General features: G+C 70.8%; 100 protein-coding genes and 3 tRNA genes (2 of these 103 running past the window's edge). 46 read left to right on the forward strand and 57 right to left on the reverse strand.

The annotated features are described in order from the left end of the window. The 4 genes from BJY14_RS17475 to BJY14_RS17490 all read right to left on the reverse strand — a co-directional run. On the reverse strand, positions 1–334 hold the beginning of the coding sequence (locus BJY14_RS17475) for an enoyl-CoA hydratase/isomerase family protein (protein ID WP_179844588.1). The gene continues 425 nt to the left of window position 1, outside the view; the window shows 334 of its 759 coding nt (coding positions 1–334); the start codon lies at positions 332–334; the stop codon falls past the left edge of the window. Positions 335–359: 25 nt separating this feature from the next. Next, a complete protein-coding gene (locus tag BJY14_RS17480; protein WP_179844589.1) occupies positions 360–1,592 on the reverse strand; it encodes an acyl-CoA dehydrogenase family protein in 1,233 nt (410 codons plus the stop codon). Then, entirely contained in the window at positions 1,589–3,181 is a 1,593-nt protein-coding gene (locus BJY14_RS17485) for an AMP-binding protein (protein WP_179844590.1), read from the reverse strand. Before BJY14_RS17485 ends, BJY14_RS17480 begins: the two co-directional genes overlap by 4 nt. Positions 3,182–3,555: 374 nt before the next feature. Beyond that, the gene (locus BJY14_RS17490) at positions 3,556–4,428 is read right to left on the reverse strand and encodes a S1 family peptidase (protein WP_179844591.1); all 873 of its coding nucleotides are present in this window, start codon (positions 4,426–4,428) and stop codon (positions 3,556–3,558) included. A gap of 243 nt (positions 4,429–4,671) precedes the next feature. Here BJY14_RS17490 and BJY14_RS17495 point away from each other — a divergent pair, with 243 nt between their 5' ends. After that, positions 4,672–6,495: a bifunctional metallophosphatase/5'-nucleotidase gene (locus BJY14_RS17495; RefSeq protein ID WP_179844592.1), complete on the forward strand. Its 1,824-nt coding sequence runs from the start codon at positions 4,672–4,674 to the stop codon at positions 6,493–6,495. Here BJY14_RS17495 and BJY14_RS17500 read toward each other — a convergent pair. Further along, on the reverse strand, positions 6,492–7,448 hold the full coding sequence (locus BJY14_RS17500; RefSeq protein ID WP_179844593.1) for a helix-turn-helix domain-containing protein: 957 nt from the start codon (positions 7,446–7,448) through the stop codon (positions 6,492–6,494). The two genes, BJY14_RS17495 and BJY14_RS17500, sit on opposite strands and share 4 nt — an antisense overlap. A 71-nt stretch (positions 7,449–7,519) precedes the next feature. Between BJY14_RS17500 and BJY14_RS17505 the strand changes: the two genes are divergently transcribed. Then, positions 7,520–8,944 (forward strand): pyridoxal phosphate-dependent decarboxylase family protein, encoded by a 1,425-nt coding sequence (locus BJY14_RS17505; protein ID WP_179844594.1) that lies wholly within the window; start codon positions 7,520–7,522, stop codon positions 8,942–8,944. Between the two features lie 103 nt (positions 8,945–9,047). Beyond that, complete coding sequence (locus BJY14_RS17510; protein WP_179844595.1) at positions 9,048–10,763, forward strand: BCCT family transporter; 1,716 nt, start codon at positions 9,048–9,050, stop codon at positions 10,761–10,763. A 9-nt stretch (positions 10,764–10,772) separates the two neighbouring features. Here the strand turns inward: BJY14_RS17510 and BJY14_RS17515 are convergent, their stop codons facing one another. Then, positions 10,773–11,597, reverse strand: coding sequence for an oxygenase MpaB family protein (locus BJY14_RS17515; protein ID WP_179844596.1), 825 nt, complete (start codon positions 11,595–11,597; stop codon positions 10,773–10,775). A gap of 152 nt (positions 11,598–11,749) precedes the next feature. Continuing rightward, positions 11,750–12,481, reverse strand: coding sequence for an isocitrate lyase/PEP mutase family protein (locus tag BJY14_RS17520; protein ID WP_179844597.1), 732 nt, complete (start codon positions 12,479–12,481; stop codon positions 11,750–11,752). 127 nt (positions 12,482–12,608) lie between these two features. Here BJY14_RS17520 and BJY14_RS17525 point away from each other — a divergent pair, with 127 nt between their 5' ends. The 4 genes from BJY14_RS17525 to BJY14_RS17540 all read left to right on the forward strand — a co-directional run bounded on the left by BJY14_RS17525 (position 12,609) and on the right by BJY14_RS17540 (position 18,687). Further along, positions 12,609–13,637 carry an alpha/beta hydrolase gene (locus BJY14_RS17525; protein ID WP_179844598.1) on the forward strand — a complete coding sequence of 343 codons (1,029 nt, stop codon included), beginning with the start codon at positions 12,609–12,611 and terminating at the stop codon, positions 13,635–13,637. 334 nt (positions 13,638–13,971) lie between these two features. Then, positions 13,972–16,383 carry a M4 family metallopeptidase gene (locus BJY14_RS17530; protein WP_312879278.1) on the forward strand — a complete coding sequence of 804 codons (2,412 nt, stop codon included), beginning with the start codon at positions 13,972–13,974 and terminating at the stop codon, positions 16,381–16,383. A 72-nt stretch (positions 16,384–16,455) separates the two neighbouring features. Then, entirely contained in the window at positions 16,456–17,976 is a 1,521-nt protein-coding gene (locus tag BJY14_RS17535; protein WP_218905443.1) for a M28 family peptidase, read from the forward strand. A gap of 498 nt (positions 17,977–18,474) precedes the next feature. Beyond that, entirely contained in the window at positions 18,475–18,687 is a 213-nt protein-coding gene (locus tag BJY14_RS17540; RefSeq protein ID WP_179844599.1) for a DUF2277 domain-containing protein, read from the forward strand. Here the strand turns inward: BJY14_RS17540 and BJY14_RS17545 are convergent. Continuing rightward, positions 18,684–19,706, reverse strand: a complete 1,023-nt coding sequence (locus tag BJY14_RS17545; RefSeq protein ID WP_179844600.1) for an aspartate-semialdehyde dehydrogenase — start codon at positions 19,704–19,706, stop codon at positions 18,684–18,686. The genes BJY14_RS17540 and BJY14_RS17545 overlap by 4 nt on opposite strands. 97 nt (positions 19,707–19,803) lie before the next feature. Then, a complete protein-coding gene (locus BJY14_RS17550) occupies positions 19,804–20,955 on the reverse strand; it encodes an acyl-CoA dehydrogenase family protein (protein ID WP_179844601.1) in 1,152 nt (383 codons plus the stop codon). 138 nt (positions 20,956–21,093) lie between these two features. On the opposite strand from BJY14_RS17550, the gene BJY14_RS17555 reads away from it, so the two are divergent. After that, positions 21,094–21,408 carry a PspC domain-containing protein gene (locus BJY14_RS17555; protein WP_179844602.1) on the forward strand — a complete coding sequence of 105 codons (315 nt, stop codon included), beginning with the start codon at positions 21,094–21,096 and terminating at the stop codon, positions 21,406–21,408. A 173-nt stretch (positions 21,409–21,581) separates the two neighbouring features. On the opposite strand, the gene BJY14_RS17560 is transcribed toward BJY14_RS17555, so the two are convergent. Then, positions 21,582–22,910, reverse strand: a complete 1,329-nt coding sequence (locus BJY14_RS17560) for an MFS transporter (RefSeq protein WP_179844603.1) — start codon at positions 22,908–22,910, stop codon at positions 21,582–21,584. A 95-nt stretch (positions 22,911–23,005) separates the two neighbouring features. Next, a complete protein-coding gene (locus BJY14_RS17565) occupies positions 23,006–23,356 on the reverse strand; it encodes a metallopeptidase family protein (RefSeq protein WP_218905445.1) in 351 nt (116 codons plus the stop codon). 23 nt (positions 23,357–23,379) lie between these two features. Between BJY14_RS17565 and BJY14_RS47240 the strand changes: the two genes are divergently transcribed. Then, the gene (locus BJY14_RS47240; RefSeq protein ID WP_312879280.1) at positions 23,380–25,023 is read left to right on the forward strand and encodes a metallophosphoesterase family protein; all 1,644 of its coding nucleotides are present in this window, start codon (positions 23,380–23,382) and stop codon (positions 25,021–25,023) included. A 71-nt stretch (positions 25,024–25,094) separates the two neighbouring features. Continuing rightward, a tRNA-Glu gene (locus tag BJY14_RS17575) sits at positions 25,095–25,167 on the forward strand. Positions 25,168–25,211: 44 nt separating this feature from the next. On the opposite strand, the gene BJY14_RS17580 is transcribed toward BJY14_RS17575, so the two are convergent. Beyond that, entirely contained in the window at positions 25,212–27,314 is a 2,103-nt protein-coding gene (locus BJY14_RS17580; RefSeq protein ID WP_179844604.1) for a nuclease-related domain-containing DEAD/DEAH box helicase, read from the reverse strand. A 420-nt stretch (positions 27,315–27,734) separates the two neighbouring features. Between BJY14_RS17580 and BJY14_RS17585 the strand changes: the two genes are divergently transcribed. Together BJY14_RS17585 and BJY14_RS17590 are read left to right on the forward strand one after the other, a co-directional pair. Further along, entirely contained in the window at positions 27,735–28,667 is a 933-nt protein-coding gene (locus BJY14_RS17585) for a DMT family transporter (RefSeq protein WP_179844605.1), read from the forward strand. Between the two features lie 239 nt (positions 28,668–28,906). Beyond that, positions 28,907–30,418 carry an RtcB family protein gene (locus BJY14_RS17590; protein WP_179844606.1) on the forward strand — a complete coding sequence of 504 codons (1,512 nt, stop codon included), beginning with the start codon at positions 28,907–28,909 and terminating at the stop codon, positions 30,416–30,418. Between the two features lie 56 nt (positions 30,419–30,474). Here BJY14_RS17590 and BJY14_RS17595 read toward each other — a convergent pair whose 3' ends face one another. After that, on the reverse strand, positions 30,475–31,146 hold the full coding sequence (locus tag BJY14_RS17595) for a shikimate kinase (RefSeq protein WP_179844607.1): 672 nt from the start codon (positions 31,144–31,146) through the stop codon (positions 30,475–30,477). A 253-nt stretch (positions 31,147–31,399) separates the two neighbouring features. Here BJY14_RS17595 and BJY14_RS17600 point away from each other — a divergent pair, with 253 nt between their 5' ends. From BJY14_RS17600 to BJY14_RS17615, 4 genes are all read left to right on the forward strand, one after another. Beyond that, entirely contained in the window at positions 31,400–33,376 is a 1,977-nt protein-coding gene (locus tag BJY14_RS17600) for a serine/threonine-protein kinase (protein WP_179844608.1), read from the forward strand. A gap of 97 nt (positions 33,377–33,473) precedes the next feature. Further along, a complete protein-coding gene (locus BJY14_RS17605) occupies positions 33,474–34,604 on the forward strand; it encodes an ABC transporter permease (RefSeq protein WP_179844609.1) in 1,131 nt (376 codons plus the stop codon). Beyond that, on the forward strand, positions 34,601–35,329 hold the full coding sequence (locus BJY14_RS17610; protein WP_179844610.1) for an ABC transporter ATP-binding protein: 729 nt from the start codon (positions 34,601–34,603) through the stop codon (positions 35,327–35,329). Before BJY14_RS17605 ends, BJY14_RS17610 begins: the two co-directional genes overlap by 4 nt. Before the next feature lie 53 nt (positions 35,330–35,382). Beyond that, on the forward strand, positions 35,383–35,967 hold the full coding sequence (locus BJY14_RS17615) for a TetR/AcrR family transcriptional regulator (protein WP_179844611.1): 585 nt from the start codon (positions 35,383–35,385) through the stop codon (positions 35,965–35,967). A gap of 33 nt (positions 35,968–36,000) precedes the next feature. On the opposite strand, the gene BJY14_RS17620 is transcribed toward BJY14_RS17615, so the two are convergent. Both BJY14_RS17620 and BJY14_RS17625 read right to left on the reverse strand, forming a co-directional pair. After that, positions 36,001–39,561, reverse strand: coding sequence for a hypothetical protein (locus BJY14_RS17620; protein WP_179844612.1), 3,561 nt, complete (start codon positions 39,559–39,561; stop codon positions 36,001–36,003). Positions 39,562–39,571: 10 nt separating this feature from the next. Next, complete coding sequence (locus BJY14_RS17625; protein WP_179844613.1) at positions 39,572–39,928, reverse strand: hypothetical protein; 357 nt, start codon at positions 39,926–39,928, stop codon at positions 39,572–39,574. Between the two features lie 122 nt (positions 39,929–40,050). Between BJY14_RS17625 and ppk2 the strand changes: the two genes are divergently transcribed. Both ppk2 and BJY14_RS17635 read left to right on the forward strand, forming a co-directional pair. Further along, positions 40,051–40,851: a polyphosphate kinase 2 gene (ppk2, locus tag BJY14_RS17630; protein ID WP_179844614.1), complete on the forward strand. Its 801-nt coding sequence runs from the start codon at positions 40,051–40,053 to the stop codon at positions 40,849–40,851. Between the two features lie 52 nt (positions 40,852–40,903). After that, positions 40,904–41,671 carry a YwaF family protein gene (locus tag BJY14_RS17635; RefSeq protein WP_179844615.1) on the forward strand — a complete coding sequence of 256 codons (768 nt, stop codon included), beginning with the start codon at positions 40,904–40,906 and terminating at the stop codon, positions 41,669–41,671. Here BJY14_RS17635 and BJY14_RS17640 read toward each other — a convergent pair. The 6 genes from BJY14_RS17640 to BJY14_RS46545 all read right to left on the reverse strand — a co-directional run bounded on the left by BJY14_RS17640 (position 41,659) and on the right by BJY14_RS46545 (position 46,869). Further along, entirely contained in the window at positions 41,659–42,189 is a 531-nt protein-coding gene (locus BJY14_RS17640) for a dihydrofolate reductase family protein (protein ID WP_179844616.1), read from the reverse strand. The two genes, BJY14_RS17635 and BJY14_RS17640, sit on opposite strands and share 13 nt — an antisense overlap. A gap of 37 nt (positions 42,190–42,226) precedes the next feature. Further along, positions 42,227–42,430, reverse strand: a complete 204-nt coding sequence (locus tag BJY14_RS17645) for a DUF7489 domain-containing protein (protein ID WP_218905447.1) — start codon at positions 42,428–42,430, stop codon at positions 42,227–42,229. Positions 42,431–42,558: 128 nt separating this feature from the next. Continuing rightward, the gene (locus BJY14_RS17650; protein ID WP_179844618.1) at positions 42,559–43,224 is read right to left on the reverse strand and encodes a response regulator; all 666 of its coding nucleotides are present in this window, start codon (positions 43,222–43,224) and stop codon (positions 42,559–42,561) included. An 81-nt stretch (positions 43,225–43,305) separates the two neighbouring features. Beyond that, on the reverse strand, positions 43,306–44,868 hold the full coding sequence (locus BJY14_RS17655; RefSeq protein WP_312879284.1) for a carboxylesterase/lipase family protein: 1,563 nt from the start codon (positions 44,866–44,868) through the stop codon (positions 43,306–43,308). A gap of 235 nt (positions 44,869–45,103) precedes the next feature. Further along, positions 45,104–45,706: a response regulator transcription factor gene (locus tag BJY14_RS17660; protein ID WP_179844619.1), complete on the reverse strand. Its 603-nt coding sequence runs from the start codon at positions 45,704–45,706 to the stop codon at positions 45,104–45,106. Then, a complete protein-coding gene (locus tag BJY14_RS46545; RefSeq protein WP_312879286.1) occupies positions 45,703–46,869 on the reverse strand; it encodes a sensor histidine kinase in 1,167 nt (388 codons plus the stop codon). Before BJY14_RS46545 ends, BJY14_RS17660 begins: the two co-directional genes overlap by 4 nt. Before the next feature lie 154 nt (positions 46,870–47,023). Here BJY14_RS46545 and BJY14_RS17670 point away from each other — a divergent pair, with 154 nt between their 5' ends. Next, positions 47,024–47,599 carry a hypothetical protein gene (locus tag BJY14_RS17670; RefSeq protein ID WP_179844620.1) on the forward strand — a complete coding sequence of 192 codons (576 nt, stop codon included), beginning with the start codon at positions 47,024–47,026 and terminating at the stop codon, positions 47,597–47,599. 29 nt (positions 47,600–47,628) lie between these two features. Here BJY14_RS17670 and BJY14_RS17675 read toward each other — a convergent pair whose 3' ends face one another. Genes BJY14_RS17675 through BJY14_RS17685 form a run of 3 tightly spaced genes read right to left on the reverse strand, consistent with a single transcriptional unit; the run spans position 47,629 to position 49,838 of the window. Beyond that, positions 47,629–47,952: a hypothetical protein gene (locus BJY14_RS17675; RefSeq protein WP_179844621.1), complete on the reverse strand. Its 324-nt coding sequence runs from the start codon at positions 47,950–47,952 to the stop codon at positions 47,629–47,631. Positions 47,953–47,962: 10 nt separating this feature from the next. Further along, positions 47,963–48,955, reverse strand: a complete 993-nt coding sequence (locus BJY14_RS17680) for a bile acid:sodium symporter family protein (RefSeq protein ID WP_179844622.1) — start codon at positions 48,953–48,955, stop codon at positions 47,963–47,965. A 49-nt stretch (positions 48,956–49,004) separates the two neighbouring features. Beyond that, the gene (locus BJY14_RS17685) at positions 49,005–49,838 is read right to left on the reverse strand and encodes an isocitrate lyase/PEP mutase family protein (RefSeq protein ID WP_218905449.1); all 834 of its coding nucleotides are present in this window, start codon (positions 49,836–49,838) and stop codon (positions 49,005–49,007) included. An 816-nt stretch (positions 49,839–50,654) separates the two neighbouring features. On the opposite strand from BJY14_RS17685, the gene BJY14_RS17690 reads away from it, so the two are divergent. The 3 genes from BJY14_RS17690 to BJY14_RS17700 all read left to right on the forward strand — a co-directional run bounded on the left by BJY14_RS17690 (position 50,655) and on the right by BJY14_RS17700 (position 53,043). Continuing rightward, the gene (locus BJY14_RS17690; RefSeq protein ID WP_179844624.1) at positions 50,655–51,377 is read left to right on the forward strand and encodes a S1 family peptidase; all 723 of its coding nucleotides are present in this window, start codon (positions 50,655–50,657) and stop codon (positions 51,375–51,377) included. Positions 51,378–51,409: 32 nt separating this feature from the next. Then, positions 51,410–51,967, forward strand: a complete 558-nt coding sequence (locus tag BJY14_RS17695) for a snapalysin family zinc-dependent metalloprotease (protein WP_179844625.1) — start codon at positions 51,410–51,412, stop codon at positions 51,965–51,967. Positions 51,968–52,194: 227 nt separating this feature from the next. After that, a complete protein-coding gene (locus tag BJY14_RS17700; RefSeq protein WP_218905451.1) occupies positions 52,195–53,043 on the forward strand; it encodes a class II glutamine amidotransferase in 849 nt (282 codons plus the stop codon). Between the two features lie 33 nt (positions 53,044–53,076). On the opposite strand, the gene BJY14_RS17705 is transcribed toward BJY14_RS17700, so the two are convergent. The 4 genes from BJY14_RS17705 to BJY14_RS17720 form a co-directional block, all read right to left on the reverse strand. Next, complete coding sequence (locus BJY14_RS17705) at positions 53,077–53,958, reverse strand: diacylglycerol/lipid kinase family protein (protein WP_179844626.1); 882 nt, start codon at positions 53,956–53,958, stop codon at positions 53,077–53,079. Between the two features lie 135 nt (positions 53,959–54,093). Continuing rightward, a complete protein-coding gene (locus BJY14_RS17710) occupies positions 54,094–54,645 on the reverse strand; it encodes a copper chaperone PCu(A)C domain-containing protein (RefSeq protein ID WP_179844627.1) in 552 nt (183 codons plus the stop codon). 130 nt (positions 54,646–54,775) lie between these two features. Beyond that, positions 54,776–55,552 (reverse strand): class I SAM-dependent methyltransferase, encoded by a 777-nt coding sequence (locus BJY14_RS17715; protein WP_179844628.1) that lies wholly within the window; start codon positions 55,550–55,552, stop codon positions 54,776–54,778. Between the two features lie 99 nt (positions 55,553–55,651). After that, complete coding sequence (locus tag BJY14_RS17720) at positions 55,652–56,635, reverse strand: sigma-70 family RNA polymerase sigma factor (protein WP_312879288.1); 984 nt, start codon at positions 56,633–56,635, stop codon at positions 55,652–55,654. A 132-nt stretch (positions 56,636–56,767) separates the two neighbouring features. Here BJY14_RS17720 and BJY14_RS17725 point away from each other — a divergent pair, with 132 nt between their 5' ends. Further along, positions 56,768–58,189, forward strand: coding sequence for an MFS transporter (locus BJY14_RS17725; protein WP_179844630.1), 1,422 nt, complete (start codon positions 56,768–56,770; stop codon positions 58,187–58,189). A gap of 36 nt (positions 58,190–58,225) precedes the next feature. Here the strand turns inward: BJY14_RS17725 and BJY14_RS17730 are convergent, their stop codons facing one another. The 4 genes from BJY14_RS17730 to BJY14_RS17745 all read right to left on the reverse strand — a co-directional run bounded on the left by BJY14_RS17730 (position 58,226) and on the right by BJY14_RS17745 (position 61,954). Further along, the gene (locus BJY14_RS17730; protein ID WP_179844631.1) at positions 58,226–59,383 is read right to left on the reverse strand and encodes a sulfotransferase family protein; all 1,158 of its coding nucleotides are present in this window, start codon (positions 59,381–59,383) and stop codon (positions 58,226–58,228) included. A 13-nt stretch (positions 59,384–59,396) separates the two neighbouring features. Continuing rightward, positions 59,397–60,182 (reverse strand): SDR family oxidoreductase, encoded by a 786-nt coding sequence (locus BJY14_RS17735; RefSeq protein WP_179844632.1) that lies wholly within the window; start codon positions 60,180–60,182, stop codon positions 59,397–59,399. Beyond that, positions 60,182–61,402, reverse strand: coding sequence for a hypothetical protein (locus BJY14_RS17740; RefSeq protein ID WP_218905453.1), 1,221 nt, complete (start codon positions 61,400–61,402; stop codon positions 60,182–60,184). The genes BJY14_RS17735 and BJY14_RS17740 overlap by 1 nt, the downstream gene beginning before the upstream one ends. A 63-nt stretch (positions 61,403–61,465) precedes the next feature. Beyond that, positions 61,466–61,954 carry a nuclear transport factor 2 family protein gene (locus BJY14_RS17745; RefSeq protein WP_218905456.1) on the reverse strand — a complete coding sequence of 163 codons (489 nt, stop codon included), beginning with the start codon at positions 61,952–61,954 and terminating at the stop codon, positions 61,466–61,468. 322 nt (positions 61,955–62,276) lie between these two features. Here BJY14_RS17745 and BJY14_RS17750 point away from each other — a divergent pair, with 322 nt between their 5' ends. The 10 genes from BJY14_RS17750 (at position 62,277) to BJY14_RS46550 (ending at position 74,285) form a co-directional block, all read left to right on the forward strand. Continuing rightward, positions 62,277–63,911 carry an NAD(P)/FAD-dependent oxidoreductase gene (locus BJY14_RS17750; protein WP_179844633.1) on the forward strand — a complete coding sequence of 545 codons (1,635 nt, stop codon included), beginning with the start codon at positions 62,277–62,279 and terminating at the stop codon, positions 63,909–63,911. Positions 63,912–64,043: 132 nt separating this feature from the next. After that, positions 64,044–64,718, forward strand: a complete 675-nt coding sequence (locus BJY14_RS17755; protein ID WP_179844634.1) for a hypothetical protein — start codon at positions 64,044–64,046, stop codon at positions 64,716–64,718. Between the two features lie 215 nt (positions 64,719–64,933). Next, positions 64,934–65,680, forward strand: coding sequence for a glutamate ABC transporter substrate-binding protein (locus BJY14_RS17760; protein WP_312879289.1), 747 nt, complete (start codon positions 64,934–64,936; stop codon positions 65,678–65,680). 28 nt (positions 65,681–65,708) lie between these two features. Continuing rightward, the gene (locus BJY14_RS17765) at positions 65,709–66,350 is read left to right on the forward strand and encodes a hypothetical protein (RefSeq protein WP_179844636.1); all 642 of its coding nucleotides are present in this window, start codon (positions 65,709–65,711) and stop codon (positions 66,348–66,350) included. 16 nt (positions 66,351–66,366) lie between these two features. Continuing rightward, positions 66,367–67,404, forward strand: coding sequence for an XRE family transcriptional regulator (locus BJY14_RS17770; protein WP_179844637.1), 1,038 nt, complete (start codon positions 66,367–66,369; stop codon positions 67,402–67,404). Between the two features lie 165 nt (positions 67,405–67,569). After that, positions 67,570–68,433 carry a Sco1979 family transcriptional regulator gene (locus BJY14_RS17775; RefSeq protein ID WP_312879290.1) on the forward strand — a complete coding sequence of 288 codons (864 nt, stop codon included), beginning with the start codon at positions 67,570–67,572 and terminating at the stop codon, positions 68,431–68,433. Positions 68,434–68,538: 105 nt separating this feature from the next. Further along, entirely contained in the window at positions 68,539–70,473 is a 1,935-nt protein-coding gene (locus BJY14_RS17780) for an ABC1 kinase family protein (protein WP_218905458.1), read from the forward strand. Between the two features lie 62 nt (positions 70,474–70,535). Beyond that, entirely contained in the window at positions 70,536–71,153 is a 618-nt protein-coding gene (locus BJY14_RS17785) for an alpha-ketoglutarate-dependent dioxygenase AlkB (protein ID WP_179844638.1), read from the forward strand. A 73-nt stretch (positions 71,154–71,226) separates the two neighbouring features. Beyond that, entirely contained in the window at positions 71,227–74,166 is a 2,940-nt protein-coding gene (locus BJY14_RS17790; protein WP_312879291.1) for a right-handed parallel beta-helix repeat-containing protein, read from the forward strand. Further along, on the forward strand, positions 74,163–74,285 hold the full coding sequence (locus BJY14_RS46550; RefSeq protein ID WP_281382101.1) for a hypothetical protein: 123 nt from the start codon (positions 74,163–74,165) through the stop codon (positions 74,283–74,285). The genes BJY14_RS17790 and BJY14_RS46550 overlap by 4 nt, the downstream gene beginning before the upstream one ends. Positions 74,286–74,311: 26 nt before the next feature. Here BJY14_RS46550 and BJY14_RS17795 read toward each other — a convergent pair whose 3' ends face one another. The 5 genes from BJY14_RS17795 to BJY14_RS17815 all read right to left on the reverse strand — a co-directional run bounded on the left by BJY14_RS17795 (position 74,312) and on the right by BJY14_RS17815 (position 79,595). Beyond that, the gene (locus BJY14_RS17795) at positions 74,312–75,835 is read right to left on the reverse strand and encodes a caspase, EACC1-associated type (protein ID WP_179844640.1); all 1,524 of its coding nucleotides are present in this window, start codon (positions 75,833–75,835) and stop codon (positions 74,312–74,314) included. 8 nt (positions 75,836–75,843) lie between these two features. Continuing rightward, positions 75,844–76,236, reverse strand: a complete 393-nt coding sequence (locus tag BJY14_RS17800; protein WP_179844641.1) for an effector-associated constant component EACC1 — start codon at positions 76,234–76,236, stop codon at positions 75,844–75,846. A 256-nt stretch (positions 76,237–76,492) separates the two neighbouring features. Continuing rightward, positions 76,493–77,974 carry an alpha/beta hydrolase gene (locus BJY14_RS17805; RefSeq protein ID WP_179844642.1) on the reverse strand — a complete coding sequence of 494 codons (1,482 nt, stop codon included), beginning with the start codon at positions 77,972–77,974 and terminating at the stop codon, positions 76,493–76,495. A gap of 283 nt (positions 77,975–78,257) precedes the next feature. Further along, positions 78,258–78,470, reverse strand: coding sequence for a DUF397 domain-containing protein (locus BJY14_RS17810; protein ID WP_179844643.1), 213 nt, complete (start codon positions 78,468–78,470; stop codon positions 78,258–78,260). 252 nt (positions 78,471–78,722) lie between these two features. Then, complete coding sequence (locus BJY14_RS17815; RefSeq protein ID WP_179844644.1) at positions 78,723–79,595, reverse strand: helix-turn-helix domain-containing protein; 873 nt, start codon at positions 79,593–79,595, stop codon at positions 78,723–78,725. A gap of 871 nt (positions 79,596–80,466) precedes the next feature. On the opposite strand from BJY14_RS17815, the gene BJY14_RS17820 reads away from it, so the two are divergent. Beyond that, the gene (locus BJY14_RS17820; RefSeq protein WP_179844645.1) at positions 80,467–81,939 is read left to right on the forward strand and encodes a Crp/Fnr family transcriptional regulator; all 1,473 of its coding nucleotides are present in this window, start codon (positions 80,467–80,469) and stop codon (positions 81,937–81,939) included. Between the two features lie 189 nt (positions 81,940–82,128). Here BJY14_RS17820 and BJY14_RS17825 read toward each other — a convergent pair whose 3' ends face one another. Further along, the gene (locus BJY14_RS17825) at positions 82,129–83,454 is read right to left on the reverse strand and encodes a sensor histidine kinase (protein ID WP_179844646.1); all 1,326 of its coding nucleotides are present in this window, start codon (positions 83,452–83,454) and stop codon (positions 82,129–82,131) included. Positions 83,455–83,646: 192 nt separating this feature from the next. Here BJY14_RS17825 and BJY14_RS17830 point away from each other — a divergent pair, with 192 nt between their 5' ends. Then, a complete protein-coding gene (locus BJY14_RS17830; protein ID WP_179844647.1) occupies positions 83,647–84,528 on the forward strand; it encodes a LysR family transcriptional regulator in 882 nt (293 codons plus the stop codon). On the opposite strand, the gene BJY14_RS17835 is transcribed toward BJY14_RS17830, so the two are convergent. From BJY14_RS17835 to BJY14_RS17845, 3 genes are all read right to left on the reverse strand, one after another. Continuing rightward, positions 84,529–85,479, reverse strand: a complete 951-nt coding sequence (locus BJY14_RS17835) for a glycerophosphodiester phosphodiesterase (RefSeq protein WP_179844648.1) — start codon at positions 85,477–85,479, stop codon at positions 84,529–84,531. Positions 85,480–85,596: 117 nt separating this feature from the next. Then, complete coding sequence (locus tag BJY14_RS17840) at positions 85,597–87,279, reverse strand: adenylate/guanylate cyclase domain-containing protein (protein ID WP_312879292.1); 1,683 nt, start codon at positions 87,277–87,279, stop codon at positions 85,597–85,599. A gap of 77 nt (positions 87,280–87,356) precedes the next feature. Then, complete coding sequence (locus BJY14_RS17845; RefSeq protein ID WP_218905460.1) at positions 87,357–88,778, reverse strand: amino acid permease; 1,422 nt, start codon at positions 88,776–88,778, stop codon at positions 87,357–87,359. A gap of 272 nt (positions 88,779–89,050) precedes the next feature. On the opposite strand from BJY14_RS17845, the gene BJY14_RS17850 reads away from it, so the two are divergent. Together BJY14_RS17850 and BJY14_RS17855 are read left to right on the forward strand one after the other, a co-directional pair. Further along, positions 89,051–89,128: transfer RNA gene (locus BJY14_RS17850), tRNA-Asp, on the forward strand. A 20-nt stretch (positions 89,129–89,148) separates the two neighbouring features. Then, positions 89,149–89,225, forward strand: a tRNA-Phe gene (locus tag BJY14_RS17855). 72 nt (positions 89,226–89,297) lie between these two features. Here the strand turns inward: BJY14_RS17855 and BJY14_RS17860 are convergent. The 5 genes from BJY14_RS17860 to BJY14_RS17875 all read right to left on the reverse strand — a co-directional run bounded on the left by BJY14_RS17860 (position 89,298) and on the right by BJY14_RS17875 (position 93,938). Beyond that, positions 89,298–89,720 carry a hypothetical protein gene (locus BJY14_RS17860; protein WP_179844650.1) on the reverse strand — a complete coding sequence of 141 codons (423 nt, stop codon included), beginning with the start codon at positions 89,718–89,720 and terminating at the stop codon, positions 89,298–89,300. A 131-nt stretch (positions 89,721–89,851) separates the two neighbouring features. After that, on the reverse strand, positions 89,852–91,027 hold the full coding sequence (locus BJY14_RS17865; protein WP_179844651.1) for a tyrosine-type recombinase/integrase: 1,176 nt from the start codon (positions 91,025–91,027) through the stop codon (positions 89,852–89,854). A gap of 9 nt (positions 91,028–91,036) precedes the next feature. Then, positions 91,037–92,785, reverse strand: coding sequence for an ABC-three component system protein (locus BJY14_RS17870; protein ID WP_179844652.1), 1,749 nt, complete (start codon positions 92,783–92,785; stop codon positions 91,037–91,039). Continuing rightward, positions 92,782–93,144, reverse strand: coding sequence for an ABC-three component system middle component 6 (locus BJY14_RS47715; protein ID WP_376770007.1), 363 nt, complete (start codon positions 93,142–93,144; stop codon positions 92,782–92,784). Before BJY14_RS47715 ends, BJY14_RS17870 begins: the two co-directional genes overlap by 4 nt. Beyond that, complete coding sequence (locus tag BJY14_RS17875; RefSeq protein WP_179844653.1) at positions 93,030–93,938, reverse strand: ABC-three component system protein; 909 nt, start codon at positions 93,936–93,938, stop codon at positions 93,030–93,032. Before BJY14_RS17875 ends, BJY14_RS47715 begins: the two co-directional genes overlap by 115 nt. Positions 93,939–94,662: 724 nt before the next feature. On the opposite strand from BJY14_RS17875, the gene BJY14_RS17880 reads away from it, so the two are divergent. Further along, positions 94,663–95,838: a NaeI family type II restriction endonuclease gene (locus BJY14_RS17880; RefSeq protein WP_218905462.1), complete on the forward strand. Its 1,176-nt coding sequence runs from the start codon at positions 94,663–94,665 to the stop codon at positions 95,836–95,838. A gap of 285 nt (positions 95,839–96,123) precedes the next feature. On the opposite strand, the gene BJY14_RS17885 is transcribed toward BJY14_RS17880, so the two are convergent. Next, positions 96,124–96,894, reverse strand: coding sequence for a transposase family protein (locus tag BJY14_RS17885; protein ID WP_179842248.1), 771 nt, complete (start codon positions 96,892–96,894; stop codon positions 96,124–96,126). A 659-nt stretch (positions 96,895–97,553) separates the two neighbouring features. Between BJY14_RS17885 and BJY14_RS17890 the strand changes: the two genes are divergently transcribed. From BJY14_RS17890 to BJY14_RS17910, 5 genes are all read left to right on the forward strand, one after another. After that, positions 97,554–99,506: a hypothetical protein gene (locus tag BJY14_RS17890; protein ID WP_179844654.1), complete on the forward strand. Its 1,953-nt coding sequence runs from the start codon at positions 97,554–97,556 to the stop codon at positions 99,504–99,506. After that, complete coding sequence (locus BJY14_RS17895; RefSeq protein ID WP_179844655.1) at positions 99,506–99,871, forward strand: hypothetical protein; 366 nt, start codon at positions 99,506–99,508, stop codon at positions 99,869–99,871. The genes BJY14_RS17890 and BJY14_RS17895 overlap by 1 nt, the downstream gene beginning before the upstream one ends. 613 nt (positions 99,872–100,484) lie before the next feature. After that, positions 100,485–100,733, forward strand: coding sequence for a hypothetical protein (locus tag BJY14_RS17900; protein WP_179844656.1), 249 nt, complete (start codon positions 100,485–100,487; stop codon positions 100,731–100,733). 991 nt (positions 100,734–101,724) lie between these two features. Next, on the forward strand, positions 101,725–102,753 hold the full coding sequence (locus BJY14_RS17905) for a TIGR03118 family protein (protein WP_246396829.1): 1,029 nt from the start codon (positions 101,725–101,727) through the stop codon (positions 102,751–102,753). Between the two features lie 502 nt (positions 102,754–103,255). After that, positions 103,256–103,504 (forward strand): hypothetical protein, encoded by a 249-nt coding sequence (locus BJY14_RS17910; protein WP_179844658.1) that lies wholly within the window; start codon positions 103,256–103,258, stop codon positions 103,502–103,504. 91 nt (positions 103,505–103,595) lie between these two features. Here BJY14_RS17910 and BJY14_RS17915 read toward each other — a convergent pair whose 3' ends face one another. Next, positions 103,596–104,009, reverse strand: a complete 414-nt coding sequence (locus tag BJY14_RS17915) for a hypothetical protein (protein ID WP_179844659.1) — start codon at positions 104,007–104,009, stop codon at positions 103,596–103,598. Between the two features lie 1,187 nt (positions 104,010–105,196). On the opposite strand from BJY14_RS17915, the gene BJY14_RS17920 reads away from it, so the two are divergent. Continuing rightward, positions 105,197–106,159, forward strand: a complete 963-nt coding sequence (locus BJY14_RS17920) for an esterase/lipase family protein (protein WP_179844660.1) — start codon at positions 105,197–105,199, stop codon at positions 106,157–106,159. Positions 106,160–106,271: 112 nt separating this feature from the next. Here BJY14_RS17920 and BJY14_RS17925 read toward each other — a convergent pair whose 3' ends face one another. The 5 genes from BJY14_RS17925 to BJY14_RS17945 all read right to left on the reverse strand — a co-directional run bounded on the left by BJY14_RS17925 (position 106,272) and on the right by BJY14_RS17945 (position 109,319). After that, positions 106,272–106,841 (reverse strand): hypothetical protein, encoded by a 570-nt coding sequence (locus BJY14_RS17925; protein ID WP_179844661.1) that lies wholly within the window; start codon positions 106,839–106,841, stop codon positions 106,272–106,274. Between the two features lie 207 nt (positions 106,842–107,048). Beyond that, positions 107,049–107,249 carry a hypothetical protein gene (locus BJY14_RS17930; RefSeq protein ID WP_179844662.1) on the reverse strand — a complete coding sequence of 67 codons (201 nt, stop codon included), beginning with the start codon at positions 107,247–107,249 and terminating at the stop codon, positions 107,049–107,051. Between the two features lie 188 nt (positions 107,250–107,437). Next, complete coding sequence (locus BJY14_RS17935) at positions 107,438–108,022, reverse strand: SUKH-4 family immunity protein (RefSeq protein ID WP_179844663.1); 585 nt, start codon at positions 108,020–108,022, stop codon at positions 107,438–107,440. Positions 108,023–108,295: 273 nt separating this feature from the next. Further along, complete coding sequence (locus BJY14_RS17940) at positions 108,296–108,652, reverse strand: DUF4190 domain-containing protein (RefSeq protein WP_179844664.1); 357 nt, start codon at positions 108,650–108,652, stop codon at positions 108,296–108,298. Between the two features lie 97 nt (positions 108,653–108,749). After that, positions 108,750–109,319, reverse strand: coding sequence for a TetR/AcrR family transcriptional regulator (locus BJY14_RS17945; RefSeq protein ID WP_179844665.1), 570 nt, complete (start codon positions 109,317–109,319; stop codon positions 108,750–108,752). Between the two features lie 61 nt (positions 109,320–109,380). Between BJY14_RS17945 and BJY14_RS17950 the strand changes: the two genes are divergently transcribed. After that, entirely contained in the window at positions 109,381–110,121 is a 741-nt protein-coding gene (locus BJY14_RS17950; RefSeq protein WP_179844666.1) for an SDR family oxidoreductase, read from the forward strand. Positions 110,122–110,160: 39 nt separating this feature from the next. On the opposite strand, the gene BJY14_RS17955 is transcribed toward BJY14_RS17950, so the two are convergent. After that, positions 110,161–110,520, reverse strand: coding sequence for a hypothetical protein (locus BJY14_RS17955; RefSeq protein WP_179844667.1), 360 nt, complete (start codon positions 110,518–110,520; stop codon positions 110,161–110,163). A 146-nt stretch (positions 110,521–110,666) separates the two neighbouring features. Next, positions 110,667–111,605 (reverse strand): AraC family transcriptional regulator, encoded by a 939-nt coding sequence (locus BJY14_RS17960; protein ID WP_179844668.1) that lies wholly within the window; start codon positions 111,603–111,605, stop codon positions 110,667–110,669. A gap of 121 nt (positions 111,606–111,726) precedes the next feature. Here BJY14_RS17960 and BJY14_RS17965 point away from each other — a divergent pair, with 121 nt between their 5' ends. Next, positions 111,727–112,506 (forward strand): class I SAM-dependent methyltransferase, encoded by a 780-nt coding sequence (locus BJY14_RS17965; protein ID WP_218905468.1) that lies wholly within the window; start codon positions 111,727–111,729, stop codon positions 112,504–112,506. A 27-nt stretch (positions 112,507–112,533) separates the two neighbouring features. Here BJY14_RS17965 and BJY14_RS17970 read toward each other — a convergent pair whose 3' ends face one another. Continuing rightward, positions 112,534–112,944: an organic hydroperoxide resistance protein gene (locus BJY14_RS17970; RefSeq protein WP_179844670.1), complete on the reverse strand. Its 411-nt coding sequence runs from the start codon at positions 112,942–112,944 to the stop codon at positions 112,534–112,536. Positions 112,945–113,061: 117 nt separating this feature from the next. Continuing rightward, positions 113,062–113,636, reverse strand: the 3' portion of a protein-coding gene (locus BJY14_RS17975) for an IclR family transcriptional regulator (RefSeq protein ID WP_179844671.1). 211 nt of this gene lie beyond the right edge of the window; the window shows 575 of its 786 coding nt (coding positions 212–786); its start codon lies off the right edge, out of view; its stop codon occupies positions 113,062–113,064.

Here is a 113,636-nt window from a genome sequence, read left to right on the forward strand (position 1 = left end):
CGTAGCCGTGCACCGCGGCGATCACCGGGACCGACAGCCGCTCCATCATCGCGAACGTCTTCTCGCCGAGCCGGCCCTGCTCGATCCGCTCGCGCGGGGTGAGCTTCTCCGACCAGGACAGGTCCATGCCGGCGCAGAACGCGCGCTCGCCCGCGCCGCGCAGCACCACGACGCAGACGTCCTCGTCGTCGTCCACGCGGGTGAAGATGTCGCGCAGCTCCGTCATCGTGGTGGGCGTCAGCGCGTTGAGCTTGTCCGGCCGGTTCAGCGTCAGCCAGGCGACCCGCTCCTCGATCCGCAGGTCGACCGTCTCGTAACCGTTCTCGTCGGGCATGTGCGTGCGCTCCTCCCGTGTGTGGTCAGCCGCGGGGCAGGTTCAGGCCCCGGGTGGCGATGACGTTGCGCTGGATCTCGGTGGTGCCGCCGAGGAAGGTGGACGCGACCGAGTCCCGGCGCATGTGGGTGAACACCGCGTCGAGGGGCGCGCCGCCGCGCTCCCACAGCGCGGCGGACCGCCCGAACGCCAGCGCGCCCGTCCGCGCGAGCCGCTGGTGCAGCTCGGCCCCGAACAGCTGGTTGACGGACGCCTCGAAGCCGGGCTCGTCGCCCGCCGCCTGCTTCGACACGGTGTAGCGGGCCAGGTTGTACAGGACGGCGATCTCGGTCCGCCGGCGGGCGATCTCCTGCCGCAGCGCGGGGCTCCGCCGGGCGTGCCGCGCCCCCTCCGGCGACCTCAGGCAGGTCACCAGATCGGCGAGGGCGTGCTCGTACTTGATGGTGGCGCCGATCCCGGCCCGTTCGAAGCCGAGCGCGGACATCGCCACGTACCAGCCGCGGTTCTCCTCGCCGACGCGGTTCGCCACCGGCACCCGGACGCCCTCGAAGAAGATCTCGCAGAACGGCGCCGCGCCGCGGACGTCGGTGATGGGGCGGATCGTCACGCCGGGCGCGTCCGCCTCGACGAGCAGGAACGTGATGCCGCGGTGGGGGCGCTCCGCGGACGGGTCGGTGCGGACGAGCACGAACAGCCAGTCGGCGTACTGGCCGAGGGACGTCCACACCTTCTGGCCGTCGACGACGTACTCGTCCCCGTCCCGGACGGCGCGGGTGCGCAGCGAGGCCAGGTCGGAGCCGGACTCCGGCTCGGAGAAGCCCTGCGCCCACGTCGCCTCGCCCGCCGCGATCGGCGGGAGGTGGACGGCCTTCTGCTCGTCGGTGCCATGGACCAGCAGGGTCGGGCCGAGCAGGAACGCGCCGATGCCGTTCACGGTCGGCACCCGGGCCCGCATCATCTCCTCGTGCAGGACGAACTCCTCCAGCGCCGACAGCCCCGCGCCGCCGTACTCGCGCGGCCAGTGCGGCGCGATCCAGCCGCGCTCGGCCAGCGCCGCCGCCCACGCCCGCGCGCCGTCCCGGCGCTCGGAGTCGCCGGCGACCCGGTCGACCGGCCAGTTGTAGCCGGACACGTCCTCGGGTTCGAGGCTCTGCTCCTCGTCCCCCGCCGGACGGTACGACGCGGGGAACCGCTCCTCGACGAAGGCGCGGACCTCCTCGCGGAAGGCCGCCTGCTCCGGAGTGTCGTCCCAGTTCACGGGTTGCTCGCCTCCCGGTCCCAGGTGGTCGGGGTGATCCCGCCGTCGCCCTGCGCCCGCAGCCTGTACTTGGCGACCTTGTCCGTCGGGGTGCGCGGCAGCGCGTCGATGAACTCGACGTAGCGCGGCACCATCGAGCGCGGCAGCCGCTCCTCGCAGTAGGCCACCAGTTCCTCCGGGTCGAGCCCGGTGTCCGGTTGGACCACGACCGACACCTTGATGTCCTCGTCCTCCAGTTCCGAGGGCACGCCGATCGCGGCGCACTCCAGCACGGCCGGATGCCGGTTGATCTCGGTCTCCAGGTCGAAGGCCGAGATGTTCTCCCCCCGCCTGCGGATGGCGTCCTTCATCCGGTCGAGGAAGTAGAAATACCCGTCGTCGTCGCGCCACACCCGATCTCCGGTGTGGAACCACATGTTGCGGAAGCAGCGGGTCGTGGCCTCCCAGTTGCCGTAGTACCCCGTCGTGAGGACGAACGGCTGCTTCGGCCGCAGCACCAGCTCGCCCGGCTCCCCCGGCCCGACCTCCCGGTCGCACTCGTCCACGACCGCCACCTGGAACCGCTCCTCGTGCGCCTGGCCGCACGAGCCGAGCCGCCACTCCCCGTACGGGCTGCCGGTCGCGATGCCCGCCTCGGTGCTGGTGTAGGTCTCCACCGACCGGACGCCGAACCGCTCCCGCAGCGGCTCGTCCAGGTTGGACTTGCCCATGTAGAACGTCTCCAGCCGGTGGTCGCGGTCGCGGGACGTCGGCGGGCGGTTCAGCAGGATCGGGATCATCGAGAACACGCTCATGCACACCTGCGCGTCGAAGCGGCGCACGTCGTCCCAGAACCTCGACGCGCTGAACCGCTCGACGATCGCGATGGAGCCGCCGCCGAGCAGGGCCGACAGCATGCCGTCCCAGAGCGCGGCGGCATGGAACAGCGGGAGCGGGCAGTAGACCGTCTTGCCCCAGCGGTCCAGGAAGTCCAGCGAGTCGTAGGCGCAGGTCAGCGCGAGCGCGTGCGGGACCATCGCGCCCTTGGACGGCCCGGTCGTGCCGGACGTGTACATGATCGCCTGCATGTCGCCGAAGCCGACCTTCACGGTCACCGGCCCGGTCCCGTCCGCCGGGAGGGCGGACATCTCCCGCGCGGGCTTGCCGAGCCGGTCGAGCAGCACCCCGGCCCCGGCGGCGTCCCGCACGACGACCCGTTCCAGCGTGGGCAGGCGGTCGGCGATCTCGACGAGCCGCTCGGCGTAGGGGCCGTCGACGATCAGCCAGCGGGAGTCGGAGCTGTCCAGGACGTGGCGCAGCAGCTCGCTCCGGTAGGCGATGTTGATCGGCACGGCGACCGCGCCCAGCCGCGCCAGCGCGAAGATGACGTGGACGAAGTCGGCGCAGTTGGGGAGCATCACGCCGACGTGGTCGCCGCGCGCGACGCCGGCGGCGGAGAACGCGCGGGCCAGCCGGTCGGCGGCGGCGTCCACCTCGCCGTAGCTGATCTCCCCGTCGCGGAATCTGAGGAACGTCTGTCTTCGGTGAACCTGCGCCTGTGACCGGAGGACGTCCCCGAGGACGAAGCTCTCCAGCGTCTCCTTGCGCATCCGGACCTCCGCTGTCGCTGCGTGGGGCGGCTCAGTGGCTGGCGGCTCGATGGCTGGCGGCTCGGTGGCTGAACGGTTCGGTGGGCGGGTCGACGGCGGGCGGGCGGACGGCGGCGCGGAAACGGCCGGCGATGGTCCGCAATCAGACATTGCCTTAAATAGAGGAGCACGAAACGCTAAACACGGCAATACTGACTTAAAAGCCACAAAGACGTTCAAGCAGTTAGCTACCGGGACACCCTGGCATCACTGTGACGCAGGCCACACCGGCCGGGCCCCGGGTTTCGGACACGCGTCCCCTTGAGCGAGGTACCCCCGATACGACGAAACGCCCGGTCGGGCAGAGCCTGACCGGGCGTTCGCGCGGGGTGGGATCAGCCGATGACGCCGGCGATCCAGCGGTGGTAGTAGCCGACGCTGGTGTAGAGGTCGGGCGTCTCGCCGCAGACGTCGCCGACGCCGCGGGAGTCGACCCCGGTGATGACCCAGCGCCCCTTCACCTTGATCAGCAGCGGCGAGCCCGAGTCGCCGCCGCAGGGACCGCGGACGCCCTCGGGGTTGTCGGTGCAGATGTCGTGGTCGCGGTAGCCCCACGCGTCGTCGCCGTTCGCGTCCACCTGGCACTTCTCGGTGGCCGGCGAGATCACCTTCGTGTCGAGCTGCTGCAGTTGCACGGGCAGCTGACTCGGGTCGCTGTCAGTCGTGGAGGTGTAGCCCCATCCGATCTGCCGGACGGGCGTCCCCGGCGCGGGGATGGTCGTGGCCTGCCGGACGGGCGCCTGCGGCACCGCGGTGTCGAGGTGCAGGAGCGCGATGTCCTTCCCCTCGGAACGGTCGTCCAGGTACTGGTAGCCGGGGTGGACGACGATCCCCTTGAGCTTGGCGACGCTGCCGCCCTGCGTCCGGTCGCTGGACCCGACCCGGACGTGGAACAGCCCCGGATCCATCACCGAGTAGGGGGCACCGTTCTGGCCCGCCTGGGTCACGCAGTGGGCGGCGGTGACCACCCATTCCTTGTCGATCAGCCCGCCACCGCAGCGGTGCGAGTCGGGGTTGCCGTTCCGCTCGTACTCCAGGGAGGCCATGAACGGGTACGCCTGGTCGGCCGGCGTCCCGCCGATGATCTTCGGCGTGGGCGGCGGCTCGCCGGCGTGCGCCGCGGGCCCGGCGAGCGCGCCGCCCGCCAGCACCGCGCCGGCCGCCAGCGCCGCCGCGCGGGCGAGCCCGCCCCGGGTTCCCGTCGTCATCCTGTCGCGCGTCCGCAAGGACAGCTCCGATCGGTCGAGTTGATCTTGGCCCGAGGGACGCTACCGGCCGCGGCGGGCCGCTGTCCGCACGCCTCCGGCACAAGATCAAATAGCCCCAGGTCAGGCGTCGTGCACAAGGACTGCCAACGAATCCGCCCAAGGATCGGAGGATCTCGCCGAAAGCGATCGTGAGCTGCGCCTCTATCGTTCTGCCGTCCCCTCCGCCGAAGGAACGAGAGCGTCATGCAGAACAGCCCCAAGGCCCCCGAGCCGCGCTGGTGCTCGTGCCGCGTGCCCGACGTCAGCCGCAGGCAGGTCCTCGGCGGCCTCACCGCCGCGAGCGCGCTCGCCCTGGCCGGATGGCCCGGGTCCGCGCGGGCCGCGGCCCCCGGCCGCTCCGTGACGATCACCGTCATGGGCACGTCCGACCTGCACAGCCATGCCGTCGACTGGGACTACTACAAGGACGCCGAGTACACCGACGCCGGCGGCAACGTGGTCGGGCTGGCGCGCGTGTCCAGCCTGGTGAACCGGATCCGCGCCGCCCGCGGGCGCGACCGCACCCTGCTCTTCGACGCGGGCGACACCGTCCAGGGCACCCCGCTCGGCTTCTACTACGCCTCCGTCGAGCCGATCACGACGACGGGCGGGATCCACCCGATGGCGCGGCAGATGAACGCCGTCGGCTACGACGCCGTGGCCCTCGGCAACCACGAGTTCAACTACGGCCTCCCGTTCCTGAACCGGTGGATCGAGCAGATGGACGCGCCGGTGCTCGCCGCCAACGCCGTCCGCGCGGGCACCCGCCGCCCCGCCTACCGGCCGTACATGATCAAGACGATGCGGGTGCACGGCTTCCCGCCGATCCGCGTCGGGCTGCTCGGCCTCACCAACCCGGGCGTGGCGATCTGGGACAAGGCGAATGTCTCCGGCAAGCTCGACTTCCTGGACCTGGTGGAGACGGCGCGGCGCTGGGTGCCGGTCATCCGCGCGAAGGGCGCCGACGTCGTCGTCGTCAGCGCCCACTCCGGCGACAGCGGCACCTCGTCCTACGGCGACGCCCTGCCCGTCGAGAACGCCGCCGCCCTGGTCGCCGAGCAGGTCCCGGGCATCGACGCCATCCTGTTCGGGCACGCGCACCTGGAGATCCCCGAGCGGTTCGTCACCAACAAGGCCACCGGCCGGACGGTCGTGATGAGCGAGCCGAAGTGCTGGGGCCAGCGCCTGTCGGTCTTCGACCTCACCCTCGTCCACGAGCGGGGCCGCTGGAAGGTCACCGGCAAGTCGGCGACGACCGTGAACAGCAACACGGTCGAGGAGGACCCCGCGCTCGTCGCCCTCGTCAAGGAGCAGCACGACGCGGTGGTCGCCTACGTCAACGAGGAGGTCGCCACCTCCACCGAGGAGATGTCGGCGGCGGAGTCGTGCTGGAAGGACACCGCGATCCTGGACTACGTCCACCAGGTGCAGACCGCGAAGGTCAGGGAGGCGGTCGCGGGCACCGAGAACGCGTCCCTGCCGGTCGTCTCGATCGCCGCGCCCTTCAGCCGCGCCGCGACCTTCCCCGCCGGCAAGGTCACGATCCGCGACATCGCGGGCCTCTACATCTACGACAACACGCTGCTGGCGAGCATCCTGACGGGCTCCCAGATCAGGGCGTACCTGGAGTACTCGGCCCGGTACTTCAAGCAGGTCGACCCCGGCGCCCCCGTCGACCCGGCCTCGTGGACGAACGCGAACAACCGTCCCGACTACAACTACGACCAGTTCTCCGGCGTCACCTACGACGTCGACATCGCCAAGCCCGAGGGCTCGCGCATCACCGGCCTCGCCTACGACGGCACGCCCGTCGCCGACGACCAGAAGTTCGTCGTCGCGGTCAACAACTACCGCCAGTCGGGCGGCGGCGGCTTCCCCCACATCGCCACCGCCCCGGTCGTCTACAACGCCCAGGTGGCGATCCGCGAGGCGATCGTCGAGTACGCGTCCGCCGCGGGCACCATCGACCCCGCGACGTTCCACGTCGAGAACTGGAAGCTCGTCCGAAACGGCGCTCCAGTCTTCTAACTCCGGGTCGCGCCGTCGGGGGCGAAGGCGCGGCGGTAGGCGGTCGGGGGGACGCCCACCGCCCGGGTGAAGTGGTGGCGGAGGTTGGCCGGGCTGCCGAGGCCGGAGCGCTCGGCGATCTCGCCGACGGGCAGGGACGTGGTCTCCAGGAGCTCGCGCGCGTGGTCGATGCGGATGCCGCGCAGCCAGGCCATGGGGGTCGTGCCGGTCGCGGCGTGGAAGCGGCGGATCAGCGTGCGGGTGGTGACGTTGGCGCGGCTCGCCAGGGCGGCGACGGTGAGCGGCTCGTGCAGGCGCCCGCGCGCCCAGTCGAGGAGCGGGCCCAGTTCGTCAGCGTCGGCCAGGGGGACGGCCGCGTCGATGTACTGGGCCTGGCCGCCGGGACGGTGCGCGGGCATCACGAGGCGCTTGGCCAGGGCGCTCGCGACGGCGGCGCCGTGGTCGTTGCGGACGACGTGCAGGCACAGGTCGAGCCCCGCGGCGGTGCCCGCGCTGGTCAGGACGTCGCCGTCGTCGATGTAGAGGACGGACGCGTCCACCAGGACCTCCGGGTAGCGGGCGGCCAGCTGGCCCGCGTGCATCCAGTGGGTGGTCGCCGGGCGACCGTCCAGGAGGCCCGCGGCGGCGAGGACGAACGCCCCCGTGCACAGCGAGACGATGCGGGCGCCGTTGCCGTGCGCGGCGCGGACGGCGTCGACCAGGTCCGGCGGCTGCTCGTCGACGACGCTCGCGCAGGCGGGGACCACGACGGTGTCGGCTTCGGCGAGGGCGTCGAGACCGTACTCCGCCTGCGGGGCGAACCCGGCGGTGGTGCGGGTGCCGGGGGCGGCGCAGAGGCGGAAGTCGTACCAGGAGTCGGCGAGCCCGGGGCGCTCGTACCCGAACACCTCGCACGGGATCGCCAGCTCGAAGATCGGCACTCCTTCGGTGACCGCGACGGCGAGCGTGTGCATGTCACTAATTTAGCGATGACGGTCACTTCTGCCACTTGGGGCGGGGACCGGGGCGCGCCAGGCTCGGACGCATGGACGACTTCCCCTCTGGACGAGCCTCCTTCGACCCGCCTCCGGAGGCGGCCGAGCGCGTGTGGCGGCAGGTCGTCGACCTGCTGCGGGACGAGCGCGAGCGGACCGCCGGCCGGGACGTGAGCGCGCCCGTGGACGTGGACGGGCTGCGAGCGGCGGTCGGCGCGTACGACTTCGCCCGTCCCGTCGCCGCCCGCGAGGCGGTCGACGGGGTCGCGGAGCTGCTGCGGGCGGCCACCGTCCACACCACGCATCCCCGCTACTTCGGGCTGTTCAACCCGGCGCCGACCCTGATGGGCGTGGTCGGAGAGACGCTCGCGGCGGCGTTCAACCCGCAGCTCGCCGCGTGGTCGCACGCGCCCGCCGCCGCGGAGATCGAGGCGCACCTGCTGCGCTTCCTCGGCGGTCGGCTCGGCCACCCGCCGGAACGGGTCGCCGGGTCGTTCACGAGCGGCGGCGCCGAGGCGAACCTGACGGCCGTGCTCCTGGCGCTCACCAGGACCTGGCCCGAGTACGGCGAGAAGGGGCTGCGCGCGCTGCCCGGCCGTCCGCTCCTGTACGCGTCGGCCGAGAGCCACCTGGCCTGGCTGAAGATCGCGCACGCCACCGGCATCGGCCGGGAGGCCGTCCGCCTCGTCCGGGCCGGGCCCGGGCTGCGGATGGAGGCCGCGCGGCTGGCGGAACTGGTCGCCGCCGACCGCGCACGCGGCGACCTGCCGTTCCTCGTCGTCGCGACGGCCGGCACGACCGGCGCCGGAGTGATCGACCCGCTGCACGACCTGGCCGGCCTCTGCCAGGACCACGGGCTCCGCCTGCACGTGGACGCCGCCTACGGGGGCGCGGCCGCCCTGTCGGACCGGCTGCGCCCCGTCCTGGACGGCATCGAGCGCGCCGACTCGATCACGCTCGACGCGCACAAGTGGCTGAGCGTCCCGATGGGCGCGGGCGCGCTGCTCACCACCGACGCGGAGGGCCTCGCGGAGACCTTCAGGGTCACCACGTCCTACATGCCGGACGAGATCCAGGGCACCGTCGACCCCTACACGTCGAGCCAGCAGTGGTCGCGCCGGTTCATGGGCCTGAAGCTGTTCCTCAGCCTCGCCGTCGCGGGCCGCGCGGGCTACGCCGAGCAGCTCGAACGCGACGCCGGCCTGGCGGACGCGCTGCGCGAGGGGCTCGCCGCGACGGGCTGGAAGATCGTCAACGACACCCCGCTCCCCGTCGTCTGCTTCGCCGACCCCGGCGACGGAACGTGGGAGCGCCACGAGGCGCTCGCCCGCGCGGTGGTGGAGAGCGGGCGCGCGTGGATCAGCCCCGTCCGGCTGGACGGGCGCGCCGCCCTGCGCGCCTGCGTCATCAGCCACCGCACCGCGCTCGCGGACGTCGAGGACCTCGTCGACGCGGTGAACAAGGCGCGCACCTGACGTCCGGCGGCCGGGACGCGGGGTTCCCCGAGCCGAAAGATTTTGCGAACGGATCGCCGCGCCGCGTAGCTGCACGGTGAACTTCCGGGCAGGACACCGGGCTATGGAGAGGATCGAGCCCGAGCCCGGCGAGCGGGACGAGTACCCCGGCACCGAGCCCGTCAGCCTCGTCAAGCGCGGGCGCCCCCGTACCGACTGGATCGTCTACGGCGTCGCGGCCGTGCTGTCGGCCTCGTTCGTGATCTGGGGCGGGGCCGACACCGGCGGCCTCAGCTCGGCCGCGGAGGCGATGCTGGACTGGCTGCTGACGAACCTCGGCTGGCTGTTCGTCCTCGCCGCCACCGGCTTCGTGATCTTCTCGCTGTGGCTGGCGTTCAGCCGGTACGGGCGCATCCCCCTCGGCCGGGAGGGGGACGAGCCGGAGTTCCGCACCGTCTCGTGGGTCGCGATGATGTTCAGCGCGGGGATGGGCATCGGGCTGATGTTCTTCGGCGTGGCCGAGCCGCTCACCCACTTCGTCGAGCCGCCGCCCGGCACCGACCCGCCGCAGAGCGAGGCCGCGATCGAGACGGCCATGGCGACCACGATGTTCCACTGGACGCTGCACCCGTGGTCCATATACGCCGTGCTCGGCCTCGCGATCGGGTACAGCCACTACCGCCGGGGGCGCAGCCAGCTGATCAGCTCGGCGTTCTTCCCGCTGCTCGGCCGCCGCGCCGACGGCCCGGCGGGCAAGGTCATCGACATCCTCGCGCTGTTCGCCACCCTGTTCGGCTCGGCCGCCTCGCTCGGCATCGGCGCGCTGCAGATCAGGACCGGGATGCAGGAGGCGGGCTGGATCTCCTCGCTCGGCACCACCGTCCTCGTGCTGATCATCGTGGTGCTGACGGTCTGCTTCGTGGTGTCGGCGGTGTCGGGCGTCGCGCGCGGCATCCAGTGGCTGTCCAACACCAACATGGTGCTGGCCGTCGTGCTCGCCGTGTTCGTGTTCGTGGCCGGTCCGACCGTGTTCGTCCTGGAGCTGCTGCCCACCTCGCTCGGCGTCTACCTCCAGGACTTCGGGCAGATGGCGTCCCGGTCCGGCGCGACCGGCGGCGCGCAGATGGAGGCGTTCCTGTCCAGCTGGACGATCTTCTACTGGGCGTGGTGGATCTCCTGGGCGCCGTTCGTCGGGATGTTCCTGGCCCGGATCAGCCGCGGCCGCACCATCCGGCAGTTCGTCGGCGGCGTCATCCTCGTACCGAGCGCGGTCAGCGTGGTCTGGTTCGCGATCTTCGGCGGGACGGCCATCGACCAGCAGCGCAAAGGCCTGAACCCGTTCGGGAACGGCACCGAGGAGCAGATCACTTTCAACGTCCTCGGCCACCTGCCCTGGGTGGCGGTGACCGCGGTCGTCGTCATGGTGCTCGTGGCGATCTTCTTCGTGTCCGGCGCGGACGCCGCGTCGATCGTCATGGGCACGCTGTCGCAGCGCGGCTCGACCTCCCCGTCCCGCTGGGTCGTGATCTTCTGGGGCGCGATGACCGGCGGGGTCGCCGCGATCATGCTGGTGATCGGCGGGGACCGGGCCCTGAACGGCATCCAGAACATCACGTTCATCGGCGCGCTGCCGTTCGCGATCGTGCTGATCCTGCTGTGCGTCGCGCTGGCGAAGGACGTGCGCTCCGACCCGATGATGCGCCGCCAGCACAAGGGCGCCGAGGTCCTGGAGGACGCCGTCATCGCCGGGGTCATCCGCCACAAGGGCGACTTCGAACTCCAGATCAGGCCGTCCGCTCCGCAGAGCGCCGCCGGGGACGCGGAGGACCCGTCCCGCTGAGGACCCCGGTCACACGATCGGGCGCCCGGTCCTGATGCGGCGGCGGACGTCGCGGAGGTAGAGGTTGAAGGGGAACTCGCGGGCCGGGCGGGGCAGGGCCCGGTTGCCCGCCGCCAGCACGCGGACGAAGCGGTCGAAGCGCGCCTGGTCGCGGGGCGTCCACGGGAGGCCGAGCTCGTCGCGGAACGGCTCGGGCAGGAAGCCGAGCGTCAGGAAGCGGTGGAACCGGCCGAACGTCCAGTGGACGGGGGCGGGCAGGAACCGCATCCCGGCGAGGTCGCGCAGGTAGCCGCGGGTGACGTCGTCCATCTCGATCTTCGACAGGCCCGCCCGCCAGTAGTCCTCGAAGGCGTCCCGGTCGGGCGGCCACATGTCCTCGGTGACCTGCAGCGTGGTGCCGAAGCGGGCGCCGTGCCGGTACAGGTCGGCGGCCTGGTCCGGCGACGGCCTCCCGTACAGCGTCGTGTAGATCATCTCGATGCCCACGTAGAGGCACGCGGCGACCCACAGCTGGAGTTCGCGGTCGAACGCGTTGTAGGCGACGGGCTCCTTCGCGCGGACGTGCCGGTGCGCGCGGTTCACCTCGCGGCGCATCGCCTCGCGCTCGGTCTCGGTGCCGAGCATGGCGACGGCGATGTAGCTGAGCGTGGTGCGGGCGCGCTTGAGCGGATGCCTGTCGACGCGGCCGCTGTCGACCGTGCTCTCGGCGACGCCGTGCCCGATCGGGAGACGGGAGAGCTGCATGACGACGTTGGCCGCAGCGGCGGCCAGGGCCACCCCGCTGATCGAGTCCAGGACGATCTTCGGCGGCGTGCCCTCAACGGTCGCGGTCATGCCGGCCCCACCTCCGTACGGGCTCGCGCCTGCGCCCACGATTGATACAACGAGTCGAATTTCGTCTCACTGTGCCATCGTAAGTGCGCACTTGCAAGGCGGGCCCGCACGGAGGCCGGGGTCAGGCGACCCCTGCCGCGCGGCCGACCAGGTCAGGCGTAGGGGTTCTCCTTCGCCAGGACGCGGCCCGCGAACTCCTTCAGCGAGTCCAGGGCGCGCAGGTACGGCATCGGGCCGTAGGAGACGCGAGCGACGCCCATCTCCGCCAGCTCCGCGAGCGAGGTGCCCGGGAAGTTGTTCGCGTTGACCGGGCCCGGAATCCCCTTGACCAGGGCCGGGACGGCGTCCGGCGGCGCCGTGATCGGGTACACGCAGTCGGCGCCGGCCTCCAGGTACAGCCGGCCCCGCGCGATCGCGTCCTCGACCGGGTCCGGGACCTTGGCGACGAACACGTCGGCCCGGGCGTTGATCACCAGGGCGTCCCCGGCCGCCTCCCGGACGGCCGCGATGTACTCCGCCTGGGCCTCCGGCGCGGCCAGTTCCCCGGCATAGGTGTCCTCCAGGTTGCAGCCGGCCGCTCCGATGGCCAGCAGCCGCTCGACCAGCTCACCGGGCCGCAGCCCGTACCCCGCCTCGGCGTCCACGGTGACGGGGACGGTCGCAGCGCGGATCACGCGTCCCGCGGCGGCGAACATCTCCTCCACGGGCGCGCCCTCGTGGTCGGGGTAGCCGAGCATGGCGGCCACGGCGGCGCTCGCGGTGGCGAGCGCCGGGAACCCGGCCTCCTGGACGATCTTCGCGCTCCCCGCGTCCCAGACGTTGGGCAGCAGCAGCGGGTCACCCGGGCGGTGCAGGTCCCTCAGGAGTGCGGCGTTGTCGGTCATCTTCGTCTCCTTCCTTCGACAGTAGGAACGGAGGACCGGGCCGCGGTGTGACACCCGGCCCGGCGGCCCCGTCCCGGCCATGGGTTAGCGTCGAGCTGATCATCCGCTTGCGACGAGGGAGTACGCGATGCAGCCGTGGTCCGCCGATCTCGCCGGCCGCCTCGAAGAGCACGTCGTCGGCAGCGAGCTGCTGCGCGGCAACCCGCTGGACGACCCGCACGAACGGCCGGTACTGGTGTACGTACCGCCCGGCTACGACGACGAACCGGACCGCCGCTACCCCAGCGTCTACGTGATCACCGGGTTCACCGGGCACGTCGGGATCTGGCGCAACCGGATGCCGTACCGGCGGCCGTTCCCCGAGACCGCCGACGCGGTGTTCGCCTCCGGGGAGGCCCCGCCCGCGATCGTGGTGTTCGTGGACGCCTGGACGGCTCACGGCGGCAGCCAGTTCGTCGACTCCCCCGGCACGGGCCGCTACCACTCCTACATCTGCGACGAGATCGTCCCGTGGGTGGACGGCCACTACCGGACGCTCGACGCGCCCGGGCACCGGGCGATCAGCGGCAAGTCCAGCGGCGGCTACGGCGCGATGATCACGCCGATGCTCCGTCCCGACCTGTTCGGCGCGCTCGCCACGCACGCCGGCGACGCCCTGTTCGAGTACTGCTACCTGACCGAGTTCCCCAAGTGCGTCCGGCACCTGCGCAAGTACGACGGCGACATCGGGCGCTGGTGGGACGACTTCAGGAGCCGCACCTCCTTCACCAAGCCCGAGGACATGGAGCTGCTCAACATCCTCGGCATGGCGCTGTGCTACTCCGCGCGCGAGGACGGCACGGCCGAGCTGCCGTTCGACCCGGTCACCGGCGTGCTCCGCCCGGAGGTGTGGGACCGCTGGCTCGCCTGGGACCCGGTGCGGATGGTCCCGGAGCACGCCGAGGCGATGCGCTCGCAGCGGGCGATCTGGATCGACGGCGGCACGCGCGACGAGTGGTACCTCGACATCGGCGCGCAGGCGTTCCACCGGGCGCTGCTCGACGCCGGCGTCGCCGAGGACGCGATCCACTTCGAGCTGTTCGACGCCGGCCACGGCGGCATCGACTACCGCTACCCCCTGGCGCTGTCCTGGCTCTGCCACCGCATCGCCCCCTGATCCCCACCCGGGCGGGCCGGGCGTCTCAACGCGCGCGCCGCCCCCGTGGTTCCCTGCCGGACGGGCCGGGCCGATCCATCGGCCCGGCCCGTCCGCGCTGCTCCGCCACGGAATTCCATTGGTTTCAGCGACACATTCCACAGAATTGAAAATCCAGAACTAAATGGATTTATTGACACCTTTCTCGAACCAGGGTGCACTTCGGGTCAGCTCATCCGGATGAGTCCCCCATCCAAACCCCCCGCCGGGCGGGCGGCGGTACCTGGAGCGCTCTTACAAGGGCCTCCGCGTGCCCACCCCCTCCGCCCGTCCGGCACGTGGAAGGAGCACCCCCGTGAGACACCAGACCGCGATCGGGGCGGCGGCCTTGTCCGTCGGCCTCGCCGTGGCGATGTCCTCGCCCGCCTCAGGTGCGACACCCCGCACCGCCCCCGCGGCACCGGCCAGGCCGGACCCCCGCACCGTCGCCGCCGCCTCGGCCGACCGCCTGGTCGCGGCGAAGCCCGCCGCGTTCAAGAAGGCCCCCAAGGACAGGATCGTCCGGCGCGGGGTCACCTCGGGCCTGCGCGGCCTCCAGTACGTGGCCTACGAGCGCACCTACGACGGCCTGCCCGTCTACGGCGGTGACTTCGTCGTCACCACCAACGCGAGCGGCGGCGTGCTGAGCACCTCCGTCGACCAGACCCGCACGCTCGACGTGTCGACCAAGGCGTCGGTCGGCGCGGCGCAGGCCGCCGAGACCTCGCGCACCCGCGTGTCCAAGGTCGAGACCGCCTCCACGCCCCGCCTGACGGTGCTCGCCGAAGGCACGGGACGCCTCGTCTACGAGACCGTCGTCAGCGGCACCCAGAAGAAGGCCCCGACGAAGCTGCACGTGTTCGTCGACGCCAGGTCCGGCAAGGTCGTCAAGACCTACGACGAGGTCCGGGACGCGGCCGACGACCGCAGCTACTACCACGGCACCGTCGACCTCAGCACCGCCGCCACGTCCATGACCGACCCGCAGCGCTCCGGCATCCGGTGCGGCGGCCAGAACGGCTCCGCCTACACCGGCACCGACAGCGCCTGGGGCAGCGGCAGCGGCACGGACCTGGAGACCGCCTGCGTCGACGCCCTCTACGCGGTCCAGAAGGAATGGGACATGCTGGGCTCCTGGCTCGGCCGCAACGGCATCAACGGCAGCGGCGGCGGCTTCCCGCTCCGCGTCGGCCTGAACGACGTCAACGCCTACTGGAACGGCAGCTACACCAACTTCGGCCACAACCAGGCCGGCACCAAGCAGGCCACCTCGGTCGACGTCGTCGGCCACGAGAACGGCCACGCCGTCTTCACCACCACGCCCGGCGGCGACAGCGGCGGCAGCGGCAACGAGAAGGGGGGCATGAACGAGTCGGCCGGCGACATCTTCGGCGCGCTGACCGAGCACTACATGAACGAGCCCTCCACCCTCGACCCGCCGGACTACCTGGTCGGCGAGGAGGTCGACCTCGTCGGCCAGGGCCCGATCCGCAACATGTACAACCCGTCGGCGCTCGGCGACCCGAACTGCTACTCGTCCTCGATCCCGAGCACCGAGGTGCACGCGGCGGCCGGCCCGCAGAACCACTGGTTCTACCTGCTCGCGGAGGGCTCGAACCCGAGCAACGGCAACCCGACCAGCCCGACCTGCAACAGCTCCACCGTCACCGGCATCGGCATCCAGAAGGCCGGCCAGATCTTCATGGGCGGCCTGAACCGCAAGGTGACGAGCTGGAGCCACGCCCGCGCCCGCGTCGAGACGATCAACGCGGCGCTGCAACTGTTCCCCGGCTCGGCCACCGAGTGCAACGCGGTGAAGGCCGCGTGGAGCGCGATCAACGTCCCCGCGCAGAGCGGCGAGGCGTCCTGCGGCACCCAGCAGAACGACTTCTCGGTCACGCTGAGCCCCGGCTCGGGCAGCGCCCAGGCGGGCGGGACGGCGACCGCCACGGTCGCCACCCAGACCACCGGCGGCACCGCCCAGCAGGTCTCGCTGTCGGCGACGAGCAGCCCGTCCGGCCCGACCGCGTCGTTCTCCCCGGCCACGATCACCTCGGGCCAGTCGTCCACGATGACCGTCACCGTCCCGGCCGGGACCGCTGACGGCACCTACAAGCTGACCGTTCTCGCCGACGGCGCGTCCGTCGACCGCACGGCCACCTACACGCTGACCGTCGGGCAGGGCCAGCCCGGCACCGTCTACTCCGACGACCTCGAGTCCGGGACGGGCTGGACGACCAACCCGAACGGCACCGACACCGCCACCGCGGGCCGCTGGGAGCGCGGCACCCCGCAGCCGACGAGCTACTCCGGCACCAGCCTCCAGCTCGCCGCCGCGGGCGGCAGCGGCGCCCTCGTGACGGGCGCGGCCGCCGGAACCGACGCCGGGACCTACGACCTCGACGGCGGCGTCAGCAGCGTCCAGTCCCCGGCGATCAGCCTGCCGAGCGGCACCCTGTCGCTGAAGTTCTCCTGGAACTTCGCCTACCTCAACAACAGCTCGACCGACGACTACCTGCGCGTCCGCGTCGTCGGCGCGAACGGGTCGAGCACCGTGCTGAACCAGAGCGGCGCCGCGGCCAACAAGGCCGGGGCGTGGCAGACGGCGACGTACGACCTGTCGGCCTACGCCGGCCAGTCGGTCCGCATCCTCGTCGAGGCGGCCGACAACGGCACCGCCAGCCTCGTCGAGGCCGGCATCGACAACGTCTCCGTCACCAAGGCCTGACCGCCCCCCGCCCGCGGCCCGTGACGGGGCCCGCTCCCCCGTCGCGGGCCGCGCCCCTACCTGGAGGAACGCATGAGATCGCGCATGATCGCGGCCTTGGGCGCGGCGGCCCTCGCGGCGTCGGCCCTGCTCGCCCCCTCGGGCGCGGCGGCAGCGCCCGCCACGCTGGCCGCCCCCGACATCCCGCTCGCGAACGTCAAGGCGCACCTGTCCCAGCTGCAGAGCATCGCCACCGCCAACGGCGGCAACCGCGCCCACGGCCGCACCGGCTTCCGCGCCTCGATCGACTACGTGAAGGGCAAGCTGGACGCCGCCGGCTACCAGACGAGCGTCCAGTCGTTCACCTACAACGGCTCCACCGGCTACAACCTCATCGCCGACTGGCCCGGCGGCGACACGAACAACGTCCTCATGACCGGCGCGCACCTCGACAGCGTCACGGCCGGGCCCGGCATCAACGACAACGGCTCCGGCTCCGCCGCGAACCTGGAGGTCGCCCTCGCCGTCGCCCGCGAGAGGTACGCGCCCAAGCGGCACCTGCGGTTCGGCTGGTGGGGCGCCGAGGAGCTCGGCCTCGTCGGCTCGACCAACTACGTCAACAACCTCCCCTCCACCGAGCGGTCGAAGATCAAGGGCTATCTGAACTTCGACATGGTCGGCTCCCCCAACCCCGGCTACTTCGCCTACGACGGCGACGGCTCCAGCGGCAGCGGCGGCCCCGCCGGATCCGCCGAGATCGAGCAGACGCTGCGCGCCCACTTCCAGTCGATCAACGTGCCCGTCCAGGACACCGCGTTCGACGGCCGCTCCGACTACGGGCCGTTCATCCGGTACGGGATCGCCGCCGGCGGCCTGTTCACCGGCGCCGAGGGACGCAAGACGACCCAGCAGGCGCAGCTGTGGGGCGGCCAGGCCGGCGTCGCGTTCGACCGCTGCTACCACTCGTCGTGCGACACCACGTCCAACATCGACGACACGGCGCTCGACCGCAACGCCGACGCCATCGCCCACGCCGTCTGGACGCTCGGCGGCGACGGCGGCACCACGGAGCCCCCCGGCGACACCGTCTTCTCCGACGACCTCGAATCGGGCACCGGCTGGACCGCGAACCCGAACGGCACCGACACCGCCACCGCGGGCGCCTTCGAGCGCGGCACCCCGCAGCCGACCAGCTACTCCGGCACCAGCCTCCAGCTCGCCGCCGCGGGCGGCAGCGGCGCCCTCGTGACGGGCGCGGCCGCCGGAACCGACGCCGGGACCAACGACCTCGACGGCGGCACCACCACCGTCCAGTCGCCCGCGATCGCGCTGCCGGCCGGCTCGAAGACGCTGTCGTTCTCCTGGTACCTCGCCCACCTCAACAACAGCTCCACCGACGACTACCTGCGGGTGCGGGTCGTCGGGCCGAACGGCTCCACGACCGTCCTCAACCAGGCGGGCGCGGCGTCCAACCGGGCCGGCTCCTGGCAGACGCAGACCGCGGACGTCTCCGCCTACGCCGGCCAGACCGTCCGCATCATCGCCGAAGCCGCCGACAACGGCACCGGCAGCCTCGTCGAGGCCGGCCTCGACAACCTCAAGATCACCAAGTAGCCGCAGGCCAGGGGCCGGTTTCAGAGTTTTGCACGGCCCCGTTCACACAACTGAAAATCCAGTGGCGGATGGATCCGTTGACACCCTCCCACCCGCCGCGATCAACTCGTGAACAGCCCGACCCCCACCCCCAGGGCCGTTCACCAGCGAGACGGGGCCCGCCCCCCGCCCGAGAACGCCCCTCTTGGCCACATGCCAAGAGGGGCGTTTTCGTGCTTATTGCAGTGCCCTCCTCCTTCGGGCCTGGCGGCCCTCCATCGTCGGGCACTGCGGGCGATCGCCGGCATCGCTCCGACTCGCCTTGCGGCTCGCTTCGCGATCAGGTTCTCGCACGCTCGAACCTGCCTTCGGACGCGATCGCAACCCTTCAGGTCGTTGCGGGGTTGCGGCAGGGGCTGAGGTCAGCCCCGGCAACGGTGTCGGCCCCGGGTCTGCTCCTGCGGATGGGGGCGCTTCGGTCTGGTGCGGGTTGTCGGTGGGGGCGGGCATGCTGGACACATGTGCAGAAGTATCAAGACGCTTCGTCCGCCTTACTCCGATGACGTCACCGATGAGGACGTGCGGGCGGCGGCGCTCCAGTATGTGCGGAAGATCTCCGGGTTCCGGGCGCCCGCCTCGCACAACGCGGAGGCGTTCGACCGGGCCGTCGAGGAGATCGCGCGGAGCACCGCCGCCCTACTCGAGACGCTGGAGGTGCGGGGGCGCCGTTAGGCCTCGGCGGCGACCAGTTCGGCGATCTGGACGGTGTTGAGGGCCGCGCCCTTGCGGAGGTTGTCTCCGGAGCAGAAGAGGGCGAGGCCGTTCTCGACGGTCTCGTCGCGGCGGATGCGGCCCACGTAGGTGGGGTCCTGGCCGGCGGCCTGCAGCGGCGTCGGGACGTCCGAGAGGACGACGCCGGGCGCGCCCGCCAGCAGCTCGCTGGCGCGCTCGGGGCTGAGCGGGCGCTCGAAGCGGGCGTTGACCTGGAGGGAGTGCCCGGTGAAGACGGGGACGCGCACGCAGGTGCCCGACACCTTCAGGTCCGGCAGCTCCAGGATCTTGCGGCTCTCGTTGCGGAGCTTCTGCTCCTCGTCGGTCTCGGCGCGGCCGTCGTCGACGATCGAGCCCGCCATGGGGAGCACGTTGAACGCGATCGGGCTCACGTAGACCGACGGCTCGGGGAACTCCACGGCCGTCCCGGAATGGGTGAGCCGGTCGGCGGTCTGGACGGTCTTGGCCGCCTGGTCGTGCAGCTCGGCGACGCCCGCGAGGCCGCTGCCGGAGACGGCCTGGTAGGTGGAGACGACGAGGGCGGTCAGCCCGGCCTCGGCGTGCAGGGGGCGCAGCACCGGCATCGCGGCCATCGTGGTGCAGTTCGGGTTGGCGATGATGCCCTTGGGGCGCTGCGTCGCGGCGTGCGGGTTGACCTCGGCGACGACCAGCGGGACGTCCGGGTCCATGCGCCAGCCCGAGGAGTTGTCGATCACGACGGCTCCGGCGGCGGCGACCTTCGGGGCCAGTTCCCTGGACGTGGTCTTGCCCGCGGAGAACAGCACGATGTCGAGGCCGGTGTAGTCGGCGGCCGTCGCGTCCTCGACGGTGATCTCGGTGCCGTTCCACGGGAGCCTGCGGCCCGCGGAGCGCGCCGAGGCGAAGAGCCGCAGCTCGTCGACCGGAAATCCCCGTTCGGCCAGGATCTCGAGCATCTTGGCCCCGACCTGTCCGGTGGCCCCGACGATGCCGACTCTCATGCCGCTCCCTTGTGTAGATCGCTTGACCGGGCGAGTCTGCCCAGGTCGGATGCAGGACGTCCAGTGAATAACCCTACGCGCAGCGTTCAAGCAACGCTTAACGGAAGGCGTCCAGCCCGGTGACGGCCTTCCCCAGGGTCAGCAGGTGAACCTCCTGGGTGCCCTCGTAGGTCAGGACGCTCTCCAGATTGTTCATGTGCCGGATGACCGGGTATTCGAGCGTGATCCCGTTGGCGCCGAGGACGGTCCGGGCCTCGCGGGCGACGTCCAGCGCGGCGCGGACGTTCGCGAGCTTGCCGAACGAGACCTGCTGCGGGGTCGCGTTCCCCTCGTCCTTGAGCCGCCCGACGTGCAGAGCGACGAGGCCTGCCTGGCCGAGGGCGACCTCCATCCAGGCGAGCTTCTCCTGGGTGAGCTGGAACGACCCGATCGGCTTGCCGAACTGCTCGCGGGTCTTGGCGTAGTCGACGGCCGCCTCGTAGCAGGACCGTCCGGCGCCGACGGCGCCCCACAGGATCCCGTAGCGGGCTTCGGAGAGGCAGCCGAGCGGGCCCTTCAGGCCTTTCACGCCGGGCAGCATCGCCGACTCCGGCAGCCGCACGCCGTCCAGCACCAGCTCGGAGGTGACCGACGCCCGCAGGGACAGCTTCCGGTGGATGTCGCTCGCCGTGAACCCGGGGGTGCCCTTGGGGACGAGGAAGCCGCGGATCCCGTCGTCGGTGCGCGCCCACACCACCGCGACGTCGGCGATCGACCCGTTGGTGATCCACATCTTGGCGCCGTCCAGCACCCAGCCGGAGCCGTCCCGGACGGCGCGGGTGAGCATGCCGCCGGGGTCGGAGCCGCGGTCGGGCTCGGTCAGCCCGAAGCAGCCGATCGCCTCCCCGGCGGCCATCCTCGGCAGCCACTCGTTCTTCTGGTCCTCCGACCCGTACTTGTGGATCGCCGCCATCGCCAGCGACCCCTGGACGGACACGAAGCTGCGCAGCCCCGAGTCGGCCGCCTCCAGCTCCCGGCACGCGACCCCGTAGGCGACGGCGCTCGTCCCGGCGCAGCCGTAGCCCTCCAGGTGCATGCCGAGCAGTCCCAGTTTGCCCAGCTCGGGGGCCAGTTCGCGCGCGGGGAACGTCCCGTCCTCGAACCAGCCCGCCAGGTGCGGCGTCACCTTCTCCGCCACGAAGGCGCGCACGGTGTCGCGGACCATCCGCTCCTCGTCGGTGAGCCGGTCGTCCACGCGCAGCACGTCCATGCGGGGTCTCCTCCGTCGGGGGCCGTCCGCGACGAGGGTACGTCGGAGACCCGACCCTGACCGGGCAGGGGTCCGATCAGGGATGAATCAGGGCGAATCCGGATGTCAGAGTTACCTTCGGGTGGGCATGATCGAGGCATGGACATGGACAAGACCACGGGCAAGCAGCTCCGCCGCACGCACGAGGGACGCATGATCGCCGGCGTGTGCTCCGGTGCCGGCCGGTTCCTCGGCGTCGATCCCAACCTCCTGCGGCTCGGCCTGGCCGTCTTCACGCTCTTCGGCGGGGCGGGCGTCGCGCTCTACGCGATCGCGTGGCTCCTCATCCCCGAGGAGGGCGCGCAGAAGTCGGTCGCCGAGGACCTGTTCAAGAAGGCGAGCGACTCACCGACCGTCCAGGACGCGGTGCGGAAGGGCAAGGACGCCGTCAACAAGAACCGCACCCACGCCTAGGCTGTGTTTCAAAGTCCCGGCCCACTTCGCTCGCCTCGCGGCTCGCTACGTGACCGGGCCTTGGCGAACGCGGCATCGCTTCGCGATCTGCCCGGCTCCGCTCGCCTCCGGCTTCGCTCCACCGGCCAGGTCACGCGTTCGCGCGCTTGACCGGAGCCACTTCGAGACAGGCCCTAGGACGCGGGGATGCCGGACAGTTCGTCGCCGCCCCCGGAGGAGGGGGTGACGACGACGGGTTCGACGTGCTCGCGGGACCCGGCGATGACGCCTCCGCGAACCTGGTTCCAGCCCAGGGTCAGGATGGCGGCGGCCGACAGGCCGAGGACGCCGGAGAGCGCCACCACGGTCTCCGGCCCCAGCACCTGGGCCGCGGCGCCGCCGACGAGGATGCCGACGCCCTGCCCTGCGAGGATGCCGGACTGGGCGAGCCCGAACGCCTGCCCCCGCCCCGACGCCGGCACCGCGCCCACGAACGCGGTGTTGGCGGCGAGCTGGTAGGCGCCGCCGACGCCCGACAGCGCCCACAGCGCGACGACGCACCACAGCGGCGGATGCGCGCCCGCGCCGATCAGCGGCAGGCACGCCAGCATCGACATCCACCCCATGACGTGCAGCCGGCTCGCCGGGCGGACGAACCGGCTGAACAGCAGCGAGCCCACCACCATCCCCGCCGGCATCGCCGCCAGCAGCAGCCCGGCCGTCACCGCGCCGCCCCCGAACGTCGCCGCGTACGGGACGGCCAGGCCTTCGGGGATCACGTAGAACGCGCACAGCCACGCGAACAGCACCAGCGACCGCAGCACCGGATCGCCGAACACGAGCCGCACGCCGTCGCGCGTGCCGCGCCACAGCCCGAGCGACTGGAGCTCCCTGCGCCGCTGCGCGGGCCGCCGCCGCAGCCCGCCGATCAGCACGACGGCGGACGCGCCGAACGTCAGCGCGTCCAGCCCGAGCGCCTCGTAGGTCCCGACGACGGCGACGGCCGCGCCGCCCACGAGGAAGCCCAGCACCTGCGTGATCTGCTGGGTGACGTTCGCGATCGCCGACCCCGCCACATACCTGTCGCCTTCCAGCACGTCCGGCATGACGGCGGCGCGGGCGGCGGAGAACGGCGTCCCCAGGAGCACCGTGAGGAACACCAGCCCCGCGAGGCCCGCGACCGGCATCGGCACGAGCGCCATCACCGCCACCAGCCCGGCCCGCAGGACGTCGCAGACGACCATGACCGTGCGGCGCGGGAAGAGGTCGGCCAGCCCGGACAGCACGGGCCCGCCCACGATCGGCGGCAGGTAGGTCAGCGCGTACATCAGCGCCGTGAGCAGCGTCGACCTGGTGTGGTCGTACACGAGCACGGCGAGCGCGACCTGCGCGAGCTGGTCGCCGACGAACGACAGGGCCTGCGCGAGCCAGAGGGCGCGGAACTCACCCACCGCGAACACCTCGCGGTAGGTCGCCTGCTCATCCGGCGGTCGACGATGCCGGCCGGTCTGCCTTCCCGCCACGCACGCTCCAGTTCAGCCCGCCCGGTGCCGGGCGCCCTCCCCTATTAACTCACGCTGCGTGGCAGTTGCGTGACCTACAGTGCGCATTTCCCGAATCAGTATCCGAGTTCGTGCAGCCGCTCGTCGTCGATCCCGAAGTGGTGCGCGATCTCGTGTACGACTGTTATCCGGACTTCTTCCACCACGTCCTCCGCGGTGTCGCAGATACGGAGGATCTCGTGGCGGTAGATCGAAATGTGATCGGGCAGGACGGCCCCGTACCAGTCGCCCCGCTCGGTGAGGGGGATGCCCTGGTACAGGCCGAGAAGGCCGCGCTCCGGCGCATCGTCCTCCACGACGATGACGACATTGCGCATGTGGGCGGTGAGCTCGGGCGGCACACTGTCGAGAGCCTCCGCCACGAGGTCCTCGAACGCCTCTCGCGACAACTCCATCACACCGATCATTCTGCTCGACAGAAGGGGAACACGTGCCCAAGGTCCGCGCCGCGTCGACCCAGGCTCTCGCCGCCGTGCGCGCACAGGCCGCGCGCGTCCGCGCCGCCTGCTCGCCGGTCACCCGCCGCGCCCGGCCCGCCCTCGAAAGCCGCTGGACGCGGTTCTCCCTCGTCATCGTCGTCGGGCTCGCCGGAGGCTATCTCGGCCTCCTCGCCGGCGGCAGCTACGTCACCCCCGTCGGCCCCGCGGACGTCCAGCTCACCCTGCACCCGTCCCTGCACGGCGGGACGGTCCTGAAGCTGCCCCCGCTCGGCTCCCTCCGGCTCGACACCCACGGGGGGCCCGTCTCCCTGGAGGCGCGCCTCACCGACCTGCGCCCCGACCAGGCCAAGCAGCTGATCGAGGACGAGACCGAACTCGACCGGCTCACCGACCAGATCGGCGGCCAGCTCCGGCACGGCCTCTCCGAGCTCCTCCTGCGCGCCGTCCTCATCGGCCTCGCCACGAGCTTCCTCGCGTCCCTCGTCCTGTTCCGCTCCTGGCGGCGCGCACTGCTCGGGCTGGGCTCCGCGGCCGCGGGCCTCGTCGCCCTCACCCTCGTCACCTGGGGGACGTTCAACCCCCAGTCCATCGCCGAGCCCCGCTACACCGGCCTGCTCGCCAACGCCCCGCAGGTCGTCGGCGACGCCCGCAGCATCGTCGAGCGCTTCTCCGCCTACCGCGCCCAGCTCGCCCGCCTCGTCGGCAACATCTCCGAGCTGTACGCCACCACCTCCACCCTCCCCACCTACGAGCCCGACCCGTCCACCATCCGCGTCCTGCACGTCTCCGACATCCACCTCAACCCCGCCGCCTGGAACGTGATCAAGTCCGTCAGCACCCAGTTCAAGGTGGACGTCATCATCGACAGCGGCGACCTGATGGACCACGGCAGCAAGCCCGAGGACAAGTTCGCCGACGAGATCTCCGGCCTGAAGGTCCCCTACGTCTACGTCCGCGGCAACCACGACTCCAAGGAGACCCAGAAGGCCGTCGCGCGGGAGAAGAACGCCATCGTCCTGGACGGCGGCGGGACCCGCGAGGTCGCGGGCCTGCGCGTCTACGGCCTCGGCGACCCCCGCTTCACCCCCGACAAGAGCACCCGAGACGACTACGTCGGCGCCGACCAGCTCCGCGCCGAGGGCCTCCGGCACGCCGACGAACTCCGCAAGGCGGGCAAACTCCCCGACCTCGTCGTCACCCACGACCCCTCCGAGGGCGAGGGCTTCTCCGGTGTCGCCCCCATGGTCCTCGCGGGCCACACCCACGCCCGCTCGACCAAGCTCCTGCCGACCGGCACCCGCCTGTTCGTCCAGGGCTCCACCGGCGGCGCCGGCCTGCGCGGCCTCGAACACGAGGAGCCCACCCCGATCGAGCTGTCCGTCCTCTACTTCAGCCGTGCCAGCCACCGCCTCCAGGGCTGGGACGACCTCCGGCTCGGAGGCCTCGGCCTCACCTCCGCGCAGATCGAACGCCACCTCGAACCCGCCCCGGACCGCGCCCTCAGGCCCCAGCCCCCGGCCGCGTCCCCGCCCGCGTCCCCGACGTCCCCGTTCCCCTCGGAGTTCCCGTCCGACTGGCCGTCCCGCACCCCGTCCCCGACCGTCACGCCGTCCCGCACCCCCTCTCCGGGGTAACCGTTTGCACGCCGCCCCGCCACGTCCTCTAGACTTGGCGAGTCGAGTGGCGACCATGTCCGCCACCACGGGCCCCCTTCGTCTAGCGGCCTAGGACGCCGCCCTTTCAAGGCGGTAGCGCCGGTTCGAATCCGGTAGGGGGTACACGACCGAAAGACGGAGAGCGTCCCCGCTCCTCCGGCGGGTGCTCACCGAGATCGGCGATCTTCTCGCCGGGCACGGCCCGACGTGCCGGTGACCGAGCCGAGCCAGAGCAGGTCGCGGGCGCGGGTCATGGCGACGAACAGCTGGCGGCGGGCGAGTTCGGCGCGTTCCTGGTCGGCGGCGGCCTCCTTGGTCGAGGCGGGCAGGTCGGCGTCATGGTGGGGCAGGAAGACGTACTTGAACTCCAGACCCTTGGCGCGCCGGTAGGTGCCGAGCTTGACGGCGTCGACCGGACGCCCGTCATAGTTCTCCAGCCGCAGGACCGGGATGCCCGCGCGGGTCAGCAGCCGGTGGTAGTCGCCGATCTCCTTCAACGAGCGGCACAGGACCGCCATGTCGGCGAACGCGCCAGGGCCGTCGGCCAGCTCCTTGATCGCCTCCACCAGCCGCTGGTCGTGGTCGGCCCCGTCGGCGGCCTCCACGCGCAGCACCCTTCCATCGTGGTAGGTCAGGTCGACGCTGCGGCGGCCGTTGGGGCTCGGACCGTCCAGGTCGTCGAACGGGTCGTCGGAGACCAGTTCCATCGCGGTCTGCAGGATCTCGGCGGCGTTGCGGTAGTTGGTGCGCAGCACCGCGCCGCGGCCCTTGATCCCGATCCCCGCCTCACCGAGCCGGAACCCGCCCGGATACACCGCCTGCTGCCCGTCCCCGATCAGCAGCAGGCCGTTCGGGCCGTCCCCGGCCAGGGCGTTCAGCAGTCTGACGCCGGTCAGGGTGAGGTCCTGGATCTCGTCGACGATCACCGCGGCGTACGGCGGATCGGCCGGGCGCTCGCTCAGTTCCGCCAGCGCCGCCAGCAGCACGTCGCTGAAGTCGCAGACGCCGCGTTCGCCGCGCAGCATCTCGTACTCCTCATAGAGCAGCCACGCCGCCTCCCGGTGCGCCGTCTGCAGCGCGGTGCGGCGGCCGTACCGTGCGACGGAGCGGTACTCGTCCAGGCTGGACAGGCCCCGGCCCTTGATGACGTAATGGATCTCCTCTTCCCAGTACCCGGGATTGGGGTCGATCTCGGTGAGCAGGCTGTCGCGGCCCACGCTCACCCAGGCACGGGAGAACGCGTCCGCGGCCCGGTCGCGCTTCAGCGGTACGTGGACGCCCCGATCGGCCAGGAACGCCTGCGCCCAGGCGTGCAGGCTGGTGAACTCCACCCGGTCGGCGAACGTCCCCGCCATCCGGCGGAACAACTGCCCTTGCACCCGCGGCAGGTTGTTGACGTAGGTGACGTACAGGATCCGACCCGTGCCGCGGGCCGCCAGGTGCGCGGCGCGGTGCAGACCCACGACGGTCTTCCCGGTTCCGGCCGGGCCGCTGATACGCGCCGGGCCGCTCCAGTCGCGGCGCGCGAGAGCCACCTGGTCGGCGTGCAAGAACGTCATCCACTGCTCGATCGGCGCGTGGAGCAGCGACTCCATGGCCGCCTGCTCCACCTCCTCCACGGCGAACAAGGCCTCCCCCTCCGTGTCCGACGACGTCGAGGCACGCGGCCGCTCGTCCAGCACGGTGGTCTCGTAGGCGGGGAAGGCCTCCTCCAGATGCGCGGTGACCGCGCGCACCATGGCCGGAGTCAGCCGTTTCGGCTCGGCGACCAGGGCGTTGACCGCATCGGGGTCACCGAGCAGCCGGACGCGGCCGAGTTCGGTGTCCAGACGGTGGCCGGCGAACACCATGAGCGGACGCACCGCGACCGGGGACAGTCCCAGCGCCGCCACCTGCTCCTCCGCCGTACGGGTCATGGCCAGCAGCTTGCGGACCTCACCGTCGCGGTCCTGCGCACCGGCCGTCAGGCGACCGTCGTCGACCCGGGGCACGTCCCGCCAGCGCTTGACGTCGATGACGAACACCCCGCCCGGCCCCACGGTGATCATGTCCACGTTCGCCGACCGTGAGCCCGGCCAGCGCCGGTCGACCAGCAACCGCCAGCCCAGGGCCGTCAGGCTCAGCAGCGTCGCGGCGACGCGGCGCTCCGCCTCGGCCGCGGCCTCGAAGCGCCCGGCCAGCTCGTAGGCCTCCCGCGACCGCCGCGCCAGCTCCAGCGCGTCCTCGCGCGCCCGCCGCCCCCGTGCCCCCGCCGATCCGCCAGCCCCCATCGCGCGCCTCTCGAACCCGTCGGAAAGTTACGATCTTCAACAGATAGCAACGACGACCTTCGAGTCAACAGCGCATTGGCCACATTTGTCTCCACCCGCGCGGGCGGCGGCGCGACCACGCCGGGCGGCTCGGGCGGGCGGCCTCTCCGGCGGATTCTGCCCCCCTTTCCTCGGGAACCCTCCTGATAAGATCGCCGCGCAATCAAAACTGAAAAGCCCCTGGCTCTTCAGTCGTCCGCGAAAGCGGGCGCACGAAGGGCCGGGGCAGACGTCACCGGGATCCCTTTGTGCGCCCCAACAAACAAAGGGGTTCCCGTGACAAGGAAAAGTTGGCGCCCGCGAGATCTCCTCGCAGGCGTCCGCAGGTATCTGGGGACGCTGTCAAGCGATCTCCGCGCTGCGGACAAGAGGGTGCTCGCGATGGTCATGACCGCGAACGCGGCGGGTGTCGCCAATGGCTTCATCCTGGCGCTCACGGGCGTGACCGAGAACGTGGGACCGATGACGGCGGCCTGCGTCTCGGTGTTCTTCGGCACGCCGGTCCTGTGGCTGTTCTTCAGACCGTCGCTGCGAAGCCACTGGTCCGTATGGATGCCGTCCCTCCTCCTGGGCATCAGCATGGGAGTGAACAACATGGCCTACCAGAACGGCTTGAGGTGGGTTCAGTTACAACTCCTGCAGCCCCTCTCGTTCCTGTTCAGCGCCATCTTCCTGGTCGGCCCCAGGGTCGTGCGTGACGCCAGGAACGGGAGATACTCGACCGCCATGTGGCCGGTCCTCGCCGGGCTCGGCATCTGGACCCTGGCCGCCGACACGGCCGGCGGAGCAGGCGGCGCGGGCGGACGGGCCTTCACCGACGCGATACCGCGGATCCACGTCCTCGGCCGGCTCGTTCCGGATTGGGGGCTGGGCCTCGGAATCCTGTTCCTCACCGCGGCCACGTACGCCTACTACAGCAGGAAGATGGAGGTGTTCGGCACGGAGGTCAGCGGAAAGATCAACACTCTGGCCTCCATCCCCGCCTTCGTCATCCTCGCTTTGGGCGCGTGGGCGTTCGAGAGCGACTGGACCGGCGTGACGGACGGCTACTGGCTGTATCTGCTGATCTGCGCGTGCAGCGGCATGTTCCTCTCGCTTCTCAACGGAGTCGTCATGGTGAAGGCCTACGGCAGAGGCCTTCTCGCGTCCACGACCGTGATGCTCTCCCCGCTGCGGACCCTCCTCGGGACCTTCCTGGGGATGCTCGCGGCGCACACCGCCCCCGGCCCGCTGGGGTCGGCGGCGATCGGCCTGATCCTCGTCGCCTCCTGCGGGGCGGCGGTGATCCAGAGTCGGAAGGCCGACTCTGAGTGACCCGGCGGCGGGGAGGCTCTGCCTCCCCGCCGTTCGCGTGCCGCCAGGTGGCCGCCCGCGCGGCCGTCCGGAACGCATATTCGGTTGGCCGGGCTGCGCGGCCCGGCTACTGTTCGTCCCACCTCGCGGCTGCTGAACCTCGGGGAGTCCATCGCCTGCTGAGCGATGTCCCGTGCGTCCGTTCTGGACGACCACGTCTGTGACCCATGCCCGAAACACAGCAGCCACCAGGGAAGCTCATGACCGCGCTCCAGCAGGATTCTCGCCTCGTCCGTACTGACGACGACTGGCTCCATCTCCCCAACCGCTGGGACGTCCCCGTCGACATCTGCGCCGGCGCCGACGTGCCGATAGAGCCCGGCGCGGTCGAGGAGGTCCTCACCGTGCTCGAAACCGCCGGCACCTTGGCGCGGCTCGCCGACGCGACCGGGGGCGGGGAGGCGCGCATCGACCGCGTCGCGCTCACCCCGGATCTGCACAAGGGTGCCGGGATCCCGATCGGCACCGTGCTGCGGACCACCGGCGCGCTGATCCCGCAGGCGGTCGGCAACGACGTCAACTGCGGCATGCGGCTGGAGACGACCTCGCTCACCGTCGACCAGGTCCGTCCCCGCCTGGACGCGCTGGAAGGGCGGCTGCGGCACCTGTTCTTCGAGGGCGGCCGGCGGATCGCGCTGTCGGGGGTCCAGCGGGAGGCCCTGCTGCGCGACGGGCTGCCCGGCCTGCTCGGCGTTCCGGGCGATCGCGCGGGCGGAGTCTGGTCGCAGCACCGGCCCGAGGACGGGCGGCCGGGCCGGATCCACGGCGAGCGGTACCCGGCCACGACCGCCGAACCGTTCCGCGACTGGATCGACAGCGCGGGCGGCACCAGCTACGACAGCATCATCGGCAGCGTCGGTGGAGGCAATCACTTCGCCGAGCTCCAGTACGTCGCGTCGGTCCACGACCGGCACGCCGCCTACGCCTGGGGGTTCGAGCTCGGGCAGGTCGTCCTGATGGTGCACAGCGGCTCGCTCTCGCTGGGGCACCAGGCCAACGCCGACGGCCTGGAGCAGGCGAGGAGGGCCTGGCCCGCACGCGTCCCGAAGCCGGACAACAAGATCCTTCCGATCCTCCTCGGCGAGCGGAACGAGGCCGTCCTCCGGCGCTACCTCGACGCGTTCGGCAACGCCGCGAACTTCGCGGTCGGCAACCGGTTCTTCCTCTCGCTCATGCTGCGCCAGGGGCTCGCCGCCGAGTGCGGCGCCCTCTCCGCCGATCTGGTCTACGACGCCCCGCACAACCTGCTGTGGCGCGACGACGACGGGTCGGTGGTGCACCGCAAGGGCGCGACGCCCGCGGGCGGGTACGCCGACATGGCGGGCGGACCGTACGCGATGTGGGGCGAGCCGGTGATCGTGCCCGGGTCGATGGGGGCGGCCAGCTACGTGCTGCGCGGGCACGGCAACCCGCGGACGCTGGCGAGCGCGTGCCACGGCGCCGGACGCCGCGTTCCGCGCGGGGCGGCGTCCCGGGCCGGCGACGCCGAGCTCGACGCGTTCCTCGCCGAGTTCCGTGTGGTCACGCCCCTCGACCACCGCGATCCCGCGGTGGCGCGCCGCGCGGACGTCATGGCCGCCTGGCGGCGCGACCTCAAGCAGGAGGCGCCGTGGGTGTACAAGGACATCGGCCCCGTGGTGTCCAGCCTGGGACGGGCCCGCGTCGCGGACCCGGTGGTCGAGCTGCGGCCGCTGCTGACCGTCAAGGGGTGACCCGCCAGGCCCGGCCGTCCGGACGTCGCGGACGGCCGGGCCGTCGTTCCCTCGTTCTACTGGTCCAGGCCGAACGCCGCGGAGACTCGGCGTGCGAGGTCCTCCTCGGTGACCGTGGGGTCCACTCTGAGCCCGTTCAAGTCCAGGTCCCGGGTCTGCTCGGTGAGCCGGTCGGTGAACATGGCGTCGCGCTGGAGCAGGTTCCGCAGCGCGTGCGGCGGGTCGGCCGTCCTGGCGACGAACCCCCACGCGGGCCCACCGCGGTCGTCGAACACCGCCTGGCGGAACCCGGGCGTGGGCAGCAGCCAGACGGCGTGGCCGATCTCGGTGAGCAGGGGCCGGACGAGGTCGGGCAGCAGCCGGAACCCCTCGGCCAGCACCGGGCGGTCGGCGGGAAGGGCGAGAAGGTCCTCGACGATCAGGTCGAATCCCTCACCCCGGTACCAGTGGAAGGTGTCGAGCATCTCGCGCGGGCTCCTGGCCACCCACCGCTCGTCCATGTCCATGGCCGCGAAGTCGCGCAGGTAGGGAGCCCGTTCGGCGGGCATGCGGCGGGCGTGGTCGGGCATGACCGCGTCGGTGTCGTACAGGCGCATCCCGTACCGGCCGGCGATGCGCCGCGCGATGGTCGACTTCCCGGCCCCACTGCCGCCGCCGATCCAGTAGACGTGCCGCAATCTTTCCCGCGCGACACCGGGGTGGGCCCCTTCGTCCAGGGCTGAGTGCATTCGTCGGCTCCTCGCGCGCGCCTGTCGGCTTGGGCTCCCACCGGCACCGCGGCCGGTCGGCGGTCCCGTAGTGCTCAGCGTACTGACGGGCCGTCCGGCTCCAGGCGTCCTCGCAGCCCGCACGCGCCGTCCGCTCTTGCTCTGGACGCGGTGGCGTTTTCCGGAAAGACTCATGCTGAGTACACGGAAGATCACTCACCGCAGCATCGGCCGACCGTGCGGCGCGGGTGACGGCGAAGGGCGGGAACGGGACGTGGTGCCGCGACCTGGGCAGGAGCTGAACCGGAGATATCGGCTTGTGGAGGTGCTCGGGCAGGGCGGCATGGGGCAGGTCTGGTCGGCCCTCGATCTGGAACTGGAACGCCGGGTGGCGATCAAACTCGTGCCCGTGGACGTGCCCTCGGACGCGGCGCCGGAACTGCTCGCGCGACTGCGGCGGGAGGCCAGGACCGCGGGGAGGCTCCAGCATCCGGGGATCACCGCGGTCTACGACCTCGGCAGGCACGACGGGGCCCCGTACGTGGTGATGGAACTGCTCGACGGGCGGAGCTTCCGGGACCTCCTGGACGCCAGCCCCGGGGGCCTGCCCGTCGACCGGGTCGTGGACCTCGCGATCGAGGTGGCCGACGCGCTGGCGTACGCGCACGCCCAAGGCCTGGTGCACCGGGACATCAAGCCGGGCAATCTCATGGCGCTGGCCGGGGGCGGCGTGAAGATCTGCGATTTCGGCATCGCGCGCTTGCCCGAAACGACGGCCATCACCGTCCGGGGTGTTTCCGGGACCCCGGAGTACATGGCGCCCGAGCAGTCCCCCGGCGCGATCGATGCTCGTGCCGACATGTACGCACTGGGCCGCACCCTCTTCGTGCTGTTGACGGGCAAGCACGCCTCCAGCACGTCGCCGGACGGCATCTCCCGGGAACTCTGCTCGGCCCACCCCGACATCCCACCGCGGCTGAAGCGGCTGCTTCTGCGACTGCTCGCGGTCGATCCGGCCGAGAGGCCCGACGCGGCCCTGCTCCGCGACCGGCTCACCGCGCTTCGCGACGGCCTGGACGGGCCCACCGGCGCTCGACCCCTTCCGGCGCGTACGCGGGAGACCGCCTCGGACCGACGCCCCGGCGACGCGCCCCCATCCCCGATCCCGCGCCCCCGCGCGACGAAGGGGCGGCGACCCGACCCGGAGCTGTTCACCTGGCCCGAGGTCCGCGAGCCGCGCGCCTGGATCGTGCGGACGGCGATGGCGTCCGCTCCCGCGTGGTTCCTGATCAATGCCTGTCAGTTCTGGTACCAACTGCCCGCGCGCCACAGCTGGTTCACGCTGTTCTGCGTCGTCGTCGGCGCTTACGCACTGGGCGCGATGACCATCTCCGAATGGGATTACCCGGATCGGCGGTCCTCGGCAGGGCAGGGAGATGATCTGCCGGACCGGCCGGGTCTGTTCGGAGGGTTGCTGACCGCGGTCGCCCTGCTCATCGCCTTGCTGTTCTACGGCGTCCGGGCAGTGACCGGCGCCGGTGGCGATCGCTGGCTGATGCTGTTCTGGACCCTCGCCGGCCTGGTCTCCTTCACGACCGCCTTCAGCACCAGGTGGATCCACTCCTATGAGTCCGGGATGAAGTCCTTGATGCTGAGCGACTGGGCGCGGTGCCGGGCGATCGCCGGAACCGCGGCGAGCACGGTCTGGTTCGGCGAGCCCTACGAGGACTCCCGGCTGCCGGGGCTCGGCGATCTACCCTCCGAACTTCCGGCCGCTCGCTTCTTTCGCTTGGAGAAGGGCCCCTTCTCCGTCGCCGTCGTGTGCGGATTCAAAGTGCTGCTGGTCTCCACGACGACGTGGCCCCCCGGGTTGTACCAGGATGTCGGCTACAAAGAACTCCTCCGGGACGGGCGGTCCTTTCCTTCGGGCGTGCGGGAGATCGAGGAACTCGCCAGCGCCCGGTTCGACTGGGTCTACCGGGTCAACAGCAGGCAACCGCACCGCGTGCCGAAGTACTCCGACGTCGGAGCCGTTCTCGTCGTCGGGCGACCTGCCGACGGCACGGGTGACGTGGTGCTGGGTGACGGCTCCTCCCTGTCGCTCTCTTCGATCAGATGCACGACGCCGGCCGGTTTCCCCGACGTCGTCCGCTCGCGCTTCGAGGGGGCCGACCGCATCGATCTGCCGACGATGGCGAGGATCCTCGACCACTACGACCGGACACAGGACCCGGCCCCGGACGAGACCTGACCGCACTCCGGGCCACCCATGGCCCCCGGGGCAGGTTAGCGACACCGTGTTGGTATCTTGACGACATGATGTCGACAAGTGCCGGGGTGTGGGGCTGATGTTCCTCGCGCTTCGTGAGCTGCGGTTCGCCAAGGTCCGGTTCGGGCTGATGGGCGCCGTCGTGGGCCTGATCGCGGTTCTCATGGTCATGCTGTCCGGGCTGTCGGTGGGGCTGGTCAGGGACGGCGTGTCCGGGCTGCAGAACCTGCCGGTCACCTCCTTCGCGTTCGAGCGCGGCGTCCAGCACGACTCCGCCTTCTCCCGGAGCGTGGTGGACGTGTCCGCCGTGGACGCCTGGCGGGGGCGGCCGGGTGTGGCGGAGGCGGCGCCCTACGGGAACACGCTCGTCAACACCAAGAGCGACCGGGGCGTGGACATCGACCTCGCGCTGTTCGGGGTGGCGCCGGACTCGTTCCTGTCGCCCGGCGTGGGCGAGGGCTCGCGCCTGGGGAGCGCGGACGGTGTCGTCGTCAGCAGCACGGCCCTGGACGCCGGGCTGCGCATCGGCGACACGATCACCGTCGCCCGGCTCGGGACGAGGCTGCGCGTCGTCGGCGCCACGCCCCGGCAGAACACCTTCGGGCATGTCGACGTGGCCTACGTCCCCCTGCGGACCTGGCAGCTGATCAAGGCCGGAGCGGCCCCGGGCGACCCGGTGCCCGCGCACGCCGCGCAGGAGATCACCGCCGTGGCGGTGCGCGCGAAGCCCGGCGCCTCGGTCGACCTCGCCGCGGGCGACGCCGCCGCCCGGACCGAGAGCCTCGCTCTGGAGGACTCCTACGGCGCCTCGCCCGGCTACTCGGCCGAGACGTCCACGCTCCAGCTCATCCAGGTGTTCCTGTACGCGATCTCCGCCCTGGTCGTCGGAGCGTTCTTCGCCGTCTGGGCGATCCAGCGCAAGCACGAGGTGGCCGTGCTGCGCGCCATGGGCGCGTCGAGAGGGTGGCTGCTCCGCGACGCGCTCACCCAGGCGTTCCTCCTGCTCGTCGCCGCCGTCGCGATCGGCGCCGGGATCGGCGTCGGCCTCGGCTCGCTCATCACCGGCGGCGGCATGCCGTTCGCCCTCAGCGCCCCGAGCGTCACGGCCGCCGCCGCGGGGCTCGTCCTTCTCGGGCTCGCCGGCGCCGGCGCCGCCGTCGCCCGGATCGCGTCCATCGACCCGGCCACCGCCCTTGGAGGCAACCGATGACCGGCCGGACCACGCCGACCGCCGGGCCGCCCGAGGCCGGCGCGACCGACCGCCCGGGCCTGGTCATGGAGGGCGTCTGCCTCCGCCACGGCGACGGCTCCGAGACCGTCCAGGCCCTCGACGACGTCGATCTCGCGGTGCGCCCCGGAGAGCTGGCCGCCATCGTCGGCCCGTCCGGCGCCGGGAAGTCGAGCCTGCTCGCGGTCGCGGGCGGGCTCGCCCGCCCGGACCGGGGCACGGTCACGCTCGCGGGGCTCGACATCACGGCCGCCGGGGCGAGGGCCAGGGCGAGGCTGCGGCGGGAGCACGTCGGGTTCGTCTTCCAGTCGGGCAACCTGGTCCCGGCGCTCACCGCCGCCGACCAGCTCCGGCTTCCGCTGCGGTTCCGCCCGCGCCGCGCCCGCTCGGGCCGCGACCCCCTCGCGCTGCTGGAGGACGTGGGGATGGCGGACAAGGCCGACCGGCGCCCCCATCAGCTGTCCGGCGGGGAGCGGCAGCGGGTCGGCATCGCCCGGGCCCTGGTGACGGGGCCGAGCGTGCTGCTCGTGGACGAGCCCACGGCCGCCCTGGACCGGGCGCGCAGCCACGAGATCGTCCGGCTGCTCGCCCGCGAGGCGGAGCAGCGCGGCGTGGCGGCCATCATGGTGACCCACGACCACGACGTTCTCGAACACTGTGACACCGTGTACGAGATGATCGACGGACGCCTGGCCGCGCTCGCCTGACGCCCCGGCCGGGCCGTCCGGCGAGTACGGCGGGACCGGTGGGAGGGGGCCGCGTGCCGAAGATCCAGGCGCCGACCGTGGCGGAGCACCGCGCCGCGCAGCGGGCGGCGCTGCTCGACGCCGCCCGCGCCCTGCTGTCCGAGGACGCCGAGCGGGCCCCCGGCCTGGCGGACGTCGCCCGCCGGGCCGGGCTGGCCCGCTCCAGCGTGTACGCCTACTTCAAGTCCCGCGACGATCTGCTCGACGCCCTCATCGTCGACACCTTCCCCCGCTGGTCCGCCTTCGTCGAGGCACAGATGGGCAAGGCCAGGACGCCCGGCGACCGGGTCCTGGCCTACGTCTACGCCAACCTCCGCCTCGTCGCCCGCGGAGACCACGCGCTGGCCCGCGCCCTCGCGGCCACCGGACGCACCGACACGCTGGCCAACTCCAGCCGGCTGCTCCACGACGAACTCCAGACGCCGCTGCGCGCGGCCCTCACGGACCACGGCGCCTCCGACCCCGACCGGACGGCCGAACTCGTCCAGTCGATCGTCTACGCCCTGACGCGGATGATCGAGGACGGCCTCGCCGAACGCGCGGCCCGCCGCCTCGCCCACGAACTGCTCGCGCCCTATCTGGAGTCCGCGACCCCGTAGGCGGGGCGGAACCGGCTCGGTCGGCGCCGTGCGTCACCCGGTCCAGAGGTCATCGACCGCGGCGCTGACGGCCGCGGGTTCGACCCTCGCGAGGGCCTTCAGACTCAGGGACCACGAGGCGGCGCGCAGCGCCAGAGCGAGCAGCCGCCGCGCCCTGTCCGGCGCGGCCGACTCGGCCACGAGCACGAACCGCTGCGCCTGCCAGCCGGTATGGGAGATCTCCAGGGCGAGGGCCTCGGCCCGGTCGAGATCGCCGACCGCGACCGCCCCCTCGGCCAGCCACGCCAGCGCGTTCGCCCGCTGGACGGGCAGGGGGTTCGACCGGGCGGTGTCCTCGGCCTGGTCCATGAGGCGGCGCGCCCACGCGGGCGGGGCAGCGGCCCCCGCCGCCTTGAGCACCTCGGTCACCCCCATCACCCGTTCCCCCGGTGACGTCGCGGAACGGGCGATGTCCTCCCCTCGGTCGAGGTCACCGGCGGCGGCGACCGCCCTGGCCAGCGTTCTCAACTCCATGTCGCGCCTGCCGGGATCGGGGACGGCACGGGCGGCGGCCTCGGCCCGGTCGGCGAAACGGTGCGGATCCCGCCCGGCCGGCGCCCCCACCGCCCGGGTCAGCGCCGACGCCAGCGCGATCGGGTCGGAGACGTCGGAGAGCGCGGCCTCGAAGCGGTCGACGCACGCGCGGACGCGTTCCGCGTCGCCGCCGGCCACCGCGGACCGGACCACCGCGGCCAGCGCCCCGGCCCGCCGGTTCCGGTCGGGGACCGAGTCGGCGGCGGCCGCGGCCTGGTCGACGTCACCGAAGGACGCCAGGGCCGCGACCGCGGCGCCCGAGGCCTCCGACTGCCAGATCGGGTCGGCGACCAGGTGGGCGGCCGTCACCGCCTGGGCCGCGAGCCGCCGCGCCCGTGCCCGGTCCCCGGCGGCGTCCGCGGCCTCGGCCACCTCGACCAGCGCGCGCGCCTGCCGGTAGGGGTCGGGGACGGCGCGGGCGATGGTCTCGGCGTGGCGGCGCTCCCCGATCGCCGCCAGAGCCCGCACCAGTTCGCCCAGGCGCATCGCCTGCCCGCGACGGTCGCGTTCGGAGCGGACGGCGCCCATGGCCTCGTCGGCGAGCCGCCGTGCCCGTTCCAGATCACCGGCGGCTCCCACGGCCTCGATCAGGACCGCACCGAACCAGGGACGAAGGGAGACCGAACGCGCGAGCGTCTCGGCGTCGGCGGCGAGCCGCCGGGCCCGCTCCAGATCACCGGCGGCCCCCGCGCCCCCGGCCACTTCGGCGAGGGCGGCGGCCGCCCGGCTCTGGTGGAGGACGGAGCGGGCGATCGACTCGGCCTCGTCGAACTCCCCGGTGGCGGCCACCGCCTTCACCACCTCGACCAGGGTCCGCGGCCGCCAGTGGTCGTCGGCGATGGAGACGGCCAGGGCCGCGGCCTGGTCGTGCCGTCCCGCGCCGGCGGCGGCCCTGACCACCCCGGCCATCGTCTGCCCCTGCCCGTACGGGTTGGCGATGGTGCGGGCGACCGCCACGGCCTGGTCGATGAGCCGCCGGGCCCGCTCCAGGTCACCGGCGGCCGTCGCGGCCTCCACCGCCGCCGCGAGGACGGCTCCCCGCTCTTGCGGGTCGAGCGGGGAACGAGCGATAGCCTCGGCGCGGTCCGCGAGCCGCCGGGCCCACTCCGGATCACCGACGGCCCCGGCGACCGCGGCGACCGCGGCCATCTTCTCCGCACGCCACCGCGGAAGGGGGAGGGAGTCCGCGAGCGTCGCCGCCTCGTCGAACTCGCCGGCGGCCGCCATCACGTCGGCGAGTGCCATCCTCCGCCAGGACGACTCGGGGATGGACCGCGCGATCGTCTCGGCCTGCGTGCGCTCTCCCACCGCCACCAGCGAGGCGACCACCCCGGCCAACCCTTCCGCCTGCGAGTCGAGATCGGACGCGGGCCCGGACCGGGCGGCGCCCGCGGCCTCCTCGGCGAGCCTCCGTGCCGCCCCCGGGTCGCCTGCGGCCCCAGCGACCTCGACCATCCCGGACAGTTCGGCCGTCCGCCACCGCGGACCGGCGATGGAACGGGCCGCGACCTCGGCCTGAGAGAGGAAGCGCCATGCCCACTCGAGGTCGCCGACCGCCACCGCGGCCCTGGCCGCCCCGGTCAGAGCCCGCGCCCGCCGGTCCGGGTCGGGTACGGAGCCGGCGAGCGCCTCGGCACGGGCCGGCCGGCCGGCACCGGCCCAGGCGGCGGGCACTTCGACGGGGATCTCGGCGTTGCGCTCCGTCAGCCGCTCCCGGGCGATGTTCAGCGCGAGCATGGCCTCCAGATCGGGTTCCGGACCAGCGCAGATCAGGTCCATGGCGGCGCCGATCTCGGCGAGGGCGGTGACGTCGCCGCCGGTGATGTCGAGCATCCGGTCGTGGCGGGCCCCGTCCGTCCCGCAGGCGACCGTGCGGGGCAGATCGCCGCGGCTCGCCAGCAGCCGGTGGTAGCCGCGCAGCAGGTACTCCGGCGTCCCGGCGGGCCAGCCCCGGCCGCGGTAGCCGTCCGCCCAGGCGTGGAGCCGCTGCCGGTACGCCTCCAGACGCTCCTCGCCGAGGTGGGCGACGGCCATGTCCTGCAGTTCCTCGTGCGCGAGGACGTAGACCTCGTTGCCAGGTCCGGGCCGCAGGTGGCTCGCCCGGGTGGAGAACGTCCGCCCGGTCACCGCGCGCAGCCGGTCGTCGACGTCGACGACCGGCACGCCGGTCAGCTCTCCCAGGTCGCCACTGGTGAGCCCGCCGCCGGCCGCCACGACCAGTCCGAGCAGATCCCTGGCGAGTTCCGTGCCGTGGAGGAGGGACCGCAACTCCCGCTCCGCGTCCACCCGGACCACGCGGGCCGCCTCCGACGGCGCCAGGGACCGGACGATCCCCGGATCGCGGAGCGGATGGTCGTCGGGGACGTCGGAGGGGACGGGCGGGTGCGGGCGGCCGGCCAGCACGACCCGCACGCCCTCGGGCGGCCGGACGGGGAAGAACGCGGCGATGCTGTGCGCGTCCGGCCCCGTCGTCGCCCCGCGGTCCTCGTCGAGCCCGTCCACCACCAGGACCAGGCGCGCACCGGCCTCCCGGCACCGCGCAGCGGCCTCGTCGAGCAGGCCGAGAAGGTGCGCCTCGCGATTGGCGTCGGTCAGGAACGCGGGGACGGGCTGCCCGGCCGCCTCCGCCAGCTGCTCCAGCACCACGTCCGCGAACGCGGCCCGGTCGCTGTTGCCGGCCCAACGCGCGGTCACGAAGAAGGACACGACGTGCACTTTCGGCGGGGGGTTCAGGACGAACCACGCCAGCAGCGCCGATTTGCCCGACCAGGCCGGAGCCTGCCACCACGCCCACGAAGGCCCGGAATCCCGGGTGCAGAAATCGGCCAGTTCCGCGAGCTCGTCGTCGCGGTCCAGCAGCCGCGCGGGAGCGATCCTCCGCACCTGATGCAGGTACGCCGACCGTGCCAGGGGCGACGCGGCGGTGTGGACGTCGCCGATGTGGACCCCGGAGATCGCGACGCCGCCGTGGTCGGCGCTCGCCGCACCGGACCCTCGGACCGACCCTCTCGGCTTCTTCACCGCCACCCGATCAGTCGTCGGTCAGATCGGCTCCGGACACCGCGTCGCCCCCGGCCGAGGCGTCCGCGTCACCGGTGCGCTCCACCGCGATGTCCCCCGGGCCCTGCCCCGCCGGCGCCCGGACTCCGCTGACGGCGTTGCCGCCGGGGCCCGAGACGGCCCGGCCGGAGTCCGCGACGCGGACGCCGCGCCTCGCCGAACCTGCGTAGGCCGCCCACCCCCCGACGCCCACCGCGGCCACCCCCGCGAGCGCCGACGCCGACGTCGCGATCTTGTTCGCCTGCTCCCAGCTCAGCGCTCCGAGCACCACGGCCAGGACCACCACGACCCCACACGTCACGATCAGAACGGCACGGCCTCGCTCCATGACGCCATCATCCATCAGCGCCCCCGGCCGCGCACCGCCCCACGGGCATCGGGCTTGGACCGGGAGAACCTGACCTGGCCGGGGGCGGAGAACGCGTCCCTCCTCGGGGTAAGGATCTCCCCATGAGCAAGGTCAAGCGGCTGCCCCGGAGCGTGTACGAGCCGGAACTCGCCCGCCTCCAGGCGGAGCTCGTCAATCTCCAGGAGTGGGTGCGCAGCGAAGGCGCCCGCGTCGTCGTGGTGTTCGAGGGGCGGGACGCGGCCGGCAAGGGCAGCACGATCAAGCGGGTCACCGAGTACCTCAACCCCCGCGTCGCCCGCATCGTCGCGCTCCCCGTCCCGACCGACCGCGAGCGGACCCAGTGGTACTTCCAGCGCTACGTCGAGCACCTGCCCGCCGCCGGGGAGATCGTCCTGTTCGACCGCTCCTGGTACAACCGGGCGGGCGTCGAGCGCGTCATGGGCTTCTGCTCCAAGCAGGAGTACACGCGCTTCCTCCACCAGTGCCCCATCTTCGAACGGCTGCTGGTGGAGGACGGGCTCCTCCTGCGCAAGTACTGGTTCTCCGTGAGCGACGCCGAGCAGGAGCGCCGTTTCCGCAGCCGCCTGGCCGACCCGATGCGGCGGTGGAAGCTGTCGCCGATGGACATGGAGTCCATCACCCGCTGGGAGGACTACTCCCGCGCCAAGGACGAGATGTTCGTGCACACCGACATCCCCGAGGCGCCCTGGTACGTCGTGGAGAGCGAGGACAAGCGGCGCGCCCGGATCAACATGATCGCTCACCTGCTGTCGAGCATCCCCTACCGCACCGTCGAGCCGCCGGACCTGGCGCTTCCCGAGCGGCCGCCCCCCAAGGGCTACGAGCGCCCACCGCGCGACATGCAGACCTACGTCCCCGACCACTCCGCGTCCCTGCTCTGAGACCGGCGCCGCGACGGCGCCGAGCCGCCGCCGGTGCGGTTAGCATCGCCGCATGCCGCTGACCGTCGACGGCCGCTTCGCCCCGTACGGGCCCTCGCACTGGGCGGCGCTCGGCCTGTTCGCGATCGGCTGCGCCGGGCTCGTGCTCCTCGGACGCGCCCAGCGGGCGGGCGCGGAGCCGGGTTCGGAGTTCGGCGGCCAGGCGCGCGGCTTCAGCAGGGCGTACGCGCTGGCGATCGTGTACGTGATGATCGGCACGCAGGCGCACACCCTGCTCCCCGGGCAGTGGCGGCTCGGGGGTTCGCTGCCCCTGCAACTGTGCGACGTGGCCTGGGTGGCCTCGGTGGGGGCGCTGTGGACGCTCGGCCGCCGCTGGTTCGCGCTGACGTACTACTGGGGCCTCACCCTGTCGGTCCAGGGCCTGCTCACCCCCGCGCTCAACGGCGCGGACTATCCCGGCATCGACTATCTGGGCTTCTTCGGGATGCACCTGATGATCGTGTGGTCCGCGGTGTACCTGACCTGGGGGCTCGGGATGCGGCCGGACCGGGGCGGCTACGGGTTCGCGGTCGCCGTCACGGTGGCGTGGGCCGTCGCCACGTTCGTCTTCAACCTGAGCGCGGGGACGAACTACGGGTACCTCAACGCCAAGCCCGGCACCGGCTCGGTCCTGGACCTGATGGGGCCCTGGCCCTGGTACGTGCTGGTCGAGGCGCTGGTCATCCTGCTCGGCTGGGCCCTGATCACCTGGCCCTGGACCCGCGCGAGCCGCAGGGGCCGCACGAGCCCACCGCCCGAGGCGACCCGTCAGCGGCTGTAGTCCAGGAAAAGCGTGCCGTTCTTGCCCCGCTCGACCTCGGTCAGCCTCCACGGCTGGACGCCGTCGCCGTCGAACACCCGCCTGCCGTGTCCGACCACCGAAGGGGCGACGACCAGCCGCAACTCGTCGACGAGCCGGGCCCGCAGCAGCGAGCGGGCCAGTTCGATGCTGCCGTGGAGGCCGATGTCGCCGCCGGGCTCCCCCTTCATGGCGGTGACGTAGTCGTGGACGTCCGTGGTGACCCGCGTGGAGTTCGCCCATTCCTCGCTGAACGCGCTGGAGGTGACGACGTGCTTGTGGGTGCCGTTGATGAAGTCGGCGAACGGCTGGAAGTCCGACTTGGGCCAGTGCCCGACCCAGTAGTCGTACGTTCCGCGTCCCAGCAGGACGTCGTCCTGTGCGGCGATGACCCGGTTCAGGTAGTCGACGAGCTGCGGACCGTCGTCCGCGAGCCAGTCGCCGTCCTCGAAGGCGACGCCGTCCAGCGACATCAGGTGGTAGAGCACGACCTTGCGCATGTGGTTCCTCCGATGATCGATCGTGGGTTCGGCGCCGCTACTTCTTGGCGGGGTCGGATCCGGCTCGCTTGACGATCTCGTCGCCGGGGCTCACCGCGTTCCAGAGGGAGCCGTCGACGCGGATCTTCTTGGTCTTGCCGTCGGTGAAGGTGACCTTGAGGTAGTGGTAGAGATTCGACCCGTCCGGCATGTTGCGGGACTTGCCGGCGACGACGCCTTCCCACTCTTCGTCCTCGTGCACCCGTCGTGACCTGAACATGGAATCGCCCGCCTCCGGTGATGGCCTGACCCGCTCACTTCTTGTGATCAGGTTAGGACGCTGCGAATCCACCGGGCCTCGGTCGCGCGGGGGGTCTTGCGGATGCGACTTCAGAGTGAGGGGCGGGGGTGGACGAGACCGAGGTCGTAGGCCATCACCACGGCGTGCACGCGGTCGCGGGCGCCGAGTTTGCGCAGCACGGACGAGACGTGGGTCTTCACGGTCGCCTCGGCGAGGGACAGGTACCCGGCGATCTCGGAGTTGGAGGCGGCGCGGGCGACCAGCGTGAGCACCTCCACCTCGCGGTCCGTCAGCCGGGCCAGACTCGCGGGCCGGACGGGTTCGGCGGGCTGGACGGCCACGAACCGGTCGAGGAGCCGGCGCGTCACGGTCGGGGCCAGCAGCGCCTCGCCCCGGGAGACCACCCTGACCGCGTCGGCCAGTTCCGGCGGGCGCACGTCCTTGAGGAGGAAGCCGCTCGCCCCGGCCCGCAGCGCGGCGTAGAGCGGCTCGTCCAGGTCGAACGTGGTGAGGATGACGACCTTGGGCGGGTCGGCGGCGGCGGTGATCCGCCGGGTGGCGGCGATGCCGTCGGTACCGGGCATCCGCACGTCCATCAGGACGACGTCGGGGCGCAGGCGGGCGGCCTCCCGGACGGCCTCGTCGCCGTCGCCCGCCTCGCCGACGACCTCCAGATCGTCGCGGGCATCGATGATCATGCAGAATCCGGCCCGGACCAGATCCTGGTCGTCGGCGACGAGCACCTTGATCGTCATGGAGGCTCCCTCGGAGGCGGCCCGCCCATCATCGCAGCGCGCACGACCGGCGACGTCCCGCGACCGGGAGCCCCGCCGGGGTCACCGGGCCGTCGTCGCCCAGAACCCGCAGTCGTGCTCCGCGGCGGCGTCGACGGTCCGGATCGCGCCCGGCGCGAGGCTCAGCGGCGCGGTGCCGGGCCGCCAGCGCGGCGCGCCCCGGTGGTTCGGGTCGCCGGTGCGGGCGAAGGCGCTCCAGTAGCCGACCATGGTCCGGGCCAGTCCCTTGCGCTCGCGGTTCACCAGCAGGTCCCTGCCGCCCAGGTCGAAGAGGTAGGGCAGGTCGGTGGCGTGGGCGGCGCCCTGCGGGACGTCGGGGACGTGCAGGCCGTTGACGTTGGGCGCGTCCTCGTCGGCGAACTCGTAGGAGTACACGGTCGTGCGCGCGGCGAGGTCGCGGGCTCCGGCCAGGGTCGAGCAGGCCCAGGACGCGTCGGTCAGGACCGTCGCCCAGGCCAGCCCGGCGGACGGGAACCGCGACAGCGGGTACCGGGCGGCGACCCTGCCCGCGTGGCGTCCGAACGCCTCCTTCAGCAGCCGCGGGTAGGTCCTGGCCGTGATCAGCTCCGGGTCGTACTGGATCGCGCCGGCGACGAAGGAGCGGGCCTCGTCGCGGGTGCCGCCGATGAGCACCGGAACGTGGGCGAACGCGCCCGCGCGCAGCGCCACCGCGGGGTCCCGCGGCAGCAGCCGGGTCCCGTAGGCGAGGTGGTCGGCGAAGGACGGCGAGTGCGGGAGGAGTTCGGCGGTGGTCTTGCCGCGCAGGCAGGCCAGGGCGCCCGCGCCGGTGCAGTCCAGTTCCTCGGCGGCGGCGAGGCCGTCGTCCTGCCCCTGGGCGACGGGGACGTAGGGCCGGTCGGCGGGCGCCCCGGGGAACAGGCCGCCGGCGGGCCAGCGCAGCCCGCACGAGCCCGAGGAGATGACCGCCTTGTCGAAGAGTCCCCTGGCCGCGGGCGAGGTGAGCAGCGCGCAGGTCGACATCGCTCCCGCCGACTGGCCGAAGACGGTGACGTTCCGCGGGTCCCCGCCGAACGCCGAGGCGTTGCGCCGCGCCCACCGCAGCGCCGCGATCTGGTCGGCGAACCCGAAGTCGCCCGACCCGGCCAGCCCGGGAAGTCCGAGGTAGCCGAACATCCCGAGCCGGTAGTTCACCGTGACGACCACGGCCTTGCCCTCGGTCGCCAGCCGGACGGCGTCGTAGTCCTTCCCGCTCCCCTGGGTGAAGCCGCCGCCGTGCAACCACACCATCACCGGCAGGGAACCGTGGTGTTCGCGCGGGGCCGTGACGTTGACATAGAGGCAGTCCTCACTGGACGGGTTCTTGGGCCCCGGCGAGCCCTGCGCGCAGTCCTTCCCCGGCTTTCCCACGTCCTTCACACCGCTCCAAGGACGCGGCTCGCGCGGCAACGTCCAGCGCAGGGCACCGGTCGGCGGCTGGGCGTAGGGGATGCCGAGAAACTGCCGAGCCTCCCCCTTCGCGATGCCCCGCACGCTTCCGGCGTCCACGCGCACGGTCAGCGGCGCGGGCTCGTGCGGCGAACGGCACGCCATCAGCGCCCCCGTGGCCGAGACCGCCGCGAGCGCGGTGCACACGCCCCTGAGCACAGGGGGCACGCTTCGGAAACCCGCCATCATCATGACCGCCCGTCTGATCACGTCCGCCTTCCGGCGGCACCGGTTCGAGAACAAGGACGGGATCACCCGCCGATTCGACGCTAGGGACCGCGGCGTCCCGAAGCCTCAGCCTGACGTTCGGTCTTCGACCCGCGACTACAGACGGAGCAGCAGGCCCGTCCCCGCCCACGGACGTAGGTGCCGCCCCCGGCGAGCGGGGCGTGCGTCAGATCCAGCCTTGCTGCCAGGCCCGGTGGGCGGCGGCGTGGCGGGTGGGGGCCTGGAGTTTCGCCATGGCGGTGGAGAGGTAGTTGCGGACGGTGCCGGGGGCCAGGTGGACCTCGGCGGCGATCTCGTTGACCGAGGCCCCGGTGCGGGCGGCGCGCAGGACCTCCAGTTCGCGGTCGGTGAGGGGGCAGTCGTCCTCGGTCAGCGCGGCCGCGGCGATGTCGGGGTCGACGTAGCGGCGGCCGGCGGCGACATCGCGGATGATCTCGGCGAGCCGGGACGCCGAGGTCGTCTTCGGGACGAAGCCGCGGACCCCGGCGGCCAGGGCGCGGCGCAGGACGGCTGGACGGGCGTGCCGGGTGACCAGGACGATCTGGGTCGGCAGTTCGGCCCTGATCTCCTCCGCGGCGCGCAGGCCGTCGGCGGGCGGCATCTCCAGGTCCAGGACCGCGATGTCCGGAGCGTGCTCGCGGGCCAGGCGGACGGCGTCGGTGGAGGTGGCCGCCTCGGCGACCACCGCGAGGTCGTCTTCGAGCGCGAGGAGGGAGGCGAGGGCGCTGCGGAGGAGGTCCTCGTCGTCGGCGATCAGGAGCCGGATCATCGGGCCTCGCCGGTCGCGGCGGGCAGGGACGCCACGAGCTCGAAGCGTTCGCCGTCGCGGGTCCAGGTGAGGTCGCCGCCCGCGGTCCGCAGCCGGCCGGCGAGGGTCTGCAGGCCGGTGCCGGGGGCGGCGCCGGGCTCGGACGCGCCGTCGTTGCCCACCCGGAGGCGGGCGACGCCGCCGGTGACGCGGTAGTCGACGGACGCGCTGCGCGCCCGGCTGTGGCGGAGCAGGTTGGTGGTCGCCTCCCTCATCACCAGGCCCAGAAGGTGCCGGGCGGTGTCGCCGACGGCGGCGGGCTCCGCGGTCGTGCCGGCGTCGATGCCCGCGGCGGCGAGGATCCGGGTGGCGTTGGCGATCTCGTCGTCCAGGCTGGTGCGGCGGTATCCGAGGACCACCGCGCGGGTGTCGCGGAGGGCGTCCGCGGCCAGTTCCCGGACGTCCCGCATCTCGGCGGCGGCGCGCCGCGGGTCGGTCTCGGCGATCCGGGCGGCCAGCTCGCTCTTCAGGGCGATGACCTGGAGGTGGTGGCCCTGGATGTCGTGCAGGTCGGCGGCGAACCGGAGGCGCTCGTCCTTGACGGCGAGTTCGGCGGACAGGCGGCGCGCCTCGTCCAGCCGTCCCGCGATGTCCCAGGCCCACAGGGGGCCGAGTACCGCCCAGATGACGAACGCGGTGATCCCGGGCGGGAACAGCGCGGCGTACGGCAGGTCGCCGTCCCCGCTCAGGAGGCTGACGAGCATGCCGGGCAGCGCCGCGGCGGGGACCGCGACGGCGATCAGCCGGCGCCGGTTCCGGCGGTCCAGATAGGTCGCGGCGACCGCCGTCATGATCGCGGGTGCGATCGGCCACAGCCCGTAGTCGCGCGCGGCGAGGGGGCAGGCGGCGAGCACGAGCGCGGCCAGCGCTCCGGCGGCCGGCCAGCCCGCGGGCGGGCGGGGCCGCGCGCCGGCCGACAACCGCGCGTTCAGCAGCGCCACGACCGCCGCCACCTGCACCGGCAGCGCGGCGGCGCTGAGGACGCGCGGCTGGATCGGCACGTCGCCGTCCAGGATCCACTGGCCGGTGAAGAGGATCAGGACGCCCACGTTGGTGCCCGGCACCGCCCACCAGGTGTAGCGGCGGAACCCCGCCAGCCCCGTCTCGTCGGCCCCTGTGCGCACACCGTCATTGTTCCAGCGGACGGGCCTCCCGGGCGGGTGTCATCTGTCCTGTATCCGCATGACAGATGTCATTCGCGCACGTGCTTGTCCGTCACTACCGGGGACCTTCGCGCCGCCCGAGGGTGAAAGGCGTCGCCAACCAGAGGAGGAACCCGTGCAAGGACAGGAGACCACGCATCGTGGCCGGGGGCACGCGCTGGCTCGGCGCTGGCCGACGGCGGTGGCCCTCGCCGCCGCGGCGCTCATCTTCGTCGGCGGGCTCGGGGACCTGGACGAGGCGGTGTCCGGGTTCGGCGAGCTGATACTCCTGCTGGCCCTGGAATACCTGATCCTCGATCGGATCGGCCGGCGCGGCGCGTCCTGGCCCGTCATCGGGGCCATGGTCGCGGCCATGGTCGTGATCGGCGCGCTGGACGCGGTCCCGATGTCCGCCGTCATCGTGGCCGCCGCTCTGGTCCTGCTGGTCTGGGGGGCCGTCGCCGGGGCGCCGAACGGGCGGGCCGTCTTCGGCGTCCAGGCGGCGGGGATGCTCGGGTTCGGCGCGATCGCGTTCGCGGGCCTCGCGGTGGACCCCGATCTCGGCCGCTACCTGGTGGCGGCCGGCTGGTTCCTCCACGGGGTGTGGGACGCCGTCCACCTGAAGCTCGGCAAGGTGGTGTCCCGCTCCTACGCCGAAGCCTGCGGCGTGGTCGACGTGGCGGTCGCCGCCATGCTCGTCTTCCTGGTCTGACCACTGCCTCGACCATGGCGGCGGCCCGCTCACTCGTCGTCGGACTCCGCGGGGGCCAGGTCGGTGGAGGTGCCGGTCAGGGAGCCGTTCGAGGAGCCCGGGGACATCCCGCTGGACGCGCCGCTCACCTCGTTGATGATGTCGCTGCCGGGGCTGCCGTCGCCCTTGGCGATGTTGAGGGAGCGGTCGATCTCCAGCCAGCTGTCGTTTCCGGCGTCGTCGCCGCTGTTGTAGGTGTTCAGGGCGTTCACGCCGATGTTCGGAGGGTTAGCCGCGGAGGCCGAGGCGGCGTGCGCGCCGGTGGCGGTGAAGGCGGCGACGGCCAGGAGAAAGGTGATGAGAAGGCGGTGCATGACGTCCTTTTCAGGCGGTGACGGTGCTGGGCTCGGGGGACGCGAAGCGCTGGGCGAGCCAGGAGCACACCACTAGTTGGAGTTGGTGGTAGAGCATCAGGGGGAGGACGACCGTGCTGACGCGGGCGTCCTCGAACAGGACCGCCGCCATGGGCAGGCCGCTCGCCAGACTCTTCTGGGAGCCGCAGAACAGGATCGCGACGTGGTCGGGCCGGGAGAAGCCGCCGAGGCGCGAGACGAGTCCCGTGGCCGCGAGCGCGAGGGCGAGCAACGCCGCGACGACGACTGTCAGAGTGCCGAGCTCCGCCGGCGCGAGGTCGTTCCAGACGCCGTTGACGACGCCCTTGCTGAAGGCCGTGTAGACCACGAGCAGGATCACCGCGCGGTCGTAGCGCGACAGCGCCCGCCGGCGGGCCCGGACCTGGTCGCCGATCCAGCGCTGGGCGGCCTGGCCGAGCAGGAAGGGCAGCAGGAGCCGGACCGCGATGTCGCGGACGGAGCCGAGCGAGAACCCGCCGTCCCCCGCCGAGATGAGCGCGGCGGCCAGCAGCGGGGTGAGGACGACGCCGAGCAGGTTGGACAGCGAGGCGCTGCAGATCGCGCCCGCCTCGTTGCCCCGTCCGATGGAGGTGAGCGTGATCGACGTCTGCACGGTGGACGGCAGGACGCAGAGGAACACCACCCCCGCGTACAGGGGCTCACTGAGCGGTGCCGGGGTCAGCGGCGCGCAGGCGAGCCCCAGTACGGGGAAGACGAGGAACGTGACGGACGAGATCGCCGCGTGCAGGCGCCAGTGCCGGAGCCCGTCCAGCGCCTCCACGGTGCGCAGCCGCGCACCGTAGAGGAAGAACAGCAAGGTGATCGCGACCGTGCCCGCGCGGTCCAGGCCCGCGGCGAGGGAGCCGCCGGCCGGGAACACCGCGGCGATTCCCACGGAACAGAGAATCGCCGCGATGTAGGGGTCGATGTGCAGCCGCGCCAGCGTCGCGGAGATGGTGCGCATTGGCCCTCTGCCTCTCGTGACGTGCCGCCATCGGCCGCCCGGACGCGGGTCAGGCGAGGAGGCCCGCCAGTTCCGGCCTGGGGTGGTTGCGGCTGATGTTGCGTTCCAGCAGGGCCAGCGACTCCCGGACCCCGACGCTCCCCGCGGTGTGCTCGGGCAGGCGGCCGTCGTCGCGCTTGAGCCGGACGATCGCCTCCTCCATGGCGCTCTGAGCGGCGAACAGGCACGGGGTGCTGTAGATCGCGACGTTCACGCCGAGCTCGGTCAGCTCCGGCAGCGAGATGCGCGGCGACTTCCCGCCCGCGATCTGGTTGAACAGCAGCGGCTTGTCGCCGATCACCGTCCGGACCCGGCGGATCTGCTCGACGCTCCGGACGCCGTCGACCAGGACGACGTCGGCGTCGGTCCGCGCCAGCGCCTCGGCGCGGGCCAGGACCTCGTCCTCCTCGCCGGCGTCGGTGCGGGCGACCACGACGAGGTCGCGCCGGGTCCGCAGCACCATGTCGAGCTTGTCGAGGTACTCCGGCAGCGGCAGGATCCGCTTGCCGTCCACGTGCCCGCAGCGCCGCGGCCGCTGCTGGTCCTCAAGGATCACGCCGGACGCGCCGATCAGCTCCAGCTGCTCGATCACGTGGCAGGCGACCTCGGGGTCGACATAGCCGTCATCGATGTCCACGAGCAGGTGCCGCCCGGGAAAGGCGAGCCGCAGCCGCTGCACGAAGGCGACGATGTCGGGCCAGGCGATGAAGCCGATATCGGGAAGGCCGTAGTGCGACGCGGCGAAGCCGAAGCCGGACACGAAGAGTCCGTTGTAGTGCTGCGCGGCGACGGAGGCGGAGAACATGTCGAAGACCCCGATCAGCGGGGTCGTCCCTTCCGACATGATCTCTCGTCGTAGCTCTTCTCCGTAGTTCACCTTGCTCCCCTTTCGTCATCATGGGCGCGGGCGACTTGTCCGACTAAGACGGAACACCACAGTTTGTGGTGAGCACACGGCAGTCGGTATTCCGTGTCGTGAATAGTTACCCATGCGAAAAGCAAATCGCGGGTAAAGGAAACGGAGGGAGGGGGCAAAAAGGCGAAGCAATCGGCCCGATTTGTTGGGCGATGCGGGGAGTTGTTCTTTTACTCGTCGCGACCGTTCACGGAAGGGCGCTTGACCGTGCCGAGGCGCCCGGGGGCCGCCCGCCCCCTCCGACGGGCGGACGCGCACGGCGAACGCCGGGTGAACGCGCTGGAACCGCCGGGTTTCTACGCCCCTCGAAATACACATTGAACATCTAGTGCTTTTCACCTGCTAGAAAGGGCTCGTTTTCCTCAACTACTCTCCCGTAGCTGTGGTCCCCGCGAGAAGACCGGAACGCCGCCGCATGCGCAGGAGCATGCGGGTCCGGCTCATGCCGGTCGCCGTCATCTTTCTCGCGAACGCCTTTCCTCGCAAGCCTGGCAAGAAATGCCATGGCGAGCGCGGCCCGCCCGCGGCGGGGCCGACGATGGGCAGCTCCCAGAACCACCCGGCTCATCGGTGTCGTGCCCGACCATTCGCAAGTCCAGGCCGCGAGAAGACGACGGCCGCACCGGAGGGCCCGGGACGGGCCTTCGCACCCCGAGCGAACCCGCCGTTCCGGGTCGCGCCCCCCGCTCTGGTCACGAGCGCGACGGCCCCGGCGGCATGAATCCCCCCGATTGGAGACCCGTCATGCGCAGACTGATGCAGGCGACCCTGGTCGCGTGCGCCCTCGCGCTCGCGATGTGCGGTGTGACGTCCGCGAACGCCGCCGAGCCCGCCGGTGAGGGCGGTGTGCCGATCATCGGCGGCCACAACGCCACCGAGACGTACTCCTGGATGGTGTCCCTGAGCAACGGCTGCGGCGGCAGCCTGGTCGCGTCCCAGTGGATCGTCACGGCGAACCACTGCGGGGCGGCGTCGCAGGCCCGGATCGGCTCGACCTCCAAGAACTCCGGAGGCGAGGTCCGCCAGATCGACCGGCGCACCACCCGGTCCGGTACCGACCTCACGCTGATGCACCTGTCCACCCCCGCCCAGTCGGCTCCGGTGAGGATGGCGCAGTCCAACCCCGCCGCGGGCACCCCCGTGCGGCTGCTCGGCTTCGGCTGCATGAGCTGGCCGAGCTGCAGGACCGCCACCGTCCTCCAGGAGATCGACCTGACGATCCTGCCCAGCGGCCGGTGCGCGGCCGGCGGCGGCACCGCGAACGACGTGTGCGTCTCGGGCGACCGGACGCACTCGGCCTGCCACGGCGACTCCGGCGGCCCGGCCGTCGTCGGCACCCGCGGCGACTGGACGCTCGTCGGCGAGACCCACGGCCCCGGCGACAACATGGGCGAGTGCGCCACCACCACGCTCTACACCGGCATCGCGCCGTACCTGTCATGGATCAACCAGCAGATCGGCCGCTGACCCCCGCACCCCCACCCCCGTAGGAGTTCCCCATGTCCCTCCGCAAGATGATGGTCGCGCTGGCCGTCACGCTCGGGCTGTCCTTCCTGGTGCCCGCGCTGGCCGTCGAGCCGGCTTCGGCCGCGGCCCCGGTCGCGGTCCGCACGATCTACTACGACGCCGGTTCCGCGCAGGAGTTCAGGTCGGCCGTCGACCAGGGCGCCGCCGCCTGGAACGCGGCCGTGCCGGCGATCCAGCTCAAGGCCGCGACGGGCTCGCAGGCCACCATCAAGGTCTACGCCGACAACGGCTGGCCCCGCACCTACATGAACGGCTTCGGCCGCGCCACCATCTACATGGGACGTGAGGCGGTCAACGACGGCTTCTACCCGCCGAGGATCGCCGCGCACGAGCTCGGGCACGCCCTCGGCCTGCCCGACAACCGCAACGGACGCTGTGACTACCTGATGTCCGGCCACAGCTCGCCGACGTCCTGCCAGAGCACCACCCCGCACTCGACCGAGGCGGCCCAGGTCACCCGCAACGCGGGCGGGTTCGCGCCCGCCGCGCTGAGCCGGGAGACCCGGTACGTGGACTGCTTCGTCTTCTGACCGTCCGGCTCTCTACCGACCGCATCGCACCGCGGGCACACCGGCGACACGTGCCCGCGGTGCAGCGCGTCCGGCCCCTCCCCGGGCTTCGCGGGCCACGCGGGCCCTCCCCTGGTGGCGCGCGGCCCCAGCGGGTAGGGAGGAAGCAAAAGGGGGGTTCAGCCCTGGCCGAATCTCGGGACGGCCTCCGGCCGTCAGGGCGGCGAGTCGATGCGAGGTGGGTGGCGATGTGCAGGTGGATGGCCTACTCCGGGGATCCCGCCCTGGCGGAGGCCCTGCTCTTCCGGCCGGCCCACTCCCTGATCAACCAGAGCCTGCACGCCCGGCTGGGAGAGGAGACCACGAACGGGGACGGCTTCGGCATCGGCTGGTTCGGGGCGCAGCCGTACCCGGGCGTGTACAAGAGCGTCCTCCCCGCCTGGAACGACCCGAACCTGCGCGAGATCAGCCGGGAGATCCGCACCCGGCTGCTGTTCGCGCACGTCAGGGCCTCGACCGGCGCCGCGGTGCAGCGCAGCAACTGCCACCCGTTCCGGCACGGGCGGTGGCTGTGGATGCACAACGGGGCCATCACGGACTTCCCCCTGCTGAAGCGGGACGTCATGCTCGCGGTCGACCCGTCGCTCTACCCCGACGTCGAGGGCACCACCGACTCCGAGGCCCTGTTCTACCTGGCGCTCACCTTCGGCCTGATGGAGGATCCGCCGGGCGCGGTGGCCCGCGTCATCGGCCTCGTCGAAGACCTCGCGCGGCACCGAGGGGTGCCTGATCCGCTCCAGATGACGGTGGCCACGAGCGAGGGCGAATCCATCTGGGTGTTCCGCTACTCCAGCCTGGGACGCACAAGGTCGCTCTTCTACTCCACCGACATCGCCCAGCTTCGCAGGCTCTATCCCGCGCTGGACGTCCTCCAGCAACTCGGGACGGACGCGCGGTTCGTCGTGTCCGAGCCGATCCACCACCTGGAGGGTGCCTGGACGGAGGTACCGGAGAGCTCGTATGCGCTCGTACGGCCCGGCACGCATGAGCTGCATCCGCTCGTCCCGGTCCGGACGCGCCAGCAGACCACCGCGTGACCGTTCCGCCGGCGGCTCCGCGGCGGCACTGCCTCAGGCCGGCCTGGGCGGGGCGATCAGGCGCCAGGCGGCGGGGTGCAGGGTCCAGGACCGGCTGGTGTAGGGCCCGGACACCTCGCCGTCGCTGTTGCTCCGGAACTCCTGGCCGCTGATCGTGACCTTGCGGGCCGTGGTGTGCAGGACGTCGTCCCGGTAGCGGTGGCTGCCGTCGCGCAGGCGCAGGGCGTAGGCGATGCGGGCGATGGGGCCGGTGGCGGCGGAGACGACCAGTTCCAGCTTTCCGTCCCCCGGATGCGCGTCCGCGGCCAGCTGGGCGGAGCCCCCGGCGATGCCGGGGGCGTTGCTGAGCGCGACCATCAGGAACTTGCCCTCGGCGACGAGCTCGCCGTCCGCCTCGACCCGCTGCCGCCACCCGGAGTGCCGCAGGCCCGCGATGACCGCGCCCAGCGGGAACGCCGCGACCTTGAGCGTGCTCTTGAACCGCGTCGCGCTCTCGGCGGCCGAGGCCCCGATGCCCACGTGCACGGCGTTGAGCGTGACGCGGCCGTCCTCGTCGACGATCATGTCCAGCTCGCGGTGCCCGCCGTCCAGCAGGAGGCGGACGGCCGCGTCGGGGTCGAGCGGGATGCCGAGGTTGCGGGCGAGGTCGTTCCCGGTGCCCATCGGCAGCAGCCCGACCGTCCGGTCGAGCTCGCCGCGCCGGTGCAGGGTGCTGACCAGGCGGTTGATGGAACCGTCCCCGCCGGCGGCCACGACGACCGCCTCGCGGTCCTTGTCCAGCGCCGCATCGAGGTCGTCGGGCGCGACGCAGGGGCAGACGGTCACCTCCCGCCCGGCGTCCCGGAGCAGCTCGGCGACCCTGTCCAAGGTCTGGGCGTCGTGCGTACCGGCCTTGGCGTTGGTGAAGAGAATCATGGTCCTCAGATCGGCCGTGCGGAGCCTCCGGGGGCGTTGCTCGGTGACGGAGGCCTGGGGGGATCCCACACCGCCTCTGCCTTCCCTCCCCCGCCCGGATGATGCAGGTGGCGGGGTGTAGGAAGGGTCACGGCGTCAGGGCGCCGGGGAGTAGCTCTGCAGCTCGCCCTGGCGCGCCTGGACCGGGGCGTTCAGGGACCCGCTGCCGGCGTGCTGGAAGCGCAGGGTGAGCGGGACGAACTGCCCCGACTGCAGCGGCTGCTTGAGCCCGCGCAAGATGATCTTCGGTGCGGGCCCGACCTGGACGTCCTGGCCCGCCGGGAGCTGGAGGGACCCGCCGACGATCTCGACGGACGCGGCCTGGGGCGTGGAGACCGCCGTCAGCGTGTCGGTCCCGGTGCGGGGGGCCGCGCTCCCGGACGCGTTGCGGCTCTCGGTGTCGCTGGGCGAGTTGACCATGGTGAGGTAGACGGGCGCCGACCCGCCCTGCCCGATCGTCTGCCCTCCCTCACCGCCGAGGACGAAGAGGTTGCGGATGCCGACCTGCCCGACCTGCCCGGCGACCCCGGCCGCGGGCGACACGTCCGTTCCTATGGGGTTGTCGCTGCAACCGGCCAGGAGCGCGCTCGCCAGCAGCACCGGCGCGGCCGGGACGAGCACGGCACGCGCGGTCTGAGCGAAGTTCATCGTCTCCCCGATCTGAGGCCACCCCGACCTGCCGAAGATCCCTCGGAGCGGAACGGACCAAACCCTCGCGCACGTAAAGGCCGGGCACGTCCGCACGTCCGCACGTCCGCACGAGGGGCGCGGCGGCCCCTCACCGGGTGACGCGGATCTTGGATTGGCCGTGCGGGAGCTCTTCCCAGTCGTCCATGAAGCGGGCGGTGAAGCCGTGGCCCTCGGCCAGCGAGGTCAGGGTCTCGGTGCGGTAGTAGAAGTCCTCGCGCAGGACGTGGTGCTCGGTCCCCTCGGTGCGGTCGAAGGTGAAGTCGAAGAAACCGCCGGGGGCCAGGACGCGCCCCACGTTCGCGAGGCATTCGTCGATGACCTCCAGCGGCGAGTGGCTGAAGACGCTGTGCGCGTGGACGACCGTGAAGTGCGCCCCCGGAAGGAAGCGCAGTTTCAGGTCGTCGACCAGCGTCAGGTGCGGCAGTTTCTCGCGGAGGTCGTTGCGGACCAGGGTGTGCTGCGCGGCGAGCAGGATGTCGGGCGAGATGTCGATGCCGTAGTAGTTGCCGGCGTCGAGATAGTCGATGAACCGCCAGCCGGCGCGCAGGTTGCCGCAGCCGATCTCCAGGAGGCGGTCGTCCGGTTTGAGGCCGTGCCTGAGCAGGTAGTCGAACTGCATCTGGCCGAGGGCGAGCCAGCGTTCGCGGGTCGGGCTGCCGACGGCGGCCTCCGGGCTCCTGGCCGCGTCCGCCCTCATGACGGCCCGGTAGTAGGCGACGTGATCGCGGCTGGAGGCCCGGAATTTCAGATCTCGTGCCACTCGCGACAGATATGAACCGATCTTGCCCGGGTTCTGGGCGGCATATCTCAGCCGATACGCCAGGCTCGCACGATTCCGGCTGGTGGGCGGCAGCGCTTTCGTCATCGGGCTCGTCCCCCAAAGAGCACCTGCGGTGATTGACCCGTGACCTACCCGCCCGCCGCGCCCCGTAAAAGCGGGGTGCGGCGGGCGGAGCGCACACGATCAGTCCCGGACGCGGGGAAGGCCGAAGCCATCGAAAAGGGATGGGTCCATAAAGCTCGAAATATGCGCGATTCCGGAACGAGTGGGGGTGAGGACCATGACGGAATGCGCGCGCAGAACGCCGTCCTCGCCGCGCAGGTACGCGCCGAAGGCGGGCTGGCCGTTCGCCCGGACGGGCACGAGCAGGTTGGGGTCGCGGCCGAGCGGCAGCCGGGCGGCGAGGAGCCGGCCGATGGCCTCCCGGCCGGCGAACCAGTGCGGGACGGGCGGCATCTCCCAGGCCGCCTCCTCCGTGAGCAACCGGGTGAGCGCGGGGATGTCGACCGTCTCGAAGGCCCTGGCGAACCGGTCGAGCAGTTCCCGGCGCCCCGGCTCGTCCGGCTCGACGATCTCGTCGCTGGCGGGGACCAGCCGCTCCAGGCGCGACCGGGCGCGCAGCAGCGTGCTGTTGACCCCCGCCCCGGTCATCCCGAGTATTCCGGCGACCTCCGCGGCGGGCCGGCCCAGCACGTCCCGCAGGACCAGCACGGCCCGCTGCCTGGCCGGCAGGTACTGCAACGCGGCGATCAGCGCCAGCCGCAGGCCGGCCCGCGCGGCCACGACCGCGGCCGGATCCTCCGGCACGCCGCCGACGAGCCGGTCGGGCAGCGGCTCCAGCCAGGGCACCTCCGGGGCGCGCGACCCGGGCGGCGGCACGTCGTCGGACGCGGACGCGAGACCGGACGGCAGCACCCGCCGGCTGCTGTGCTCCAGGGCGTTCAGGCAGGCGTTCGTCGCGATCCGGTACAGCCAGGTGCGCAGCGACGCCCGGCCGTCGAAGCCCGCGTACGACCGCCAGGCGCGCAGGTACACCTCCTGGACCAGGTCCTCGGCGTCGTGGACGGAACCGAGCATCCGGTAGCAGTAGGCCAGCAACTCCCGCCGGAACGGGTCCGTCATCCGTCCGAACTCCTCGGGTCCGGCATTTCTCTCATCGGTCTTCACAGGACGCACCTCCCCATGTACTGACCGGCGGCCGGGGCCGGATTCGTCGGCCTCCGCCCGCTGAATACCGCCCGCGCGGCCGGTTTGTACAGGCGATGGCGAACGTCGCCTGACCACCCGGAGGGAACGCGCATGGCGCAGAAGACAAGAGGCGGTCTGCTCGGCCTGACCGCGACGGCGTCGCTGATGGTGGCGCTGGACGCGACAGTGGTGACGACCGCGCTGGCCAGGATCCGGCTGGACCTGGCCGCCAGCATGGAGCAGCTCGAATGGACCGTGAACGCCTACGGCCTCAGTTTCGCCGTCCTGCTGATGACCGGCGCCGCGCTGGGCGACCGCTTCGGGCGCAGGCGGATGTTCGTCAGCGGGCTCGGCCTGTTCACGGCGGCCTCGGCGGCCTGCGCGGCGGCCCCCGGGATCGGCTGGCTGATCGCCGCGCGCGCCGTCCAGGGGTGCGGGTCCGCGCTGGTGATGCCGCTGGCGATGGCGCTGCTGAGCGCCGGGTTCCCGCCCTCGCGGCGCGCTCGGGCCCTCGGCGTCTTCGCCGGGGTCACCGGGCTGGCGGTGGTGGCCGGGCCGGTGGTCGGCGGGGTCGTCACCGAGGGGCTGGCCTGGCAGTGGATCTTCTGGCTGAACGTGCCGATCGGGCTGGCGGTCATCCCGCTGGTGCTCCGGTACGTCCCGGAGAGCCGCGGCGGCGGGGGCTCCTTCGACCTCGGCGGCGTCCTGCTGGTGACGGGCGGCGCGCTCGGGCTGGTCTGGGGCCTGATCCGCGCGAACGGCTCCGGCTGGGGCGCCCTCGAGGTGGACGGCGCGCTGGCGGCCGGGACCCTGCTGCTGGCCGCCTTCGTCGCGTGGGAGCTGCGCGTCCGGGAGCCGATGGTGCCCATGCGGCTGCTGCGCTCGCGCGGCTTCTCCGCGGGCAACGCCGCCGGCCTCCTGATGTACGCGGCGCTGTACGGCTCACTTTTCTTCATGGCCCAGTTCCTCCAGACGGTCCTCGGCGCCGGTCCGATGACCGCCGGGCTCCAGCTCGTCCCGTGGACGGCGACCGTGACGGTGGTCGCGCCCGCCGCGGGGGCGCTGGTGAACCGCGTCGGGGCCCGGCCCCTCACCGCCGCCGGGCTGACCCTCCAGGGCATCGGAATGGGGTGGATCGGCCTCGTCGCCGGGCCGTCGGCCGCGTACCCGGACCTGGTCGCGCCCATGGTCATCGCGGGCGCCGGGATCAGCATGGCGATGCCCGCCGCGCAGACCGCGGTCATCAACTCCGTCGCGGCGCGGGAGATCGGCAAGGCGTCCGGCGTCTTCAACGCCCTGCGGCAGTTCGCCGCGGTGCTCGGCGTGGCGGTCGCCGCCGCGGTGTTCACCGCGGAGGGCGGCTACGGGACCGCGCGGACCTTCTCCGACGGCTTCGGCCCCGCCCTCACGCTCATGGGCGCGCTGTCGCTGGCCGGCGCGCTCGCCGGCCTGTTCATGCCCGGGCCGGACCGGGCGGCCCGGACGTCGCCCGCGCAGCCCGTTCCGTGGCCTGCACCCGAGCCGACCCGCTAGACGCGGAGGCGCCGCGCCGCCAGGCGGGTCCGCGGCTCACCGGAGTCCGGCGGCGTAGTCGGCGAAGCGCTCGTCGACCTGCTCCGGGGTGAGGCCGAAGTCCGCGAGCGAGTACCGGTGGGCGGGTTTCGCCGCGCCGGTGGAACTCTCGCCGTGGAGCCTCGCCATGGCGGCGCGGGCGTCGCCCGTGAACGGCAGCCCGAACCGCGCGTAGACGGACTCGACCGTGCCGATCGGGTCGCGGACGAAGTCGTCGTAGTGGACGTCCGCGAACCGCGCCGGGTCGTGCCGCTCCCGTTCGGCGCGGAACAGGTCGAGGCCCCGGCCCCACAGGTCGAGCTGGTCGCGGCCGATCACCGCGCCGGTGAACACGTCCGACCATCCCGCGGTGGCGTGCGCGGCGAGGCTGCACATGGACGCCATCGCCGTGCGCGGCGTGCGGTGCGTCTGGACGATCAGCGCGTCGGGGTAGACCTCCAGCAGCGCGTCCAGCGCGAACAGGTGGCTGGGGTTCTTCAGCACCCAGCGCCGGCCGGGGTCGTTCAGGCCGATGAGCTGGAGGTTGCGGCGGTGCCTGCGGTAGGCGTCCGTCCAGTCCCGCCCGGCGAGCCACGACGAGTAGGACGGCAGGTGCGCCAGGCACTCGAACGAGATCGACAGCATGCTCTGCCGGAGCAGCTGCCAGCACTCCTCGACCGAGTCGGCCGAGATGTAGTGGACGCCCATGAACTCGGGGTTGTCCACGTGGTGCCGCCGGTACCCGGCGTCGATCGCCTGGAAGACCGGGTCGTCGGCCCAGGTCTCGCGCGGCGGGCGCGGCTGCGGCACCTCCGCCAGCCACAGGTCGAGCCCCTGGTGCGCGGGGTCGGCGGTGAGCAGCCGGTGCAGCGCCGTGGTCCCGGTGCGGGGCAGGCCGGTCACGAAGATCGGCCGCTCGACGGGGGCGTCCGCGTGCTCGGGGTGGCGCCGCCAGGCCGTCTCGGAGAACTGCCGGGCGGCCAGGGCGCCGCGCAGCATCGCGCGCTGCGCCCTGTTGCCGAGGGGGGTGAGCCCGGCCTCGGCGGCCAGCGACTCCAGCAGCACCTTCAGGCCGTCGAGGTACTCGCCGCCGCCGAAGTCGTCCGATCCGGTGACCTTGCTGGCCGAGGCGTGCAGGTCCTCGACGGTCCCCACGCTGTCGCGACCGTTCGTCATCGGTCCGCCCTTCCTAGTGGTGCCACTCGCCGGAGTTGACGTCCAGGCACTGCCCGGTGACGGCGCGGGCCAGCGGCGACAGCATGAACACGGCGGCGTCGGCGACCTCGTCGGGCTCGGGCAGCTTGCGCAGGTCCGTCGTCGCGGCGTTCTCGTCGTAGACCTGCTGCGCCGTCACGCCGCGCTTCTCCGCGAGGTGGTGGAAGTACCACTTGAGGTTGGGCGCCCAGATGTAGCCGGGCGCGATCGTGTTGACGCGGATCCCGCGCGGCCCGAGCTCGGTGGACAGGTTCTGCGCCATCGCCAGCAGCGCCGCCTTCGCCATCTTGTAGGCGCCGAACGTCCGCCGGGAGTGCCGCAGCACCGCCGAGTTGATCATGACGACGGAGCCGCGGGACTCCTCCAGCCCCGGGACGAACAGCCTGGTCAGATGGAGCGCGGCGAGGACGTTGGTCTCGAAGCCCGCCCGCACCGCGTCCAGGTCGACCTTCGTCAGATCGGTCAGCGGCGGGGTGGCGAAGGCGTTGTTGACCAGGCCGTCCACCCGGCCGAACGCCTCCCGCGCCGCCTCGGCCAGCCGCTCGCAGGCCGCCGCGTCCCGGATGTCGGTCGGGACGGTCGCGGTCCGCCGCCCGAGCTCCTCGACCTCCTTGGCGACCTCGGCGAGCCGCTCCTCGTTGCGCGCGGCGAGCACGACGTCGGCCCCGGCCCTCGCGCACTGGAGCGCGAGGCCCCGGCCGAGTCCCGGACCCACGCCGGAGATGACGACGACCTTGCCGTCCAGCAGTCCCGCGCCCATCAGCCCAGCATCCTCTTCGCGACGGCGGTCTGGCGGGCGGCGATACGCTCCGCCCACTCCCGCCTCCCGACACGCTGGCTCTCGTGGAAGGGCAGGACGCGCGGCAGATCCTCGAACGGGACCACCTCGACCTTCGGCCCGTCCTCCGGCGTGAGGTCCCGGGTGAGCCGCTGCCAGCGGAACTGCAGGTAGCCGCGGCGGTGCCCGGTCCGCTCGATCCAGTTGGCGAGCCCGGGATCGCGCTCGCTGACGACGTACCGGATCATGCCGTCCTCGTCCACACGGGCCTGGTCGGCGGTGAGGCTCGTCTGGTGGTTGATGTAGTCGAGCGAGACGTACCACATGCTGCCGAGCTGGAAGCCCTGGTAGGGCGCCACCGCGCGGTCGGCGGCCGGGGCCGTGACGACCATCGCCTCGTCGTCGTCCAGGTCGAAGTGGCCGACGGACGAGAACTGCGTCGCCAGCCCGCCGGGCGTGGGCCGCGGCTCGGTCAGCGTGTTGACCGGCAACTGCAGGTAGTGCCATTCGGGGAAGGCCAGGAAGGTGCGGATCCTGGACACCAGCATCTTGCCCGCTATCTCGTACCGCCTGGCCATCCGGTCGGACGGGACCGGCAGCGGGGACGTCCCGAGCGTGTCCGCCCGGTGGATGCGGATCTCTCCCGGTCTCTCGTTCTCCCAGTCGCTGAAGACCTCGCGCACGATGAGCATCGCGGAGCCGGGGGCGAGCGCGACGTACCCGGGCCCCGCGTCCCGCTTCGGCGGGCCGAACCGCAGCCGGAACGCCCCGTCCGCGGCGATGTCCAGCTCCCGGTCGTCGAACGCGGTGAGGCTGTCGGGCGACTTCGCCGGCGAGTAGTCGCCGTTCATGACCTGGAAACTGAGGTCGGCGGTCGTGCCCCGGCGCCCGGTCACGACGTATTCGGCGTCGTCCCGGATGTAGGCGTGGAAGTACAGCGTGTCGGGATTGTCGAGCCCGAGCTTGGTGTACGGCCCGGTGGACGACGCGAAGAACGGATAGTCCCGCTGGTAGGCACCCACCATGTGCAGGGACGCCTTGATGCTGCCGGCCAGGTAGTCGAGGCCCTCGGCGAGGTCCTGGTCGGTCTTGACGTGCGGCGCGGCGCGGATGATCCGCTCCGCCTCCACGACCGCGTCGGCGAACGAGCGCGTCGCGGCGCCCACGCGGTCGGTGCTGCCTTCGGCTGGGTCGGTGGCCACCGGGCTCTCCTCGGATCGCGGGCGCGAGGCCGTGCTCTGGCGGGACGGAGACTAGAACGCGTTCTAAGTGCGGGGCAATGCCGCGGTCCCGCTCAATGGGAGGTGGTGAACTTCAGGCTCGGCGCGTCGTCCAGCGACACCATGTACTCGTAGGTCCGGCGGTGCCCGGTCCTCTCGACCCGCCACGCGCCGCCGTCCCGGCGGTAGACGTCGTGGTAGAAGGCGGCGCCCCGGATGAGCAGCCGGGCCCCCCGGGAGGATGATCGTGTCGTCCAGCGACCAGATCCCCGTCGCCCGGTCCCCGTCGATCTCGATCTCCGGGCATCCGGCGGTGTGAGCGCTGATCTTGTCCGGTCCGAGGTTGGACCGCATGTACTCGACGATCGCGTCCCGCCCCTCCAGCCTGAGCGTCTCGCCGAGCACGGGCGTGTCGTACTCCGCCACCGCGTCCTCGGTGAACACCCCGGCGAACTCGTCCCACAGCTTCAGGTCGACGCACCGCAGGTACCGGTGCTTGAGCCGCCGAATCTCTTCCAGCGCAACCAGATCCATGCGTCCCAGCCTCCTAGCTCCACCCGCAAAACACAAGAACACGTTCTACCTCTTGGGCGGGTCAACGGGCCGGGGTGTGCCGCTCCGGCCGGGCCAAAGATCCGGCAAAAGGTTGGCATCAGTTGATCGGTACCCGCCGGACCGGTGCCAACGGGCCGCGCGAGATCCACCAAGTCCCCCGCGCCGGGATCCCAGTGCCCGGTAGGGGAAGCGGACGCCCGCGGGCATCGGGACGGCCCCGACCCCCGGGAGGCCGTCCCGCCGGCCAGGCCCTCGCCGTCGCCGTCCCGGCCCGCCAGCGGCAATTACGCTGGTAGAGGTGATGGCACCGGTCATACTCGTCGTAGATCACGACGCGGGTTCGCGGCATGTCCTGCTCGCCGACCTCACGCGACGGCTGGGCGAGGCGTTCACCGTGAAGGGCGCGAGTTCGCCCGAAGAGGCATGCGACGCGCTGAAGGAGATGACGCGGGCAGAGGAGCCCGTCGCGCTGCTCATGGTGGACGACGCCTGCGCCGACGTCCTGCCGCGGGCGCACGAGCTGTATCCCAACGCCAAGCGCGTGCTGATGGTGGACCGCGACTACACCTCGACCAGCCCGGCCGTCCAGGCGATCGCGCTCGGGTACGCCGACTACCACCTCGTCCGGCCGTGGACGAACGACGAGACGATGCACCGCGCGGTGAGCGAGTTCCTGTCCTCGTGGACGGAGGAGCAGGAGCCGACGTTCGAACTGTTCCGCGTCGTCGCCGACCTGGACGACCCCCGGATGCTGCGGCTGCGCGACGTGATGGCGCGCTTCAACCTGCCGTTCGTGGTCCACCCGCCCGGCGAGGAGACCGGGCGGCGGCTGCTGCGGGAGGCCGGCCTCGACGCGTCACGGCTGCCCGTGGTGATCCGCTACGACGGCCGGGCGTACGTGGACCCGCAGATCCCCGACCTCGCGTGCGCGATCGGCGTCAGCGTCGAGAACGACCTGGAGGTCTGCGACGTCGCCATCGTCGGCGCCGGGTCGGCCGGGCTGACGGCGGCCGTGTACGCGGCGTCCGAGGGGCTCGACACCGTGCTGCTGGAACGGGCGTTCTCGGGCGGGCAGGCCGGGACGAGCCCGATGATCAGGAACTATCCGGGGTTCCCCCACGGCATCGCCGGTGGCTACCTGATGGAGCGGACCTGCGAGCAGGCGTGGCTGATGGGCGCGCACATCGTCTTCGCCCAGCAGGCGGTCGGCCTCGAACGCCGGGGCGACCGGCGGGTGGTCCGCATGGTGGACGGCACCGAGGTCAGCGCACGCGCGGTGCTGATCTCCACCGGCGTCGACTGGCGGCGGCTCGGCGTCCCCGGCCTGGAGGCCCTCGTCGGCTCCGGCGTGTTCTACGGCATGGCCGTGGGCGAGAGCCGCGCGATGCGGGGCCAGGACGTCTTCATCGTGGGCGCCGGGAACTCGGCGGGCCAGGGCGCGCTGCACCTGGCCAAGCACGCCCGCACGGTCACGCTGGTCGTCCGGGGCGAAAGCCTGGCGAAGTCGGCGTCGACCTACCTGGTGCGCGCCATCGAGTCGACGCCGAACATCACCGTCCGCCGGCGGACCGAGGTGGTCGGCTGCGGCGGCGGCGAACGCCTGCGGTCCCTGACGCTCGCCGACCGGGCGGCGGGCACCACCGAGCGGGTCCCGGCCGGCGCGCTCTTCATCATGATCGGAGGGGAGCCGCACACGGAGTGGCTCCCGGACGGCATCGCCGGTGACGAGCACGGCTACCTGCTCACGGGCCGCGAGATCTACGACCGGGCCCCGTCCCGCTGGCCCCTCGACCGGGACCCGATGCCGCTGGAGACGAGCATGCCCGGCGTCTTCGCCGCGGGGGACGTGCGGAAGGACTCGATCAAACGGGTCGCGTCGGCGGTCGGCGAGGGCGCCACGGCCGTCCGCTCGGTCCACGAGTACCTGGCGCTCTGAGGGAGCGGCCGCGCGAAGGTAGGCATAACTCCACCGCGATGGGAGGGGCACGCCCACGGACAGCCCATGTCCCGCCCCGGCAAAGTGTTCCGCAGATGCAGATTCGTGCTCGCCCCTGAGAAAGGCACTCTCGTGGACACAGTTCTCGCCCGGCGCTTCACCGGTTGGACCGGCCTCGCCTCCGCCGCGGCCCTCATCGTCGGGGTCCCGCTGTACTTCGTCTACTCGGGCCCGCCGCCGGACTCCAACGTCCTTTCCCGCCTCCTCCTGCAAATCCTGGCCCTCGGATTCCTGCTCCTCTTCGTGACGGGTTTCCGCGAGCTGGTCAAGAGCGTCGACGCGCGGTACGAATGGGCGGGCAACTTCGCCTTCGCCGCCGGGCTCGCCTACGTTCTCGTCACCCTCGTCTCCAGCGGGCTCGAAGCAGGGGCCGTCATCGCCGCCGACCAGCCGATCGACCCGACCATCTCCGTCAGCGGGACCTACATCCTGTACGGGTCCATCGGGCGCATGCTGCTGGCGTTCTTCCTGGTCGCGCTGGGTTACGCGGTGCGGAGCACCGGCGCGCTGCCGCGCTGGACCGGCATGTCCGCCTACGTGCTCGCCGCGATCAACGTCGCCTTCATTCCCTCGCTCTTCTTCGGCAACGAGCCGGCCTTCTTCTACGCCGCCAACGGCTGGGGCACCACCGCCTCCCTGGGCGCCATCCTCAGCTACTGGCTGCTCACGATGGGCGTCGTCACGCTCCGGGGTGAGCGGAGCGCCGCCCGCCGCCTGGCGCACGGAACGCACAGGGTCCACGGCTGACTCCCGGGAATTGGCCCGACGGCCGCCGAAGGCAAATCGCCTCGGCGGCCGTCGGCCTTTCGGCGACTCGGCGCGAGCGGCGACCGCAAGGGAGTCCGCCTGGTTCATCCAGCGGCATTCCGCGGTCACCCCGCGTTCACCGTGGAGCCGTTTCCTCTCGCTAGTCATGGTTCGTGCGCGCCATTCTCGTGCTTCTAACTCTCGCACTCGCGCTGGTGGGATGTGCGACCGCCAGGGCCTCGATCCACCGCCGGGACGTCATCGTGGTCGGGGTCAAGTCGGACCAGCCCGGGCTCGGGCTGCGGAAAGGCGGAGTGTTCCAGGGGTTCGAGGTCGATGTGGGCGGCTACATCGCCCGCCATCTTGGGGCGTCCCACGTGACGTTCCGCGAGGTCAGATCGGACGACCGGGAACAGTTGCTGAGCCGGCGCGCCGTCGACCTGGTGCTGGCGTCGTACTCGATCACCCCGGACCGGGCCAGGCTCGTCGCCTTCGGCGGGCCCTACTACGTCGCTCACCAGGACGTCATGGTGCGGCGGAGCGAGACCCGCGTCCGGAGCGTGCGCGACCTGGCGGGCCGGAGGATGTGCCAGGCCAGCGGGTCGGTCTCGACCGAGCGGGTGGTGGTCGGCCTGAGCATCCCCGCGAAGCTCGTCCCGGGCTCCTCCTACAGCGACTGCGTGGCGAAGCTGCGGTCGGGGGCCGTGGACGCCATCTCCACCGGAGACCTGGTCCTCGCCGGGTTCGCCGCCCCGGACCTGAGAATCGTCAACGCGCCCTTCACCGACGAACGGTACGGGGTCGGGATGCGCAAGGACGACGCGGACGGGTGCGAGGCGGTGAACCGGGCCATCACGACCATGTACCAGGACGGGACGGCGCGCCGCCTGCTGGACAAGTGGTTCGGGAAGAGCGGGCTCACGCTCGTCCAAGAGGTCCCCGAGTTCGAGGGCTGCTCGTAATGTCGGAGGCCCTGGCTATGGTCGAGACGTGGCTGAGGACAGGGACGCTTGGGACGAGCTCTTGGCAGCGGGCTTCCTCCACGCCCTGCGGGAGGCCCACCGCGAGGCGACGCTGGCCGTCTTCGGCGGGCTGAGCCGGGCGGCGGGGTTCACGGAGCGGACGTACGGGGTCGGCGCCTTCGACGCGCTGGCGTCGCAGATCGACCGGGTCTTCGAGGCCGAGCCGCAGGTCGTCCGCGACGACCTGAACGGCTCCCCCGGCTGGCGGTACGGGCCGTACCGCGTCCTTCTCAAACGGCACGAGTTCGGGAACGTCCGGGGCATCCGGTGGGACCGCGACAGCCCCACCAAGCAGGCCGTGGCGCGGCAGACCTACGTCGAGGACCCGCAGCTCGTGCTCCCGCTGGGCATCGAGGCGCGCGACACGCCCGGGGTCGTGACGCTGGTGCTCGCGCACAGCGCCACCGAGGCGCCGCTGGAGATGGAGCTCTTCCTGGGCCGCCCCCGGTGGAACGCCGACGGCGGCACCGCCTGGCACTGGGTCAAACCCCTGGACGACACCATCGGGCCCGATCCACGTCGTAAGCTCGTCGAGCGGACGATGCCGCTGTGGGACGACCGGGAAGAGGACGTCCCGATGCGGCTCCGCGGGGAGACGAAGACGGCCTAGCAGAAGGTGGCGCGGGGTGCTGTTCGACTGCGAGCGGCTGACGCTCGCCCGGCGGCTCAGGGGCCTGCGCAAGAACCAGCTCGCGCAGGCCGTGGGGACGACGCCGAAGGCGATCGGGCAGTACGAGGCGGGCGTGCAGAGGCCCGAGGAGCCGACGCTGCGCCGGCTGGCGATCGCGCTGGGCGTGCCCGTCGAGTTCTTCCAGAGCGGCCGCAGCCCGGTCTCCATGGACGGGGCCCACTTCCGGTCGCTCCGGTCCACGACGCAGATCGAGCGCGACCAGGCGCTCGCCTACGGGCGGATCGCCACCGACGTCGTCGCCGTCCTCGAAAGGCTCGTCGACCTGCCCGAGGTCGACCTTCCCGAGTACCCGGTCTCGCCGGAGGAGATCGCCGGCCCTGGGCCCGCCGAAGCGGCCCGGCTGACCAGGAAGTCGATGGTCGAGCGGGCCGGGCCGGTGCCGCACGTCGTCCGGCTGCTGGAGTCCCACGGCGTGATCGTCCTCGTGCTGCCGCGGGCGGCCGAGCGGGTCGACGCGTTCAGCGTCGGCGTCCACCCGAGGCCGATGGTGTTCTTCAACCCGGCCAAGGGCGACTACTGGCGCAACCGGTTCGACGCGGCCCACGAGCTGGGGCACCTGGTGATGCACGCCGACGCCGAGCCCGGCGAGAAGATCGTCGAGGACCAGGCGCACCGGTTCGCGGCGGAGTTCCTCATGCCGGAGGCCGACATCGCCGGCGAGCTGCCCGCGGGCCCCGACTGGGACCGGCTCGCGGAGCTGAAGGCGTCCTGGGGCGTCAGCATGGCGGCGCTGCTCTACCGGGCCCGCACGCTCGGGATCATGACCGAGCCGGTGTACCGCAACGCGATGAGCGCGCTGAGCTCGCGCGGCTGGCGGCGCCAGGAGCCGGGCCAGGCCCGCCCGCTGGAGCAGCCGACGATGCTGACCCGCGCGCTGGAGGTCGTGGCGGGCGCCGGCTCGGACCGTGACCGGATCGCCGGAGACGCCCGGGTCACGCGCGCCGATCTGGACCTGCTCGTCCCGCGCCGCTGACCCCTCCTGGAACGCTCCCGCCCGCGCGTTCAACACAATGGCGGGATTTGTAAAGCGGCGGCGCCAGATACGTATCTCTGTCGAGAGGTCTCCTGCGCGTTCACCATTGCCTGTGAGACCCTCCGAGCGTATTGCCGGACCCACGTACGGAACGCTGGAGAACTGGTGCTTGACAATCGGCTGGCGAGTCCCACCGCGTTGCGCATGCAGCTCGGGGCGCGGTTACGGCGGATGCGCGAGGAGAACGGTCTCAGCCGGGCGGAGGCCGGCGAGGTGATCCGCGGCTCGGCGTCCAAGATGAGCAGGCTGGAGCTCGGACGGCACGGCTTCAAGATCCGCGACGTTCTCGACCTGCTCACCCTCTACGGCGTCGAGGACGAGGACGAGCGGAATGGCTTCGTCCAGCTCGTCCGGGAGGCGAAGAAGCCCGGCTGGTGGCAGGGCCACGGCGATATCGTGCCGGGCTGGTTCGAGCAGTATCTCGGCCTGGAACAGTCGGCGGCGACGATTCGCGCTTACGAGGTGCAGTACGTCCCCGGCCTTCTCCAAACGCGCGAGTACGCGCGGGCCGTCATCGGCCTGGAACACCATGACGCGGCCTATGACGGCCTCGAACGGCGCCTGTCCCTCCGGATGCGGCGGCAGGAGATCCTGCACCGCGCGACCGGCGCGACCACGCTCTGGGCGGTGATCGACGAGGCGGCGCTGCGGAGGCCGATCGGGGGGCCGCGGACGATGCGCGGCCAGATCGAGCACCTGATCGCGGTGTCGGAGCTGGCCAACGTGAAGGTGCAGGTGCTGCCGTTCGCGGCGGGCGGGCACCTGGCGCTGGGCGGGCCGATCACGATCGTCCGGTTCGCCGAGCACGACCTCGACGACGTGGTCTACCTGGAGCAGCTGACCGGCGCCCGCTACCCCGAGGGCCAGGAGGCCGTCCGCTACCAGAAGATCATGGATCTGCTGGGCATCCGCGCGGCCCGCCCCGCCCGCACCACGGCCTTCCTCCGGGACCTGCTCGGCGAGCTCTGATCCCCCGTGCGGGCGAGCGGCTCCCCCTCCGGCGGGAGGAGCGCCCGCCTCCGCGATCACTAACGTCCCCCGTGACATGGACGGACGAGTGCGCGGGCGGCGGGAATGAACGGTTCGGCGACGGTCGTCGCCTTCCTCATCGGAACGGCGATCAACACCTGGGTCATGGCGTACGGGGCGAGGAGCCTGCTCGACACCCGGTTCCCCCTGTTCCGGACGCTCGTGGCGGGCGCGGTCGGGCAGGCGGTCGCGAGCCCGATCATCAGCGCGCTGATCGGCGACCTGCGCCCGGAGCGGGATCCCGCTCCGCTGACGTGGTTCGTCTGCCTCGGCTTCGCGTGCGCGCTCCTCGTCTCGATGACCATCCTGGTGCTGTGGGAGGCGTTCGTCCCGACCGGGACCGTGTCCTCGCCGCTCTACTGGTTCGGCGGTGTGCGGTCGCGGATCGCCCGCACCCGCCGCTACCGGCGCATCTCGTTCATCTTCCTGCGCCACGGCCTCGGCCCCTACCTGCGCGGCCGCGCCCGCCCGAACGCGCACACCGCGCGCTCGTTCACCCACGCCCTCGAACAGGGCGGCGTCGTGTTCGTCAAGCTCGGGCAGGTGCTGTCGACGCGGCGGGACGTCCTGCCGCCGGAGTTCGTCCGGGAACTGGGGCGGCTCCAGGACTGCGCCGCCCCCGTCCCGTGGCCGCACATCGAGCGCGTCCTCCGCGAGGAGCTCGGCGAGACGGGCGACGTCTTCGCCGAGTTCGACCGGACCCCGCTCGCCGCCGCGTCCATCGCGCAGGTGCACCGGGCCACGCTCCGGTCCGGCGAGCGGGTCGTCGTCAAGATCCAGCGGCCGGGCGTCCGCGCGGTGGTCGAGCGCGACCTCGACATCGTCGGCCGCCTCGCCCGGACGCTCCACGACCGCGCCGGATGGGCCAGGTCGTTCGGCGTCGTCGACCTCGCGGCCGGCTTCGCGGCCGCGCTGCGCGAGGAGCTCGACTTCCGCGTCGAGGCCCGCAACATGGCCTCGGTCGCTGCCACCGCCAAGGGCGGCGACGTCGTCATCCCCCGCCCCCACGGCGACCTCTGCACGAGCCGCGTCCTCGTCATGCAGCGCCTGGACGGCGTCGCGCTCAGCAAGGCCGGCCCGCGCGTCGACGCGGAGGGCCTGGACCGGACGGGCCTCGCGCGCACCCTCCTCGACACGGTGCTGCGCCAGATCGTCCAGGACGGCGTCTTCCACGCCGACCCGCACCCCGGCAACATCCTCCTGCTCGACGACGGCCGCCTCGGCCTGATCGACTTCGGCTCCGTCGGGCGGCTCGACACCGAGCTGCGCGGCTGCCTGCAGCGCATGCTTCTCGCCATGAACCGGGGCGACGCGACCGCGGTGACCGACGCGTTCCTGGAGGTCGTGGCCCGTCCGGACGAGCTGGACGAGCAGGCCCTCGCCCGCGCGCTCGGCGCCTTCATGGCCCGCCACCTCGGCCCGGGGACCAGCCCGGACCTGGCCATGTTCACCGACCTCTTCCGCCTGGTCGCCCGGTTCGACCTCGCCGTCCCGGCGGAGATCGCGGCGGTGTTCCGGGCGCTCGCGACGCTGGAGGGCGGCCTGAGCGAGCTCGCGCCCGGCTTCGGCATCGTCAACGAGGCGCACGCGTTCGGCGAGTCCTACCTGCGTGAACGGCTCCAGCCCGGCTCCCTGCGCGAGGCCGCGAACGACGAACTGCTCAACCTGCTCCCGATGCTGCGCCGCCTCCCCCGCCGCCTCGACCGCATCACCGCCGCGGCGGAGGCGGGCCGGCTGAGCGTGAACGTCCGCCTGTTCGCCGACGAGTCGGACCGCCGCACGGTCACCGGCCTCCTCCAGCAGGTCCTGCTCACCATCCTCGCGTCGACCGCCGGGGTGATGGCGGTGATGCTGCTGGGCCTGAAGGACGGCCCCGCGATGACCCGGGACGTGACGCTCTTCCAGTTCTTCGGCTACTGCGGCCTGGTCGTCTGCTCGGTCCTCTCCCTGCGCGTCCTGGCCGTGGTCTTCCGCCGCTGACCGGGCCGCCCACCCCACCATTGATCGAACATGTGTTTGACTCGGGCCGGTACAGTGGGGGAATGTTCCAAGGGTCGTTGCTGGACGGCACGGACGAGAGCGGTCCGCGGCCTCTGAGCGCGGTACGGCGGACGCCGCTGGAGCACGGCGCGTGGGTGGACGTCCTGCCCGGCTGGATCCCCAACGCGGACGCGCTGTTCGAGCGGCTGCTCACGTCCGTCCCGTGGCGGGCCGAGCGGCGGCGCATGTACGACAAGGTCGTCGACGTCCCGCGCCTCCTGGCGTTCTACGACGAGAAGGCGGAACTGCCCGATCCCGTCCTGGACGAGGCGAAGGCGGCGCTCGACGAGCACTACGCCGCGGAACTCGGCGAGCCGTTCCGGACGGCCGGCCTCTGCCTCTACCGGGACGGGCGCGACAGCGTGGCGTGGCACGGCGACACCATCGGGCGCGGCTCCACGCACGACACGATGGTGGCGATCCTGTCGGTCGGCACCCCGAGGAGCCTGCTGCTCCGCCCGCGCGGCGGCGGTCCCGCGATCCGGCGCGACCTGGGCCACGGCGACCTCATCGTCATGGGCGGGAGCTGCCAGCGGACGTGGGAGCACGCCATTCCGAAGAGCGCCCGCGTGACGGGCCCCCGGATCAGCGTCCAGTTCAGGCCGCGCGGGGTCCGCTGAGCAAAGCGGGCACACCTCGCCTCATGGCACCATGAACGGTGATTCGTGAGGAGGCCCGTTGCAGCGTCTGGTCGTGTCACACTCCTCCCCCCGGGCGTATCGGACGGTACTGGACGCGTTGCAAGCGCCGGTGCCCTACGCCGACGCCGGGCGGCACATCCTGATCGAGCCGGGTTCGTATCCGAACACAGGGTTCCGCAGTTCGGGCGACTTCGTCCTGACGGCCGTCGGCGGGCCGGGCACGGTCACCCTGGACGGCGCCACGGACGCGACGATCGAGGTCACCGGAATGGTGACGCTCCAGGGGCTCATCGTCCGCAACTGGAGCGACGAGGGCCTCGCGTTGGACACCGCAGAGGGCAGCGTCCTGGCGGAGCACTGCGAGTTCGTGAGCCGCTCCGACGTGGCCGTGCGCGCGGCCTCCGGCGCGCAACTGGCGCTGAAGCAGTGCCAGGTCCAGGACGGCGCGATCGTGTACGCCGCCGCGTCCGGGATCGTGGAGGGCACCTCCGTCACCGGAGCCGAGGGCAACGCGATCGCCATCCGCAGCGGCAGCACGGTCACCCTCCGGGCGTGCCGGATCAGCGACGCGGGCGGCCACGGCATCTGGGTGACCGAGGGGTCGCGCCCGCTGATCGAGCAGTGCACGATCAGCGGCCCGACGAGCGCCGGGATCCGGGTGGACGACCGCGCGGACGCGGCGATCCGCAACTGCGCGTTCCACAGCTCGGGCCAGTCGTCCCTGATCGCTCTGGACAGGGGCAAGGCGGTCGCGGAGGACTGCCTGATCGAGGACGCGGGCGCCGACGCGCTGTGGGTGGCGACCAACGGCTCGCTGACCGCGCGGCGGATCAGGATGGAGGCCCCGCAGCGGACCGGCGTGGTCGTCGAGAAGGGCGTCGCCCTCCTGGAGGACTGCGAGATCAACGGGGCGGGCACCAACGGCCTGTCCCTCATCGCGCACGCGGACGTCACGTTCGTCCGGGGCCGGATCAGCGACACGGGGAAGATCGGCGCTGGGCTCGCCTCCGGCGCGCGCGTCGTGCTGGACGGGACGACGATCAGCGGCAGCGGGCTCGCCGGGGTGAGCGTGGAGGGCGGCGGCCGGCTCGCCCTCCGCAACTGCACGGTGGTGGACAACCACGGCGCGGGCGTCATCGCGGGCGAGGGCGCGCACATCGACGTGAGCGGCCTGATCAGCGAGCGCAACCAGCGGCCGGACAAGCTCGACGGCGGCCCGCAGGCCGGGACGACCGCGCAGGTCACCGTGCCGACGCAGGCGGAAGAGGCCCCGGCCGCGGCGAAGCCCAGGACGGTGCCGCCGCCCGGGGAGGGCACCGGCGGGCCGTCGGCGGACGTGCTGCTGGCCGAGTTGGACGCGATGATCGGTCTGGCCGGGGTCAAGCGTGAGATCCGCATTCTGGCGAATCTGCAGAAGGTGGCCGAGCAGCGGCGGTTGGCGGGGCTCCCGCCGGGTTCGGCGAAGGGCCGGCACATGGTCTTCGCGGGCCCGCCCGGCACTGGTAAGACCACCGTGGCGCGGCTGTACGGCGGCATCCTCGCAGCGCTGGGTGTGGTGGAGAAGGGCCAGGTGGTCGAGGTCAGCCGGGCCGATCTGGTGTCGGAGAACATCGGTGGGACGGCGCTGCGCACGACCGAGGTGTTCGACCGCGCTCGCGGCGGTGTGCTGTTCATCGACGAGGCCTACACGCTGTCGCGCAAGGCGACCGGCACCGACTTCGGGCAGGAGGCCATCGACACCCTGGTCAAGCTGATGGAGGACCACCGCGACGAGGTCGTGGTCATCGCTGCCGGATACTCGGCCGAGATGCGCGAGTTCCTCGCCGCCAACCCGGGCCTCAGCTCGCGGTTCTCCCGCACGGTGGAGTTCGAGAACTACAGCCCAGCCGAACTCGTCCAGATCGTCGAGACCCAGGCCGACAAGGACGGCTACCAGCTCGCCGAGGACGCGCGCACCGCGCTCCTGGCGCACTTCACCTCCATGAAGCGCGACGCCTCCTTCGGCAACGGCCGCGCCGCACGCCGCGTCTTCGAAGCGGCGGTGGAACGCCAGGCGCAACGCCTGGCCGACATGGAAGAACTGCCCTCCGGCGAGGAGCTGTCCCGGCTGATCGCCGAAGACCTCGACGTCGACACCGGCCTGGCCGCCCGGTTCGGAGAGGCCCGCGACCCCGACCAGGTCGGCAACCTGCTGGCGCGGCTGGCCGCGATGACCGGACTGGACGAGGTCAAACGCGACATCCGCGACCTGCTCGACCTGATCGCCTCGGCCCGGCGCCGCCGCGCCGCCGGCCTGGAGGCCGAACCCTTCACCGGCCACCTGATCTTCGCCGGCCCCCCCGGCACCGGCAAGACCACCGTCGCCCGCCTCTACGGAGAACTCCTCACCGCCCTGGGCGTCCTGGCACAAGGCCAGGTCGTCGAAGCCGCACGCCTCGACCTGGTCGGACAGTACGTCGGACACACCGCACAGAAGACCAGCGAGGTCTTCGAACGCGCCCGCGGCGGCGTCCTGTTCATCGACGAGGCCTACTCCCTGTCGCGTCCGGGCGGCTCGGGCCACGATTTCGGGCAGGAGGCCATCGACACCCTGGTCAAGCTGATGGAGGACCACCGCGACGAGGTCATCGTGATCGCGGCCGGATACACCTCGGAGATGAAGGGGTTCCTGGCCACCAACCCGGGCCTGGCGTCGCGTTTCGCGCGCACCCTCACCTTCCGCCCCTACGAGGTCGACGGCCTGGTCTCGATCTTCCTGGGCAAGGCCAAGACGGCCGACTACCGCGTCCCGGAACCCACCCAGCAGGCCCTCACCACCTACCTGGCGGCCAACCGCGACCGGTTCCGCGAGGGCAACGGACGCGAGATCGACAAACTCTTCCGTTCCGCGGTGACCGCCCACGCCCGCCGCACCGAACAACTCGCCAACACCGGCGCCGAACTCACCACCGAACAACTCGCCACCCTCCTGCCCGAGGACATCACTCCGTGATCTCGCTCGCCGAGATCACCGCCGCGACGCGCGCCCAGCGGGCCACCGCCGATCGACTGGACGACGACGAGGCCCGCGCGCCCGCCCTGCTCCCGGGTGGACGCGCGGCCACGTACTGACGCCGAGAGCGTCGGTCTCCCTTCCTCTACTGACCGCCCGTCGCGGCGCGGCCGCCGAGGTCGCCGCGACGCCCGTCCGGCCGGCGCCCGCCGTAGGCGACACGCTGTGCCAGAGCGCCGAGGAACCTGATCCGGGCCGACCCTCGCCGGGCGAGCTGGATCAGGCAGTAGCCGCGCAGCGCGCAGGGCAGGACGAGAAAGATCACCATGAAGGCGGTGAGGAAGGGGTCGTCATCGGGCACCGGGGCGGAGCCGTACCGGAGCCCGCTGTAGATCACGAAAGGGATCATCATCGCGATGAAGTAGGAGACCGTCAGCGCATCGATGAGAGCGCACTGCATCGCGTGGTACCGGACGTCCCGGCTTCTGCCGAACATGAGGGTCAAGCTGCTGAAGAACGGCATGAAGTAGGCCAGAACCGAACGGCTGCGAAGAGGCTCCACCCCGGTGGCGCCCGCCGGCGCCATCACGGGAGGGCGCGGCGCCGGGACCGGCGGCGGAGCGGGCGGCGTCCACACCCCGCCGGGCTCTGGGCCAGGCCGCGGCAGGACCGGGGCCCGGTGCCGCTCGCGGAACGGGCCGGCCCGCTCGATCTCCGCGACGGCTTCGGCCGCGCCGCCGGCCACCGTGCGGCTGTCGTCTCCGAGCAGCGCCTTCAGCCGCTCGTACGCGAGCAGCCCGGCCTCGTCCCCGGCCAGCGCCAGATCCTTGAGCGTGCCGACGGCGGCGGCGCGCACCGACGCCAGCGGATGGCCGGCCGCCGAACGCACCTCCTCAGGCAGCTCGGGGGGCCGGAGCGTGCCGGGGCTGCGGGCGACGATCAACTCACCGCTGACATCGGAGAACTTGGTCGGCGTCTGATTCGGGTTCACGGCCGTGACCTGCGAGTACGTGTAGTCGTAGAGCTCGTCGACGGAGATGCGCCCGTCCCGGTCGCGGTCGGCCTCGCCGGTCACGAGGCCCCGGACCAGGGCTTCGGTGAAGATCGACGGACGGCCGCCCTCCTCCCTGGTGCCGTAGCGGGAGATCTCCTTGGTGACGCGCTGCCGGTCGAGCTCGAACGCGTACTCCAGCGCCGAGGACGACGAGAGGATCGCCCGGCCGGAGCCGCTCAGCCGCTCGTTGATTCCGACGCCGCCCGGGCCGCGCACCACCATGCCTTCGACGAACGCCCCGCTGTAGCAGCAGTCGAGAAGCAGGATGATGTTGCGCGACATGCTGTGGGACATCTGCTCGCTCACGAAGGCCGACGCGATCCCCGTCGAGCCGAGCCGCTTGACCCGGGTGTTGGTCGTCGCGAAGTAGAGGCGTCCGGCATCGTCCTTGACCCCGTGGCACGAGACGTACAGCAGCAGGACGTCGTCGGGCTGCTTGTCGCAGAAGAAGTCCTCGATCGCGGCGTTGACCTCGTGAGCCTGCCGGTTGAAGACGTCCTCCACCGCGAACCCGCCGATGCGCGGGTCCGCGAGGGCGGCCGCCAGCGCCCGCACGTCGTGGGCGGGCGACCGCAGCGAGCCGAGCCCCGGATCCTCGTACCGGTCCGACGCCACGAGAAGCGCTAGTCTCCTCGGCCGTCCAGGCTCCGGTCCCCTGCTTCCCCGTCGCACGCCAGCAGCCATTCGAGCAGTTCCCGCCGTTCCCCCGGAGTCGCCGCGGACAGTTCCACCGATCTGTCGCCACAACTGATCTTCAGGCCCCCTCTCCGGGGGCCGACCCATTCGAAGACACCGTTCACGAAGGCCTTGAAGGCCGCCGTTCCGGCGAGGCCCACCACGAGCGTCGAGATGGCGACCGCCGATGCCGCCTTCGCTCCCGCGGGCGCCTCGACCGGTCGCCGATCGGTCCGCAGTCCGAGTCTTCGCAGGTCCCTGAGGAGGTTGCGGCTGAGCTGGTCCAGCCGCACCGGATCGGCATCGTGGTCGAAGATCTCGACCAGGAGTGTCCGCGCCATCGATCGCCCCGTCCGAATTCCGTCGCGTTCCGCCGTCCATCAATGGACGCGCGGCCCGGTGGCGCGGGGGGCGACCGCGGGGTATCGATCTGGAATACACCGGCGAGTAGCCGCCACAAATCCCCCCATATTTAAATGCTCATCCGCGCGATCGCGGCGCTTCACGTGGAAAACACGGAAACCATGGCGGTCGCACAAGAGCGGCGAAGGGACCGGCTCGCGGTGACACCGGTCCCCTCGCCTTCTCGGTGGAGGGTCAGGCCGCCGGGCAGGTGGTGGCGGGCGGGGGGAGGGTGAGGGAGGTCAGGTAGGCGTCGATGGCGTTCTGCATGCAGGGGCCGCGGTTGTAGCTGCCGTGGCCGGCGCCCTCGTAGGTGAGCAGGCGTCCCGCGGGGCCGAGTTGCCGTGCGACGTTCTGCGCCCAGGCGTAGGGCGTGGCGGGGTCGTGGACGGCGTTGGACAGCAGGATCGGCGCGCTGCCGCGGACGCGCAGGCGGTGCTGCGGGTTGCGGACGGGCTGCGGCCAGCCGAGGCAGGCGGAGATCGCCATGACGGGACGCGCGAACGTCATGTCGGGGGCGACCTTCTCCGTGCGCCGCATGAGGCTCGCGTACTCGCCGTAGTCGCGGACGGGCAGGCTCCAGTCGGAGCAGAACTGCGCGGTGAAGGGGTCCGTGGCGGTCTCACCCGCCGCCGGGGCGGCGGCAGGACGCGAGCCGGGCTTGAGGGGCGCGGACGCGTCCAGCGCGGCCAGCCTCGACGCCAGCTCCGCCCAGTCGGGGCCGTAGAAGCTCTTGTAGGCCATCAGGACGAGGCCGAACTCCGGTAGCGCGGCACCCGGCGAAGAGGGGTCGGGCAGTTCCCCACGGGCAGCGCGGGCGCGCAGGTCACGCCAGACGGCCCGGACGTCCCTGCCGTGCAGGGCGCACTCCTGGGTGCGGCCGCACCAGGCGACGAACTGGTCGAACGAGTCCTGGGCGGCTGCCAGTTCGGACGTCAGGAAGCGCCGGGCGTCGGGGACGCTGTGGTCGTCCACGCTCTCCAGCACCATCGCCCGGACGCGTCGCGGGAACGTCTCGGCGTACATCTCGCCCAGCAGCGTGCCGTAGGAGCTGCCGTGGAAGGTCAGCTTCGACTCGCCGAGGGCGGCGCGGATCGCGTCCACGTCCCGGACGGTGCTGAGCGTGTCGGCGTGGTCGTAGAGCGGCCCGGTGCGGGCGCGGCAGTCGGCCCGCACCCGCGCGTTGTGGTCGAGGGTCGCCTGGAACTGCGCGGCACTCTTGATCATCGGTGAGGGCGCGGCCCTGAGCAGGTCGGCCGAGCAGGTCACCGGATGGCTGGCGCCGATGCCGCGCGGGTCGAAGCTGACGATGTCGAAGCGCCGGCGCAGCCGGTCGCTGAACCGGTCGATCCCGCTCTCGACCCTGGTCACGCGCTGGACGCCGGAGTCGCCGGGCCCGCCGGGGCCGAACACGAGCGTGCCGACGCGGGCGCCCGGGTCGAGGGCCTTGCGGCGCGCGATGGCGAGACCGAACGTGGGGCCGTCCGGCCGGGACCAGTCGACCGGCAGCCGCAGGGTCGCGCACTCGGCCTTGCCGTCGTCGCCGCACGCGCGCCAGCCGATGGCGGACGGCGAGCGCGGTGCGGGCGAGGCGGTGGCGGGGAGCGCGACGCCGGCCAGCGTCACGGTCCCTGCCGCGGCCGCGCCCAGGACGGCGAGCCTGTTTCTGCGCAGCATGGAGATCCTTCCGGTGCGGGGACGTCAGAGGCCCGCGTCCTCGAAGGCGGGCGACGGTCCCCCGCCCGGCCGTGGCGGGGGACCGCTGACGATCAAGCTAGGTGCGGTCCCCGCACCGGAACAGGGTGATCAGGGGCGATTCAGGGTCGGTTCAGGGTTCGACCAGGGGCGAACCGCGACCGCCCGTCCGCCCGCGGCCCTATCAAGAGTCGCCAATCAGTACGTCACAACGTCGTGGTATTCGACAATTCCTGAGAGAGGCGGGAAAATTGAGTCCAACGACTCAACGACCGTCCAGGTCCCCGTTCTGAATCGTGTTCAGGAGGGCCTGCCACTGAGCGGGGGCGAGGGCGAGGAAGCCGGCGGAGGGGTTGCGCGAGTCGCGGACCAGAACCGACGGCCCGGAGGCCGCCACTTCGACGCACTGGCTTTCGCCGCCGCTCGCACTGCTCTTGCGCCAGTTCAGCACCACCCTCGGGGTCGACCGGTACACCATCCAACCTCCATCCGTTGCCGACGCGTGCGCTCTCACCCGCCATTAGGGCGAGGAACACGCGCGGGGGCAGGCGGCCAAGTAGGGCACGACAAACCACGACCTTGTGGAAAATTTCCCGATCACGAGTGTAAACGGTTCTAGTTATCCCGCCTACAAGGGAACACAAGATCACCCTGTGTGCTATGTCGGCCACTCGCCTTGTGGATGCCGGATGCGGCGGTCACCTCCAGGTCGGGTCGGTCGCGGGCGAGGTCAGTTCATGAGCGTCTCGGCGGCCTGCCGCATCATCGCGACCGACTCGTCCGCCGGCAGCGCCTGGTCCAGCAGGAGTTCGAAGGTCTCGCGGTACTCGGCGACCCGGTCGTCCTCACCGAGGATCATCACGCTGGCGCCCGACCGCCCCTCCAGGTACAGGACGTCGTCGAGGTCGCCGTCGAACTCCAGGAGGCTGAACGGCCCTTCCAGCCCGAGGTGCGCCCCCGTGCTGAACGGGATGACCCTGACGGTCACCAGATCGTCACGCTCGCACACGTCAGCGATGTGGTTCAGCTGGGCGGGCATGATCGCCGGGTCGGTCCCGATCCCGACATGCCGGCGGATGACGGCCTCGTCGATGATGTAGTGCTGGCGCGGCGGGTTCTGCCGCTTGGCGAACTCCTGCTGGCGCTGGATGCGCAGCTTCGCCGCGAGCACCCTCGCCTGCTCGGAGACCTTGCCGGTGGACAGCACCTCGGCGTACTCGGGAGTCTGGATCAGCCCGGGGACGACCGTCCCGTGGAACTGCCGGATGTAGGCCGCACCCGCGGAATACCCGACATAAGCGAGAAAGTTCGGGTCCAGATCGCCGCGGTAGGCGTTCCACCAGGCGGGTTCGCGCGCACCCCGGGCGAGCGCCTGCAACCGCTCCTGGCGTCCCTCAGAGGTGACGTCGTACACCGTGAGCAGGGCCTGAAGATCGGTGCGGGTGATGGCGTTCTTGCCGCCCTCCACCCGGATGAGCTTGGACGGGGACCACTCGAGCTGCCGTGCCACCTGTTCCTGCGTCAGCTTCTTCTCTTTGCGCAGGCGGACGAGCTCGGTGCGCAGCAGCGCGCTCTGGACTATGGGGCCCTGGTCACTGACCATTGGTTCGCTCACTCTGAGTAGTGCATGCCACCCAACTGGATGCTACATGGCAGACGGGGACCTGGCATCCCACTCCCCCACACGACGCTACATGTCCCGGACATCTGATCTTCGCTCCGCCCACCAGACCCCGCCATATCGCCCAAAACTCGCGTCGGTAGCTTCCAGAGTGCTGCATACCGTCGGACTCTGTTGTAATGTGCTACATAGCAGATTAGCAGACGACGCGATGCAACGAGTCGCACTGCAACATCCGAGCACGGATGAAGTTGAACACAGGGTGAAGACCCGGCCGGGGACGGCGCACCGCGGCCGGGGCGAGACGCAGGCGGAGACGGGCCGGCCGCCGGCGGGGACGAGAAGGCCCGCCACGCGCCACACGGGGAGGCCGCAAGGGGAGAGGAGACTCCGGCGACGCCGGAAAGGCGGCACCGGACGAGGAACACCAGAAGAAGCGACGCCAGCGAGACAACAGAGTCGCCCGCCGCTTCCCGCCGATCAGCGGTTTGGCAGCCACGACGATCGGGGGGAGAGCGGAGAGCGACTCCCGGGGCCGCTGAGACAGCCGGGCCGATCGCCCCACCTTCTGCGAGGACGCAGAAAGATCCGGGCTGACCTGCCAAAATGTCTCTGCGGACTCATCTAGTCTAACCGCGACCACGCGGTGCGGACCATAGGTGATGTGACTCCGGTCACCCGCGGGCCATACCGGACCTACCCGGTATCCCGGCGGACCACGGAGTCGCGATTCGAGGCATGGGGTCCCTGACATGTCCAGACAGCACGTACCGTCCCCCACCTCCGCCGTCCACCCCACGAGTCCGGCGGGCTCGCCGCCGCCCGCCCGGCCGGGCCCCCGGCGGGTGAGCCGATGAACGAGCACGCCCGCCACCACGACCCGGACAAGATCGTCCCTACCGGGATCGTCCCGCGGCAGCGGTCCCTCCGGCAGGCCGAGTCCGCCCGGCGGCCCGGGTTCTGGCACGGCCTCACCACCATCGAGCGCGCCGCGTTCCTCGCACTCGCGCGGGAGGTCGTCCACCCGGTCGGCGCCGTGCTGTGGACCGAGGGCCAGGACGCCGACCACACCTTCGTGATCAAGGCCGGCTCGGTGCGGATCTCCGTGGAGCGGGACGGCCGCGAGCGCTTCGTCGCCTTCCGCGGGCCCGGCGACATCATCGGCGAGCGCGCCGCCCTGCTGCTGCGCCGCCGCTCGGCGACCGTCGTCGCCATGGACGCCCTCCACGTCCTGTGCCTGACCACGCAGGAGTTCGTCGCCTACCTGAGCGACCACCCGCACGTGGTCGCCGTCCTCGAACGCGAGATGTACGACCGGATGACCGAGCAGGTCCCAGGCCGGCCGCCGCAGCGCGCCCACCATCCCGGCGGCGCGGCGCACCCGTACGGACCGGCGGCGCAGTACGGCTCGCCGCAGCCGTACGCCATGGCGCAGCTGCCCGTGGTGCCGAACTACCCGTACGCGATGGCCGGGCCGTTCGTGGTGGCCGCCCCGTACGCCGCGCCCGACCCGCGGGCCGGCGGCGCGACCTACAAGGCCGAGCCCGCCGCCGCGATCAACGGCTCCGGCGCCGCCCCGACCGTCCCGTGCCGGACCGTGCCGGCCAACACCCTGCAGCCGGCCAACACCCTGCAGCCCGCCCGCTCTCTCCAGCCCGCCCTGGAGGCGGTCGTCGAGACGGTCGGCGAACGGCCGACGCAGCCCATGGTCCTCCCGGACGCCGACGCCCCGTCCTGGGCCGGCCAGAACTGCACCATCGTGTACACCGACGTCGCCGGGTTCAGCTCGCCCGACCGCAACGACGCCGACCGGATCGGCGTGCGCCGCGCCATGTACCGGGCCCTACGCGGGGCCTTCGACGAGTCGGGCGTCCCCTGGGACGCCTGCCACGTCGAGGACCGGGGCGACGGCGCGCTCATCGTGATCCCGCCGCAGGTCCCGACGGCCACCGTGATCGACCCCATGCTGGTCTCGCTCGGCGTGCGGCTGCGCCGCCACAACCACCGCGCGGCCGGGGCCGTGCGCGTGCAGCTCAGGGTCGCGGTGAACGTCGGGCCCGTGATGCCCGACCCGCCCGGCGTGTCCGGCTCGTCCATCATCACGACGGCCCGGCTCCTCGACGCCGGACCGCTCAAGGAGCGGCTCGCCGCGACCGGCGCCGACCTCGGCGTCATCGCGTCCCGGTTCGTCTACGACTCGGTGATCGTCCCGAGCCCCGGCCGCGTGACCGCCGCCGAGTACGAGCGGATCACCTGCCGGGTGAAGGAGTCCCGTCTCGAAGGGTGGATCCACCTGCGCGGCCTGGCCGCCCATCCCGCGGTCTGACCGGCCGCACGCCGGCCCGTCCCCCGCGCGGGCCGCACCAGCCACGACCCCGCGCGCACCGGCGCCGCGGGGTTCTCCACGTCCACGCCCTCCACGGCCCGGTCACGTAGCGAACCGCCAGGCGAGCGAAGCGGGCCTGGGCTTCGAAACACCCGCCAGCCGCGTCCCCAACCTCACGGGACAGAACAGCTAGTCGACCGGCCGGCCGTCGTGGTTGCGCGGTATCCGCAGCACGAACCGGGCGCCTCGCTCGCTGTCCTCGATGGTGAGCCTGCCGCCGTGCAGCTCGGCGATCTCCCGGGCGATCGGCAGGCCGAGGCCGGTGCCGCCCGGGTCGCGGGCCCTGCTGTCCTCCAGCCGGGCGAAGCGCTGGAACACGAGGTCCCGGTCCCGCTCGGGGACGCCCGCGCCGTCGTCGACGACCTCCAGCACGGCGGTGTCGCCCTCCCGCGACACCGTGATGTCGACGCGCGACTCAGCGTGCCGCTCGGCGTTGTCCAGCAGGTTCGTCAGCAGGCGGACGAGCCTCAGCCGGTCCCCCCGCACCGTCACGCTCTCCTGGAGGTGCGGGACGATCCGCTTCGTCCGGTCCGACCTCGCCACCTCGATGGTGACCAGCGCGGCGAGGTCGATCGTCTCGACCTCCTGCCAGGCGGCGGCGTCCAGCCGGGCGAGCTGCAGCAGGTCCGTCACGATCGCCTGGAGCCGCTCCAGGCTCTGCAGGACGCTCCGCGCCGTCCGCGGCCAGTCGACGTCGTCGGGGAACAGCAGCGCCTCCTCGATCTGGGCGCGCGCGGCCGCGATGGGGCTGCGCAGGTCATGGGACGCGTCGGAGGTGAAGCTGCGCTGCCGTTCGAGGGCGCCGTCCAGCCGGTCCAGGGTCGCGTTCGCGGCCTCCGCTAGCCGCCTGATCTCGTCCCGGCTCTCCGGCACCGTCACCCGGCGTCCCGAGCGGTGCGCGGTGATCTCCGCCAGTTCGGCCCGGATCGCGTCCACCGGGGCGAGGGTCTGGTCCACCGTCGCCCAGGCGCGCAGGCAGCCCAGCAGGATCACCAGCAGCGAGACGCTGGCCAGGAACATGAGCAGGCCGGGGCTCACGTACCAGGGGACGATGGGGACGGCGGCGTAGATCAGCCAGTCGCCGCCCGGCTTGAAGACGCGGAAGCCGATCACCCACAGGCACCGGTGGCGCCGCACCGGCGAGCACACCTTCCGGGTGCTGTACACGCGCGTCTCCGACGGGACGAAGCCGGCGAGCGGCCGCCGGGCCGGCACCCGTCCCGGCGTCCCCGCGATCACCCGCCGCCGCTCGTCCATGACCTGCAGCATGACGCCCGGAATCCCGTCGATCCGGCCGGGCACCGACCCGCGCCGCAGGGTGTACGACAGCCGGAGCGCGGCCGCGGTCGCCTCGCCGCGGGCGGAGTCGGTCTCCGATCCGCGCGCCTCCACGAGGATCAGCGTCGTCACGATCACGCAGATCACGGCGGTGACCGTCCCGGCAATAACGGTCATCCGCACCCGTATGGACCATGTGCGCCGTCCGTCCACCCGACCTCCCGCAGGTGAGGTAATCACCGCACACGCCGGGATCAGTCCTCCGAACAGCAGAGATGCGGCCAAGACAGGCAAAAGAAATGGTTGCCGGACCGACCGGGCAGGCAGAAGCCCGGGCACTGGAAAGCAGCCCGGCTAGCATGCTCGGTTATGGAGCTGCGCCAGCTTGAGTACTTCGTGGCGGTGACGGAAGAGGCCGGCTTCACCAAGGCCGCGGCCCGGCTGCACGTCGCCCAGCCCGGCGTGAGCGCCCAGATCCGGCAACTGGAGCGGGAACTGGGCCAGCCGCTGCTCGACCGCTCCGGCCGGACCGTCCGGCTGACCGAGGTCGGCGCCGCCGTCCTGCCCTACGCGCGGGCCGCGCTGGCGGCGGTCGAGGGCGCCCGGCTGGCCGTGGACGAGCTGACCGGCCTGCTCCGCGGGCACGTCACGATCGGCACGATCGACTGGATCCGGTCGCTGGACCTTCCCGGCATGCTGGCCGGTTTCCACCGCGACCACCCGGACGTCGAGATCACCGTCGTCCAGGAGGACTCCGCCACCCTGACCGAGGGGCTCCGCACCGGGCGGATCGACCTGGCGTTCCTCAGCCTCGGCGCCGGCCCGCCCGAGGGTCTCGCGACGCGGGTCGTCATCGAGCAGGACCTCGTCGCCGCGGTCGCCAGCGCCCACCCGCTGGCGCGCAGGTCCACGATCACCCTGCGGGCGCTCGCCGAGGAGAACCTGATCTGCCTGCCCAGGGGCACCGGGCTGCGGTCCGTCCTGGACGGGGCCTTCGCGGACGCCGGGCTGCGCCCGCGCGTCGCGTTCGAGGCGGGCGAGCCGCCCGTCCTCGCGGAGATCGCCGCGCACGGCCTCGGCGTCGCCGTGCTGCCCGAGTCCGCCGCCCGCGACCGCCCGGACGACCTGCGCGCGCTCCCGGTCGTCCGGCCGCGGCTGACCGGGCGGATCGCCCTGGCCTGGCGCGCCGAGGGGCCGCGCGGCCCGGCGGCGCGGGCGCTGATCGCCCGCGCGCGCCGGTGGCCCGCCTGATCAGGCCGCCCGCTCGGCGGAGCCGTCCACGACGCCGTGCAGGACGTCCGGCCTGTTGGTGATGATCCCGTCCACGTCGAGGTCGATCGCCCGTTCCATGTCGCCGGGGTCGTTGACCGTCCAGGTGAGCAGGTCCATCCCGGCGTCGTGCACCTCGTCGACGTAGTCCTCGGTCAGGCCGGCGAAGGGCGGATTGACCTGGTCCGCGTACTTCGCGAGCTTCGGCAGGTCCGCGGCCTTCGGGGTACCGAGCAGTCCGGTCGGCACCTTCGGCAGGACGGCGTGGAACCGCCGCACCGACTCCCAGTCGAACGACTGGACGACGAGGCGCCGCTCCCGCGGGTCGTACCGGAGCCAGGACGGGGACCTCCGCAGCTCCGCCGCGATACGCCCCTCGATGCCCGGGTACAGCTCGGGGCTCTTGATCTCCAGCAGCAGCCCGAGGCCCCGGTCGCGCATCGCGGCCAGCACCTGGCCGAGCGTCGGGACGCGCTCGCCCGCGTACTTGCGCGCGAACCAGCCCCCGGCGTCGAGCCTCCCGATCTCGGCGAGGGTGAAGTCGGCGACCTTCCAGGGACCGCGGCCGGGGTAGACCTCCTCCGCGTTCGTCGTCCGGGCCAGGGTGGTGTCGTGCATGATCACGAGCTGGTGGTCCTTGGTCTCCTGGACGTCCAGCTCGAACATGTCCGCCCGCTTGGCCTGGGCGAGCCGGAACGCCGCCAGCGTGTTCTCCGGCGCGTACGCGGACGCGCCGCGGTGCGCGACGTTCACGACGCCGGCGTCCGGATCCGGGGCCCTGGCGGGGGCGGTGCGCGGGCGCGGTTCCGGGGCGCCCGGCAGCAGGGACAGGAGCGGGTCGGGGCCTGGACGGGCGTCGGCGGGCGCCGCCGGGACGGCGACGGCCGCGGTGGCCAGGACGGCGATGAGCGCGAGACGATTCCGCCGGTGCATCAGTCACCTCTCGGGAGCCGGGGCTGTCCGCCCCAACCCTCGGCCCGTCCGGTGACACCGGAGTTACGGATCGGTAGCAGACTGTGTACCGAAGGTGACGATACGCATCGGGTCCCGTCAGGACGAGTCAGACACGGCCGGGCCGCCCGAATGACCTCCGGGCTCCTCGCCGCCGTCCGGCCCGGCGGCCCGCGCGCTCTTGGCCGCCTTCGCCAGCACCAGCGCGCCGAACAGCAGCCTCCTGCCGCGCCGGAGCGGGCGCCCCGGCTCCGGCTCGCGCCGCGGAGCGGGGATCACGGGAAGCGCGTGGCGGCGCGGCGTGCCCAGCCGTGTCGGACGGCTCCGCCCGCGCAGCGTCACCGAACGTCCGAGATCCCATTCGTCGGACTCTGCGAGGTGCGCCAGCTCCAGGACGGCCGCCGAGGCGAGCACCCGTCCCTCCTCGTCCTTGGCGAGGTCGCTGAGCCGGGCCGCCTCGTTCACCGGATCGCCGATCACCGTGTACTCGAACCGCTCCTCCGCGCCGATGTACCCGGCGACGACCGGGCCCGCGGACACCCCGATCCCCGCGTCCAGCATCGGCACCTCGGCGCGCAGCCGCACCGCCAGCTCGCGGGCCGCGCCGAGCGCCCCGCCCGCCGAGTCCTCCACCTGCGTCGGCGCCCCGAAGATCGCCAGCGCCGCGTCCCCCTCGAACTTGTTGATCCAGCCGCCGTGCCTGGCCACCGCCGACACCACGACGCCGAAGAAGCGGTTGAGCAGCCCCACCACCTCGTCGGGGCCGCGCGTGTCGGCCAGCCTGGTGGACCCGGTCAGGTCCACGAACAGGACGGCCACCTCCCGCGTCTCGCCGCCCAGCGTGACGACGCCGCGCTCCAGCGCCAGGTCGGCGACCTCCTCGCCGACATGCCGCCCGAACAGGTCGCGCAGCCACTCGATCTCGCGCAGCCCCGCGACCATGTGGTTGAACCCGGCCTGCAGCTGCCCGACCTCGCTCGCGTCGTACACGTCCACCTCGGCGCCGAGGTCGCCCCGCTCGACCTGCGCCATCCCGCTGCGCACCGCCTTGATCGGGTCGGCGATCGCCCGCGTCGCCATGTAGATCACGCAGACCCCCGCCAGCAGCGCGGCGCCGCCGAGCCCGAGGATCGTGATCGCGAGCTGGGTGACGTTGATGTCCGGCGAGGCCAGCGCCGCGATCGCGACGCAGATCAGCCCGAACACCGGGATCGCCGTCCCGAGCGCCCAGGCGAGCATCACCCGCGTCGTCACCCCGGGCAGCCGGAGCCGCTTCGGACGCTCCGCGCCCAGCACCAGCGCCGCCGCCGGCCGCAGCAGCCGCTCCGACAGCAGGTAGACGATCGTGCAGGTCGTGCCCGCGCCGAGCAGGCACGTCAGCCCCGTCTTCACCGCCAGCCGCCCGGTGAACAGGACCAGGTCGAGCGCCGCCCAGCCGAGCGCGCCGACCGCCCACAGCGCCCCGACGAGCAGCGTCAGCCGCAACGGCCCGAGCAGCACGGCCCGGCGCTGCCGCCGGTCGGGCTCTCCCCCGTCCCGGACGAACGTGACCACCGGACGCCACAGCCACAGCCCGCACAGCAGCGCCGCCGGAGCCGCGACCACCGGATAGCTGAAGAACGCCACCGCGTTCACCAGATGCACGTAGTCGCGGTCGTCCAGCGGCGGGTCGGGGACCACGAACGTCGCGAACAGCAGCACCACCAGCGATCCGATGATGTTCGCGACGCCCACCACGAACAGCAGGACCCATCGCACCCGGATCTCAAGCCTGCTGGTCACGTGCGCCTCCGGAGGGAAGGAACCTCCAGGAAGGATCATCCCACGGCGGGCGCCGTCCCGCCGTGGGATGCCCTCACTCAGGCGCTCGTGCTCTCCTCGGCCAGCGGCAGCGGCACCCGCGCCTCCTGCGAGCTGCGCCGGACGAACGGCCAGCCGACCACGACCAGCGCCGCCCAGGCCGCCATCACGTACAGCGCGATCCGCGTGTCGGCCTCCCACGCGATCGTCACGGTCACGAACGCGAAGAACGCCAGCACGGCCCAGTTCGTGTACGGCGCCCACGGCATCCGGTACGGCGCCTTCGGCAGCTCCCCGGCCGCGGACCGCCGCCGGTACGCCATGTGCGCGAGCAGGATCACCGTCCACACCAGCAGCGCGCCACCCGTCGACACCGAGGTGATGTACTCGAACGCCTTGTCCGGCACCACCGCGTTGACGACCACGCCGATGCCCATGACCAGCGCGGAGATGACGACGGTCAGGACGGGCACGCCGCGCCCGTTGAGCCGTCCGAGCACCTTCGGACCGTCACCGTTGACGCCGGCCGTCCGCAGCATCCGCGACGTCGAGTACAGCCCGCCCGCATTGCACGACGACAGCGCCGCCGTCAGCACCACGAAGTTGACGATGTCCGCGCCGCCCGGAATGCCGATCCGGTCGAACGCCAGCACGAACGGGCTCGCCCCGCCCTTGAACGCCGTCCACGGCACCACCGCGAGGATCACCAGCAGCGACCCCAGGTAGAACAGCGCGAACCGCACCGGCAGCGCGTTGATCGCCCGCGGGATGTTCTTCTCCGGGTCCTTGGCCTCGCTCGCAGTCACGCCCACCAGCTCGACGCCCAGGTAGGCGAACATCACCATCTGCAGCGTCATGATCGTGGCCCCGGCCCCCTCGGGGAACACGCCCCCGTGGTCCCACAGGTTCCCGACCCGCGCGGTGTCCCCCGCGTCGCTGAACCCGAAGACCAGCACCCCGATCCCGACCAGGATCATCATCACGATCGCCGCGACCTTGATCATCGCGAACCAGAACTCCAGCTCCCCGAAGAGCTTCACCGAGATCAGGTTCACCACGAACAGGACCACCAGCGCCACCAGCGCCGTCTGCCACTGCTCGACGCCCGGCCACCACTTCTGGATGTACTTGCCGGCCGCGGTCAGCTCCGCCATCCCGGTCGTCACCCAGATGATCCAGTACGTCCAGGTCGTGGCGTACCCCCAGAACGGCCCCAGGAACTCCCTGGCGTATCCGGCGAACCCGCCCTCGGCCCGCCGGTAGGTGAGCAGCTCGCCGAGCGCCCGCATGACGAAGAACAGCGCCAGCCCCGCCACGGCGTACGTCAGGATCAGGCTGGGCCCGGCCTTGGCGATGTTCTCCCCGGCCCCCAGGAACAGCCCGGTGCCGATCGTCCCGCCGATGGCCAGCATCTGGATCTGGCGGGTACCAAGCCCGCGTTGGTAGTCCTCCGCGCTCTGGTCTGGGAGCTTCGCGACCACGCGGCCTCCTCTCTACAGCCGTCCCCACAGGGGGATCCGGCGCCACCCTCCGATCACGCACGGTTGCGCAACTCGGACAGAGTAGGAGCCCCAAGCACAAACACGAAACACTCTTGTCCGTCCTGTTTCTCCCCGCCCGGATCGTCCCCTCACCCGCCCGGGGTAATCGAGTTGGCGACCCACTCGGCCATCGCGTATGCTCTCGGACGTCGCCAAGCGCCGGGCACACCGGCCAAGACACCCCTCCAGAGCCGATAGGCTCGGAGACGCAAGGTCCTGTGGAGCAGTTAGGAGTGCTCGCCACCCTGTCAAGGTGGAGGCCGCGGGTTCAAATCCCGTCAGGACCGCCAGACGCACCACCACGCGTCCTGGGCAGGTAGCTCAGTCGGTACGAGCGTCCGCCTGAAAAGCGGAAGGTCGGCGGTTCGACCCCGCCCCTGCCCACCACATCTGACCAGCCAAAAGGCTCGGAACCATTCATGGTTCCGGGCCTTTTGACGGCAACCCTGACGGCAACGTCTACGAGGCAACCATCAATCGTCGAGTTGCCAACGCTTCCCCACCACACGCGACGCAAGGTCGCAAACCCTGCTTCTGGGCCTCGCCAAGAAGCTGCTTAGACCAGAAGTCGCCCAGCCAGCCGCAACTGAGTCGACCGTGAAACACCTCCACGTGGCCATAGTTCCTCCGGTACACGATCGGGTCTTCACGCCAAGAGATGACCTCCGCAATCTCCGATGCGAAGTCCTGCTCTGCTGAGCCCAGGCCCGTCACCGTTTTGCGAGCTTCCCCGGGCACGTACTTGACCCAGATAGCCGAGGAGTGGCCCTCCTTGGCCCAGTCAGCGTACTGACGGGTCTTCTCAGACTGCCCAGTCAGCGCAGCCAGTCGCCGACGATGCCTACTGACCACCTGCTCCAGGCACTGAATCCACTCGTCCATGCCAAGCCCTTCATTAAATCCTCGCCACTTGCAAGGTTCACAAGCGCACAACATAGCGTCGTTGGAGCTGATTCCACCGAGGTTCTGGGGGCTTCGCATCATTACGAAACCCCAGAACAGCAAGCTTCAGGTCAGCCGAGCGCATCCCCCAACTTGCGGAGCGCCGCGCGCTTGTCGTCAAGCGAGGTGTGCGCGTAGATCGTCATCGTCACTTCGATGTCGCTGTGACCAACGATGTCCCGGACGACATTGGGCGCGATGCCGAGATGGAGCAGCAGTGAGACGCAGGTGTGCCGCATGTCGTGGAAGCGCATCGACTCCAGGCTGGCCGCCGCGCGGACGCGGCCCCAGCTACGGCGAAGGTTGTCCGGCTCCATGGGTGTACCGCGTCGGGACGGGAAGACGAGGCCGTTGTCCTCCCAGTCCTGCCAAGCGTCCGCCCGTTCGGCCGCCTGCTTCACCCTGTGCTCGCACAGGGCCGTGATGCAGACAGGAGGCAACGGGATGCTTCGCTCGGAGTCGTCGGTCTTGGGACGGACGAACCGTAGCGCTCCCCCGACCCGCTGAAGCGTCCGCGAGACTTCCAGCGTGGCGCTCTCGACTCCACTACCGGCGCAGTTCTGGCACTCAGCCCCGTCTACCTCGCCGCCCTCACCGTCGCAGGTCCGGCAACCGACGAGGGTGGCGTCCTCCCAGCGCAGGCCGAGCAGTTCACCGCGCCGCAGGCCGAGGCAGAGCGCCAGGACGTAGAGCGCATAGAGCCGTTCGTCGCGGGCCGCCTTGAGGACGTCGCGCGCCTGGTCGACCGTGAGCCCGCGGTTCACCTTGTACTTTGGCGCACCGACTTTGACGAGCTTGGCTACGTTGCGCGGGATGACCTCCTCACGGACAGCCGATTCCAGCGCGTTGCGCAGCACAGCGTGAATCAATTGGACCATCCGCACGGACGGGTGAGACTCGCAGCACTGGCCGCCCTTGAGGGCGCAGCACCGGGACACATCGCGGGCCGCATCAACACCGTGCTTGCAGCAGAGGCACTGCGCCCGAACGCGGTTGATGAAGGCCCGGACGTCGCGTACGGCCAGCTTGCCGAGCCGCTTCTTGCCCAGTTCCGGGATGAGGTAAAGCCGGATCACGCTCTCGTATCCCTGCGCTGTGCGCGGCTTTCGCTCAGGTCGGACAACGTTGTCAAGGGCGCCCGCTCCGCGGCCGCCGGCGGCCGCCCGCCCCGGCGCGCCGGGCATGCGGCCCTGTCCCGTCCGGTCCCGCCGCGCCACGTCGCCCGTCCGCCGTACAGCGTGTTGCATCGGGCAATCTCACTGAAACCTGAGGCCGAAGAGGCCGCCGCTTTCGTACTGATCCGTCAGGCGTACCGGGAGCACGATTGAATCTAGCGGGAGGTCCAGGTTATCTGGCAGATTGTCGCTGTTAAGCGTCACAAGGTGCTGATAACCGACATCACGTGCCTCCGCGTAACCAGTGCGCAATGCGGCACCGATCTGCCTGCTATCGACTCCATCGAAGATATGACTATCGTGTGCCACGAACGGGGGACAACGGTACTCTGGCACAGCGATTTTCATCAAAGTAAGGTCGAAGCAGTAGGTGAGCATATTCGTGATTCCCTTGCTGCGCTCACCATCAATGGTTACGCCTATTTGCGGGCCGTTCTCGGTCCCCGAGATGACAAGTAGTCCGCCTCGATCGCCGTAGATAGAATTGGACATCTCCTGAAAGATCACGGTTGCCCGGCTGAGGCCATTCGACCGTTCACGAAAATCTCGCTGAAGACGCTCTTGTAGCTTCTGACGCTCAAGCCCCAGAGTGACTTGCTGGGATTCAAGCGCTTCAGCGGTGGCATACCGTTGACTCAAACGTTCGACTTCACCCTCGCGGCGCGCCAATTCCTTCTGCAACTCGGAAAAAGTTTCGAGTGCTCCGCCGGCCTGCAGCAAGATCATTATCTCTGATCGGCGAGAGTCGAGTTCCTTGAGCTCTCGCTCGCGTCTAGAGATCCTAGCCTCCGTGGCCGCTACCTCTTCCTGAAGATAAGCACGTCTGTTAGAAACTACTGATTCGTGGAAAGCGCGAACGTCCTCGTAAGACTTCAGCGCTACTCCTGGAAGTTCGACGCCAGCAAGCTCGTAGAGTAGCCGCAGCCGTTCGGGATCCGGAGCGGGTTCCGTCCGGGCGTCATCGCTGAGTTTATCCAGATATCTCTTATCTAGAACATTCTCGTCATTGAGATCCGAGATACTCCTACTGAGCTTTGTTGCCTGTCCCTGCAACTCTGCATACTCATCGACTACACGAAAACTGCTGATCTGCTCAGTGAGCCGTGAGACCCCAGCTTGGGCAACGGCCAAAGCCGCCCGCAACTCCGCTGTCTTGCCAATCGATTCACCGAGCGCCCCGTCGCGGGCGGCCTTCCTCAACTCTCTAAGGGATTTCTCCCGTTGTCTTACAGCATCCCATCCTTGTGAAATGGTCCAATCAAGTCCGAGTAGGTAGGCAAGATTGACCTGCTGATCTGCTGTTGACTGTTGAGAGGTGTGTTTAGTCGTCTCTTGGAATCCGCCACTCCGCTCACGGCGGACAAGGTAAGAGAAGATCGAACGGGCTGAGGGCCCGCCGGCGGGCTGTTCTGGGAGACCGAAGAAATGCCTCGCTAGCAGGGTCTTCCAGACAGTGTTCGGGATTATGGCGCTCGGAGAGCCGACAACGGATTCCCAGCCGTCGACAGTTACCTTAGCTGGGTTAGATCCTGAGCGACGAACGCGAATAGTAGGCTGGTCAGTATCATTATCGGTGTTCGGTGGTACTGGAACTTGTAGCTCAATACCGAACTCATACGGAGCCAGCGCCTCGTTGCGGAACAGGCTGGATGGGTCCGCATTGCCCCCTAGAAGGAAATGCAGCAATTCTATGAGACTGCTTTTGCCTACGCCATTGCGAGTGTCTACCTCCTTGGATTGAGGGGTTACGTCGGCAAGGAGAATGTTGAGACCCGGGTGGAGTTCGAGTTCTTTAAATGAGGGCAGAGAGCTGAAAACTCTAGTGATCATCGGGCTCGCCTAAGCGTGTTGGCTGGACCATGCTGAATAGCGCCCGTCGCGTATAGGAGATCCAATGCGAGGACGAACCAGTCGAAGGTAAGAGGGGGAGCGTCTCTGTCTTCGCTTTTGCCGTGCCGTACGAGATACCAAATACCGCTGACCGTTGCCGCCTCATCAAGTTCCTCAATGATCCGGGCACCGATAGTGAGAAGGGCACGATCAGCGCCGATACCTTTAGTCGGTAGGATCACCTCTAGCCCTCCTCTGGTGGTCTGAGAAATATGTCGCATTCCTGGAAGAAGTAAGCCAGAACACCGTACACGGCCACATGGCGCGTGGGCGTCGCAATATCCGACCCGATCACCCATCTCCGGAGATCCTCATATATCGCATCCGGATCTAGGCCAGATCTGCGCAGTTCTTGGTACTTGTCCGCAAACGCGCGTGCCGTCTGATCCTTAAGAAGTTCGTCACTCACGCGCTGATAATAAGCGCGAACGGTCCGGGCGGGCGTAGAACCAAGCCTTATCAATTGCCCTACCGCGTCGGACAATTGGTTATATTCAAGCTTATCTTCAGGAACCGGACGCAGATCGCCGCCACTCGGAACGCGCGCTCGCTCCAGGTGATCTAAAACTGGCTGGATTTCCTCCATGCCAACATCAACGAAGTCAGCGATTGTCGGAACCGTTGGGAAGAGAGTTCGGAGATCCCTATGACTTAGCCCCCTGACTCGCTCAGCCAGAGCTTCCCTGCCCCAGGGGAACGCTACTTCGTTTTGCTGCTCCTTATTGAGATCGAGGATCGTCTTGAGGACCGTCGGCCCCACGCCCTCTCGATCATTGTGTACAAAGATCCAGCGGTCAATATAATTCTTCCAATGTGGAAGGCAGCCCTTGAAGTCGCTTTCTATCTTCTTCTTGGCACCCGCTGCCGTAGGTTTGCGCGGGGCATACACGGCGAACACAGTTCGCAAGGAGATTATGTATCCATCATTTTTCTCGTCACCCTGTCGACCCCAAGGCCTGACGCGAACGAAGTCGCCATCCGGGTGTGCTCGTTCCATAATCTCCGAAAAGAATTCCTGGAACTCATCTTCGAAGCACTCCTGATAGCGGTCGCGAAAGGCCATCTCATACAGAGCCATGACCTTATCGTTCACTCAACCCCTCCCATGTTTAACATTTAATTATTGCATAACTTGCTATCTTTTTCAAATCTCTATTGGGTTAAGCTTGCACGACTCCATTCTTGGCGCCTTGATTGCCGGTGAACACTCCGAGCCTAGGAACAAGATCCCGGCTCCGTCGAGGTCATGGCCAGCCCTGGTCTGCTCATCCGGGTCAGCTGGACCAGGTCGCGCTGATTTTCCCTCCCAGACGGAACAACCGCCACTCAGGACGAATCAGAGCAGGCTGGACGTGCCAGAAGCGGGGGTCTCGCGACCCCCAGCCCCCCGCGGGCCGGAGGGCACGCCCGCGCGAATCCGTCTGTCACACCGTCTCGCCGTTCGCGCGGGCGCACCCTCCGGGACGGGTGTACGTGCTAACGGCCGTGCTAACAACGGGGCCGGATGACCTTGGACGGGTATGGACATGCGGGAGGGTGTGGCCCTGGTCAGAGCATGTGTGGGGACGGTTCTGGACGTCGCTGACCTTGCTACGGATCAGAAGGCTCTACTGTCGAATGCATCCGTATAGTCGGGACGCATATCTCATGCATGTCCTACTGGTGGTCAGCATAGACATGCAGCCGCGTGAGGGCACCCCTATCGACGAGGGCGAAGCGTCGGCGGAGCAGCTTCGTGAGCTTCGGACATCCGGATCAAGGTTGGCCGGGACCCTCTGACGGTCGGGCTGTCGGTGCCTGCTGCCAGACTGCTGTGCGTGACGATTCAAGCAACCCTGCCGTTCCCGCAGGATGCCACTCAGGACTCGCGAGCGTTGGCGGCGATGCACTCGCGCCGCAACATGTTCCGCACCTGGGATCTCCCACGCGAGGCTATGAGCAAGATTCCGCGTGAGTGGCGGATTCAGTCCGGTCTTACACAGCAGGTTGCTGATGGCCTCGCCCCGTTCGTGGAGTGGTTCGACAACCAGCCTGGGGCGCGAGAGCGCTTTCGGTGGGCGCTGCGTGACTCCCTTGATGAGTTGCTCGATGGCCAGCGGACGGGGCGCTGGGCGTACCAGCACCTGACGAAGACCGAGAAGACGTATCTCGGCACGGCTGTTGAGGTGAACCTCACCAAGGAGTTCGAGATCGCGAACGGCAGGGACCTCGACTGGTCCATCGCTGGCCTCGACGTCGACTGCAAGTTCTCCAAGGATCTCGGTGGCTGGGAGATCCCGATGGAGATGTATCTGTGTCCTGACCACGGCGAACGGAGTGGTCGTGCCGACCATGCGGCGGTCGTGACCTGGATGAATGACGACACGAGCCAGTGGGCCGCGGGCATCGTGCGGATCACCGATGAGCGCCTGCGCTGGAAGAAGAAGCCGGATGCGAACGGCGACCGCGTGCGTGCATACAACCGAGACAACAAGCGCAAGCTCTCGGACAGCGCCAAGTCTGAGGTGTACTGGCTCTGGGGCGGCCTTCAGACAGATTTGCCGACAAACCTGCTGCGCCACCTGGATGCCGAAGTGCGCGAGCGGATTCTCACTGCCTCGCTGCCACACCGACGCTCGTCGGGCCAGCAGCGTCTGAATCAGTTGTTCCGCGAGGTGCACGGACGGATCGTCGGCCGGCAGACAGTGTTGACCGTTGGCCAGCAGGACGACTCACCGAAGCGAGCCCGCGACGCACGGATACATCTGCGCCCGGAGGGCATCATCGTGTTGGGTCACCAAGGGTCACATCCGCACGCCGCCCGCGCGCTCGGACTACCGGTACCGATCAAGGGTGAATGGATCTCCACCCGCCTCGTTACTGTTTCACCCGACGATGCTCGCCCGAAGTTCTCCCTGGACGGCCACTTCTGGTCGTGTGCTCGTGAGAACGACCCGGTGACTCCCGCACCCGACCTTCCTGATACCCGGAAGATCGATGGGCCAAAAAAATAGATCATCATATACTGCATGTCCGCGCAGGTGAAACGGTCCCTCGAAGGGAGATGCGCCTATCTTGATCTCCGGGACCTCGCGGCGATGGCCGCTCGGAGGGCGCCGGGTTCCTGTAGGGGCCAGGTGCAGGCCGTCGCTGCAGCAGTAAGGACGACGGCTCGAAGCCGAAGGCAGAGCCGACGAAGCTGGCGCCAGCCCTGACGACAACAGTCCCACACGGGTCACCACCGACAGCCGCTGGACACCGTCTACCTCGGCACGTCGCACGTGATCACGGAGCCTTTTTCAGCGTGCTGCGGTCTCGCGGAGTTGCAGGGTGTGGATGGCCTTGGCGAGGCGTCCGGCGCGGTGGGGGCAGCAGCGCAGCTTCCGCAGGATTCGCCATGACTTGAGCTGGGCATTCGCGCGTTCGCCGGGGCCGCGGAGCTTGGCGTGTGCACGGTTGGCGTCCTTTTGCGGTTCGGGCTTGTCGCGTCCCTTGTAGGGCGTGAGGATGTGCGCGCCGGCGCCCTGGTAGGCCTTGTCGGCCAGCACCAGCAGCCCGGTGGCCGCCAGTGCCCGGACGACGCCCCAGATCCGGGCCGCGGTCAGGTCGTGGACCGAGCCGCGCAGCGGTCCCGACACCCACAGCAAGGTCCCGTCCGGTGCGGCGATGACCTGGAGGTTCATGCCGTGGCGGCGGTGTTTTCCCGAGTAGTAGGGCCGGTCGGCGGCGACCCTGTCGATCGAGACCAACGTGCCGTCCAGCACCAGGTAAGGCAGCCCGGCTTTGACCGCTCTGGCCAGCGCCGCACCGAGTTTGGGCGCTCGGGCGGCGAGAAGGTCGACGGTCTCGTTGACGTAGCGCCACGCGGTGGCGGTGGAGACGCCGAATCCGGCGCCCAGCTCGGCGTAGGTCTCGCCCTTGCGCAGGTAGACCAAGGTCATCAGAGCCTGCATGCCCGGGGGCAGGCACCGGCCCCTGCTGCCGAGGGCCTGGCGGTGGCGGCGGACGACACCGGTGGCGTAGGCCAGGGTCCGGCGCGACAACGGCAGCGAAGCACGGTACAAAAGCATGTGAGGCCTCTGGTGGGGACGGGACGTTGTGAGAGACCAACCGTCCTACCAGGGGTTTCTTGACGTCCGGCACCGCCCACACCGTCCGCGATCATGCTGTGATCAGCGCACATCGAACTGCCGCTGAAAAAGGCTCACGGTGGTTACTACTTTCGAAGAGCGGATGGTCGGCGCTTCGACCCCGCCCCTACCCACCTCCATATGCTGCAGGAAACAGCGTCCGACCTGCGACAACACGGACGGGCGCCTTCTTGTTTCTCCGATGCGCCATGGCGAGGGGTGGCAACCAACGGTCGTCCGCGCCCATTAGGCGCCCAAGTTGCCTGCCTAGTCCATGTGCGCGCCACAACAGATACAGAATCCAAGCCGCAAGGGCGCGGTGCCCGATGTACGATCCCCCAGTGACGTTGAAGCAGACGTTGCACCCGTGTCTTCTTCGGAGCGCCGACTCTAGAAGCAGGACGGTAAGACCCGCCACAGGCGCCGATGAGCGCCGGAGGTCGAACCAGCGGGTGTAGATCTTGCTTCTCTGCCGCTCTCTGCTCACGGGCCCTGATCCGTGGTGTGGAGAAGCGAGAGCCGGTTCGGCGTCTCCGGTTCCCGCCGTTCAACCTTGCGGGAACGGTTCCCGAAAGGAATGGGAGCCTGCGGAGGCCACCATGACCAGCACTGCGCCCGAACCGCACGATCTTGCGCGTCTTACGCGCCCCCTTCGGCGCCTGCCGGAGCTCGCCAGCCCTGCGGCCTATCGGCAACTGCGTGCGGCGTTCAAGAAGCACGAAATGAGCGACGCTGCTGCTAGTGCGCTGTCGACCATCTGGGTCGATCCTGAGGCTGTGGTGCCGCAGGTCGCCCATCCTCAGCGGCGCCGCGTCCCCGGCGGTTATCTGCTGGTCATTACGGGCCGTGTCTGGTCAGGTCGGATTACCCCAGACACAGAGAACCCCCGAAACGCCGATCACGTCCAGTTCGCGATCGCCGAGACCCTCGGAATCTCGCCAGTCGGACTGCCATCTGCGCGGGTCCACGGGGTCGGCGAGATGGCTATCCGCGCCAAGAGCCGGACGGCGTTGGGTGAGCAGCTTGAGTGGACGGTCGAGACGACCCGATCCCGCAACGAGCCACACCCGAGCATCGCCGAGCAGGGCATCATGGACCCGCCCATCGGGGTGGCAACGACCGTAATCTATGAGGACCCGGACGAAGCTCCGACCACCCACGTCTTCGTCCGCGAGGGATCGTCTCGGGTAAGCCATGCGCATTACCACCTCGGCCTGACGGCGGAGGACGCCCTCTTTGGCCTGCCTCGAAACGCCGCGGCGATGCAGCAGCACGTTGACGAGATCAACGGCTTTGCCGGCAAGGACGCCGCCGAGATCGAGGAATCGGAGAAGGCAGCCATCCGGTGTGCGATCACAGAGTTCGAGCTGGTCATCGGGGTCGAGGAGGACGCACCTGACAGTACCGATCTCGCTGAGGCGATCAAGGCTCGGGTAGCGCAGGATCACCTCAACCCGAAGAAGAAGTGGACGGAGTCGTCGCGCCTCACCTCCCTCGCCGAAGAATGTCTGGGTGCGTTGCGGAAGGCAGGCGCCATCCGGTCCGATGCTGAGGCCGATTGGCTCGGCGGCCGGCTCACTCGTGCCGAGGCGATAGCCCACAAGATCCCCGCTCACGGGGACCACAGAGCCGCCCGTCTCGTCCACCTCTTCACGACGAATGACCCTCAGGCGCATAACGCCATCCGCAACCCGATTGCCCTTGTCCTACTGGACGAAGCCGACGGCAGTGCCAAGCGAAACCGGCAAGTCCGTGGGAACACCAAGCTTCCTCTGGGTGTCGAACTCGTGGTTCGTGAGCTGCTCGGCGTTGCACCAGACAGGGCAGTAGCTGGGTTCCGGAAGACTTTCATCGATGCTCTGCCGACGAACCTCAGCACGCGCACTTGGAAGCCGTCGCGCAGATCTCCCGAAGCTCTTTATGCCGCCGCGGCCCAGGAACTGGCGGAAGACCAGGTCGGCGGGTCGGCAGGAACTGAACTGTGGGTGCGCGCCGCCTACGTGCTGGCAAAGCACAACAAGATTGGCGGGGGTCGCCACGACATGGGAGACGGCGGCGATCGCCGTACCTCACGCGAGTTGATGGAGGACCTCCTGGGGTTGGACCTTGGCCTCCGTCAGCTTCGCCAGGCCGTGGAAGACGACCGCGATGGTCGTGCGCCTCGCTTGATCGACGCTCAGGGCCTACCACGCCAAGACGCCACGGGCGAGGAAATCCCGATCACTAACGAACGCCTCCGCGTCAAGATCGCCCCGAAGGATACCTCGAACACGGGCCCTTCCAACGGCGATGCCCAGACTCGCTTCAGGCACAAGGTCAAGGTCATGCGGGACAGTCTGCGTAACATGGAGAGCAGCATGCGTGACGTGGAGGGAATCGTTGACTCGGGCGGTGACCGACTCATCGAGACGACAGGCCGAGAAGCCGCTCTGCTGATGAGCAAGCAGTTGTACAAGCTCTTCGAACGGGCCAACGCCTGGTACGGGGCGGCCTTCGATGGGCAAACAAATCCCTTCGCGGACGACGAGCCAGAGAATCAGGACCCAGCCTGATGGACAACGAGACCTACCTCGCGCTGTCCAGGATCTGTGGACATCACCTTCTCAGACCCTGCCCTGGACCCTATGAGATCGACCCCGAAGAGATGCCCACGGCGTCTGCCGCGGTCTACATAGCCGCGGATGAACGTAACCAGGTCTGCTACGTCGGCTCGGTTTGCCGCCCCAAGGACCCCGAGGGTTTGGCATCACACGTTCGCGAGTACCTCAAAGCGGTTCAGAAGACCGCCCGGTGGCGCTACCTCTATGTGCTCCCGCTTCGGTCCAACACTGCCGAAGCTGAAGTACGGGGAATCGCAGGTGAGGTCTCCGGATGGCTCCTCCCGTACGACAGGGAGCGTTGGTCAGACTCTGACTAGTCGGCGGTAACCGTCCTGGCTACGTGACGCCAGGACGGTTACCGACCGCGATCTGCTCCGCAGCAGGGCCAAGGTTACTCAGGAGAATGGGCACGAGGGGGAGCGCGAATCATGCGGTCCGGGGACGTGAGTGTGCTAACGGGGCGCTATAACGACCTTGGACGATCACGGACAAGTGTGGGACGAGAAATAGCCGACCGACAGCTGAGGGGACGGATCTGAACAAGAGTGGACGCCGCTGATCTTGCTATGGATCAGAAGGGCTGCATGGCGAGAAGAGGCGAGGTCAAGCACAGTGAGAGTGACGACAGCGCTGACGACAACAGCCACGTACACGGGGCACCAGAGTCAGCCGCGAGACACCGTCCAATCTCGGTAGACATCACGGCGACAGGGTAAGTGCTACTTCTGAAAAGCAGACGGTCAGCTGAGTCAGCGCGGCGGATCGTGTCGGTAGCTGTACAGCAGCGGAGTACCGCAACAGAGGCTCACAGATTCTTACGCGGGCATACGTCGGCGCACGGTGTAGCTGGGGTGGGCGGTAGTGAGGTGGGGGGGTGCCGGTGGTTCGCATCCAGGTGGTCACGGCGAAACGAGGAGTTATCGTCGGAGCATGGACGAGGCCGAGGCGAGCGAGCTTGTTTGGCGGGAACAGGTGCGCCGACGAGTCACTGCCGAGCAGGATCGAGACACCTTGGCTCGTCTCATCGAGTACGACGCCGACCCGTTCGAGGTCGAATTGTACGAGCTGGCGGCCGACCCGCGGACGCGGCTCATCGACCGCGCCCAGCGGCGCCGCGTCGGGCAGCACGAGCGGCACGTCCGACGGTTGAAAGCGCGAGGTCGAAGGGCCGGACAGTGACGGCAACGTTGACGGCAACGACGGCCACCAAGCGGCACCATGGGCGCACGTCGGGCACCGTCTGACCTTGGTCGGCGGGGTGGTCACAGGGTGGTTGCTACTTCTGAAAAGCGGAAGGTCGGCGGTTCGACCCCGCCCCTGCCCACCACCAAGACCAGCGACAACGCCCCGGAGCCACACGGCCCGGGGCATCTCTTTTTGGCAGCGACCGGCGCAGGCAAGAGGTCTGGCGGTCCCCCGCCAACAGGCGCGAGCTACGAGCGGCAGCACCGCGACGACCACACTCGTCCTGGTCGGCGGCGCCGGACCGGGCGAGGCCGGGTTCGCGCGCCTTCTCGGCGACATTTCGGGCTGACCTTTCTGGCCAAGGACACCCTGACGCCACACTGAGCGGGGCCAGACCCCTTGAATACATGATGTTGATCTAGCCCGCAGAATTTCTCTCGCGAGATTTATAGCGGAGCAGATCGCGATGTCCAGTGGCCGACCAATCCAGTAAGAGTGATTACTGCAAAGGTGTGGGCATCTGACGCCGCCACCGAGGCTCGGTGAGAGCGCACCAATCTCCTGGCTCGCGCGCCGATCCCATGGCTGAGGTCCTAGACGATCACCGTGCGTGGTTGGGCGCACCCAAGCGGGGCGATCGCTGCCGCGGGGCTTCTGGTGCTCTGACCGTGGACGGCCCTCTGCCCTGCCTTTCTGAAGCTTAGCCCGCGAGTGGGGTGTCCGGGCGGGCCGAGTTGGTTGTTCCGGCTCATGAGGTTGGTTCCTCGGGCTCGGTTTTACTGGGGCGGTGCACTGATCGCCCCAGAACGTAAAGCGGCCGTCGTCGTTGGTCAGGATTCCGTCGAGTGGTGCGGCGGCCGGATTCGCCGAACCTGCCCGGGGTAATTATCGCCGCGGTCCGACCGGACCCGCTGATCGATTCAGGGAGATCTGAATGCGAAGACCTCTAGGTATGCTCATGGCTGCCCTAGCCCTGCTGGCAGGAATGGCCCCGACCCGTCCCGCGTCCGCCGAAACCCCGAACCGCGCCGACGGATTGGGGTGGCACACCCGGTTCACCGAGACCGACCTGATCTCCGACATCCCGGGCCGGGCGCCTCTTCAGGACCCCAAGCTCGTCAACCCATGGGGCTTGGCGCTTAGCCCGACCGGGCCGCTGTGGGCCGCCAACAACGGCACCGGCGTCGCCACCGTGTACGCGGGCGGCGCGAAAGGCGTGACGAAGCAGCGACTGGAAGTCACCGTCGAGGGCGGCGCGCCCACCGGAGAGGTGTTCAACAACACCGCCGACTTCGCGGTGAAGGGTGCGCCGGCCACCTTCATCTTCAGCAGCGAGAGCGGCGCGATCACCGCATGGAACCGCAACACAGGGACCACCGCGGTCCGCGTGGCGGGCGCGCGAGGCGCTATCTACAAGGGACTGGCGCTGCTGCACACCCGCCATGGGGCGTTCCTGTTGGCGACTGACTTCCACAACGGACGCATCGACGTCTTCGACGGTAGGTTCCGGCGGCTCAGGCTGCCCGGCGGGCGCTTCAATGACCCGTCGATCCCACGAGGCTTCGCGCCGTTCAACGTCGCCGTCCTCGGCCGCTCCGTGTTCGTCACCTACGCCAAGCAGGATGCGGACGCCGAGGACGACGTCCCCGGCCCCGGGCTCGGCTTCGTCGTGGAGTACCGGCGGTTCGGTCGATCCCATCACCGCTTCGCCTCCCGTGGTCCGCTGAACGCGCCGTGGGGGCTGGTGATCGCGCCCCGATCATTCGGCGACTTCGCCGGAGACGTCCTCGTCGGCAACTTCGGCGACGGCCGGATCAACGCCTTCACCCGGCATGGCCGTTGGCGGGGCGCGTTGCGCCGGCCAGACGGCCGCCCGATCGAGATCGACGGCCTGTGGTCGCTCCTGCGCGGGACGCCGACGACCGGAGGCACCGACGCCGTCTGGTTCTCGTCCGGCCCGAACGACGAGACGCACGGCCTCGTCGGCCTGCTGCGCAAGGCCCGCCTGCACTGAACACGAGCGTGACCAGCGGCCGGGCCGGCCGCTGGTCCGTCTCCGATTTCGGGTGCCAACCGACGCCCCGCCTGCGCGCCTTGGACTCCTGGAGCTGTCGCCGGCAGGAGTCCCGGTCGCTCGACCAGGTAACGGGTGGAGGGGCCCGCCCCTTCCAGGCGCCGGTGGCGATGACCGGACGAGCGGCGGTGCCGCCCTGTTCGGGGTCGAGGTGTGCGAGCCGACGATGGCGGTCACCCCTCGGACTCGCTCATCGACCTGGTGCGCCGGCTGGCCTCTCAAGGGCACGAGCCGCAAGCCACGTGGGTCCGCGAGGGTCTGCTGGAAGAACTCGACCGCCGACTCGTCTGGAGCGATTCGAACCGTCATCTGTTCGAATGACGGCCCCATTCCGTCCGCCCTGGCCGTCGGGGTGAGGGAGATGAGGCCGGTCGCGGCAGGGGCTGTGTGCCGGTGGCTGTATCCGGCTGTTCGTGGCGCGGGAAGCAGTTATCGTCGGGGCATGGACGAGGCCGAGGCGAGCGAGCACCTCTGGCGGGAACATGTGCGCCGGCGAATCACCGCCGAGCAAGATCGAGACACTTTGGCTCGTCTCATCGAGTACGACGCAGACCCGTTCGAAGTCGAGCTGTACGAGTTGGCGGCCGACCCGCGAACGTTGCTCATCGACCGCGCCCAGCGGCGCCGGGCCGGGCAGCACGAGCGGCACGTTCGGCGGTTGAAAGAACGACGTTCGCGGAGCGATCGGTGACGGAGACCTTGACGGCACTGACCGCATCCGACCGGCGCCACGGGCGTACGTCAGACACCGTCTGACCTCGGTGGGCACCACCGCGGGCCTCTTATGAGGGCTGCCACGGGCCGAGCGGACGGCCTCTTGCGACGTAGTCCCTGTACTCGTAGCCCAGCATCCCGAGGTTGACCCACCAGCGCGGATCAGCGTTCAGTTCTCGCTCTGCCAGCTCAATGGCCGCCTCCGGTGTTGAGGCGGTGCCCACTGTGCGGGCACCCTCACTGTCCGCGTCCCCTGGATAGAACGCGTTTTCGCTCGGATAGAGCAGGCCTCCGTGCCTGTCTAGCTCCATCGTGTCCTCGACCGTCGTACACGAGATGTAGCAAACGCCGGCGGGAATCGGGGTGATCACGACGAATCTCACTCCTCGGCGTCCGGCTTCCGCGAAACCACCGAGGAGTTGCTCTATCGGGCGTCCGCGACGCAAAGCCCCCAGCGCCAAAGACATCGGCAGGTAGCGCATCAGCCAACGGTAGAGCGCTCCCTGTACGCCCCTCAAATGCATAAACGAGCCCCGGACTCAGGTCTGGGACCGTCATGGTCGCCTCAATGTCGCTGTGCTCGATTATCTATCCGCCGACGTGCGCTGTCCGCCAAGGTCTGGGAGCAGGGAGACGCAGATGTGTTTCATTTCGTGCGGCCTCATCGAACTGGGCCCTCGCGGCAGCCTGGCCAAGCTCGTCCCGTGACTTCCCCTGCCTGGTGTCGCCAGGACGCCGATCAACGGCGCATCACGCGTTCTATCGCTTCAACGCCCGGTAGCGGCGGAGGAGGGCAGTCACCTTCTGGTAGTCGGCATCGCCGTTGAGTTCGGTGAGAAGGTCGTCCGGACACAGTTCATAGACGTCTCCCCACCACTTGCGTCGGCGGTTGTCCCAGATGCGGTAGCCACCGGGGACGCCACGAGCCACGTAGCGCCGCCTAGCCACGTGCCACCTGATCGATCCGCATCACCCGCATCACAGCCCGTCCCACGATGCTGAGGGTATGAGCAGCCAGCGCCGGGGGCCACCTGATAACCCTCAGGCACCCGTCAGCCAGCCTGATACGGCAAATCCACAGGTCAACCGGATGCCGATCGTGCGGGATGGGTACGTTCGCCAAGTCTTCACGGGCGACCCCCAGCGGTCGCCGGGCAGGCGGCCTCTCGGAGCGACTTGACGTTGGGCGCGGACGAACGGCCTGAGACGGGCGATCTTGGTGACGGCTATGGCGATGCCTTGAACCGCCTAGCGCTGATGGCTGTCAGGGACTCGGTGAGCAACTCCCGAGAATGCTCGGAGGAGTTCTTCGGGGCGTTTCTCTGGCCCCTCTCTGGTTCCATGCGAATCTGATGCTCAGGCTACGGCCGGTTCATCTATTACGGCGTTCGATTGTCGGCGCGCTCACTCAGGCTGGGGCAAGCGGGTACCGGTTGGACGCTGACGGATACTTTTGCGGGACAGCTCTACACGGCTCTGACCTGCACAGATCTGCTACCTTAGGGCTGGTTGCACGGACCAGCACTCCCGGGCCCGCTGAGTGGGGGCCCATCCCACTAGAGCCCTAGGGCCCCAAAATTCCGCTGGCGCATTGAGGCCTTTAAGCCCTCCCCACCCACGATTCACCCCGAGTAATTTCTCCACAAGTTACCGAAAAGGGAGATGAATCATGGCGATCAGCATCCAGAGAAAAGCTGCCTTCGCCGCCGCGGGCCTCGTGGTGACGACCGGCCTGGGACTGGTGGCATGCGACGCGACGTCCGCTCGGGAGACCAGGCTGAGCGCCGGGGGCACCAAGAGCACCCAGGCGGCCGGCAGCCTCAGCGCCGCGCAGATCGCGGCCGGTGCCACCCGCGTCAGCGGGGACTCGGCGAACACGCCCGTCTACCTCATCAAGGGGTACCGGCAGAAGGTCACCGACACCGGATGCGCCAGCAAGTGGAGCGGCGCGGAGGACGCGATGCGCGGCTGGGGCTGGACGGGCAAGTTCCACCGGGTCGGCTACTACTCGACCGACAATCCGAAGGGCTGTGTGCGGATCGCCAAGGGGTCGAACGACACCTCCATCAAGGATCTCGGCAGGAACCTGGCCCAGAACATCTACAAGAACTACTCGTCCAAGGGCCAGACCGTCGACATCGTCGCGCACTCCATGGGCGGTCTGGTCGCCCGCGCCGCGATCGCCGGCTACGCGCGCCACGAGCCGGGCTGGCCGCCCAAGCTGCTGGTCCAGGACGTGGTCACGTTGGGCACGCCGCACAAGGGCGCCATCCTGCCGACGTACTGCGCGTCCAACAGGCAGTGCCGGGAGATGAGCGGGACGAACTCGTTCCTGAACTGGCTCGGCCCGCAGTTGCCCCAGGCCGAGGGCGGCACCGACTGGACGCTGATCGCCACCGACCGGGACGAGGCGGTCAACTCCTCCAGCTCCGCGGCCGAGCTCATCGGGGCCCAGCACCGGGTGCGCTACGCCCCGGTCGCCGGTCTCCGGCACAGCGACCTGCGCACCAGGACCTCCGGGCACTACCGGCTGAACTACAGCCTGAACGACGGCGGCTGGAAGCACATCCGGAACGGCGCCCCGCCCATCCGCGTGGCCATGGACGCCATCTACTGGTCCAGTAAGTGGTGACCTAGGGCTCCGGGGCGAGCGGCCAGGTGGGCGCGGGCCTCGAACGGGTCCACATCGGTGAGGTCTCGGCCGCCGATGTGGACCTGAGCGCCCCGCAGGCGCCGGGCTGCTGTCACGCGGTGTGACGTAGGTCAGGTGCAGCCGACCGGCGGCGAGCGTAGTGCGCGGTGAGGACGAGGACCAACGGTCCCCACAGCAGGAGCGGCGCGTAGCAGACGTCCATGATCAGACCTGCCGTACCCTGCGGGAACTCAGGGTTGGCGAGGGGCCCGCCCGAGGGCAGGACCAGGGCGAGGCAAAGACCGGTCACCGCGGTGCCGCCGAGCGCGGCCGGGATGATCCCCGCGAGCGGCGGGATCCGCCGGCCGCCGAGGAACGGGATCCGCCGAGGCACGGTCTGCCCCCACGGCCGGATCAGTCCCAGGGTGAGGAACGCAGCAGCCTGTGACACCACCGTCAGGGTCAGGACGTACACCATGATGTCGACGCCGGTGTACATCTCGCCGAGCTTGCCGGTGAAGCCGACATCGGCGCCGAAGCCGAGCGCCATTCGCCACACGCCGGACGGCACCGTGCACAGGACGGTCGTCCAGGCGCACCAGACTGCCCAGCGGGGAACGCCCGAGAGGGATTCGGACGCTGTGACGTTCTCCGTGGCCGGCATCGATCGTGTCAGGGGCATCAAGTTCTCCGTGCCGTAGCGGGTGTCGCGCGCTCTCAACAATCACGAATCCCCAGGCTCGGGTGACCACCCGGAGGGGCGAACCGGCTCCCTCTCCCGGGGGACTTCCGGGGTGGCTATGGATCGGCTCGTCTCCTGGCTGGTCCGCGCTTCTGCAGGCGCCGACGCTCGATCCTTGCTGGGGTTCGCCTGTCGCGGCGGCGGACGTCACGAGGTGCTCGGGGCGGCCAGGGCGAGGTCGAGTACGTCTATGCCGACGGGGGTGCGGGCCGTTTCGATCCGGCTCACCGACCACGGGCCGGGCAGTCGGTGCAGCAGCTCGCCTGTCGCGATCGCGACCTGGTGTCGGGCCAGGTGGGCGCCGAGGCAGGTGGTGGCCGGGTGCGCGGTCCGGCCGGTCGGTGCCACCGGTCGGGGGGAGGAACCGCAGGACCTCCTCGATGGCGCCGCGCAGCAGGGCGGGGTCCGCGCGCGGTGCGGCCGGCGCGTCCGGGTGGGCCGACGGGCACAGCACGGTGTTGACCAGCCTGCGCCGCCATCCAGGATCCAACTTCCGGCCACCAGGTGGGCCAGGTCTGCGGGAACGGACAGTTCGGTCAACGCGAGCGGGCTCCAGGACTGTTGCCCGTGAAGCGCTGGCCCATGGCGATCTCGTCGCCGACGATCGACCAGGCGGTCTCGTCGTGCCGGAAGGGTAGCGGGTCGATGCTGGACGTTTCCTGGCGGATGCGTGTGACCTCGTCCTCCAGGCGCTCGAATTCGGCTTCCTCGTCGCCGGTGAAGGTGAATTCCTCCAGCAGGCGCTGGAAGCGGGAGGTTACACCTATGAGGGACGAGACGTCCGTGTGGAGTTCCTCCGCGGTCTCATCGTCGGGGTCGAATGCGTGCACCTTGCCAGTGCTGGGGTCCAGTGCGAGGTGGGCGTTGAGGAGCCAGCCGATGACGGGCCATTCGGCCGCGTCCACCGGAGCGTCGACGACGTCCTGGAGGACGGGCAGCCGACCGGAGTTCTCGTCGGGCTCGCGCAGCCAGAACGTCCCGGTGGGGACGCCGACGGTTTGCAGGAGGCGGGCGCCTTCGGTGTCCACGGCGGAGGGCGGGAAGGCGGTGGCGGGCAGCGTCACCAGCCGGTCCTCGCCGAAGATGTCGGCGAGTTCGCCGCGGGTGACGTCGAAAAGCACAGCCGGAACTCCGAACTCGGCGACATGCGCACCGTAGGACTCGTAGTGGATGGAAGCGGTCGCAACCAACAGCGTTGCGGATCGGGGCGCTCCAGGCGACTCCGGCTCCGCCTGAGACGTCCGTCGCGGAGAGGCCCAAGCCTGTCCGCATCAGTAACGGGGGCCCGGCACCAGCCGGGCCCCCGTTTCTCTGTGGTGCCGGTTCTTCGCGCGGTACCGCGGCGGTCACCGTGTGCGTGGCCAGAACGTGAACAGGGGCGGGGTCGCGTGGAGTCAGGTGGAGTCGGCACCGTCCACTAGGACGGCCAGGCCGGCGATGAGGCCCAGGACCGCGATGACCGCCAGCAGGCAGATGAGGATCAGCAGCCAGCCGAGGACGATTCCCAGCAGCGCCATTCCTCGGCCGTCCCCGTCAAGACGGCGGCCCCGGAAGCGTCCGACATGGCCGGCGATGATGGCCGCCAGCGCGCACAGAACGGCGAGTCCGACGAAGACGGCCGGATTTATCCAGGCGATGCCCGTTGCGAAGTTCGCCAATGTCGCGATACCGGCGGCGGCGAGGAACAGGCTCACCTTCGCCGGACGGTTGGCGCTCGGCCTGGTGCCCTGCTGCTGCCCGGCAGTACTCATGATCGCCCCCTCGGATTGCCGGGCACCCTACCAGCGGCAACCCTGATCAACAGGGCGGGCGAGAGTCACCGGGCAGGTCTCGGGGCGAGCGCTCGCCTCAGGGACGGTGGGCGCGGAGGCCGTCGACGAGGATGGACAGCAACCGCGGGCCTCGCGCGTCGAGTTCGGCGTCGTCCAGCCGCGACAGCCAGCTGATGAGCACGATGACGTCGCGGGCCTCGGCGTCGGCGCGCACGCTTCCGGCCGAGCGGCCGGCGGCCAGCAGTAGTTCCACCGCCTCACCGATCGGGCCGAGACTGTGGGCGGCGAGGTCGCGCCATGTCGCCGCCTCGACGGCCGCGAACACGTCGCGCTTGACGCGGGCGTAGGCGGCCACCCGGTCGAACCATGCCGCCAGCGCGTCCAGCGGGCGGTGGGTCTCCAGCAGACGTGGAGCGGCGGCGACGAGCTCCTCCACTTCATGGCGGTACACCTCGACCAGGAGGTCCTCGCGTGTCGGGAAGTGCCGGTACAGCGTGCCCTGCCCGATACCGCAGGCCTTCGCGACCGCGTTGAGTTTCAGCTCCCCCGGCTCGTGCACGAGATCGCGTGCCGCCTGGAGGATGCGCTCCCGGTTGCGCTGGGCGTCCGCGCGCCGCGTTCCACCGCTCGGAGCGGAAGCGGACACGTGTCCGCTAAGGTTGTCGGTATAACCGGACATGTGTCCCATTCTAGTGCGGAGGTTCCTCATGACCGTCCAGGGCAAGGTCATCGCCATCACCGGCGCCAGCAGCGGGATCGGTGAGGCGACGGCTCGCCACCTCGCCTCGCTCGGCGCCGCCGTCGTCCTCGGCGCCCGCCGCACGGAGCGTCTGGACCGGCTGGTCGCCGAGATCGAGGCCGCCGGCGGCGAGGCGGCCGCCACGCGCGTGGACGTCACCCGTCCCGGCGACCTCCAGTCGCTCGTCACCCTCGCCGTCGAGCGCTTCGGCCGCCTGGACGTCCTCGTCGGCAACGCCGGGATCAGCAGGATCGGTCCCGTAGCCGATCTGGACGTCGAGGGCTGGTCGGCGATGGTCGACGTGAACGTCAAAGGGATCCTGCACGGGATCGCCGCGGCCCTGCCGGTGTTCCGCCGCCAGGGCGCCGGCCACCTCGTCACCGTCGTCTCGACCTCGGGCCTGAAGATCGTCCCTACCCAGGCGGTGTACGCCGGGACGAAGAACGCGGTGCGCACCCTCCTGGAGGGCCTCCGGCAGGAGAGCACCGACGGGGTCCTGCGGACGACGTCGATCTCCCCCGGCTATGTCCGCACCGAGCTCATCGACAACGCCGTCGATGATCCGGCCGTGCGCGAGCAGGCCAGGCGGAACATGGCCGATCTCGGGATCGATCCCGTGGCGGTGGCTCGGGCGATCGCTTTCGCCGTCGACCAGCCCGACGACGTCGAGATCGGGGACCTGACCATTCGGCCGGCCCGGCAAGGCTGAGGTGCGCCGCTCCCGGCCGGCGCCCCTGACGCGGTCGGGCTAGACCCCGGCGGCCGAGAGACCTCGCTTGTAGTCGCCGACCCACCGCTTGATGCTCTCGCCGACGGCCAGCATGTCGAAGCGGTAGTGCTCGACCAGCACGCTGCCCTGCGCCATCAGATCGCGGTGCTGCTGATCGTCGAGCAGTTCGAAGACCTGGGTCACCTCTCCCTTGATGATGAAGAAGCCGGTCTCGATCTCGGAGTCGCCGCTGCCGAGCATGAAGGGCTCGAAGTAGCCGAGCTTCCCGTCCGCGACGAGGCCGCGGTAGTAGTCGACGGACTTCTGGAAGAGGTCGAGGGAGTCCTTCTCGCGTCCCGGCCGCGGGGCGCCCCACCTGATCAGAATTCCGGTTTCCATGAATGCCTCCCCCGAATCGTCGTGCCTGGCCGCGCGAGCCGGTCGCCCTGCGACCCCATCTCCTTCCAGCCGAGCACATGAGCCGTCCTGGTGAGCAGTGGACGAAGGTCCCCCATCCGCACGGCCTCCGCCGGGAACGGTGCGTCCTAGACCGGCCAGGCCCGCTCGGCGCGGCGCCATCGCTGCGGGGTGACGCCGTAGCGGTTGCGGAAGCGGCGGACGAGGTAGGTGGCGTCGCGCAGGCCGGTCCGGGCGGCCACGGCGTCGAGCGGCAGGTCGGTCTCGCGCAGCATGCGCCGGACTTCGATCATGCGCCGTTCGGTGATCCATTCGAGGAGGGGGCGGCCGGTGCGCCTCCGGAGCACGGTCGTGAGGTGGCCGGGGGTGTAGCCGAGCGCGCGGGCGACGTCCGCGGCGGAGACCGGTTCGCGGAACGTCGCCTCGATCTCGGCGAAGACCTGCTCGACGAGCGGGTCCGGAGCGCCGGGGGCGGAGGGCGCCAGGCGCGCGGCCGCGACCAGGAGCCGGGTGAGCGTGGCGGCGATGGCCTCGCGCGCCCCGAGACGGCCCGGGTCGGCGAGTTCCCCGGCCAGGTCCGCCAGCAGCGCCGACCAGGTCGCCCGGTCGGGTTCGGCGACCCGGCCGGGCTCCGCGCCGGAGGCGAACAGGGCGAGGAGGGGGTGGTGCGTCCAGGTCAGCGGGGAGACCGAGGCCAGGGCGGGGACGGCGTCCGGAGTGAACGCCACCGACCACGCCCGGCTGCGGCCGAGTTCGGCGACGTCCGCGACGCCGATGACCTGCCCGGGCGACACCGCGTGGACCTCGCCGGCGCGCAGCGGCCGTTCGGCGCCGCCGATGGCGACCGAGCCCGCGCCCTCCTCGACGTAGACGAGGACGAGGAAGTCGTGGGCGTGCCGGTGGTCCGGCGGCAGGTCGGCGTGGGCGGCTCCGGCGTCGAAGCGGACCACCGAGACGGGAGGCAGGCCGGGGCGCTGCTGGTAGCGGTACACGGGCGTCCCGTCGAGCCGTACCGTCCGCAGCCTCGACGGGGACCCCGGCGAGGGGGCGACCGAAGAATGTCCCATGACTGCCAACGTATGTCCTGCTCGCCAGCCGCGGAATGTCCAAGACTCGGAGGTGAGCACACCAGGGTCTGCGCCGGGCTCGTCGCGGGACGGACCGGCCACAGGACGACAAGGGGCAGCCGTGAACGTACGCATCCTCGACCAGCGAACCCCGGAGGAGCGGGACCGCCCGTTCCTGCCCGGCGCGGGCAAGACCTGGCTTCTCCCGTTCTATGACGTCTTCTCCAGGGTGGCCGGTGTCCGCGCACTGCACGAGCGTGCGGCCGGACTCGCCGGCATCGAGCCCGGCCAGGCGGTGGTAGACGTCGGCTGCGGCACGGGCAACCTGTCGCTCGCCGTGCTCGCGGCCCAGCCCGCCGCGCGGGTGACCGGGCTCGACCCCGACGCGGACGCCCTTCGCAGGGCCGCGCGCAAGGCGCGGCGCCGCCGCGTCGATCTCACTCTCGCTCAGGCATACGCCGACCGCATTCCCGCGGAGGACGGCTCGGTCGATCATGTGGTCTCGTCGTTGGCCCTGCATCACCTCGATGACGAGGGTCGGAGCGCGTTCGCGCGTGACGCGCTGCGCGCCCTTCGACCTGGAGGAATGGTCACCATCGCCGACTTCGGCGGCCCCTCGTCCAATGTCACGCACGGAGACCATCCCACGCACGGAGACCATCCCGCGGACGGCGACCACCACGCGCATGGCCACGGCGGGGGATTCGCGCACGTTCTCCGGCACCTGCCCTGGCTCAAGCGTTCCCAGGCGGCACACGGCCAGGTCATGTCCAGCGACCATGGCGACGGCGTTGTCGCACTGCTGGCCGAGGCCGGATTCGACGACGCCAGGGAGGTCGCGCACGCCGAGCTGAGGTTCGGCCGGGTCGCCTTCGTGCAGGCCACCCGCCCCACCCTCTGAGGGGTCGCGGCGCCGGCCTCCGGTGGGTTATTCGAGGACGAGTTCCACAGGAATGTTGCCCCGGGTCGCGTTGGAGTACGGGCAGACCTGGTGGGCGCGCTCGACGAGTTCCCGTCCGCCGGTGAGATCGTCCGGAAGTTCGACGCGGAGGACGACGCTCAGGCTGAAGCCCTTCTCGGTGTCGCCGTTGAGTCCGACCTCGGCGGTCACCGAGACGTCCCGGACGTCCTGGCGGGCGGAGCGGGCGACCGCGCCGAGAGCGCTGGCGAAGCAGGCCGCGTAACCGGCCGCGAACAGCTGCTCGGGGTTGGTGCCGTCGCCGGTGCCGCCCATCTCGCGCGGTGGAGCGAGGGTCACGTCGAGGCGGCCGTCCGAGGTGACGGCCCGGCCGTCCCGGCCGTTGGCGGTGGCGACGGCGGTGTAGCGGGGGGTTTCCATGGGGTTCCTCTCGGGTTGCGCCCGGGGGCGGGCATGCTGTGCGGAGCCGGCGGGCGGGCATGGTGCGTGGAGCCGCCGGGACGGGGGGCTTGGAGGCGGGCGCGCCGGCGCGGCGCGTCAGTGGCCCAGGCGACTGGAGAGTTCGCGCGCGGAGGACGTGACGCCCTCGATGATCTCCAGGAGGCGGCTGCCGCGGAAGCCGTCGTTGACTCCGCCCAGGCTGAGGGTGGCGGCGAGCTCGCCCTGCGCGTCGAAGACGGGGGCGGCGACGGCGCCGACGCCGTAGAGGTAGTCCTCCTCACTGATCGCGTAGCCGTCGCGGGCGATCTTTTCGAGCCGTTCCTCGAGGGTCGCCGCGTCGACCAGCGTGTGCGAGGTGTACTGGTCGAGGGTGCGGGCGAGCCAGCGTTCGCGCAGCTCGGCGGAGAAGGCGAGCATGACCACCGGCCCGGCGGCGGTGTGGTACGGCAGGACCGTCCCGACGCCGACCGTGTTGACCCGTACGGGGTTGTTGCCCTGGAAGATGTCGACGCAGACGGCGCCGTCGGGGCCGGGGATCATGAGGTAGGCGGTGTCGCCGAACCGGTCGGCCAGGCCCCGCAGGAACGGGACCGCCTCGCTGCGCAGGCTCAGTTCGGCGAGCGCGACGGCGCCGACGCGGAAGGGGCGCATGGTGAGCCGGTAGGTGGCGC

It is taken from the genome of Actinomadura luteofluorescens, assembly GCF_013409365.1.
In the GTDB taxonomy this organism is placed as follows: Bacteria; Actinomycetota; Actinomycetes; order Streptosporangiales; family Streptosporangiaceae; genus Spirillospora; species Spirillospora luteofluorescens.

What these genes read in the sequence shown, in the direction of transcription:
- BJY14_RS17485 (WP_179844590.1), bottom strand. Translation starts at nt 3,181, where the DNA reads ATGCGCAAGGAGACGCTGGAGAGCTTCGTCCTCGGGGACGTCCTCCGG.
- BJY14_RS17490 (WP_179844591.1), bottom strand. Translation starts at nt 4,428, where the DNA reads ATGACGACGGGAACCCGGGGCGGGCTCGCCCGCGCGGCGGCGCTGGCG.
- BJY14_RS17495 (WP_179844592.1), top strand. Translation starts at nt 4,672, where the DNA reads ATGCAGAACAGCCCCAAGGCCCCCGAGCCGCGCTGGTGCTCGTGCCGC.
- BJY14_RS17500 (WP_179844593.1), bottom strand. Translation starts at nt 7,448, where the DNA reads ATGCACACGCTCGCCGTCGCGGTCACCGAAGGAGTGCCGATCTTCGAG.
- BJY14_RS17505 (WP_179844594.1), top strand. Translation starts at nt 7,520, where the DNA reads ATGGACGACTTCCCCTCTGGACGAGCCTCCTTCGACCCGCCTCCGGAG.
- BJY14_RS17510 (WP_179844595.1), top strand. Translation starts at nt 9,048, where the DNA reads ATGGAGAGGATCGAGCCCGAGCCCGGCGAGCGGGACGAGTACCCCGGC.
- BJY14_RS17515 (WP_179844596.1), bottom strand. Translation starts at nt 11,597, where the DNA reads ATGACCGCGACCGTTGAGGGCACGCCGCCGAAGATCGTCCTGGACTCG.
- BJY14_RS17520 (WP_179844597.1), bottom strand. Translation starts at nt 12,481, where the DNA reads ATGACCGACAACGCCGCACTCCTGAGGGACCTGCACCGCCCGGGTGAC.
- BJY14_RS17525 (WP_179844598.1), top strand. Translation starts at nt 12,609, where the DNA reads ATGCAGCCGTGGTCCGCCGATCTCGCCGGCCGCCTCGAAGAGCACGTC.
- BJY14_RS17535 (WP_218905443.1), top strand. Translation starts at nt 16,456, where the DNA reads ATGAGATCGCGCATGATCGCGGCCTTGGGCGCGGCGGCCCTCGCGGCG.
- BJY14_RS17540 (WP_179844599.1), top strand. Translation starts at nt 18,475, where the DNA reads ATGTGCAGAAGTATCAAGACGCTTCGTCCGCCTTACTCCGATGACGTC.
- BJY14_RS17545 (WP_179844600.1), bottom strand. Translation starts at nt 19,706, where the DNA reads ATGAGAGTCGGCATCGTCGGGGCCACCGGACAGGTCGGGGCCAAGATG.
- BJY14_RS17550 (WP_179844601.1), bottom strand. Translation starts at nt 20,955, where the DNA reads ATGGACGTGCTGCGCGTGGACGACCGGCTCACCGACGAGGAGCGGATG.
- BJY14_RS17555 (WP_179844602.1), top strand. Translation starts at nt 21,094, where the DNA reads ATGGACATGGACAAGACCACGGGCAAGCAGCTCCGCCGCACGCACGAG.
- BJY14_RS17565 (WP_218905445.1), bottom strand. Translation starts at nt 23,356, where the DNA reads ATGATCGGTGTGATGGAGTTGTCGCGAGAGGCGTTCGAGGACCTCGTG.
- BJY14_RS17580 (WP_179844604.1), bottom strand. Translation starts at nt 27,314, where the DNA reads ATGGGGGCTGGCGGATCGGCGGGGGCACGGGGGCGGCGGGCGCGCGAG.
- BJY14_RS17585 (WP_179844605.1), top strand. Translation starts at nt 27,735, where the DNA reads ATGGTCATGACCGCGAACGCGGCGGGTGTCGCCAATGGCTTCATCCTG.
- BJY14_RS17590 (WP_179844606.1), top strand. Translation starts at nt 28,907, where the DNA reads ATGACCGCGCTCCAGCAGGATTCTCGCCTCGTCCGTACTGACGACGAC.
- BJY14_RS17595 (WP_179844607.1), bottom strand. Translation starts at nt 31,146, where the DNA reads ATGCACTCAGCCCTGGACGAAGGGGCCCACCCCGGTGTCGCGCGGGAA.
- BJY14_RS17605 (WP_179844609.1), top strand. Translation starts at nt 33,474, where the DNA reads ATGTTCCTCGCGCTTCGTGAGCTGCGGTTCGCCAAGGTCCGGTTCGGG.
- BJY14_RS17610 (WP_179844610.1), top strand. Translation starts at nt 34,601, where the DNA reads ATGACCGGCCGGACCACGCCGACCGCCGGGCCGCCCGAGGCCGGCGCG.
- BJY14_RS17625 (WP_179844613.1), bottom strand. Translation starts at nt 39,928, where the DNA reads ATGGAGCGAGGCCGTGCCGTTCTGATCGTGACGTGTGGGGTCGTGGTG.
- ppk2 (WP_179844614.1), top strand. Translation starts at nt 40,051, where the DNA reads ATGAGCAAGGTCAAGCGGCTGCCCCGGAGCGTGTACGAGCCGGAACTC.
- BJY14_RS17635 (WP_179844615.1), top strand. Translation starts at nt 40,904, where the DNA reads ATGCCGCTGACCGTCGACGGCCGCTTCGCCCCGTACGGGCCCTCGCAC.
- BJY14_RS17640 (WP_179844616.1), bottom strand. Translation starts at nt 42,189, where the DNA reads ATGCGCAAGGTCGTGCTCTACCACCTGATGTCGCTGGACGGCGTCGCC.
- BJY14_RS17650 (WP_179844618.1), bottom strand. Translation starts at nt 43,224, where the DNA reads ATGACGATCAAGGTGCTCGTCGCCGACGACCAGGATCTGGTCCGGGCC.
- BJY14_RS17660 (WP_179844619.1), bottom strand. Translation starts at nt 45,706, where the DNA reads ATGATCCGGCTCCTGATCGCCGACGACGAGGACCTCCTCCGCAGCGCC.
- BJY14_RS17675 (WP_179844621.1), bottom strand. Translation starts at nt 47,952, where the DNA reads ATGCACCGCCTTCTCATCACCTTTCTCCTGGCCGTCGCCGCCTTCACC.
- BJY14_RS17680 (WP_179844622.1), bottom strand. Translation starts at nt 48,955, where the DNA reads ATGCGCACCATCTCCGCGACGCTGGCGCGGCTGCACATCGACCCCTAC.
- BJY14_RS17685 (WP_218905449.1), bottom strand. Translation starts at nt 49,838, where the DNA reads ATGTCGGAAGGGACGACCCCGCTGATCGGGGTCTTCGACATGTTCTCC.
- BJY14_RS17690 (WP_179844624.1), top strand. Translation starts at nt 50,655, where the DNA reads ATGCGCAGACTGATGCAGGCGACCCTGGTCGCGTGCGCCCTCGCGCTC.
- BJY14_RS17695 (WP_179844625.1), top strand. Translation starts at nt 51,410, where the DNA reads ATGTCCCTCCGCAAGATGATGGTCGCGCTGGCCGTCACGCTCGGGCTG.
- BJY14_RS17700 (WP_218905451.1), top strand. Translation starts at nt 52,195, where the DNA reads ATGTGCAGGTGGATGGCCTACTCCGGGGATCCCGCCCTGGCGGAGGCC.
- BJY14_RS17705 (WP_179844626.1), bottom strand. Translation starts at nt 53,958, where the DNA reads ATGATTCTCTTCACCAACGCCAAGGCCGGTACGCACGACGCCCAGACC.
- BJY14_RS17710 (WP_179844627.1), bottom strand. Translation starts at nt 54,645, where the DNA reads ATGAACTTCGCTCAGACCGCGCGTGCCGTGCTCGTCCCGGCCGCGCCG.
- BJY14_RS17715 (WP_179844628.1), bottom strand. Translation starts at nt 55,552, where the DNA reads ATGACGAAAGCGCTGCCGCCCACCAGCCGGAATCGTGCGAGCCTGGCG.
- BJY14_RS17725 (WP_179844630.1), top strand. Translation starts at nt 56,768, where the DNA reads ATGGCGCAGAAGACAAGAGGCGGTCTGCTCGGCCTGACCGCGACGGCG.
- BJY14_RS17730 (WP_179844631.1), bottom strand. Translation starts at nt 59,383, where the DNA reads ATGACGAACGGTCGCGACAGCGTGGGGACCGTCGAGGACCTGCACGCC.
- BJY14_RS17735 (WP_179844632.1), bottom strand. Translation starts at nt 60,182, where the DNA reads ATGGGCGCGGGACTGCTGGACGGCAAGGTCGTCGTCATCTCCGGCGTG.
- BJY14_RS17745 (WP_218905456.1), bottom strand. Translation starts at nt 61,954, where the DNA reads ATGGATCTGGTTGCGCTGGAAGAGATTCGGCGGCTCAAGCACCGGTAC.
- BJY14_RS17750 (WP_179844633.1), top strand. Translation starts at nt 62,277, where the DNA reads ATGGCACCGGTCATACTCGTCGTAGATCACGACGCGGGTTCGCGGCAT.
- BJY14_RS17780 (WP_218905458.1), top strand. Translation starts at nt 68,539, where the DNA reads ATGAACGGTTCGGCGACGGTCGTCGCCTTCCTCATCGGAACGGCGATC.
- BJY14_RS17785 (WP_179844638.1), top strand. Translation starts at nt 70,536, where the DNA reads ATGTTCCAAGGGTCGTTGCTGGACGGCACGGACGAGAGCGGTCCGCGG.
- BJY14_RS17800 (WP_179844641.1), bottom strand. Translation starts at nt 76,236, where the DNA reads ATGGCGCGGACACTCCTGGTCGAGATCTTCGACCACGATGCCGATCCG.
- BJY14_RS17805 (WP_179844642.1), bottom strand. Translation starts at nt 77,974, where the DNA reads ATGCTGCGCAGAAACAGGCTCGCCGTCCTGGGCGCGGCCGCGGCAGGG.
- BJY14_RS17810 (WP_179844643.1), bottom strand. Translation starts at nt 78,470, where the DNA reads ATGGTGTACCGGTCGACCCCGAGGGTGGTGCTGAACTGGCGCAAGAGC.
- BJY14_RS17815 (WP_179844644.1), bottom strand. Translation starts at nt 79,595, where the DNA reads ATGGTCAGTGACCAGGGCCCCATAGTCCAGAGCGCGCTGCTGCGCACC.
- BJY14_RS17820 (WP_179844645.1), top strand. Translation starts at nt 80,467, where the DNA reads ATGAACGAGCACGCCCGCCACCACGACCCGGACAAGATCGTCCCTACC.
- BJY14_RS17825 (WP_179844646.1), bottom strand. Translation starts at nt 83,454, where the DNA reads ATGACCGTTATTGCCGGGACGGTCACCGCCGTGATCTGCGTGATCGTG.
- BJY14_RS17830 (WP_179844647.1), top strand. Translation starts at nt 83,647, where the DNA reads ATGGAGCTGCGCCAGCTTGAGTACTTCGTGGCGGTGACGGAAGAGGCC.
- BJY14_RS17835 (WP_179844648.1), bottom strand. Translation starts at nt 85,479, where the DNA reads ATGCACCGGCGGAATCGTCTCGCGCTCATCGCCGTCCTGGCCACCGCG.
- BJY14_RS17860 (WP_179844650.1), bottom strand. Translation starts at nt 89,720, where the DNA reads ATGGACGAGTGGATTCAGTGCCTGGAGCAGGTGGTCAGTAGGCATCGT.
- BJY14_RS17865 (WP_179844651.1), bottom strand. Translation starts at nt 91,027, where the DNA reads ATGCAACACGCTGTACGGCGGACGGGCGACGTGGCGCGGCGGGACCGG.
- BJY14_RS17870 (WP_179844652.1), bottom strand. Translation starts at nt 92,785, where the DNA reads ATGATCACTAGAGTTTTCAGCTCTCTGCCCTCATTTAAAGAACTCGAA.
- BJY14_RS47715 (WP_376770007.1), bottom strand. Translation starts at nt 93,144, where the DNA reads ATGGGTGATCGGGTCGGATATTGCGACGCCCACGCGCCATGTGGCCGT.
- BJY14_RS17885 (WP_179842248.1), bottom strand. Translation starts at nt 96,894, where the DNA reads ATGCTTTTGTACCGTGCTTCGCTGCCGTTGTCGCGCCGGACCCTGGCC.
- BJY14_RS17890 (WP_179844654.1), top strand. Translation starts at nt 97,554, where the DNA reads ATGACCAGCACTGCGCCCGAACCGCACGATCTTGCGCGTCTTACGCGC.
- BJY14_RS17895 (WP_179844655.1), top strand. Translation starts at nt 99,506, where the DNA reads ATGGACAACGAGACCTACCTCGCGCTGTCCAGGATCTGTGGACATCAC.
- BJY14_RS17900 (WP_179844656.1), top strand. Translation starts at nt 100,485, where the DNA reads ATGGACGAGGCCGAGGCGAGCGAGCTTGTTTGGCGGGAACAGGTGCGC.
- BJY14_RS17905 (WP_246396829.1), top strand. Translation starts at nt 101,725, where the DNA reads ATGGCCCCGACCCGTCCCGCGTCCGCCGAAACCCCGAACCGCGCCGAC.
- BJY14_RS17910 (WP_179844658.1), top strand. Translation starts at nt 103,256, where the DNA reads ATGGACGAGGCCGAGGCGAGCGAGCACCTCTGGCGGGAACATGTGCGC.
- BJY14_RS17915 (WP_179844659.1), bottom strand. Translation starts at nt 104,009, where the DNA reads ATGCGCTACCTGCCGATGTCTTTGGCGCTGGGGGCTTTGCGTCGCGGA.
- BJY14_RS17920 (WP_179844660.1), top strand. Translation starts at nt 105,197, where the DNA reads ATGGCGATCAGCATCCAGAGAAAAGCTGCCTTCGCCGCCGCGGGCCTC.
- BJY14_RS17925 (WP_179844661.1), bottom strand. Translation starts at nt 106,841, where the DNA reads ATGCCCCTGACACGATCGATGCCGGCCACGGAGAACGTCACAGCGTCC.
- BJY14_RS17940 (WP_179844664.1), bottom strand. Translation starts at nt 108,652, where the DNA reads ATGAGTACTGCCGGGCAGCAGCAGGGCACCAGGCCGAGCGCCAACCGT.
- BJY14_RS17950 (WP_179844666.1), top strand. Translation starts at nt 109,381, where the DNA reads ATGACCGTCCAGGGCAAGGTCATCGCCATCACCGGCGCCAGCAGCGGG.
- BJY14_RS17955 (WP_179844667.1), bottom strand. Translation starts at nt 110,520, where the DNA reads ATGGAAACCGGAATTCTGATCAGGTGGGGCGCCCCGCGGCCGGGACGC.
- BJY14_RS17960 (WP_179844668.1), bottom strand. Translation starts at nt 111,605, where the DNA reads ATGGGACATTCTTCGGTCGCCCCCTCGCCGGGGTCCCCGTCGAGGCTG.
- BJY14_RS17970 (WP_179844670.1), bottom strand. Translation starts at nt 112,944, where the DNA reads ATGGAAACCCCCCGCTACACCGCCGTCGCCACCGCCAACGGCCGGGAC.